Annotated in this window: 90 protein-coding genes, 2 tRNA genes, 1 pseudogene and 1 riboswitch; of the genes and pseudogenes, 35 read left to right on the forward strand and 58 right to left on the reverse strand. The window is 64.9% G+C overall.

The features are described from left to right. Positions 1-429: 429 nt before the first annotated feature. From HLH36_RS15515 to HLH36_RS15535, 5 genes are all read left to right on the forward strand, one after another. Entirely contained in the window at positions 430-846 is a 417-nt protein-coding gene (locus HLH36_RS15515; protein WP_182987248.1) for a hypothetical protein, read from the forward strand. A gap of 30 nt (positions 847-876) precedes the next feature. Then, complete coding sequence (locus HLH36_RS15520) at positions 877-3,894, forward strand: glycosyltransferase (protein ID WP_182987249.1); 3,018 nt, start codon at positions 877-879, stop codon at positions 3,892-3,894. Positions 3,895-3,920: 26 nt separating this feature from the next. Next, positions 3,921-6,869, forward strand: coding sequence for a glycosyltransferase (locus HLH36_RS15525; RefSeq protein ID WP_182987250.1), 2,949 nt, complete (start codon positions 3,921-3,923; stop codon positions 6,867-6,869). Between the two features lie 107 nt (positions 6,870-6,976). Then, the gene (locus HLH36_RS15530; RefSeq protein WP_182987251.1) at positions 6,977-8,080 is read left to right on the forward strand and encodes a glycosyltransferase family 61 protein; all 1,104 of its coding nucleotides are present in this window, start codon (positions 6,977-6,979) and stop codon (positions 8,078-8,080) included. A 332-nt stretch (positions 8,081-8,412) separates the two neighbouring features. Then, complete coding sequence (locus tag HLH36_RS15535) at positions 8,413-9,813, forward strand: hypothetical protein (RefSeq protein ID WP_182987252.1); 1,401 nt, start codon at positions 8,413-8,415, stop codon at positions 9,811-9,813. Between the two features lie 100 nt (positions 9,814-9,913). On the opposite strand, the gene HLH36_RS15540 is transcribed toward HLH36_RS15535, so the two are convergent. From HLH36_RS15540 to hpnA, 10 genes are all read right to left on the reverse strand, one after another. Continuing rightward, entirely contained in the window at positions 9,914-11,332 is a 1,419-nt protein-coding gene (locus HLH36_RS15540) for a glycosyltransferase family 2 protein (protein WP_182987253.1), read from the reverse strand. A gap of 233 nt (positions 11,333-11,565) precedes the next feature. Continuing rightward, the gene (locus tag HLH36_RS15545) at positions 11,566-13,947 is read right to left on the reverse strand and encodes a phosphoketolase family protein (protein WP_182987254.1); all 2,382 of its coding nucleotides are present in this window, start codon (positions 13,945-13,947) and stop codon (positions 11,566-11,568) included. 34 nt (positions 13,948-13,981) lie between these two features. After that, positions 13,982-15,217: an acetate/propionate family kinase gene (locus tag HLH36_RS15550; protein ID WP_182987255.1), complete on the reverse strand. Its 1,236-nt coding sequence runs from the start codon at positions 15,215-15,217 to the stop codon at positions 13,982-13,984. 226 nt (positions 15,218-15,443) lie between these two features. Further along, the gene (locus HLH36_RS15555) at positions 15,444-16,082 is read right to left on the reverse strand and encodes a phosphorylase family protein (RefSeq protein WP_182987321.1); all 639 of its coding nucleotides are present in this window, start codon (positions 16,080-16,082) and stop codon (positions 15,444-15,446) included. A 50-nt stretch (positions 16,083-16,132) separates the two neighbouring features. Next, entirely contained in the window at positions 16,133-18,124 is a 1,992-nt protein-coding gene (gene shc / locus HLH36_RS15560) for a squalene--hopene cyclase (RefSeq protein ID WP_182987256.1), read from the reverse strand. A gap of 69 nt (positions 18,125-18,193) precedes the next feature. Continuing rightward, on the reverse strand, positions 18,194-19,492 hold the full coding sequence (gene hpnE, locus HLH36_RS15565) for a hydroxysqualene dehydroxylase HpnE (RefSeq protein WP_182987257.1): 1,299 nt from the start codon (positions 19,490-19,492) through the stop codon (positions 18,194-18,196). 4 nt (positions 19,493-19,496) lie between these two features. Then, positions 19,497-20,378, reverse strand: coding sequence for a presqualene diphosphate synthase HpnD (gene hpnD / locus HLH36_RS15570; RefSeq protein WP_182987258.1), 882 nt, complete (start codon positions 20,376-20,378; stop codon positions 19,497-19,499). A gap of 82 nt (positions 20,379-20,460) precedes the next feature. Beyond that, positions 20,461-21,366 (reverse strand): squalene synthase HpnC, encoded by a 906-nt coding sequence (hpnC, locus tag HLH36_RS15575; RefSeq protein ID WP_182987259.1) that lies wholly within the window; start codon positions 21,364-21,366, stop codon positions 20,461-20,463. After that, positions 21,363-22,532 (reverse strand): glycosyltransferase, encoded by a 1,170-nt coding sequence (locus tag HLH36_RS15580; RefSeq protein ID WP_182987260.1) that lies wholly within the window; start codon positions 22,530-22,532, stop codon positions 21,363-21,365. Before HLH36_RS15580 ends, hpnC begins: the two co-directional genes overlap by 4 nt. A gap of 16 nt (positions 22,533-22,548) precedes the next feature. Then, a complete protein-coding gene (gene hpnA / locus HLH36_RS15585; RefSeq protein ID WP_182987261.1) occupies positions 22,549-23,544 on the reverse strand; it encodes a hopanoid-associated sugar epimerase in 996 nt (331 codons plus the stop codon). A 196-nt stretch (positions 23,545-23,740) separates the two neighbouring features. Between hpnA and HLH36_RS15590 the strand changes: the two genes are divergently transcribed. From HLH36_RS15590 to HLH36_RS15600, 3 genes are all read left to right on the forward strand, one after another. Further along, complete coding sequence (locus tag HLH36_RS15590; RefSeq protein ID WP_182987262.1) at positions 23,741-24,787, forward strand: lysylphosphatidylglycerol synthase domain-containing protein; 1,047 nt, start codon at positions 23,741-23,743, stop codon at positions 24,785-24,787. 13 nt (positions 24,788-24,800) lie between these two features. Then, positions 24,801-25,718 carry a prephenate dehydrogenase/arogenate dehydrogenase family protein gene (locus HLH36_RS15595; RefSeq protein WP_182987263.1) on the forward strand — a complete coding sequence of 306 codons (918 nt, stop codon included), beginning with the start codon at positions 24,801-24,803 and terminating at the stop codon, positions 25,716-25,718. Positions 25,719-25,862: 144 nt separating this feature from the next. Continuing rightward, entirely contained in the window at positions 25,863-26,516 is a 654-nt protein-coding gene (locus HLH36_RS15600; protein ID WP_182987264.1) for an HPP family protein, read from the forward strand. 20 nt (positions 26,517-26,536) lie between these two features. Here HLH36_RS15600 and HLH36_RS15605 read toward each other — a convergent pair whose 3' ends face one another. Next, positions 26,537-26,905 carry a DUF488 domain-containing protein gene (locus HLH36_RS15605; RefSeq protein WP_246376935.1) on the reverse strand — a complete coding sequence of 123 codons (369 nt, stop codon included), beginning with the start codon at positions 26,903-26,905 and terminating at the stop codon, positions 26,537-26,539. A 68-nt stretch (positions 26,906-26,973) separates the two neighbouring features. Continuing rightward, positions 26,974-28,182 carry an NO-inducible flavohemoprotein gene (hmpA, locus tag HLH36_RS15610; RefSeq protein ID WP_182987265.1) on the reverse strand — a complete coding sequence of 403 codons (1,209 nt, stop codon included), beginning with the start codon at positions 28,180-28,182 and terminating at the stop codon, positions 26,974-26,976. 81 nt (positions 28,183-28,263) lie between these two features. Between hmpA and HLH36_RS15615 the strand changes: the two genes are divergently transcribed. Next, a complete protein-coding gene (locus HLH36_RS15615) occupies positions 28,264-28,707 on the forward strand; it encodes an Rrf2 family transcriptional regulator (protein WP_182987266.1) in 444 nt (147 codons plus the stop codon). Positions 28,708-28,775: 68 nt separating this feature from the next. Here the strand turns inward: HLH36_RS15615 and HLH36_RS15620 are convergent, their stop codons facing one another. Beyond that, a complete protein-coding gene (locus HLH36_RS15620) occupies positions 28,776-29,327 on the reverse strand; it encodes a flavodoxin family protein (RefSeq protein ID WP_182987267.1) in 552 nt (183 codons plus the stop codon). Positions 29,328-29,448: 121 nt separating this feature from the next. Here HLH36_RS15620 and HLH36_RS15625 point away from each other — a divergent pair, with 121 nt between their 5' ends. After that, positions 29,449-29,859 (forward strand): winged helix-turn-helix transcriptional regulator, encoded by a 411-nt coding sequence (locus tag HLH36_RS15625; RefSeq protein ID WP_182987268.1) that lies wholly within the window; start codon positions 29,449-29,451, stop codon positions 29,857-29,859. 10 nt (positions 29,860-29,869) lie between these two features. Here HLH36_RS15625 and HLH36_RS15630 read toward each other — a convergent pair whose 3' ends face one another. Beyond that, entirely contained in the window at positions 29,870-30,775 is a 906-nt protein-coding gene (locus tag HLH36_RS15630; RefSeq protein WP_220792882.1) for a LysR family transcriptional regulator, read from the reverse strand. A gap of 124 nt (positions 30,776-30,899) precedes the next feature. Here HLH36_RS15630 and HLH36_RS15635 point away from each other — a divergent pair, with 124 nt between their 5' ends. Both HLH36_RS15635 and HLH36_RS15640 read left to right on the forward strand, forming a co-directional pair. Continuing rightward, on the forward strand, positions 30,900-32,576 hold the full coding sequence (locus tag HLH36_RS15635) for an alpha-keto acid decarboxylase family protein (RefSeq protein WP_182987269.1): 1,677 nt from the start codon (positions 30,900-30,902) through the stop codon (positions 32,574-32,576). A gap of 944 nt (positions 32,577-33,520) precedes the next feature. Then, positions 33,521-35,749, forward strand: coding sequence for an NACHT domain-containing protein (locus HLH36_RS15640; protein ID WP_182987270.1), 2,229 nt, complete (start codon positions 33,521-33,523; stop codon positions 35,747-35,749). A 187-nt stretch (positions 35,750-35,936) separates the two neighbouring features. On the opposite strand, the gene HLH36_RS15645 is transcribed toward HLH36_RS15640, so the two are convergent. From HLH36_RS15645 to HLH36_RS15655, 3 genes are all read right to left on the reverse strand, one after another. Further along, positions 35,937-37,586, reverse strand: a complete 1,650-nt coding sequence (locus HLH36_RS15645) for an NAD-dependent malic enzyme (protein ID WP_182987271.1) — start codon at positions 37,584-37,586, stop codon at positions 35,937-35,939. A 230-nt stretch (positions 37,587-37,816) separates the two neighbouring features. Continuing rightward, complete coding sequence (locus tag HLH36_RS15650) at positions 37,817-38,482, reverse strand: histidine phosphatase family protein (protein WP_182987272.1); 666 nt, start codon at positions 38,480-38,482, stop codon at positions 37,817-37,819. A 14-nt stretch (positions 38,483-38,496) separates the two neighbouring features. Beyond that, on the reverse strand, positions 38,497-40,608 hold the full coding sequence (locus HLH36_RS15655) for a hypothetical protein (protein ID WP_182987273.1): 2,112 nt from the start codon (positions 40,606-40,608) through the stop codon (positions 38,497-38,499). A 191-nt stretch (positions 40,609-40,799) separates the two neighbouring features. Between HLH36_RS15655 and rfbA the strand changes: the two genes are divergently transcribed. Next, a complete protein-coding gene (rfbA, locus tag HLH36_RS15660; protein WP_182987324.1) occupies positions 40,800-41,699 on the forward strand; it encodes a glucose-1-phosphate thymidylyltransferase RfbA in 900 nt (299 codons plus the stop codon). Between the two features lie 131 nt (positions 41,700-41,830). Here the strand turns inward: rfbA and HLH36_RS15665 are convergent, their stop codons facing one another. The 3 genes from HLH36_RS15665 to HLH36_RS15675 all read right to left on the reverse strand — a co-directional run bounded on the left by HLH36_RS15665 (position 41,831) and on the right by HLH36_RS15675 (position 47,431). Then, positions 41,831-45,154: an efflux RND transporter permease subunit gene (locus tag HLH36_RS15665; protein ID WP_182987274.1), complete on the reverse strand. Its 3,324-nt coding sequence runs from the start codon at positions 45,152-45,154 to the stop codon at positions 41,831-41,833. 30 nt (positions 45,155-45,184) lie between these two features. Further along, complete coding sequence (locus HLH36_RS15670; protein WP_246376937.1) at positions 45,185-46,534, reverse strand: purine-cytosine permease family protein; 1,350 nt, start codon at positions 46,532-46,534, stop codon at positions 45,185-45,187. A 78-nt stretch (positions 46,535-46,612) separates the two neighbouring features. Beyond that, entirely contained in the window at positions 46,613-47,431 is an 819-nt protein-coding gene (locus tag HLH36_RS15675; protein ID WP_182987275.1) for an SDR family NAD(P)-dependent oxidoreductase, read from the reverse strand. Between the two features lie 101 nt (positions 47,432-47,532). Between HLH36_RS15675 and gmk the strand changes: the two genes are divergently transcribed. The 3 genes from gmk to HLH36_RS15690 all read left to right on the forward strand — a co-directional run bounded on the left by gmk (position 47,533) and on the right by HLH36_RS15690 (position 50,266). Continuing rightward, positions 47,533-48,195, forward strand: a complete 663-nt coding sequence (gene gmk / locus HLH36_RS15680; protein WP_182987276.1) for a guanylate kinase — start codon at positions 47,533-47,535, stop codon at positions 48,193-48,195. An 87-nt stretch (positions 48,196-48,282) separates the two neighbouring features. Next, on the forward strand, positions 48,283-49,806 hold the full coding sequence (locus HLH36_RS15685; protein WP_408871908.1) for a replicative DNA helicase: 1,524 nt from the start codon (positions 48,283-48,285) through the stop codon (positions 49,804-49,806). A 34-nt stretch (positions 49,807-49,840) separates the two neighbouring features. Then, positions 49,841-50,266 (forward strand): LysE family translocator, encoded by a 426-nt coding sequence (locus tag HLH36_RS15690; protein ID WP_182987278.1) that lies wholly within the window; start codon positions 49,841-49,843, stop codon positions 50,264-50,266. A gap of 41 nt (positions 50,267-50,307) precedes the next feature. Here the strand turns inward: HLH36_RS15690 and HLH36_RS15695 are convergent, their stop codons facing one another. From HLH36_RS15695 to HLH36_RS15710, 4 genes are all read right to left on the reverse strand, one after another. Continuing rightward, the gene (locus HLH36_RS15695) at positions 50,308-50,670 is read right to left on the reverse strand and encodes a response regulator (protein ID WP_182987279.1); all 363 of its coding nucleotides are present in this window, start codon (positions 50,668-50,670) and stop codon (positions 50,308-50,310) included. Between the two features lie 30 nt (positions 50,671-50,700). Then, positions 50,701-50,886, reverse strand: a complete 186-nt coding sequence (locus HLH36_RS15700; RefSeq protein ID WP_182987280.1) for a hypothetical protein — start codon at positions 50,884-50,886, stop codon at positions 50,701-50,703. Positions 50,887-51,484: 598 nt separating this feature from the next. Further along, positions 51,485-51,832 (reverse strand): DUF3147 family protein, encoded by a 348-nt coding sequence (locus HLH36_RS15705; protein ID WP_182987281.1) that lies wholly within the window; start codon positions 51,830-51,832, stop codon positions 51,485-51,487. Between the two features lie 113 nt (positions 51,833-51,945). Next, positions 51,946-52,022 (reverse strand) — tRNA-Arg (locus tag HLH36_RS15710). Positions 52,023-52,233: 211 nt separating this feature from the next. On the opposite strand from HLH36_RS15710, the gene HLH36_RS15715 reads away from it, so the two are divergent. Then, positions 52,234-53,121 (forward strand): S1/P1 nuclease, encoded by an 888-nt coding sequence (locus HLH36_RS15715; RefSeq protein WP_182987282.1) that lies wholly within the window; start codon positions 52,234-52,236, stop codon positions 53,119-53,121. Between the two features lie 13 nt (positions 53,122-53,134). Here the strand turns inward: HLH36_RS15715 and HLH36_RS15720 are convergent, their stop codons facing one another. Together HLH36_RS15720 and HLH36_RS15725 are read right to left on the reverse strand one after the other, a co-directional pair. Next, positions 53,135-53,629 (reverse strand): PaaI family thioesterase, encoded by a 495-nt coding sequence (locus HLH36_RS15720; RefSeq protein WP_182987283.1) that lies wholly within the window; start codon positions 53,627-53,629, stop codon positions 53,135-53,137. Between the two features lie 105 nt (positions 53,630-53,734). Continuing rightward, positions 53,735-54,243 (reverse strand): annotated as a pseudogene (locus HLH36_RS15725) (serine hydrolase); the annotation flags it as partial. Between the two features lie 162 nt (positions 54,244-54,405). Between HLH36_RS15725 and HLH36_RS15730 the strand changes: the two are divergent. From HLH36_RS15730 to HLH36_RS15760, 7 genes are all read left to right on the forward strand, one after another. Beyond that, entirely contained in the window at positions 54,406-54,612 is a 207-nt protein-coding gene (locus HLH36_RS15730) for an entericidin A/B family lipoprotein (protein WP_246376939.1), read from the forward strand. Positions 54,613-54,706: 94 nt separating this feature from the next. Then, positions 54,707-54,873, forward strand: a riboswitch (FMN riboswitch). 83 nt (positions 54,874-54,956) lie between these two features. Then, positions 54,957-56,069 carry a bifunctional diaminohydroxyphosphoribosylaminopyrimidine deaminase/5-amino-6-(5-phosphoribosylamino)uracil reductase RibD gene (ribD, locus tag HLH36_RS15735; RefSeq protein WP_182987284.1) on the forward strand — a complete coding sequence of 371 codons (1,113 nt, stop codon included), beginning with the start codon at positions 54,957-54,959 and terminating at the stop codon, positions 56,067-56,069. After that, positions 56,051-56,671: a riboflavin synthase gene (locus HLH36_RS15740; protein WP_182987285.1), complete on the forward strand. Its 621-nt coding sequence runs from the start codon at positions 56,051-56,053 to the stop codon at positions 56,669-56,671. Before ribD ends, HLH36_RS15740 begins: the two co-directional genes overlap by 19 nt. Continuing rightward, the gene (gene ribB, locus HLH36_RS15745; RefSeq protein ID WP_408871909.1) at positions 56,668-57,918 is read left to right on the forward strand and encodes a 3,4-dihydroxy-2-butanone-4-phosphate synthase; all 1,251 of its coding nucleotides are present in this window, start codon (positions 56,668-56,670) and stop codon (positions 57,916-57,918) included. Before HLH36_RS15740 ends, ribB begins: the two co-directional genes overlap by 4 nt. A 10-nt stretch (positions 57,919-57,928) precedes the next feature. After that, complete coding sequence (gene ribH / locus HLH36_RS15750; RefSeq protein WP_182966215.1) at positions 57,929-58,411, forward strand: 6,7-dimethyl-8-ribityllumazine synthase; 483 nt, start codon at positions 57,929-57,931, stop codon at positions 58,409-58,411. A gap of 68 nt (positions 58,412-58,479) precedes the next feature. Then, a complete protein-coding gene (locus tag HLH36_RS15755) occupies positions 58,480-59,484 on the forward strand; it encodes a lysylphosphatidylglycerol synthase domain-containing protein (protein ID WP_182987287.1) in 1,005 nt (334 codons plus the stop codon). A 229-nt stretch (positions 59,485-59,713) separates the two neighbouring features. Then, entirely contained in the window at positions 59,714-62,308 is a 2,595-nt protein-coding gene (locus HLH36_RS15760) for an MMPL family transporter (protein WP_182987288.1), read from the forward strand. A 13-nt stretch (positions 62,309-62,321) separates the two neighbouring features. On the opposite strand, the gene HLH36_RS15765 is transcribed toward HLH36_RS15760, so the two are convergent. The 4 genes from HLH36_RS15765 to HLH36_RS15780 form a co-directional block, all read right to left on the reverse strand. After that, entirely contained in the window at positions 62,322-62,642 is a 321-nt protein-coding gene (locus tag HLH36_RS15765; protein ID WP_338030475.1) for a nucleotidyltransferase family protein, read from the reverse strand. Beyond that, a complete protein-coding gene (locus HLH36_RS15770; RefSeq protein WP_182987289.1) occupies positions 62,639-63,040 on the reverse strand; it encodes a nucleotidyltransferase substrate binding protein in 402 nt (133 codons plus the stop codon). Before HLH36_RS15770 ends, HLH36_RS15765 begins: the two co-directional genes overlap by 4 nt. After that, complete coding sequence (locus HLH36_RS15775; RefSeq protein ID WP_182987290.1) at positions 63,040-64,296, reverse strand: NAD(P)/FAD-dependent oxidoreductase; 1,257 nt, start codon at positions 64,294-64,296, stop codon at positions 63,040-63,042. The genes HLH36_RS15770 and HLH36_RS15775 overlap by 1 nt, the downstream gene beginning before the upstream one ends. A gap of 101 nt (positions 64,297-64,397) precedes the next feature. Next, a complete protein-coding gene (locus tag HLH36_RS15780; RefSeq protein ID WP_182966232.1) occupies positions 64,398-64,640 on the reverse strand; it encodes a DUF3297 family protein in 243 nt (80 codons plus the stop codon). Positions 64,641-64,838: 198 nt separating this feature from the next. Between HLH36_RS15780 and HLH36_RS15785 the strand changes: the two genes are divergently transcribed. The 5 genes from HLH36_RS15785 (at position 64,839) to HLH36_RS15805 (ending at position 70,090) form a co-directional block, all read left to right on the forward strand. After that, positions 64,839-66,089 (forward strand): multidrug effflux MFS transporter, encoded by a 1,251-nt coding sequence (locus tag HLH36_RS15785; protein ID WP_182987291.1) that lies wholly within the window; start codon positions 64,839-64,841, stop codon positions 66,087-66,089. 274 nt (positions 66,090-66,363) lie between these two features. Beyond that, on the forward strand, positions 66,364-67,149 hold the full coding sequence (locus tag HLH36_RS15790; protein WP_182966236.1) for an MlaE family lipid ABC transporter permease subunit: 786 nt from the start codon (positions 66,364-66,366) through the stop codon (positions 67,147-67,149). Beyond that, positions 67,146-67,937, forward strand: a complete 792-nt coding sequence (locus HLH36_RS15795) for an ABC transporter ATP-binding protein (RefSeq protein WP_182987292.1) — start codon at positions 67,146-67,148, stop codon at positions 67,935-67,937. Before HLH36_RS15790 ends, HLH36_RS15795 begins: the two co-directional genes overlap by 4 nt. A gap of 153 nt (positions 67,938-68,090) precedes the next feature. Further along, positions 68,091-69,494, forward strand: coding sequence for a DNA repair protein RadA (gene radA / locus HLH36_RS15800; protein ID WP_182987293.1), 1,404 nt, complete (start codon positions 68,091-68,093; stop codon positions 69,492-69,494). Beyond that, complete coding sequence (locus HLH36_RS15805; protein ID WP_246376942.1) at positions 69,491-70,090, forward strand: IMPACT family protein; 600 nt, start codon at positions 69,491-69,493, stop codon at positions 70,088-70,090. Before radA ends, HLH36_RS15805 begins: the two co-directional genes overlap by 4 nt. 49 nt (positions 70,091-70,139) lie before the next feature. Here the strand turns inward: HLH36_RS15805 and HLH36_RS15810 are convergent, their stop codons facing one another. Continuing rightward, entirely contained in the window at positions 70,140-71,042 is a 903-nt protein-coding gene (locus HLH36_RS15810; protein WP_182987294.1) for a DMT family transporter, read from the reverse strand. A 193-nt stretch (positions 71,043-71,235) separates the two neighbouring features. Here HLH36_RS15810 and HLH36_RS15815 point away from each other — a divergent pair, with 193 nt between their 5' ends. Beyond that, the gene (locus HLH36_RS15815) at positions 71,236-72,147 is read left to right on the forward strand and encodes a helix-turn-helix domain-containing protein (protein WP_182987295.1); all 912 of its coding nucleotides are present in this window, start codon (positions 71,236-71,238) and stop codon (positions 72,145-72,147) included. A 31-nt stretch (positions 72,148-72,178) separates the two neighbouring features. On the opposite strand, the gene HLH36_RS15820 is transcribed toward HLH36_RS15815, so the two are convergent. The 3 genes from HLH36_RS15820 to HLH36_RS15830 all read right to left on the reverse strand — a co-directional run bounded on the left by HLH36_RS15820 (position 72,179) and on the right by HLH36_RS15830 (position 75,554). Then, on the reverse strand, positions 72,179-74,131 hold the full coding sequence (locus tag HLH36_RS15820) for a putative bifunctional diguanylate cyclase/phosphodiesterase (protein ID WP_246376944.1): 1,953 nt from the start codon (positions 74,129-74,131) through the stop codon (positions 72,179-72,181). 208 nt (positions 74,132-74,339) lie between these two features. Beyond that, complete coding sequence (gene purU / locus HLH36_RS15825) at positions 74,340-75,221, reverse strand: formyltetrahydrofolate deformylase (RefSeq protein WP_182987297.1); 882 nt, start codon at positions 75,219-75,221, stop codon at positions 74,340-74,342. Positions 75,222-75,290: 69 nt separating this feature from the next. Then, positions 75,291-75,554 (reverse strand): hypothetical protein, encoded by a 264-nt coding sequence (locus tag HLH36_RS15830; protein WP_182987298.1) that lies wholly within the window; start codon positions 75,552-75,554, stop codon positions 75,291-75,293. Between the two features lie 152 nt (positions 75,555-75,706). Here HLH36_RS15830 and HLH36_RS15835 point away from each other — a divergent pair, with 152 nt between their 5' ends. Both HLH36_RS15835 and HLH36_RS20105 read left to right on the forward strand, forming a co-directional pair. Then, positions 75,707-76,195 (forward strand): DUF2721 domain-containing protein, encoded by a 489-nt coding sequence (locus tag HLH36_RS15835; RefSeq protein WP_182987299.1) that lies wholly within the window; start codon positions 75,707-75,709, stop codon positions 76,193-76,195. A gap of 319 nt (positions 76,196-76,514) precedes the next feature. Then, positions 76,515-76,646: a hypothetical protein gene (locus HLH36_RS20105; RefSeq protein WP_275943815.1), complete on the forward strand. Its 132-nt coding sequence runs from the start codon at positions 76,515-76,517 to the stop codon at positions 76,644-76,646. A 242-nt stretch (positions 76,647-76,888) separates the two neighbouring features. Here HLH36_RS20105 and HLH36_RS15840 read toward each other — a convergent pair whose 3' ends face one another. The 17 genes from HLH36_RS15840 to HLH36_RS15920 form a co-directional block, all read right to left on the reverse strand. Further along, positions 76,889-77,845: an ABC transporter substrate-binding protein gene (locus tag HLH36_RS15840; RefSeq protein WP_182987300.1), complete on the reverse strand. Its 957-nt coding sequence runs from the start codon at positions 77,843-77,845 to the stop codon at positions 76,889-76,891. 150 nt (positions 77,846-77,995) lie between these two features. Next, complete coding sequence (locus tag HLH36_RS15845; RefSeq protein ID WP_182987301.1) at positions 77,996-79,654, reverse strand: ArnT family glycosyltransferase; 1,659 nt, start codon at positions 79,652-79,654, stop codon at positions 77,996-77,998. A 173-nt stretch (positions 79,655-79,827) separates the two neighbouring features. Next, positions 79,828-80,535 carry a glycosyltransferase family 2 protein gene (locus tag HLH36_RS15850; RefSeq protein WP_338030476.1) on the reverse strand — a complete coding sequence of 236 codons (708 nt, stop codon included), beginning with the start codon at positions 80,533-80,535 and terminating at the stop codon, positions 79,828-79,830. 62 nt (positions 80,536-80,597) lie between these two features. Then, positions 80,598-81,092, reverse strand: a complete 495-nt coding sequence (locus HLH36_RS15855) for a F0F1 ATP synthase subunit B family protein (protein ID WP_182987302.1) — start codon at positions 81,090-81,092, stop codon at positions 80,598-80,600. A 31-nt stretch (positions 81,093-81,123) separates the two neighbouring features. Continuing rightward, positions 81,124-81,735, reverse strand: coding sequence for a F0F1 ATP synthase subunit B family protein (locus tag HLH36_RS15860; protein ID WP_182987303.1), 612 nt, complete (start codon positions 81,733-81,735; stop codon positions 81,124-81,126). Positions 81,736-81,749: 14 nt separating this feature from the next. Continuing rightward, on the reverse strand, positions 81,750-81,974 hold the full coding sequence (locus HLH36_RS15865) for an ATP synthase subunit C family protein (RefSeq protein ID WP_012224283.1): 225 nt from the start codon (positions 81,972-81,974) through the stop codon (positions 81,750-81,752). A 56-nt stretch (positions 81,975-82,030) separates the two neighbouring features. Beyond that, on the reverse strand, positions 82,031-82,780 hold the full coding sequence (locus HLH36_RS15870; protein WP_182987304.1) for a F0F1 ATP synthase subunit A: 750 nt from the start codon (positions 82,778-82,780) through the stop codon (positions 82,031-82,033). 13 nt (positions 82,781-82,793) lie between these two features. Continuing rightward, positions 82,794-83,135 (reverse strand): AtpZ/AtpI family protein, encoded by a 342-nt coding sequence (locus HLH36_RS15875; protein WP_182987305.1) that lies wholly within the window; start codon positions 83,133-83,135, stop codon positions 82,794-82,796. A 215-nt stretch (positions 83,136-83,350) separates the two neighbouring features. After that, a complete protein-coding gene (locus HLH36_RS15880) occupies positions 83,351-84,067 on the reverse strand; it encodes a hypothetical protein (RefSeq protein ID WP_182987306.1) in 717 nt (238 codons plus the stop codon). 112 nt (positions 84,068-84,179) lie between these two features. After that, positions 84,180-85,757 (reverse strand): bifunctional phosphoribosylaminoimidazolecarboxamide formyltransferase/IMP cyclohydrolase, encoded by a 1,578-nt coding sequence (gene purH, locus HLH36_RS15885; protein ID WP_182987307.1) that lies wholly within the window; start codon positions 85,755-85,757, stop codon positions 84,180-84,182. Positions 85,758-85,979: 222 nt separating this feature from the next. Next, the gene (locus HLH36_RS15890; RefSeq protein ID WP_182987308.1) at positions 85,980-86,777 is read right to left on the reverse strand and encodes an aminotransferase class IV; all 798 of its coding nucleotides are present in this window, start codon (positions 86,775-86,777) and stop codon (positions 85,980-85,982) included. Beyond that, positions 86,774-88,141, reverse strand: coding sequence for an anthranilate synthase component I family protein (locus HLH36_RS15895; protein WP_182987309.1), 1,368 nt, complete (start codon positions 88,139-88,141; stop codon positions 86,774-86,776). Before HLH36_RS15895 ends, HLH36_RS15890 begins: the two co-directional genes overlap by 4 nt. Positions 88,142-88,146: 5 nt before the next feature. Next, positions 88,147-90,006: a phosphoenolpyruvate--protein phosphotransferase gene (gene ptsP, locus HLH36_RS15900; RefSeq protein ID WP_182987310.1), complete on the reverse strand. Its 1,860-nt coding sequence runs from the start codon at positions 90,004-90,006 to the stop codon at positions 88,147-88,149. Then, positions 89,993-90,313, reverse strand: coding sequence for an HPr family phosphocarrier protein (locus HLH36_RS15905; protein ID WP_182966272.1), 321 nt, complete (start codon positions 90,311-90,313; stop codon positions 89,993-89,995). The genes ptsP and HLH36_RS15905 overlap by 14 nt, the downstream gene beginning before the upstream one ends. 6 nt (positions 90,314-90,319) lie before the next feature. Continuing rightward, positions 90,320-90,772 carry a PTS sugar transporter subunit IIA gene (locus tag HLH36_RS15910; RefSeq protein ID WP_182987311.1) on the reverse strand — a complete coding sequence of 151 codons (453 nt, stop codon included), beginning with the start codon at positions 90,770-90,772 and terminating at the stop codon, positions 90,320-90,322. Continuing rightward, positions 90,769-91,824, reverse strand: coding sequence for an RNase adapter RapZ (rapZ, locus tag HLH36_RS15915; RefSeq protein ID WP_182987312.1), 1,056 nt, complete (start codon positions 91,822-91,824; stop codon positions 90,769-90,771). Before rapZ ends, HLH36_RS15910 begins: the two co-directional genes overlap by 4 nt. 129 nt (positions 91,825-91,953) lie before the next feature. After that, positions 91,954-92,406 (reverse strand): HPr kinase/phosphorylase, encoded by a 453-nt coding sequence (locus HLH36_RS15920; protein WP_182987313.1) that lies wholly within the window; start codon positions 92,404-92,406, stop codon positions 91,954-91,956. Positions 92,407-92,589: 183 nt separating this feature from the next. On the opposite strand from HLH36_RS15920, the gene HLH36_RS15925 reads away from it, so the two are divergent. Continuing rightward, positions 92,590-92,823: a RidA family protein gene (locus HLH36_RS15925; protein ID WP_246376946.1), complete on the forward strand. Its 234-nt coding sequence runs from the start codon at positions 92,590-92,592 to the stop codon at positions 92,821-92,823. Between the two features lie 6 nt (positions 92,824-92,829). Here the strand turns inward: HLH36_RS15925 and HLH36_RS15930 are convergent, their stop codons facing one another. The 4 genes from HLH36_RS15930 to HLH36_RS15945 form a co-directional block, all read right to left on the reverse strand. Further along, positions 92,830-93,342 carry a UPF0262 family protein gene (locus HLH36_RS15930; RefSeq protein ID WP_338030477.1) on the reverse strand — a complete coding sequence of 171 codons (513 nt, stop codon included), beginning with the start codon at positions 93,340-93,342 and terminating at the stop codon, positions 92,830-92,832. Positions 93,343-93,496: 154 nt separating this feature from the next. Continuing rightward, entirely contained in the window at positions 93,497-94,246 is a 750-nt protein-coding gene (locus HLH36_RS15935; protein WP_182987315.1) for a fumarylacetoacetate hydrolase family protein, read from the reverse strand. Positions 94,247-94,298: 52 nt separating this feature from the next. Next, positions 94,299-94,730 (reverse strand): YjjA family protein, encoded by a 432-nt coding sequence (locus HLH36_RS15940; protein ID WP_246376947.1) that lies wholly within the window; start codon positions 94,728-94,730, stop codon positions 94,299-94,301. Between the two features lie 101 nt (positions 94,731-94,831). Beyond that, positions 94,832-95,140 (reverse strand): YggT family protein, encoded by a 309-nt coding sequence (locus HLH36_RS15945; protein WP_182977866.1) that lies wholly within the window; start codon positions 95,138-95,140, stop codon positions 94,832-94,834. A 127-nt stretch (positions 95,141-95,267) separates the two neighbouring features. Between HLH36_RS15945 and HLH36_RS15950 the strand changes: the two genes are divergently transcribed. Beyond that, positions 95,268-95,343: transfer RNA gene (locus HLH36_RS15950), tRNA-Ala, on the forward strand. A gap of 122 nt (positions 95,344-95,465) precedes the next feature. Here the strand turns inward: HLH36_RS15950 and HLH36_RS15955 are convergent. Then, the gene (locus HLH36_RS15955; protein ID WP_182987317.1) at positions 95,466-95,783 is read right to left on the reverse strand and encodes a hypothetical protein; all 318 of its coding nucleotides are present in this window, start codon (positions 95,781-95,783) and stop codon (positions 95,466-95,468) included. On the opposite strand from HLH36_RS15955, the gene HLH36_RS15960 reads away from it, so the two are divergent. Then, entirely contained in the window at positions 95,777-96,046 is a 270-nt protein-coding gene (locus HLH36_RS15960) for a hypothetical protein (protein ID WP_182987318.1), read from the forward strand. The two genes, HLH36_RS15955 and HLH36_RS15960, sit on opposite strands and share 7 nt — an antisense overlap. Here the strand turns inward: HLH36_RS15960 and HLH36_RS15965 are convergent. Continuing rightward, positions 96,021-98,465, reverse strand: coding sequence for a transglycosylase SLT domain-containing protein (locus HLH36_RS15965; protein ID WP_182987319.1), 2,445 nt, complete (start codon positions 98,463-98,465; stop codon positions 96,021-96,023). The genes HLH36_RS15960 and HLH36_RS15965 overlap by 26 nt on opposite strands. Next, a partial coding sequence (locus tag HLH36_RS15970) for a hypothetical protein (protein ID WP_220792884.1) occupies positions 98,455-99,721 on the reverse strand: 1,267 nt, incomplete at its 5' end. The genes HLH36_RS15970 and HLH36_RS15965, both read right to left, overlap by 11 nt.

Below are 99,721 nucleotides of genomic sequence, written 5' to 3' on the forward strand. Positions count from 1 at the left end.
ATGCGGTCAATCTCTACACCGCCATGGGCGCGGGCTGGCAGGGCGTGGCCGTCACCGCCACCGCACTGCCCGTCTCGCTGGAAAAGCAGAACGTCCTCGCCCGCGCCTTCAAGGAGTAATCGGATCGCCTTTCTTTCCGGTCCCGAAAACGGAAGAAAGGCCAACCGAACAGCCCGAACCATCCGGCACAGCTTCAATCGTTCCTTTGCACAAAAGAACGGAAAAAGGCATGCACCCCATTTTTCATATGCCTGTGGATAAATAAAAACTCCTCATTTACCAAATATTCACTCTTCGCCCGCACGAAATTTCCGACAGAAACCCTATTTCTGCATAAAATGTCGAAAATTTTTACCTTATATTTACTTTGAACATATATCCAGATGAAAGTGACATCCATTTAAAGTCACTTTCATCTGGAGGAATATCGTGATCCTTTATTCTTCGATTCAAAAGCTATTAAAAAGCGAAGACGGAAAAGTTATTATTCCGGAAAATGTTTTCAAATTCCTGATCACCTCCTACCTGAAGACCGTTCCGTTCGACGAAACGGCCTATCTGCGCGCGAATCCCGATGTGGATGCAGCGATCCATCGCGGCGAACTGAAAAGCGGCCATGACCATTTCATCCGGGTCGGTTTTTTCGAAGGCCGCGATACGGACGGCAAGGAATTCGACGAGAAATGGTACCTGAAGAATAATCCCGATGTCGCCGCGTCCGTCCTTCGCGGCGAGTGGACGAACGGCAAGATGCATTGGCTGAGCGTCGGCCGCGCGGAATTGCGGGCACCCTCCCGGGCGCTGGAACCTGTCTACGACACCTGGCGCAGCTTCTGTGCCGCGTAACGTCCATACGACCGAACGTACCAGCGCATAATGGAGCAGACGATCAACCGCTTTGTGCGGGACATGTCCGACCGGCACGGCCGCGTTCTCTCGTCCCGTCATGACGGGCTGGCAGATCTTTCGGAAACTCCCGAAGTCCTCCTGCCACGGCTGGAATATCTGCAACGCTCCCATCCGAGCGCACGCGACATCACGCTGGGGATCGGATTCTGCCGGCTGGCGCTGGACGAGCCACGCGCGTCGGAGGCCTTCGAGTTTCTCTCCTCGGTCACCCTCTCGCCGCTGGCCCGGTTTTTCCTGCTGATCACCCGCATGCGCTTCGGCGCCCCTGACCGGGCCTTTGTCGAATTGCGGGCACTCCTGCGTGAAACCGCCGTCATTTTTCCCGATATCGCCTTCCCGCTCTTCAGCGCAATCGCCGAGGCCAATCGCTGTTCGGGCTGGTGCGCCATGCTGCCCGACGGGCGCCTTGTCGCCGGCCTGCCGGAACATGCCGCACACGACCTCGTCCTGCGCCATGACGGAGAGGAACAATCCGCCGAGTTGGCCCTCCTGGCACGCCCGCCCGGATACCAGGTCTGGGAAATCGGCAATTTCGTCCTGCCGCCCCACCTGCCGCGCATCGACATCCTGCACGAGGGTCGCGGCCTGCTGGGCAGCGGCATCGACAGCCGAACGGTCTGGACCTTCGAAGGATTCGTCGAAGGCGCCGCGGAAGGTCTGAGCGGCTGGTGCCGCTACCCCAACAATCTGGAAGCATCCGACCACATCCTGGTGCGGACCGTCGAAGACAACCGCACGCTGTTCGACGGAGAAATCGGCCCGCCCGATGACGGGCCGCAGGACAGCCTGCTCCAGGCCGAAAAACCGCGCACCGACTTCCTCCTTCCATGGCAGGACATGGAAGGTCCCACGACGCCGGCGGTCACGGTCACCGATCGCTTCGGCCGCGCGCTATACGGCAGCCCGATCGATCCGCTCGCGGGCGGGCGCTATGCCCGCACACAGGCGGAATGGGTCGCCACGCGGTTCGCCAGCGCGTATCCCGCTTCCGCACGGCCCACCTTCAATCAGCCCTTCCCGACCCTGTACGCGCCGCGCTTCGCGGTGCCCGAGGCCGACGCGCCGGCCATCCCCACCCGCAAGGTCGCGGTCATCATTCCCGTCTATCGCGGCTATGAGGTCACCAGGACCTGCATCACGCTGGTGCTGCAGCATCGTGGCGCGAACGAACGTGTCGTTATCATCAATGATTGCTCGCCGGACGAGCGGATCACCGCCTTCCTCGATACGCTCGCGACGCTGGATGGCGTGACGGTCCTGACCAATGCCCGCAATGGCGGCTTCACCTTCTCCTCCAATCGCGGCCTGCGCGCCGTGGAGCGGGACGAGGACGCCATTCTGCTGAACAGCGACACGCTGCCGCCCCCGCACTGGATCGACGCCTTGCGGCGCACCGTCTATCGCGCAGCCGATATCGGCACGGCCACGCCGCTCTCGAACGCGGCGACGATTTTCAGCTATCCAAGCGCGGATGGCCAGAATCCCGTGCCCTCCTACGAAGAGGTGATCGAGACGGCGGAACAGCTCGCGGCATGCGGCTGCGATGCGTTGATCGACGTGCCGACCGCCCATGGCTATTGCATGTATATCCGGGCTGAATGCCTGCATCAGACCGGCCTGCTGCGCGAGGACGTCTTCGCCCAGGGCTATGGCGAGGAAAATGATTTCAGCCGCCGCGCCGCCGCCCTGGGCTGGCGGCACGTGGCCTGCCTGGAAACCTTCGTCGGCCACGCGGAAGGACAATCCTTCAGTGCCGTCAAAAGCGATCTGGTCCGCCGCAACCTGGCGATTCTCAACGGGCTGCACCCCGGATACGACCGCATGGTGCAGGAATGGCTGGCGCGCGACCCGCTGGGCGCGTTCCGCCGGGACCTCGATCTGGCCCGCCTGCGCCACGCCATCGCCGGACGTCCCGTGGTGGCGCTGCTGACCCACGACCGGCAGGGCGGCGTCCAGCGTTTCGTGACGGAGCGCGCACGCGACAACCTGGCGGCCGGCCATGTGCCGCTGGTCGTCTCACCCCACCGTGCGGGCAACGGTGCGAAGGATGCAGGCTGGCGGGTCATCCCCTTCCTGCCGGAGGATTATCCCAACATCACCCTGCCCCGACAGGGCGCGGAGCTGCATACGCTGCTGCGCGCCCTTGGGTGCGACAGGATCGAAATCCACAGCTATATCGGGGCCGGAATCCGCGACGTGCACTGGGTCTCGCGCAGCGGCATCGATTATGCCGTGTATCTGCATGATTATTCCTGGTTCTGCCCGCGCATCACACTGGTGTCGCACAACAATCTTTATTGCGGCGAGCCGGCGCGCGATGTCTGCCAGCGCTGCATCGCCGATCTGGGGCCCCTGAACAGCGACGACGCCCCCCTGGACCTGCTGCGCGACCTGAGCGACGATCTGTTCCGGCGCGCCGGCGCCATCATCGCCTCCTGCCAGGACGTCGCGGACCGCTATCGCCGCCACATCGACGCCCCAATCACCCTGGGCCAATGGGAACCGCCCGTCCCGACCCGCCCCGCGACCTTCCTGCCGAAGGCGCCGGACGAGATACGGCGCATTCTCCTGATCGGCGCCATCGGGATCGAGAAGGGCTATAATATCCTGCTCGCGCTGGCCCGGCATGTCGCGGACCACGCCCTGCCGATGCGCTTCGTCATCATCGGCTACACCTGTGACGATGCAAGGCTACTGGCCACCGGCGTCGTCGAGATCACCGGCCGCTATGGCGAGCATGAACTGGCCGCCCTCATCCGGCGCCACCCGTGCGACTGGGGCTTCCTGCCCGCGATCTGGCCGGAAACCTGGTCCTATATCCTGACCGAATTCTGGCGGCAGAATGTGCCGGTCATCACCTTCGATATCGGCGCGCCGGCCGCACGCATCAGGGCAACGGGCACCGGCCTGACCGTGCCGTTGCACCTGCCCATCGCCTCCCTGGCCACCGTGCTGCTGACACCCTGGCTGCTCCGCATCCATTGACCCAGGCCGACGACAAGGACGCGATCATGACGCCCATGGACCAGCCGACGGAACAACCAGCCGCGAAGCCCGCATGGTGGCGGTTCGACGCCGCGTGGTATCGTCGTCGCTATGCCTTCATCCCCGCCATCGCCGACCTGCGGGACGAGGCGGACATCCTGGCCTTCTACAAGGAATGCGGCGAACCCCTGGGCCATTCCCCCAACCCGTTCTTCGACGAGGAATGGTATCGCCAGGCCTATGCAGACATAGACGAGGCTATTCGCGCACACCAGGTCCCGTCAGGCTTCGCCCATTATTGCGCGGAAGGCTTCAGGGACCACAATCCGAACGGTTTTTTCGACGAGCTCTTCTATCGGAAAACCCAGCTCGGCCTGTCGCTGGAGGAGGTTGCCCATCACGGCCTGCGCAACGGCTACGATCACTTCCTGTCCTACGGCGCCAGGGAAGGCCGGGATGCCTCTCTGTTCTTTTCCAGCGCGCTCTTCCTCAAGGAAAACCCGGATTTCCTCCATGACACGCGGCTCGGCCCATTCATCGCCTTCATGGAAAACCTGCACGCGCCAGAGAACGCCGCCCGCCGGACATCCTGGTTCTTCGATCCCGTCTGGTATCTGCGGGCGTATCCCGCCGTCTCGGACCAGATACAGGAGTGGGGACACCCCCTGCGCCATTACCTGATCACCACGGCGCCAACCGCTTTCGATCCCCTGCCGTTCTTCTCCGAACGGTTTTATGCAACCAGCCATCCGGACGTGGCCCAAGCCGTTGCGACGGGCGCTTTCCGCAACGGCTACGCGCATTTTCTGCAATACGGCCAGCAGGAAGCACGCCGCCCCCATCCGCAGGTCGATCTCGCCGCCTATGCAAAGGACCCCGGCGTAATCGAGGCGATCGGCCTGGGGTGCTACCCTACCCCCTTCGCCGCCTATGCCGCCCTCTCCGGCACGCTGCCGGACGGCAAGAAACCTGCGGAAAGCGCCGAACTGCATTGCCGCCGCGCCTTTCGCCTGCTGGCCGATGTACGCACCAGCACCCTGATGGCCCGTCCTCTCGATTTTTCCTGCGACCTTCCCGATTTCAGCGTCGTCATGGTCGTCCACGACCAGTTCGCCTTCACCATGACGGCGCTGTCCTCGCTGCGGGCCACCTATCCGGGGCCGATGCAGGTGATCCTGATCGATGGCGCCTCGCGAGACGAGACCAGCCGGATCGAACGATATGTCCACGGGCTCGACATCGTTCGGCTGGCCGACAATATCGGCTTCCTCGCCGGCTCCAACGCCGGACTCGCACGGGTCGCCGCACCCTATGTGCTGTTCCTGAACAACGATGTCGAGGTCTTCCCAGGCGCGAACGCGGCCGCACTACACCGCCTGCGGCAGGAGGCCCGCACCGGCGCCGTCGGGGCGAAGCTGATCCGCACCACCGGCCAGCTTCAGGAAGCGGGCAGCATCATCTGGAATGACGGCACCACATCGGGCTATCTGCGCGACGCCTCCCCGCTCTGCCCCGAAGCCAATTACGCGCGGGCGGTCGATTTCTGCTCCGGCGCATTCCTGATGGTCCGTACCGAACTGGCCAAGGCACTCCACGGCTTCGATCCGCATTTCAGCCCGGCCTATTATGAGGACACCGACCTCTGCGTCCGGATCCGCCAGCAAGGCTTCGACGTGCTCTACGACCCCGACGTGGCCGTACTGCATTACGAGTCCGGCAGCGGTAATCCGGCGGACATCGACACCATCCTGGGCCGGAATATCGGCAGGTTCTTCCACAGACACCGCGACGAGATCGCGGGGTATTACACGCGGGACAGCGCGAACCTGCTAAGGGCCCGCACCAGTACCAGAACGCAAAAACACGTCCTGTTCATCGAAGATTACCTGCCCCAACCGGCCATCGGCGCGGGCTTTCCCCGCTCGAACGACATCGTGCGCCTGATGGTCGAAGATCTGGGCCTGCATGTGACCGTCTATCCGGTCTTCCCGCCGCGCGAGGCCCCGGCGGGCCGTTATCGCGACCTGCCCGACCGCGCGGAAATCATCTGGGACCGCGGAATCGCCGACCTGGACGCCTTCCTGCACGCCCGATCGGGCTATTACGATGTCCTGTGGATCGGCCGGACCCATAATGCCGCCCGCCTGCGCCCGATCATCGCCGCCTGCCGCGCCGCGCTCACGGACTGCCGCATCATTCTCGACACCGAAGCCATCGCCTCGCTACGCGAACGGGGCCGGATGCAGTTGGAGAACCGGCCGGACCTGCCCACGCTGGCGACCATGCTGCGCCATGAATTCCGCGCCACAGATTTCATCGACCGGTTCGTGGCCGTCAGCCAGGCCGAAGCCGACCTGCTCGCCCCGGAGGTGCATTGCGCGGTCGCGGTACTGGGTCATGTCAAAACGCCCGCCCCGCAGCCCCGCTCCTTCGCCGCCCGTGCACACTTCCTATTCGTCGGCGCGATCCAGAACCCGCAATCCCCCAATCTGGACGCGCTGACATGGCTGAACGACCAACTTCTACCCGAATATGGCCACCTTCTTCCCCCCGAGGCCCGAATCCGCGTCGCGGGCCATCTCGCGGAGGGCATCGACCTCGCTTCGATCCTGACGCACCCACGCTTCGACCTGCTCGGCTTCATCGAAGACCTGGGCCCACTCTATGAATCGCACCGCGTCTTCATCGCCCCGACCCGCTTCGCGGCGGGCATTCCCTACAAGATTCACGAAGCCGCCGCCCATGGCCTTCCCATCGTCGCCACCGACCTCCTCTGCCAGCAGATCCGCTGGACCGCCGGATCGGATCTCGCCTGCGCGCCGAGCAATTCCCCAAGCACGTTCGCGGCTGCCATGAATAAGAGCTACACGGACGAAGCATTATGGAACACGCTGCGACGAAATGCAGTTCACCGAATCTTCATGGAAAACAGGAAGAGTACATCTCTCGACATTCTGGAATCGCTCCTCGACTGAAGACAGAATCCATCCATCCTTACCTCACCGGGCCCTCCCGACACCATGCCGTAGCTTCCACACATTAGCAGATGCAAAAGCCATTTCTTAAAGACAAGAGACCTGCAATGACCGAGACAAACGGGTGGTTCGACATACATTTCCACCCCACGGACAGGCTGGAAGATTTCGGATACCTGCCGGAGCCCCATAAAATTGCCTACGGAAACCCTCTTCTGAGCGCGCCCCCCCCTGCCATTTTAAATGAGGATAGCATCGGGGACAGGACGATCATCGACAGTCACCACAGACGGGATTTTGTTCCCGGTATAGAGTATTATTGCCTTCCCGGCAAAAATCTCACCCTGGGTAGCGCAGGCTTCATAAGAAATGAATCCAACGATATTTTCTCAAATTCAAATATTTATTCCACATTCGTCTCCGGCGCCATTATTGATTCTCTTCCGCAAAGCTGGCGAGGATCCATTTTCAATAAAAGTTCCGAGCCGGTCTTCCATGACGAACCCATCGTAATCCTGATCAATTATCCTTTCGTCTACGGACATGTTCTTCTGGAAATGTTTCCGAAAATCTATGCTTATACCAAACTTCAGGAAATAGGCATACGCTTCAAAGTCGCCATTCCCAAATCCATTCCCATATGGATGCATGACTTTGTTGATCTTTTCATAAATAAAGGCGATATAATATATTACGATCACGAAAACATCGTCATTAAAGCAAGATCCTTTATCATGATCTCGACTCTCAATCGAGGATATATCTTCCATCCGGAAATGAATTGCTTAGTCGGCGAATCGATTCGTAAAATAAAAATTATTTCTCAAAACGAAGAAAATAAGAAAATCTATTTATCCAGAAGACTGGCACGTGCCAGCGAACGCGCTGTCGAAAACGAAGCTGAATTGGAATATTTTTATTCCGGCATCGGATACCAGATCATATACCCCGAGCAACTCACCCCCAAAGAGCAAATCTACATTTTTTCTCGTGCAACAAGAATAGTAGGTGTCTTCGGTTCCGGTCTTCACAATACCATCTTCTCACCCAGAGGTGCAAAAGTGCTTTGTATCGGATGGCTGAACGCAATCCAATCCTACATTTCCAACTTGAGAGGGCATACAATAGCCTACTACCTGAATGGTGCTGAACACGGAACCAAGATCGACATCCGAAATATCGAAAGAATAACAAGTCAGTATCTGTCCTAAAGGCATATTCTTCCATCATGCCCCGACCCGGCAAAGGGCTTGCTAAGCCTTCGCATCGCAATGTTCCGGGCAGACTTTCTGCCGAGTGAATCGCTTAACTGCGAAATTTTGCGACAAGCAGCATCAGTCCTACGGTCCGATATGCATTCGTTAAGATCCTTGCCCGATCATCCAGCTTCCAAGGCTGCTTGAAAGGTCGAGCCGAGCGAGGATGCCTCGCCACTTTACGCCCGGTGTGTCTTTCTGATCCTCGGGCGAGGGGCGCGCGAAGGATATGCCGGCAGGATGACTTCGCAAGACGCCTCCCGCTCTATCAGGGATGGTTGCAGGTAATGAAACACACGCGTTTCAGAGACATGATCCTCATCGTCGGGCTATCGTCCTGCACCCTCGCCGCGGCATCGGGCACCTTGGGAACACACCCCGGTGGTCCGGGGTCCCGACCAGACGGCCGACATGACGTTCTCATCCATCAGGACGGCTCAATACGGCAGCAGGGCCCAATACCTGCCTCCAGCCCTGATAGCCAGACCCTGATGATCTCGAACGATAACGGAGGCCTGGACGTCAATCGTTCCAACAACTGGCAGGACGAGTCACCCGTCATGTTCCTGCATCATCACATGACCCATCCGATGGATGCAACGAATGGCAGCGGAAGCAATGCGCTCAAGGCCGAGTGTGACCAGAGCGCGATGCAAACCAGACAACCTTACTATTGTGTCAATTCGATCATGATCGCGCGCGGCTATGCAGGTTGGGACAATAATTCGGCAGGCAATTTCTTCGCTATACGGCCATCCGATGCGCTGGCAGATGGCAACGGCCGTCGAAACCTCATAAATGGCGCCGATATCGGTGTTCGCGACGAGACCGGTTCAGAGGATGGCGGCGGCATGCTGGGCATGGAAGTCGATCTCTATGCAGATGGAAAGGACGTTCATCAAAATCGCATGGTCCAGATGATCACGATCGGCGGTGTAAAATCGGAAGCAGGCATGACGGTGAACGAGGGTCTCGAGATCGCCGCAGGTCAGAATTCTTTCAATTTTCCAGTTAATATATCGGGAAAATTCAACAAGGCGGCCTTCGCATCATGGGCGGCCACCCCAGCCTGCCGAGATCCGAACGATCTCGGCACCTGTGCTCCTGGCCTTTGGCTTGGCGACAACCAGCGAATCGTCCTGGATCAGGGACAGGATACATATTTCGGTTTGAACAAGAAAACCGTTCGACTGGACTGGATTGTCAATAATCTGATGGCCCTGTCGTTCGATCGGAATGCCAATGCCGAAATTCGACAAAACCTGAAGGTCGATGGCTCATCCGCGCTCGACACCGGGCGCATCACCACCGATGGAGACGGCAACCTGATTGTAGACTCCCTGCGTTCCGGCGCGGTCATTGCGACGCACGAAAGTCATTTTTTCTACGATACCTATACCGATCCAGAAGTTGGTATTCGTCGTGACGCCAAGTTCGGAAGCCAGGGCATCTCGTCGATCGGAGATATCCACACCAACGGAGATATGGCGGCACGCGGGGATATCAGCGCCACCGGCTACATCAATATCGGCACGCACAGAAAAAGGGAGCTTCTTGTCCGATCGGTGCCGGACGGAACCATCGCATTCTGCTCCGATTGCCGACTCAACCAGCTGAAAGGCGTATTCGCCGTCTACCATCTGGATATCCGGACGTGGACGGATGCCATGAACAATCATCTTAGGTAAAACATTTTCGGATTTTTTAGAGTACTGCCCGTATAGAATGACAGTAGGAATAACGGGCGGCCCCACGAACTGAAAGCGATGATCGAACGGTGTGCGAGCCCTATAGAAAGAACCGCACCTGCGAAATACTGAGATACCGACCGCATCCCGGAAGGGATATCGTCATTTTTCTCACGTTTTTATCTATTCCTTTTATCGCAACACATTCCCTGCTGGCTGTCGTTCCACTGCCAATAGACCGGACAGTTGTTTCGCCATTCCCATCTTCAAGAATGATATCGAACGGAAACAGCCTGTCCTTAACACCCTCCTGATCGAAGCGATTGACGACTACTATTTCCTTCAGGGCGATGCCCTGACCGAAATCGGCACTCCACCATGGAGTGTCCTGATTGGCAGTGTGGTTGTAATTGTCTGGTCTCATCGAACCATTGATCAGCAGAGAAGAATCATCCTTCGTATTTTTTCTGATTGCCCAAACAGGATCGACGGAACTCTGCGATGTCTCGATATGTCCTTCATATTCCGGCAATGCAGGCATCTCTCCATATATCTCTCTTCTCTGGAAATGATCTCCTCGAACCCGATTCGATATATCAGGGTATTCGTCTATTATTTTTCCAAAATCCCTAGCTAGCTCCATCGTGTATTTAAGCACCATCTGGATGCACTTATCCTTGTAGTCCACGATTCCGGTATATTTCAGTTCACTTCCCAGATAAAAACCGGAGTCTTTTTCGAATAAATTCGGATTCGGCTTGACGAAAAAAAAATCATTATTTTTTAATATAGCTTCAGTATTATTGACCAAAACATTGAATGGATGGATGTAATGGCTTCCCGTCCCCTTTTCTGTTTCCGCTCTGCCTGCGGCGGTAATTTTCAGCCGTCCTATCACCCACTTATAGATATCCTGCCATCCCGACCGCCTGGGATAATGAGAGATAAAGACATTGTCCGACCTCAAGGAGTTCATCGGTACGCCATCCAGATATCCGCAATGGTTTCCCGCATGAATGGAAACCACCCCTTCGAGATTCCCTCTGACGATAACCTTGAAGACATCGAGAGGATTTTTTGTCCGCCACAAAAGCCTGCGTGGAACGTTTCTTTCATTACCGTCGTCAAAAATACTGTCGGTATAATTGAACATATCCAGTGAAACGCTATCGAAATTCTCCGGAATCCCCTCCAGATAGCGTTTCAGGTCATTGTCGACGCGCCTGACATCCACAAATTCATCCGCATCGAAAAACAGAACCCAGTCAGCGCAAAACTTATTTTTTGCTAGATTATATAATACGGTATTTCTATTTCCTTCATCAAATATCACACACCTCCTCTCTATAATGGAAATGGGCAAGCCTTCTTCGATCAGTGAATAGACAATTTCCGCCGTATTATCATTACTTCCATCGTCCATCACAATAACATGGTCGACCAAGGCCAGATGATGCCGAATGACGGATTCGATAATATCATTTTCGTTCAAGGTTCTTGTTACGCCGACCAGTTTCATGTCACCCATCCATCACGCATTCCGTCATCGCCGTGGAATCGGGGCGGATTCCACCTGTCCGGCGGACCGGAACAGATCGGACATTCAAACCAGATTCATCTTTACAAATGGTTTGCGACCGAGGGGACGGGCCGGAATAACCAGCCCGTATCAGATGGATATGGTGGAAAACAGCTCAGCAGTTTGCGCTAAGGCGGCGACGCGGCAACAAGACGCCACGCCGCCTACTGGCCTTACGACCAGCGCCAGGCCTCGATTTCCGGCAGGTCACGACCATGTTCCGCGATATAGCGGGTATGATCGACCAGCTTGTCGCGGATCGCCTGCTTGGCATAGGCGGCCCGTGTGGCCAGCCCCGGCACGCGGTCGATCACGTTCGACACCAGATGGAACCGGTCGAGATGGTTACGCACCACCATGTCGAACGGCGTCGTGGTCGATCCTTCCTCGCGGAAACCGTGGACATGGAAATTCCGCGCATTCGCCCGGCGATAGATCAGCTTGTGAATCAGTTGCGGATAACCATGGAAGGCAAAGATCACCGGCCGATCGAGGGTAAACAGCGCATCGAAACTGGCATCGTCCAGCCCATGCGGATGCTGGCTGGGGGAATCCAGCGTCATCAGGTCCACGACGTTGATCACGCGCACCTTCAGGTCCGGCGCATGCTCCCGCAGCAGCTTCACCGCCGCCAGTGTTTCCAGCGTCGGCACATCGCCGGCGCAGGCCATCACCACATCGGGCGTGCCACCCTTGTCGTTGCTGGCCCATTCCCAGATACCGATTCCCGCCTCGCAATGGCGGATCGCGTCATCCAGCCCCAGCCATTGCGGCTCGGGCTGCTTGCCGGCCACGATCACGTTGATGCGGTCCCAGCTTTGCAGGCAATGGGCCGTCGTCCACAGCAGGGTGTTGGCATCGGGCGGCAGATAGACGCGGACGAATTCGGCCTTCTTGTTGATCACATGGTCGATGAAGCCGGGGTCCTGATGGCTGAAGCCGTTATGGTCCTGGCGCCAGACATGCGAGGTCAGCAGGTAGTTCAGCGACGCGATCGACCGGCGCCACGGCACTTCGGCCGCCGTCTTCAGCCATTTGGCGTGCTGGTTCACCATCGAATCGATGATGTGGATGAAGGCCTCGTAGCAGGACAGGAAGCCGTGCCGCCCGGTCAGCAGATAGCCTTCCAGCCATCCCTGGCAGGTGTGCTCGCTCAGGATCTCCATCACATGGCCATCGCGCGCCAGATGGTCGTCGTAATCGAACGTCTCGGCATTCCACGCCCGGTTTGTCACATCCAGCACCGCATTCAGACGATTGGAATTGTTCTCGTCGGGCGACAGGACCCGGAAATTGCGCGACTCCAGGTTCAGCTTCATCACGTCGCGCAGCCAATCGCCCATCACGCGCGTGCTCTCGCCGATCTCGTGCCCCGGGCTGGTAACCGCAACCGCATAATCGGCAATGTCGGGCAGCCGCAGCGGGCGCTTCAACTGGCCGCCATTGGCATGCGGGTTGTCGCTCATCCGGAACGTGCCGGCGGGCGCCAGGGCCGCGATCTCGGGGAACAGCCGCCCGGATTCGTCGAACAATTCTTCCGGCTTGTAGCTGCGCAGCCAGCTCTCCAGCGCCTGCAGATGGCCCGGATGCGTCAGGTCCGAAAACGGCACCTGATGCGACCGCCAGTAGCCCTCGGTCCGCAGCCCGTCGATCTCCTTCGGGCCGGTCCAGCCCTTGGGGCTGCGCAGCACGATCATCGGCCAGGCCGGGCGCTCGGTCTTTCCATCCTCGCGCGCCGCCTTTTGGATGGCGGCGATGCGGTCGAACGCCAGATCCATGGCCGCCGCCATCTTCTGGTGCATCGGGTCCGGATCATGCCCCTCGACGAAGATCGGTTCATAGCCATAGCCACGCAGCAGCGCCGCCAGTTCACGGGGCGCGATGCGGGCCAGGATCGTCGGGTTGGCGATCTTGTAGCCGTTCAGATGCAGGATCGGCAGCACCGCGCCATCGGTCGCGGGATCGACGAATTTGTTGCTGTGCCACGAGGTCGCCAGCGGCCCGGTCTCGGCCTCGCCATCGCCGATCACGCAGGCCACGACCAGGTCCGGATTATCGAACGCCGCGCCATAGGCGTGCGACAGCGAATAGCCCAGCTCGCCGCCCTCATGGATCGAACCCGGCGTGGTGGCGGCCGCATGGCTGGGAATGCCGCCGGGGAACGAGAACTGCTTCATCAGCCGCCCCAGCCCCTCCAGATCCTGCGATACTTCAGGGAAATATTCGCTGTAGGTGCCTTCCAGATAGGTGCTGGCGACGATGCCCGGCGCCCCATGCCCGGGCCCGGCGATGAAGAGCACGGACGTATTGCGCGCCCGGATGATGCGGTTGAGATGCAGCCAGAGGAAATTCAGCCCCGGCGTGGTGCCCCAATGGCCCAGCAGGCGCGGCTTGGTATGCTCCAGTTGCAACGGCTCGCGCAGCAGCGGATTGGCCATCAGATAGATCTGCCCGACGGACAGGTAATTGGCCGCGTGCCACCAGCGATTGAACAGGGCGAGTTCGGTTTCCGAAAGAGGCGCGACCGACGGGGCCTCCGAGAGGGGCTCGTTCATTTTCGTTCCTTCCCTTTGACGTTTCCGGCCGGCGTCATGCCCGTGCCGGGACTATGCCTCCATCAGGCCGGGCCGGCATCAGGCTGGCCGCGACGTGACGGCGGATCATGCTTTCCTCGTCCGTCGGAATCACCCGGACTTCCACCGCGCTGTCCGGGGTGCTGATCACGGCCGCATGGGCATCGTTGGCGGCCGGGTCCAGCCGCACGCCCAGCCAGGACAGGCGGGCGCAGGCCGCCTGACGGATGGCGGCATCATGCTCGCCGATCCCGGCGGTAAAGACCAGCCCGTCCAGGCCGCCCAGCACCGGGATCATGCCGCCGATCTGCTGCACCAGGCGATAGGTGAACATCTCCAGCGCCTCACGGGCGGCCGCATCGCCAGCCGCGCGGTCCTGCAGGTCCCGCACGTCGCTGGACACACCCGACAGGCCCAGCAGGCCGGCCTGATGATACAGCACCTTCTCGATCCCCGCCGCGTCCAGCCCCTCGGCACGCATCATGTACAGCAGCACGCCCGGATCGATCTGGCCGCAGCGCGTGCCCATCACCAGCCCATCGAGGACCGAGAAGCCCATCGTGGTCTCGATGCTGCGCCCCGCCGCCATCGCACACAGGCTGGCACCGTTGCCCAGATGCGCCACGATCGTCCGCCCCGCCGCCAGCCGGGGCGACAGGCCAGGCAGAGTTGATGCGATATATTCGTAGGACAGGCCATGGAACCCATACCGCCGCACACCCTTGGCGTCATAACTGGCGGGCAGCGGCAGGCGCGTCGCGGTGGCGGGCAACGTGTGGTGGAAGGCAGTATCGAAACAGGCGATCTGCGGCAGGCCGGGCCGCAGCGCCAGCAGGGCGCGGATCGGCCCCAGGCTGGCCGGCTGGTGCAGCGGCGCCAGCGGCGTCAGCGCGTCCAGCCGCGCCAGGGTCTCGGGCGTAATGCGGATCGGGGCTGCGTATTCGGCCCCGCCATGGACCACCCGATGCCCTACCCCCAGCAGCGGCACATCCCCCAGATGGGACGTCACCCAGTCCAGCAGGCTGGCCACCGGGCCATGATGCGGGTCCTCACCCTCCGGGGCCGGCTCCGGCCAGGTCTGATCGACCAGCACCGCGCCGTCAGCCCCCGTGGCGCGGAAATGCGGATGGGTATGCAGCCCTTCCAGTTGGCCATGCGCAATGCGGCGTGCCTCGGTCCCCGGCTCCTGATGGAACAGGGTGAACTTTACGCTGGAAGAGCCGGCATTGAGCGCAAGAATTGCCGTCGCCATGGAAGCATGGTTCCCTGTGTTGTCCGCTATGCCACGTACCCTAACGCCCGGTTGGGACATGGATCATTGACCCGTATCAAGATTCCCGAGGCAAGCGTTCCCGTTCTTTTTTGAAAAAAAAGAACAAAAAAACTTTTGATTTTCAAAGGGGAAATCCAACGGGCTTCGTACGATGCCAAACGAACAAAAGTCTTTTTGCTTCTTTTTCTTCAGAAAAAGAAGACCCTTAAGACCCGTCCCGCACGATATCCCCCAACACCCGCACAGCCCGCTTGCGCGCCTGCGCCGCATCGCGCCCCAACGCGATCAGGGCGGGAATCTGGGCAGGCCGACGCAGGACACTGAGGAGAATCCCTCCCAGCCCGATCCCACCATCAGGCCGCAGCGCCAGCACTGCCGCCGGCGGCAGGGTGCGGCCCGCCGGATCGCACACCACGCGCAGCACAGCGAACGGCAGACCGGCCCGTTCCGCACCTTCGGCGACGAAGCCGCTTTCCATGTCCAACCCGGCGCAACCGGTCGTCCGGAACAGCGCCCCCTTGCGCCCGGCGGTCGCCACGATGTCGTCGCTGTGCAGCAGGTCGGTACCCACCCGGTCGGGCCGCCCATCGCCCAGCCAAGCCCGCAGGGAGGACGCCGCCGCCAGAATCCGCCCATCGGGCAGCCGCACATGCCGGGGCACCAGCACCGCGCCGGGCCGGAGATCGGGATCGAGCCCGGCCGCCAGCCCGAACGACAGGATCGCATCCACCCCGTGCCGCACCAACTCATCGACAGCGGCCCGCGCCCCCTCGGCGGTGGCACCGCTGATACTGGCCCGCGCGGCAGGCAAGGCAGCGCGGACCAACGCGGCCTCGGCCTCCATCCCGACCACGACGCCCAAGCGCGTCGGCAGCACGTCAGGTCCGGACACGATCAGAAGCCGAACGCGACGCGGCGGGTGTTGCTGGATTCCAGGTTGCGATAGCGCGCCAGCGCCATCAGCGGGAAGAACTGCCGATAGCCGTGGTAGCGCAGGTAGAAGACCTTGGGAAACCCGACGGCATTATACGGGTCTTCGTCCCATTCCCCGTCTTCCTTCTGCGTGCGGGCCAGATAGGCCATGCCCCGCGCCACGGCCGGGTCGTCACGCAGGCCAGCGGCCATCAGGCCCAGCGTCGCCCACGCCGTCTGCGAGGGCAGGCTTTCGGTATAGATGCCCGGCGTGGCGCCCTCATAGGTCGCGCAATCCTCGCCCCAGCCGCCATCCTCGCGCTGGACCGAACGCAGCCAGTCCACCGCGCCCACAATGGCGGGGTCGTCATGCGACACGCCGGCGACGTTCAGCGCACACAGCACCGACCATGTGCCGTAGATGTAATTGGTCCCCCAGCGGCCGAACCAGCAGCCCTCGGCCTCCTGATCGGTGCGCAGATAGGCGATCCCCCGCTCGATCACCGGCCGATCCTCGGGACGGCCAAGCTGGGCGAGGAACGAAACACAGCGCGCGGTCACATCGGCGGTCGGCGGGTCCAGCAGCGCGCCGTGATCGGCGAAGGGAATATGGTTGAGGAATTCCATATTATTGTCGATGTCGAACGCACCCCAACCGCCATTGGTGCTTTGCATGCCAATGATCCACTGGCGCGCCCGCTCGATCGCCTCATGATGGGCCGGGTCGCCTTCGCGATGCAGCAGCATCCCGACCACGGCCGTGTCGTCCACGTCGGGGTAGTAATCGTTGTTATACTGGAAGGCCCAGCCGCCGGGGGCCACATCGGGACAGTTGATCGCCCAGTCGCCCTTTACGTTCAGGATCTGCCGGTCCAGCAGCCAGCGCGCGGCGGCGGCCAGCTTCTTCTTCGTCTCTTCGGGGCGAACGCCTTCGGGGCCGGACGCGGCCTCGATCATCGCATGACCGGCCAGGCCGGTATCCCAGATCGGCGAGACGCAGGGCTGGCAATAGGCCTCGTCGCCATGCTCCACCAGCAGGCGCCGCACCGATTCCCACGCCGTCGCGGCGCGCGGATCGCTGTCGGGCATGCCCAGCGCGCGATACATCATCACGGAATTGGCCATGGCGGGATAGATCGCGCCCAGCCCGTCCACCCCGTTCAGGCGCAGCTCGATGAAATCGACCGCCGCCTTGATCGCGCGGCGGCGCGTCGCCTCGGGGATCAGCCGTTCGCCGGGGCGGATCACCTTGTCCACATATTTGAACACCCGGCCCAGCGGCGACCGGTAGGGGCCGCGGATCCAGTCCCGCACCTGCGCGGGCGGGGTGACGAACAGTTCGGGCACATGCACGTCACGCGGATTGATCGCGCGCGGCCGCAGCGCCGCCAGCACCAGCAGCGGCGCAATCACCGTCCGCGACCAGTAGGACATGTTCCAGACCGAGAAGAAAGCCTTGCGCGGCAGCAGCATCAGCTCGACCGGCATCGCGGGCGTGGCATGCCACGGCACCTCGCCGAACAGCGCAAGCTGGAAACGGGTGAAGACGTTGCTGCGCTCCGCCCCGCCATGGTCCAGGATCGCGGCGCGCGCACGCGCCATGTGCGGGGCGTTGATATCGTCGCCGATCGCCTTCAGCGCGAAATACGCCTTCACCGAGGCCGAGAGGTCGAACCTGCCGCCATGATAGAGCGGCCAGCCGCCATGATCGCCCTGGATGCGCCGCAGATACACGCCGATCCGCGCTTCCAGCGCCGGCTCGATGCGGTCCAGATAATGTTCCAGCAGCACATATTCCGCCGGAATGGTGGCATCGGCTTCCAGCTCGAACACCCAGTGCCCGTCATCGTTCTGCCGGCGGCCCAGCGCCGCATGCCCGGCATCGACCGCCTGGTCGATCTCGATCATCGGTACAGCCAGGCCCGCACCATCGGCGGAAGGACGTTCAAGGGTATCGGTCGCGTTCACCATCATTCCATTGTCTCCCGCCCCCAAGGCGGGACCTGTGCAAAATGCCAGCCATTCACAATTCCGGCGGCTGGCTCATCGCCGGATAGGGTCGCGGGCGGCGCGGGCCGCAGTCACGCCGGACCTGATCGCACCTTCGATTGTCGCGGGCAATCCCGTCGCCGTCCAGTCCCCCGCCAGAAACAGGTTGTCCAGCCCGGTGCGCGCGGGCGGCCGCAGCCGTTCCTGCGCCGGGGTTGCGGCAAAGGTGGCCCGCCGCTCCCGCACCATGCGCATGGGGGGCATGCCCACCGGAAGGGGCAGCGCCAGGGCCGGATCGACCGCGGCGCGAACCTCAGACCAGATCACGGCCGCCAGTTCGTCATTGTCCCGGTCGGCATAGCGGTTGGCGGCGCTGACCGTCACCGACAGGATATCGTCCTTGACGAACACCCATTCGCTGACCCCGCCGACAACGCCGATAAAGCGCGCCCGGCCCAGTGCCCCGAGCGGCTTCGGCGCCGGATTGAGACGGAAATGAATATTGACGATGCTCTCAAACGCATCGGGCACGCGCAGGCCAGGCAGCACGCCAGCCAACAGGTCGGCCGCCACCGGCGCGGTCACCGCCATGATGACGATATCGTCCTCATCCACCGTCACCTCGCCATCCGGCAGGCGCAGGCCCGTGACACGGCCATCGGCCGCCACGATGCCCGACACGCGGCAGCCGGTGCGCACTTCCGCCTTCATCAGCGCCAGATGGTCCAGCGCCGGATCGACGAAGCTTTCCGACAGGCCGATGGCAGGGAAGCGCGGCAGGCAGGCCCGCCCCCCCTTGGCCAGGCTTTCGCGGATCACCGCCCCCAGCAGGGCGGCGCTGCCGGTCTCGCACATCGTGTTCAGGGCCGAGATCGCAAACGGCTCCAGCAGCCGGGTCGACAACATGCCCGGCAGCAGGCACTCCGCCACCGTCTGCTCCGGCCCTGCCTGCATCAGCCGGGTCAGCGACCGGATTTCCCCCAGGCGCATGCCCGGCACCCGCCGATGCTTCGACAGCAGCCAGAACGGGATCAGCCCCCGCGACAGATCCAGCGTCCAGCGCGATCGGTCGCCCAGATCGACGAAGGGAAAGATCGGCCGGTCGGGGCCCACCAGCGTCTTTTCCGCCCCGACCAGGCCCAGATAGCGGAACACCGCATCATTGGCCGACAGCAGCAGATGATTGCCATTGTCGATCCGGCAGCCCAGATGCCGATCGTAATAGGACCGCGCCCGCCCGCCGCAGGCCGGCCCGGCCTCGTAGACCGTCAGCCGTCCCCCGCTGCCCGCCAGCTCAATCGCCGCCGACAGGCCGGCCAGCCCGCCGCCGACGATATGGACATGCCCCGCCATCGCGTTATCCGACCAGCGCGCGGGCGGCGATCAGCAGCTTGCGCGGCCGCGACAGCGACACGCGCCGTTCCGGATGGCGCCAGCCCTGCCGCTCCTGCGCCGTCAGGATGGCGCCATAGGTCGCCCCCATCAGCCGCGCCGGCCGCATCGCCTGCCGGTTGCACCGTGCCATCGCCCGATGGGCAGCGCGGAAATGGTCGCGCGCACGCCCCGCCAATACCCGGCACACGCCTTCCAGCCCCTGGGCACGCGGCGCCCGCGCGGGGTCGAGCGGCACGTTGAAACGGGCCAGCAATTCGCGCGGCAGATACAGCCGGCCGAGCCGCGAATCCTCGGCCACGTCGCGCAGGATATTGGTGATCTGCAAGGCGCGCCCCAGATGATAGGCCACCTGATCGGCCTCCTCCGACGCATCGCCGAACACCCGCACCGACAGCCGCCCCACGGCCGAGGCCACCCGGTCGCAATAGAGATCGAAAATCGCCTCGTCCGGCGCGACGACGGGGCCGCGCGCGTCCATCATCATCCCGTCGATCACCGCCTCGAAATCCGCCTGCCGCAGCGAGAAGCGCGCGATCACCACCGCCAGCACCCGGTCCAGCGCATCATGGGTCCGGCCTTCGTACAGGCCGGCAATCCGCTGCCGCCAGGCTTCCAGCCCCGCTTCCTTGTCCTCGGTCGCACCTTCATCGTCCGCCACGTCGTCCACCAGCCGGCAGAAAGCATAGACGGCATACATGCCATAGCGCCGATCGGGCGGCAGGATACGCATGCCCTTGCCGAACGAGGTGCCCGACGCGCTGACCACAGCCTCGACCTGCGCCAGATCGGCCGGATCGCATCCTAGGGGAGGAGCCTGAACCGTGCGTGCCCGCGTCAATTCCATTCCCGCCTTCCCGTTTCCGTCATCCGTTCATTCCGCAGCAGCGGTTTAGGGCGGATTGCCGCCCAAGACAAAACACCGCCCATCAGGGGAGCACGCGCAGCGCGCCCGCCAGCGCGCCCACGGCATCGCCGCGCGTCAGCTTCACCCGCCCGGCCAGCGGGTCCTGCCGCCGCAGCCGCACGGCCAGCCGACGCGCCAGACCGACGATCACGGCACATTCCAGCCGCATGCGCCGGTCGCGTACCAGCCCCGGCAGGCGCCCTGCCTCGTCATTCAACGCATCCACGCGGTCCAGCAGCGCATTCATCACCCGCCGCAGCCCCGGCGAGGCATAAGCCGCCCGCAGATCGTCCACCGCCGCGCCCTCGCGCGCCAGCCAGGGCAGCGGCAGATAGCAGCGGTCGAGCGTGCGCAGATCGTCCGCGCAATCCTGCAAATGGTTCAGCACCTGCAAGGACGTGCACAGCGCATCGGACGGGCCGAAGGTGGCCGCGCTCTCGCCATGCAGCCCCAGCAGGAAACGCCCGACCGGATTGGCGGAATAGCGGCAGTAATCGGCCAGTTCCTCCCACGATTCATAGCGGTTCTTCACCGCGTCGCGGCGAAAGGCCACGATCAGGTCGGTCGCGGTTTCGACCGGCACCCCGGTCACGGCCAGCGTGCGGCCGACACGCACCGCCGTCTGGGCATCGCGGCGCAGCGGCGCCTCACGCCGGCCCAGCACCACGTCTTCCATCGCATCCAGCCGCGCGATCTTGGCTTCGGGCGTCAGCCGGTCACAGTCGACGATATCGTCGATCACCCGCGCGAAATCGTAATAGGCATGGACATGCGGGCGCAGCCGCCGGCTGATCAGCAGCGAACCGACGGGAAAATTCTCGTCCGCCGCCCCCTTGCCGGACGACACATCCTCGGTCCCCCATACGTCCTGATCGGTGCGCAGGGCGTCCTGCCGGCTCTGGGTCGCGTTCACATGCTGTCCTGTCATTTTGGCGGGGCGTTCCCGGTGGGTTCACGATAGGCGCGGCTTTTCCACACCACGCCGCGCCCCCGATGATGGTCGACGGCCGACCCGATGGTAGCGGCGGTATAGAATACGGCCACCAGCGGCAACAGCACGGCCCAGGCTGGCGAGAGGCGGAAGCGCCGCAGCGTCGGCACGAAGGACGCCATCGAGGCGATCCAGGTCAGGGCGCCCAGCAGGCGCGGCAGCCCATGCCCGAACAGCGCCAGCAGCATCGGCGCGATCCAGACCAGCACCATGCCCAGCACGGTGCCCCCCAGCATCAGCGGCGAATAGCGCAACTGCACATAGGCGGTACGGGCCACCATGCGCCAGACATCGGCCGGGTGCGGATAGGGCCGGATCGAACGCGCCAGCCGGCTGTGCCCCAGATAGAGCCGCCCCCCGCTGCGCTTGACGTGCATGGCCAGGGTACAATCGTCGATCAGCGCGCCACGCAGCGATTCAATGCCGCCGATGCGCGCCAGCGCGGCACGATGGATCAGGATCGACCCGCCCGCCGCCCCGGCAACCCGGCTGCGCGGATCGTTGACCCGCGCGAACGGATAGAGCAGCGCGAAGAAGAAAACGAAGGCCGGCACCAGCAGCCGCTCGGCCACGCTGGCGCAGTTCAGTTCCACCATCTCCGACACCATGTCCAGCCCGTCGGTCCGGGCCTTGGCCACCAGGGTCGCGACATGGGCCGGATCATGGGTGATGTCGGCATCGGTCAGGAACACGTAGCCATCATCCTCCGGCATCTGGCGCCGGGCCTCGGCCACGCCCTGGGCGACGGCCCACAGCTTGCCGCTCCAGCCCGGCGGGCGTTCGCGGCCGGTCACGACGGTCAGCCGGCGCAGCGGGTCGGGCACCGCGCCCGCCAGGTCGCCGGTGCCGTCGGTGCTGCCGTCGTCCACCAGGATCAGGCGCAACGGACCGGGATAGGACTGCCCCAGCAGGGACCTCACGCAGGCCTGGACCGACCCGGCCTCGTCCCGGGCCGGAACGACGACACAGACCGGCGGCCAGTCGGCCATTCCAGCGGGGGAAACAGGATCCAGAATCGGCCCCCCCTGCCAGAAACGGCCATGGAAACAGATCAGGACCAGCCAGACCAGGGCGCAGAGCAGCGCCGTCAGCAGCAGGAGCATCGTCTTGGCGTCCGTCTTATTTCAGCATGCCGCTCTGGCGGAACCACGCCACCGCATCCGTCACCGCGCCCTGCGCCGGACGCGGGGCATAGCCCAGCTCCCGCTCGGCCTTGGCGGAGGAAAAGAACATCTTCTTCCGCGACATGGCCAGCATCTCGCGCGTCACGCGCGGCGCGATGCCGAACCCGCGCGACAGCCATTCCGACGCCACCGCCACCGGCCAGATCACTTCCTGCGGCAGGCTGATGCGCGGCGGCTTCACGCCCGCGATCTGCGCCGTCATGGCGAACAGCTCGTTCAGCGCCAGGTTCTCGCTGCCCAGAATATATTTTTCGCCGATCCGCCCACGCTCCAGCGCCAGGGCATGGCCCTCCGCCACGTCATCGACATGGACGATGTTCACGCCCGTATCGACATAGGCCGGCATTTTTCCGGCCGCACAGTCCAGGATCATCTGGCCGGTGGGGGTGGGCTTGATGTCGCGCGGCCCCACGGGCGTCGAAGGATTCACGATCACCGCCGGCAGGCCACGCTCGCGCACCAGGCGCAGCACCTCCTGCTCCGCCCGGTATTTCGAGCGCTTGTAGATGCCGATCACCGCATGTTCATGGACCGGCGTATCCTCGTCCGACACCGTGCCGTCGCCGATCAGTCCCAGCGCCGCGACCGAGGAGCAATAGACGATCCGCTCCACCCCCGCCTCCTGCGCCGCCAGCATCAGCCGCCGCGTGCCCTCCACGTTCGCCGTCATCATCGGCGCCGGGTCGGGTACCCACAGCCGATAGTCGGCGGCGACGTGGAACACATAGCGGCAGCCGCGCACCGCATCGGCAAAGGTCGCGGGGGCGGACAGGTCGCCCTCGATCATTTCGGCCGGCAGGTCGCGGATATTGGTCAGGTCGGCGCCCTTGCGGGCCATCAGCCGCAGGCTGTGCCCCCGTTGCAGCAGCGTACGGGCAACGGCCGAACCGACGAATCCGGTCGCGCCGGTAACAAGCGTGGGGGCAGTCATGATCCGATCAAATGCTCCGGCAGGTTCCATCCACACGGCCCAGGAGGCCACCAGGACGGCGGAAGGCGGGGCACCATTTATCCCGACACCACATGGTGGCGCCAGACCCTCCTCTGGTGTAAGTCAGGCCCAACCCATGCGTCGGCACGGTCCCCGCGGGCCGGCCACGGCGCGGCAGACGAAGTGCGGTCAATCCTTGAAAAAGCTCACGATCCTGCTGGCCTTCCTGGGACTGGCCCTGATTACCGGATGTACCGCATGGCTCGGTGCGGGCTCCGTGCTGAAGGCCGTCCTGTCCATCGGCCTCGTCGGATTCGGCGCCACGATCCTCGCGCAGCTCGCAGTGGATGCAATCCTGGGTGTCGCCTGGCACGCAGCCTGCCGCGAGATCGGGCTGGCCCACCTGACGATGGCCCGCATGGTCCGCGACGCTGCGGCGACCTGCCTGCCCTTCTCGCAGCTCGGCGGCATCCTGATCGGCATCCGCGCGACCGGCGCCCAGGCGTCGCCCCGTACCGGCGGCCGGTCGATCGACTGGCCCGAGGCCGCCAGCGCCAACATCGTCGACCTCACGACCGAAGTTCTGGGCCAGATCGTCTTCGTGCTGATCGCGGCGGCGCTTCTCGTCGTGCACCAGCAGTCCAGCCCCTTCGCCAAGCCGGTGATCGTCGGCACGCTGCTGCTGGCGGTGGGGATCGGCGGCTTCATCTGGACGCAGCAGCATGGCGGCACCATCCTCAAGCGCATGGCGCGGGGGCTGAGCCGCAACATCGCCTCGCAATGGCACAGCGCGATGCTCAGCAGCGCCGACACGCTGCAGCAGAAGCTGGACGAAGTCTGGTCGCATCCCGGCCGCATCGCCCAAGCCGCGATCGCCCATCTGGTCGCCTGGATCGGCAGCGCCGCCGCCATCTGGGTAGGCTATTATTTCCTGGGCGCGCATCTCAGCCTGACCGGCGCCATCGCCATCGAGGGCGTGGCCTGCGGCATCATGTCCGCCTCGTTCCTGGTCCCGGCCGGCCTGGGCGTGCAGGAAGCCGCCTATATCGCCCTGGGCTCGGCCTTCGGCATCGACCCGTCGGTCTCGCTGGGCCTGTCGCTGCTGCGCCGGGGCCGCGACCTGGCGATCGGCATCCCCGTCCTGCTGCTGTGGCAGGCGTCCGAGGTGCGCCGCCTGCGCGGCAACCGGCAGGACACCGCCCCCGAGGAGAGCGGCTATCCCGCCTCCGAACGTTCGCGCTGAACCGATCCGCCCCATGACCGACCGACCGACCACATCCCCCAAGCCCGCGTCCCCCCTGTTCGGTACGCTGGCCGTTATCGGCCCCGGCCTGATCGGCTCGTCGATCCTGCGCCGCGCCCGGCTGGATCGCACGATCGCGGCCGAACTGGTGGCCTGCGACATCGATCCCGCCGTCCGCCGGCGGGTCGCGGAGCTGGGCATCGCCGATCGGGTGGAAGCCGATCCCATCCTGGCCGCCGCCGGCGCCGACTGCGTCATCCTGTGCGTGCCGGTCGGCGCCGTGGCCTCGGTCGGCACGCAGATCCTGCCGGCCATGAAGCCCGGCGCAATCCTCAGCGAGGTCGGCTCGACCAAACAGTCGATCATCACCGCCATCGCCCCGGCGCTGCGACCCGACATCCCCTTCGTACCGACCCACCCGATGGCAGGCACCGAATATTCAGGCCCCGACGCCGGCTTCGCCACGCTGTTCGACGACCGCTGGTGCCTGCTGACCCCGCTGGAAGAGACCGACCCGGCGGCCACCGCGCTCATCGAGACGATGTGGCACCACCTGGGTGCGCGCACGCGCATCATGGACCCGGCCCATCACGACCGCGTCTGCGCCATCGTCAGCCACCTGCCGCATCTGCTCGCCTTCACCATCTGCGGCACCGCTGACGACCTGGCGGACGAAACCCGCTCCGAAGTGCTGGATTTCGCGGCCTCGGGCTTCCGCGACTTCACCCGCATCGCGGCGTCGGACCCGGTGATGTGGCGCGACATCTTCCTCAACAACCGCGAAGCCCTGCTGGAAATGCTGGCCCGCTTCATGGAGGACGCCCAGGCGATGGCCCGCGCCATCCGCTGGGGCGACGAGGATTTCATCGTCGACCGCATCGAACGCGGCCGCCACATCCGCCGCAGCCTGATCGAAAACCGCCAGGCCTGACAGCGCGACCAGATGCGCGGGTGCCATACCCGTGCTTGCGGTCGCACCCAATAAGGTTCATAAAAAATATACCTTATTACCGGTCCCGAAACGACCTGAAAAGGCCCCACGATCGGGGCTTACGACAGCCCATCGCACGAACAGATGACGAAAACGCCCTCCTTCCGCGCCGCAGGCGGCAGTCTGATCGGAATCACCCTCTCCTGCCTGGCGGGCGCCGCCATCGCGCCGGCGGCCGCATCTTCAATCGTCGCGCCAATCGGGGCATCGGCGGTGCTGGCCTTTGCCGTACCGTCCAGCCCCCTGGCAACGCCGCGGGCCATCATTCTGGGCAATACGCTGTCGGCAGCGATCGGCGCCGGGGTCTCATGCCTGCCGGGCATTCCCCTCCCGCTGGCCAGCGGACTCGCAGTCATGCTGGCCATCGCCGCGATGTTCGCCGCGCGCGCCCTCCACCCGCCGGGGGGTGCCGCGGCGCTGACGGCCGTGTTGGCCCATCCGGCAGCCCATGGCATGGGCGGCGCGCTGCTGTTTCCCTTTTTCCCCGTCGCGCTGAATTCCGTCATCCTGACGGTGGCCGCGATCGTCTTCCACCGTGCGACAGGCCATGTCTATCCGCATGTGCCGGTACCCGCCCCTGCGGTTCCGGCGCCGCATTTCACCCATTCCGACATCCGGACGGCACTGGAGCGCATGCCCGACCCGCTCGACGTGGTCCCGGGCGACATCGAGCAGCTTCTGGCCCTGGCCGAACAGGCCGCCGCCGACCGCCGCCGCGGCATACGGCCTGCCACCTAGCGGATCGGACCGGCGGCACGTCAGACCCCGCGCAGAAAATCCCGCAACACCAGCGCATGGTTGTGCGCCAGATCATGCGCCGCATACAGCAGCGTGACCTTTTCCTTGTCCGCCAGTGCGGCCAGTTGTGCGATTTCCGGATTCCCGGCATCCAGTTCCTGACGATACCGGACCTGGAACGCCGCCCAGCGCGCCGGATCATGCCCGAACCAGTGCCGCAGATCCGGGCTGGGCGCCACATCCTTCAGCCACAGATCCATCTTCAGGTCCTCTTTGCGCACGCCACGCGGCCACAGACGATCCACCAGCACGCGCACGCCGTCACCGGGTTCGGGCGCGTCATAAACGCGCTTGAGCCCGATTTCGGACATATGGCTCCTCTCCACCATGACCGCTCCTTTCGCTTCTCGTCGGATGTCCGCGGGACACCGCCTCCGGACATCCGCATGGCTGCCGATCAGACGACGAGTTCGGGATCGGCCGCCGAACCGAAGAACTCGTAGCGGATCTGCGCGGCCGGCAATTCCGCCTCCCGCAGGGTGCCCACCATGTCCCGCATGAACGCGTCGGGGCCACAGACATAATAGGTTGCGCCCCGGTCGAGCGTCTCACGCAGCCAGCCCGTGCTGATCCGTCCGGCATGCCGCGTCACACCCGCTCCGCCATCGTGCGCGGACAGATCCGCATGGGCGAAGAAGAAATCCGCCGCCAGCATGCCACGCGCGGCCAGGTGGCACACTTCGGGAACGAACGCCGCCGTCTCCGGCGTGTCCGAACCATGCACATAACGCACCGGCCGCCCGGCATTCCCTGCCAGTTCCGCCAGCATCGAGATGGCGGGCGTCAGCCCCACGCCGGCCGTCAGCAGCACCACCGCGCCCTTCGCCGTCTCGTCCAGCACGAAATCGCCCGCCGGATTGGCGACCAGAAGCTCCGCACCTTCCTGCACATGGTCCTGCAGCCACGGCGACACCACGCCCCCATCCGCACGCCGGACACTGATCCGGTAGTGATCCGCGCCGGGCGCCGAGGAAATGCTGTAGTTGCGGCGCTGCGTTCCATGACCGGGCACGTCCAGCTTGAAGCTGAGATACTGCCCCGCCTTGTGCCGCACGATCACGCCGCCATCCGCCGGCACCAGTTCGAACGAAACGATCGCGGGTGTTTCCTGTTTCCGCGCACGGACACGGAACGCGCGCCAGCCCGTCCAGCCACCCGGCGCCGCTTCATGCGCGTCATAGATCTGCTTCTCGCGGCCGATCAGGATGTCGGCCAGGAACCAGTACGCCTTGCCCCACGCATCCAGGATGTCCGGCGTCGCGGCATCGCCCAGCACATGCGCGATAGCCCCCAGCAGGGCTTCGGCCACGTACGGATAATGCTCCGGCAGGATATTCAGGCCGACATGCTTCTCCGCGATGCGCTCGACCATCCCGCCCAGCGCGCCCAGCCTGTCGATATGTTCGGCATAGGCCAGCACCGCCAGCGCCAGCGCCTTGGGCTGCTCGCCATCGCGCTGATGGGACATGTTGAACAGGTCGCGGATTTGCGGGTGCGCCAGCAGGCGCTTGTACATTTCCGTCGTGATGTCCACGCCATGCGCCTTCAGCGCCGGAACGGTGGCACGAATGATCGCACGGGTCGTCTCGTCAAGAGGAGCGGACATGGCTCGATCCTTTAAGGTGTATTTTACATATACCTTTTCGGGCACATTGGAAAACCTGTCAAGAACGCGCATCTTCCGACCATGAAATTGACGCTGCAAACCGACTATGCACTTCGCGCATTGATTTATCTCGGCAGCCGGACCGAACGCCTGTCTTCGATCCGCGAGATCGCGGAAGCCTACGCCATTTCGGAAGCGCATATGGTCAAGGTGATCCACCGGCTGGGCATGGGCGGCTTCATCGACACCATCCGCGGCCGCAATGGCGGCATCCGGCTCGGCCGCCCCGCCGCCGACATCAATATCGGCGCCGTCGTGCGCTATATGGAAGACGACATGGCCCTTCTGGCCTGCATGGGCGAAAACGCGGACACCGATCCACGCGCCCAATGCCTGCTGATGCCCGCCTGCCGCCTGCGCGGCGTTCTGGGCGAGGCGTTACGGGCCATGACCGACGTCCTGGACCGCTACACGCTCGCCGAGATGATCACCCCCTTCGAAATCAGCCGGCTCGGCAGCCCCTGACCCCAAACAAGCGGTTTCCAAAGGCACCGCCCTTGGCGGGGGTGCGGGGCAGAGCCCCGCGAAACAGCCTACTTCAACCGCGCCGCAATCTCCGCGACCCGCCTGCCGTAACGCTCGGCGGTGACCAGATCGCCCCGATGCACCTCATCCGCCCCGGCATCGGCGGGCGAGCGCGCCAGCAATCCGACCGACCCACCCAGATTGTTCGGATCGTCCGACGTCGCGGCCTTGGTGTTGGACGGCGGAACGCCCAGGCTGACCCAGATCCCGCCATGCTGCGACGCCAGCGTCTGCAAGGTGATCAGCGCCACCTGCTTGTCGCCGTTCGGGCTGGCCGAATTGGTAAAGCCGCCGAACACCTTGTCCTGCCACCCGCGCGTGAACCAGACCTTTGAGGTCGCATCGGCAAATTTCTTGAACTGCCAGCTCACGTTGCCCATGTAGGTCGGCGCGCCGAAAATGATGGCATCCGCCGCGTTCAACGTGGCCCAGTCCGCCTCGGTGATATCGCCGTTCGCATCGATCGCGATGATCTGTGCATCGGCGCCGCGCGCCACATGCTCGGCAACCGTCTTCGTGTGGCCATAGCCCGAATGATAGATAACGACAGTCTTGCTCATGTCTCGTTCCCTCGCGGTGACGCGGATTGGAGTCGCCTTCACCTGGTTTCATATTGAAACCAGGTTTCGATTCCTGATACGAACCCGCGCGACAGCCAGCAAGAAGGCACTTTTTCGAAACATGGTTACGCCGAGGAAACCGCCCCTCACGCCGGATGCCTCCGGCTTCAACGTCTACGCCCGCGAATGCCCCGCCCGCATGGTGCTGGACCGCATCGGCGACAAATGGGCGCTGCTGGTGCTCGACCGCCTGCGCCACGACGCGGCACGCTTCAACGCCATCCGGCGCGACATCGGCGGCATTTCCCAGAAAGTCCTCTCTCAGGTGCTCAAAAACCTCGAACGCGACGGGCTGGTACTGCGCACGGTTCACGCCACCGTCCCTGTCGCCGTCACCTACAGCCTCACCCCGCTGGGTGAAACCCTGACGCAGGCTGCTGCCAGCCTGATCCACTGGGCCGAGAGCCATATGGCGCAGATCCAGCACGCCCAGCGCCTGTACGACGATCGCCTGGCCGCCACGTCTCTCTGACCGGCCGCCCTTACGTCGGCACCGTCGCCCGCACCTGCTCGCGCACCGTCTCCACGAAGCGCCGCAGCAGCGGCGTCGGCGGCTCGGGCCGCGTCGCCACCGCCAGTGTCGCGCGCGGCGCGGTCCCGGCAATCGGGCGAAACACCGCCCCACCGGCATGGATCTGGTCCAGGCTGGCCGGCACGATCGACACCCCCAGCCCCGCCGCCACCAGCGGCACCGCCGCCATGATCTGCGGTGCCTCCTGTCCCAGTTGCGGGGTAAAGCCCGCATTCTGGCACGCCGCCAGGATGGCGTCGAAAAAGCCCGGCCCCAGCGCACGCGGAAACAGGATCAGCGGATCGCGCGCCACATCCTGCAACGCCACGGTCGCCTGACCGGCGGCCGGATGCCCGACCGGCACCGCCAGCAGCGTCGGCTCCTCGAACAATGTCTCGATCGTGAACGCCCCGCCCGGTGCCGGCGGGCGGATAATCGCCACATCGATCGTCCGCTCCGTCAGCGCCGCACACAGCGCGGGGGTATTGCTCTCCTCCATCGTGATCACCGCATGCGGCAGCGCCAGCCGCAACTGACGGATCGCCGCCGGAATCAACGGCAGCAGCGACACCGCCCCCGCCAGCCCCACCCGCAGGCTGCCCCGCTCGCCACGCCCCAGCCCGGTCGCCACATCCACGAATTCCTGCCGCATCTGCAACAGGATACGTGCCCGCTTCACCAGTTCGGCCCCCGCCTCCGTCGGCACCGCCCCCTGCCGCGAGCGCACGAACAGTTTCAGCCCCAACGCCTGCTCCAGCGCACGGATCTGCTGGCTCAGCGGCGGCTGTTCCATGTGCAGCGCCCGTGCCGCATGCGTGAAGCTGCCATGCTCGGCAATCGCAGCAACGTAGCGCAGATGGCGGAATTCAATATTCATATCTGAAACATATGGATAACGTTGTTCGCATATATTGGACAGAAGAATTTTCGGCTTCCAGTCTGCCCCCCACGCAGCCGGGACGAACGGGTCGCCCCGGGAACCCACCGGGGGAGTCACCATCATGACCACCACAGTCGGCCAATATCTTTCCGCCCGCCTCGGCCAGATCGGCCTGAAGCACCATTTCGCCGTCGCCGGCGATTTCAACCTCATCCTGCTCGACGAACTGCTGGCGGAAGGCTCCACCAGGCAGATCTATAGCTGCAACGAACTGAATTGCGGCTACAGCGCCGAGGGCTACGGCCGCGCCAACGGTGCCGCCGCCATGGTCGTCACCTTCAGCGTCGGCGCCCTCTCCGCCATGAACGCCATCGGCAGCGCCTACGCCGAGAACGTGCCGGTGATCCTGATTTCCGGCGCCCCCAACACCAACGATCATGGCTCGGGCCACCTGCTGCACCACACGCTGGGCAACACCAATTACGGCTACCAGGCCGAGATGATGCGCCACATCACCTGTGCCGCCGAGGTGATCTTCTCCGCCGAGAACGCCCCGCACCAGATCGACAACGCCATCCGCACCGCCCTGCGCGAACGCAAGCCCGCCTATATCGAAATCCCCTGCAACCTCGCCAACGCCGCCTGCCCCGCCCCCGGCCCCGTCAGCAGCCTGCTGTCCGAACCCGCCGCCGACCAGGCCAGCCTGGACGCCGCGCTGGAAGAAACCGGCCGCTTCCTCTACGCCCGCGACAAGGTAGTCCTGCTGGTCGGCAGCCGCATGCGCGCCTCCGGCATCATCGACCTCCTGCCCGCCCTCGCCGACCGCATGGGCTGCGCGGTCACGGTGATGGCCGCCGCCAAGGGCTTCTTCCCCGAAGACCACCCCGCCTATCGCGGCGTCTACTGGGGCGAAGTCAGCTCCCCCGGCGCGCAGGACCTCGTCGAGGGCGCCGACGGCATCCTCTGCCTCGGCCCGATCTTCAACGACTACGCCACCGTCGGCTGGCGCGCCACGCTACGTCCCGAAGACACGCTGCTGGCCGACCTGCACGGCATCACCGTCAACGGCCGCGTCTTCGAAGGCTTCTCCATCCGCCAATATGTCGAGGCCCTCACCGCCCGCGCCCCCCGCCGCGCCGGCTCCGCCGAAACCCCACGCCAGCCCCAGCCCACCATCCCCACGGCAGCCCGCGACGCCCGCCTGAGCAACGACGAAATGGCCCGCCAGATCAACGCCCTGGTCGACAGCAACACCACGCTCACGGCCGAAACCGGCGATAGCTGGTTCAACGCCGTCCGCATGACCCTGCCCGGCGGCGCCAAGGTCGAAAGCGAGATGCAGTGGGGCAGCATCGGCTGGTCGGTCCCCGCCGCCCTCGGCGGCGCGCTGGCCGCCCCCGACCGCCGCCACGTCCTGATGGTCGGCGACGGCTCCTTCCAGCTCACCGCGCAGGAAGTCGCGCAGATGGTGCGCTACGAACTGCCGATCATCATCTTCCTCGTGAACAATCACGGCTACGTCATCGAAATCAAGATCCACGACGGCCCCTACAACTACATCAAGAACTGGGACTACGCCGGCCTCATCGCCGCCTTCAACGCCCAGGACGGACACGGCCTGGGCCTCCGCGCCACCACCGCCGGCGAACTAGCGGGCGCCATCGAACAGGCCAAAGCCAATACAAACGGCCCCACCCTGATCGAATGCGACCTGGACCGCACCGACTGCACCGAAACCCTGGTCAAATGGGGCACCAAAGTCGCCGCCGCCAACGGCCGCCCGCCGAAAGTGAACTGAAAGAGACTCTTCTTTTTCTGAAGAAAAAGAAGCAAAAAGACTTTGATCCGTTGGCCTCTGGCGGATTGTTCGGTCAGGCTCTCAGAGTCTTCGAAGATGCCGGTTGAGAAAATGCCGGCGACCTGTCATGGAATTTTCATCAAACTAAGAGTCGAGTCTTGGCTGAAGTTAAGTCCTTGGCTGTAGCGCGCGCACCGGCGCCGATCCTGACCCCGTTGCGCGCGCTACAGCCAAGGGCTTAACGTTCCCTGAGGCTCTACTTTCAATTGGATGAAAATTCCCGAGCAGGTCAATATCAGGAGATAATTGTTGAATCGACCATTACGTCGGGTCGGACTATTCCTCGATTGGAATAGCCAGATTCTCGCTACACCGCCAGCTATCGAGAATAACCCAATAGATCGCTGTCACTTCGCTCTCAAGACAGTTGGGAAAAAGGTAACGAAATTATTGTGCGCATTGGACGAAGTTAGCGTATTCCGTGTTAGAATACGCCTATACCATGGATGGACAATGGGTACGACTCAAACAGAGAACCGCCGCGCATTTTGCGCAATTCCAGAATATTTGACTCCAGACGACATCTTTCCGTCTGCTCGAGTGTTAGCATTATCCGATATAGAGTTTGGCGATCGGCTAATCGATGCACTTCAAGAACGAGAGATCTCCCCTTGGCATATACATCTTCCCAACACCTTACGACGACAGAGGGGAGATTCCCCACCAGTAGAGAAGATGGTTGATACCGCACTCGCCTCGGATTTATTGACATGGGCACGTTATGAGCCAAAATCGATTGCTCTCGTATTTTCGGGCGACGACGATATCGTACCACCCGTTTTTGTAGCGGAATCTTGGATGAAGCCTTTGGGAGGCTTGGTCCTGTTGATACGTCCTCCCGCGCGGGCAAGCAGTCGTTACCTATCTCTTGAGGGGCTATTAGCATGAGTAAGGCGGATACACACGAGCGATCAACGCTAATTGCCAACGATCTCGCGGCTTTTGCCGATATTGGCACGGAGGCTCCCTCGATAGAACCACATCCTACTGGCTCTGTTGTTAGATTTGTTCGCCACGGAGATCTGACAGAAATTCAGATTTCTAATAATAACGAAGCTCTGATCGAAACATGGGCAGACGAGACGGTTAAGCATGCAAATATACGCGCTCTCCTTGCATCCGGCAGATACGGAAATTTGCGCGATTGGGCAAGTAAACAATCTGCTTTCTTGGATCAAGAAGATGCTGATTCGCGCAGTTTAATCGCAGTATTAGGTTTTCTCAATGACGACTTCACATCTGCAAATGAAAATGACATTGATGAATTACTTTGTAAAAAGCATAAAATCGATTCAACGAGATTACTCCTAATTGATGGTCCGGCCGGAATTGGAAAGACACAGTTCATTCTTTCTTTATCAAAAAGCAGATCAAAAAATTATATAAACAATAGACGCCCCCTAATTCTCCACATCCAAAGCCGGGGTCGAACTCTTTCTTATTTATATGATATGATGGCTTTTAGTTTACAAAGAATGAGAGTTTATGTTACTTTTGATCAGGCTCCCATTTTAGCAAAACATGGATTGATTACTCTTGCAATCGATGGATTTGACGAACTGGCAGATCCTGACGGATATGGCAATGCGTGGGCGCAAGTTAGTGATCTGATCGAAGCCCTAAGGGGTTCCGGGAGCATCATCCTCGCAGGGCGCGAAACATTCATCGGTCGCGATCGTGTGCTTAAGGATATATCAAGCCTTCGAGACGATAAAGATGAAATAAATGTTCTAACTCTTCAGCCTCCGTCTAAATCGGTAGCGATCCGGTGGCTTTCTGAACAAGGCTGGAGCGACACCCAGATTTCGTCCATTGAAGACTATTTGGAACCGAATTCGCTCGCGTTGCGACCATTTTTTCTACGGACGCTTGCGAATCCAGAGATTGCAGAGAGTCTCTCTAATAGCGCCGCTATTAGCGTACTGTCCATCCTCATGGAAGCAATGATTGAACGGGAAGTCGGTAAGTTTGGCGATGCCATTGAACGAGTTCTGACCGCCTCCGAGCGCCGACATTACATAATCTCTCTCCTAGGAGAGGCCGCCCGCGATATGGCGGAGTCTAACAACTCTTCGATCAGTGACGCAACGCTATCGTGGCTTGTTGACGTCGCCCTACCTAAAGATATCGACGAATCATTAGTCCGCATATTGAAGGCTCGCAGTCATGCCTTGGCTTTTTTTACGAACGATGATCGTCGTGGATATCGGAAATTCTATCATGATAAATTTTATGAATATTTTTTAAGCATTTCTGCCATTGATATGATCACCTCAGGTCAGACCGGACGAATGTTAAGTAGAAATATTTTAGCTTCGAGTTTTTTAGAGACGTTTGGTGATGTCATAAGCAGTGGAGTCCAAGAGGAAAGAATATCAAAATTTTGCAATCAAGTAGTCGACATGTTTTCAAACTATCCTCCTGTTGATCGCACGAAAAAGAACCTTGGTGCTCTTATTTTAGCGTCTCTTGCAGTCGCAGAGTTTCACGATAATTTTGGAATTTCAAGTATAGATCTCGATGAATGCAGAATAGCAGGAACTGCTTCTGGAGGAGTTATAAGAGATTCATTTATAAGTCAGCTTGATTGCCGAGGAGCAAATTTAGCCGCCGTCAGTTTTGACAATTCCAATATACTATCGTTAATCGCAGACCGTGACACAGTACTACCCGAACTTTTTCCCAATCCTCAGATAATTCGCGACGTTAGCAAAGGCACCGAGACTCTATTTACGCCAGAAGCGCGTGAAGCATGGGTTCGTAGTCATCTTGAAAGCCCCCCCATTGAAGAGGTTGCCCTACTTCCCCATGCACTCCGGCAGCATCCTGCGGTCAAACTTCTTCAAAGAGCATGTCGTATGCGCCAATATTGGCTCAGAAGGGGCGACGATATATACGCGGCCAGAATTCTAGATGATCCCTGGTGGCCTACTATTGAAGAAATTTTATCTGAGAGCGAACTTATCAAGATAGAAGTTCGACAGGCATCAGGAACAGATGCCCGCTTTCTTCATATACGACAAGCGGAAGAAATACTATCAGAAAACAAGAACGACCCTACAGTCGTGTATTTCTACCAAAATCTATGCGCTAGATTATTATCACTCGTATAAATTCAATGAAAGTAGGATAAAATTTTGGACAGTCAGCCTTTCGAAGGAGCGATTCGAAAGGCTGACTGTCCATTTCCCCCAACACCAGCCGTCGGAGACAAAAAAACTTCGCTATTACTTCCGATAGAGATGAGCGGTGGTGAAAGAATCCACCATCACCCCCTGTCAAAAACGAACAACTTTTCTTTCAGCCTCCCGCCACCTGCTCAATCGCCCCATATTCCGGGCTGTAACACATCCCCTCGATCCACGCCCGGATATCCTCCGGGCGCGGCACGGTCGCCATGCCGTTCTCGAACAGATACTCCGCCAGCCGGCAGGCCGACGTCACCTCGACTTCCAGAATCTGCGACTGCGGCGGGTAAAGCATCCCCCGCGCCTGCGCCGAAGGCGACACCTGGTCGGCCAGCGCGTGTGCGGCCTCGATGATCAGCGCGCCGGTAACCAGGCGTGGCCGCGTGGCGTAAACCGCCAGCCCCAGGCCGGGAAAGATATAGAAATTATTGGCCTGCCCGGGCCGGAACACCATGTCCCCCCGCATCACCTGCGGAAACTGGATACCGGCGGCATACAACGCCCGCCCGCCCGACCACCCATAGGCCTGCTCGGCCGTGCATTCCGGGCGCGGGATCGACAGCGGGAAGATGATCGGCCGCACATTGATCTCCGCCATCAATTCCACCACCGGCTGGGTAAACGCCCCCCCGGCGGTCGAAACCCCGATCAGCACACTCGGCTTCACCCGACGGATCGTCTCCAGCAGGTCGCGCGTGGGTGCTGCCGCATGGGCATAGCGGCGCTGCTCCTCGGTCAGGTCGGTGCGCGAAGGCTCCACCAGCCCCTTCATATCCATCATGACAATGCGCGAGCGCGCTTCCGCCGTCGTCAGCCCCTCGGCCTCCATCGCGGTCACCAGCAGGTCCGACGTGCCCAGCGCCGAGGACCCCGCACCGAGGAACAGGAAAGTCTGGTCCGCCAGCTGCTCGCCCTTGATCCGCAGCGCCGTCACCAGCCCCGCAAGCGTCACCGACGCCGTGCCCTGAATGTCGTCATTGTAGCACAGCACCTTTTCGCGATACCGCTCCAGATAGCGGATCGCGTCCGTGCCCTTCCAATCCTCGAAATGGATGCAGCAGGCCGGAAACACCTCCTGCACCGCCGTCACGAATTCCTCGACGAACGCATCCAGTTCCGCTTCCGGCGGCGGCTCGCGCCGCAGGCCCAGATAGAGCGGATCGGCGCGCAGCGCCGCATTGGTGGTGCCGATATCAAGCTGCACCGGCAGCGTGGTATGCGGCGGCACCGCGCCGCAGGCGGTATAAAGCTGCAACTTGCCGATCGGTATGCCCATCCCGTTGGCCCCGATATCGCCCAGCCCCAGAATGCGCCCGCCCGTGGTGACGCACAGGAAGCGCACGTCCGGCACCGGCCAGTTCCGCAGCACCTCGGCAATGCGCCCCTTCATGTCCAGGCTGATATACATGCCCCGAGGGCGGCGATAGAGATGGCTGAACGACCTGCAGACCTCGCCCAGCGTCGGCGCATAGACAATCGGCACGAAGCGCGCCGGGTCCGACATCAGCACCTTGTAAAACAGCGTCTCGTTCCGATCGACCAGCGCGGAGAGGTAGATATAGCGCTCCAGATCAGTCGGCTTGGCGTCCAGATGCTGCAGCACCCGTTCGGCCTGCCGCTCCAGCGTTTCAACCTGCGGCGGCAGCAGGCCCTCCAGGCCCAGCGCCCGGCGTTCGGCGGTCGTGAAGGCGGTCCCACGGTTCAGGAACGGATCGTTCAGCAGAGCCGTGCCTCGCAGGGCCTGGCGGTCGGATGAATTCATGTTCGAGGTCCTCCATGCACTGATCGGCGACCAAAGCCGCCACGCCGGGCAGGGTTAGAGACAGCCCGTCAAAACCTGTCCGCACATGTGGGCTGGCGAGCGCGACCGTCCGCAGGGCCACGCCCAGCATGTGTTTTCGCACCGAAGCGGAGTGGCCTTATGCGCCGTCCGCCGCGAAGCGCAGAAAACGCGCGTCGGATCGCCGCCAGCGCGCATGTGCAGACAGGTTCTCACACTCCCGGCAATTCGTTGACGGCCACGATGCGCCACGCTTCCGGGAAGCGCTCGATGATCGTCAGGGAAAGATTCTGGATCGAGAAATGCAGCGCGGTATCCGCATGCACGCGCAGCGCATGCGCCAGCGCCGCGCGGATCGCCCCGCCATGGCTGACCACGACCATGTTCCGGCCCGCGTACGCCTCGGCCATGCGGTCCATCGTCTCGCCCACGCGGGCGCAGACCTCCAGCATGCTCTCGCCGCCGGGCGGCCGTTCCGAGGCCGCGACCGACCAGAACAGATGCGGCGCCAGCTTCAACTGGTCCAGCAATTCATGATGGCGCAGCCCATGCCATTCACCCAGCGACTGCTCGGTAAATCCGGGCTCCACCGTCCAGTCCACCGCGCCATATCCCGCGTCCAGAATGGTCCGCGCGGTATGCTGCGTGCGCCCTAGCGGCGAGGTAAACCATTGCGCATTGCGCGGCAGGCGCGCGGCCAGCGCCTCATACATGCCCCGCTGCGCCACCAGGCTGTCCGGGCACAGCGGCACATCCAGCGTGCCATACACCCGCATGCGGGCATTTTCCTCGACCACCGCATGGCGGACCAGCCAGAAGCGGGTGACACCATCCGTCAGCTTGGGGGTGTCGAGGAAATGACCGTGATTCTGGTTCATGCAAGCCGGTCCAATCAGGGCAAGGTGACGGGTGCTCCGCTATCCATAGCCGGAAGCGGCGCGTAGGTCTGTACCGGGTCTGCCGCCGCCAGCGTCTCCCAATAGCGCAGGATCAGCCCGATCTTGGCCAGAACCCGCCGCGCATCGCCGATTTCCCGATCCATGCGCAGATCGGGCACCAGCCCGTCATGCGACGGCTCGCCCGAAACCAGCCGTGCCCCGGCCGACAGCCGCAGCGCTCCCGCCACCCTACCGGGCAGCATGGGATGCGGCAGCGGCACCGGCTGGCCGACATGGCACAGCAGCCCGGCCAGGGCACGATCCGCCCCCTCGGGCACCACCCGCGACAGGTCGGCATTCAGCCAGCGATAGAGCGCCCGCGCGGGCTCCAACGCCAGCGGCACGAAATCCTCGCCGGACGAGGCCAGCGGATCGCGCACGAAAAAGCTCAAAATGGTGCCCCGGTCATCCCACGCATCGGCCAAAGGCGGCCGCGCCGGATGCGGCACCGGCAGGCGCCGCAGGTCCGGGTCGCTATCGATCGCCGCCTCCAGCGCGGTCAGGAACCGCGCCAGCCGGGCCCGCACCACCGGGCGCGGAATCTCCCGCAGCGCCGTCATCTCAGCCAGCGCGGCATACCAGCGCAGCATCAGCCCCACATTCTCGCCCACCGGCAGCACCTGCGCCGCCGGTGCCTCCGGCCACGCGGCGCGATGGCAATACTCCGCCAGACCGGCCGGCAGCCCCCCGCCGCGCAGCCGCGCCGCCACATTTTCCGGCAGCAGCAGCGCCCCGCAGAAAGGCGGCCCGGTGAAGAATTTGGAGCCGGTGATCATCACCATCCAGCCCCGGTCCAGATAGGCCCGCACCCGCACCGGGTCCAGCCGCGCCTGGCAGGCATCCACCACGATATCGGGCACCGTCGCGCCATCGGCGCGGGCGGCATCGGCCAGCCGGTCCAGCATCTCCAGCCCCGGCGCCAGCAGCCCGGTCTTGGACAGGTCCAGCCGGTGCAGCAGCACATGCCGCCCCGCCCGCCAGCTCCGCCGCGCCAGTTCGAGACAATCCCGGTCGATCTCGGCAGGCATGCGCGCCGCCCCATCCGGCCGGCGCAGCGGCACGGACAGCAGCAGCGTTTCCGCCGGAAACCCCGCGATCAGCCCGCCCTTTTCCACCTGCGCGCCCAGCGCGGTGTCATTCGCGAAATGGCAACCTTTTGCCGCTAACGGTACGCCGCTCCCGGTTTCCTCGGGGGCCAGAAGGATGTTGCCGACCGAATGTCCACCAGAACCCAGCATCGCCAGGGCCAGGGCATACAATTCGCAATCGGTCCCCGACGGCGCCAGGACAACGCCCTCGACCCCGGTCATCCCATAATGCTCCGCGATCCGGCGGCGAACCTCCGCGACCATGCCCGCCCGGACCTGCGCCCCGTCCTCTGTCAGATCGCCCTGCACCAGCCGCGCACGCGCTGCCTCGGCCCCCGCAAACCCGCGCTCGGACACCGAGGACGCGGTGGAGGACGCATAGGTGACAGCCCACGGCCGCGGCCGGTGGGACGAGCCATAATGATTCAGCCCGGTCGCCGGGTCGATCGCCAGCCGTGCATCGCCGCCCTCGGCCATCAGCTTTTCCGCCGGCCCCAGCAGCGGCCACAATGCCTCCAGCCGGGCCGCCAGCCGGTCGAATGCCCCCTCCCCGGCACATTCCGGGGCAACCGGCGGCTGCAACGGCGCCAGCTCAACCCAGACCTGCCGCAACCGGCCGATGCCCGGCGGATTGGCAGCCGCCATGTCGGCATGCCAGTCCGGTCCGGGCGCCCCCTCGGGCCCATCCAGTTCCGCGAACAGCGCGGCCGTGCGGGCCGCGCACAGCCCCGCCAGCACCGCATCATCGGGCACGGCCTCGATCAGCCGGGCCAGTTCCAGCGCGTGACGCAGCACGACCGGCGCACAGGCCGGCACCATCAGGCACGGCGCCCCCAGCACCACCATCCCGTCGGCCCGCACCACGAACGGCCCGGCCAGCGCCGTATCCAGCCCGATGCGCCGCGCACCCGCGATCACGCGCAGGTCGGGACGTTCGAGGACGCAGGCCAGGTCATGGGTCAATCGTTCGGCGAGCACGCAAAAATCCCTGTTGCCATCATCACTATGCGCGCAGGTCCCCGGCGCGGCAATCGCGCGCCCGGCCACCAGGAAAGGAGCGAATCATGCGGAACCCCGGATCGGAACCGACCCCGATGACCAACCTGTCGCATCTGCACCCCTATCGCGCGAACATCCCGGCGGCAAACGACCGCACGACCGAAACCGGGATGAAGGGCATCCTGCTGGCCGGCGGATCGGGCACGCGGCTGCACCCCATGACGCTGGCGACCAGCAAGCAGTTGCTGCCGGTCTATGACAAACCGATGATCTACTACCCGCTGTCGACGCTGATGCTGGCCGGCATCCGCGACATCATGATCATCTCCACGCCCGACGACCTGCCGCAGTTCCAGCGCCTGCTGGGCGACGGGGCGCAATATGGCGTGCGCTTCAGCTACCGCGTCCAGCCCAACCCCGACGGCATCGCCCAGGCCTTCCTGATCGCCGAGGACTGGCTGGCCGGCGCCCCCTGCGCCCTGGCGCTGGGCGACAACCTGATCTTCGCCGACCATCTCGGCACGCTGCTGCAAGGGGCGGCCAGGCGCGACAGCGGGGCGACGGTGTTCGCCTACCAGGTGCGCGACCCCGAACGCTACGGCGTGGTGACCTTCGATGCCGAAGGCCGCGCCAGCACCCTGGTCGAGAAGCCCGCCCATCCGGTCTCGCACTGGGCGGTCACGGGCCTGTATTTCTACGATGCCCGCGTCAGCACCTTCGCCCGGCAGATCCGCCCGTCGCCCAGGGGCGAGCTGGAAATCACCGACCTGAACCGGATCTATCTCGAGGAAGGCTCACTCCAGGTCGAAAAACTGGGAAGGGGCTGCGCGTGGCTCGATGCCGGCGTCCCCGACGCCCTGCTCCAGGCCGGCATGTTCGTGCAGACCATCCAGTCCCGGCAGGGCATGCTGGTCGGATCGCCCGCCGAAGTCGCCTTCCGCATGGGCTTCATCGACGCCGAGCAGTTGCGCGAGATCGCCCAGAGCGTGTTCAAGACCGAACTCGGCCGGCAATTGCAGGATATGGCCGGGCCAGCCGAACCGTCCGCGCCCCTGCCGATCCCGGCATAGTCTTCGTTCTTTTTTGAAAAAAAGAACCAAAAAAACTTTGATTCGTTCAGGCATTTTATGCTGGGCCACACGACGGCCCAAAACGAATAAAAGTCTTTTTGGTTCTTTTTCTTCAGAAAAAGAAGAACCTCCTACCCAACCGGCCGATCCCGCATATCGGCCGGCCGGATATGCCCCCGCCAGCGGCGCGAAGCCTGCCGCGTCACCCAGGCCCGAATACGCTCCAGCAGCAGATACACGACCGGCGTGGTGTAGAGCGTCAGGAGCTGGCTCATCAGCAGCCCGCCGACCACCGCGATGCCCAGCGGGCGGCGCAGTTCGATCCCGTAGCCACCGCTGAGGATCAGCGGCACCGCCCCGAAGGCGGCGGCCAGCGTCGTCATCAGGATCGGGCGGAAACGCTTGGCGCAGGCCTCGCGGATCGCCTCCTCGGGCGACATGCTGCCGTCTCGCTCGGCATGCAGCGCGAAATCCACCATCAGGATCGCGTTCTTCTTCACGATGCCCACCAGCAGGATCACCCCGATCATCGCGATCAGCGAGAATTCCTCACCCGTCACCCACAGCGCCAGCACCGCCCCCACCGCCGCCGACGGCAGGGTGGAAAGGATGGTCAGCGGATGCACATAGCTCTCGTACAGAATGCCCAGCGTGACATACATCGTCGCCAGCGCGGCCAGGAACACCAGCAACTCGTTGATCAGCGCGGTCTGGAACTGCGCCGCCTGGCCGGTAAAGCCGCCCTGGATCGACGCCGGCACATGCAGCCTGACCATCGCGGCGCGGATTTCCGCCGTAGCCTCGTCCAGCGACCGCCCCTTGGCCAGGTTGAAGGAAATGGCACCGGAGACGAAGCCGTCACGATGCCCGACCGAGATCGAGGTCGGGCGTTCCCCGATCGCGGCCACCACCGGCAGCGGCACCATCGTCTCGATGCTGGACGACACGGCCGACCCGCTCGACGCCCCGGCCCCGCCCGCCAGGCGGTTGGCGATGGCGTTGCGGAAGGATTGCTGGCTCAGCGACGTGGCCTTCGACGTGCTGCCCGTATCGGGCGTGGGCACGCGCACCGTGTTGGACGCCGTGCCGCCCCCGGCGGTCCCGCCCGAGGTCGAAACCCGGAACGCCTGCATGATGTCCGGCGACTGGCGATAGGGCGGCGCCACCTCCATCACCACATGATAGGTGGCCAGCGGGGTGGAAATGTTCGAGGCACTGCGCTGGCCATAGGCGTCGAACAGCGCCTGGCTGACCAGTTGCGGCGTCACCAGGTAGCGCGCGGCCGTATCGCGCGCGATGTCGACATGGGTCGCGACCGCATGGTCGGTCAGGTTGGTGGTGATGTCGGTCATCACCTTGCTGCCCTTCAGGGCATCGACGATGCGCGGCGTCCATTCATAGATCTGCTCGGCATTGTCGCTACGCAGCACATAACGATAGGCACCCTGCTGCTGGCGGCCGCCGCCGCCATTCACGTCCCCGGCCGAGAACAGCGACAGCCGCACCCCCGCCAGCCCCTTCAGGCGCTCGCGCACGCGGGCAATCATCTCGTCCGGCCCGTCGCTGCGTTCGTGCTTGCCAATCAACTGCGCGAAGGCCTGGCCCTCGACCCGCGTATCGCCCGAGAAGGCCGCCACCGATTCCGTATCCTTGTCGGCCATCATCGCGGCGCTGACGGCCCGGATCTTCTCGTCCATCTTCTGGAACGACCCGGATTCGTCACCCCGGAAATAGCCGACGATCAGCGCGACATCCTCCTTGGGGATGATGTTCTTGGGCATCACGACGATAATGGCGACCGTCGCCACCAGGCTCAGCGGCAGGGTAGCCAGGATCAGCCACCGATGCCGCAGCGCGCGGTCCAGCGAGCGGACATAGGCGTTCAAAATCGCCACGAACACCGCCTCGATCCCGTCCGACAGGCGGCGCAGGCCCCGCCGGAGCGCCGACGCACCGGCGGGCAGCGGTGCCCCATGGGCCACATCCAGCAGCAGCCCGCACATCATCGGCGTCAGCGTGACCGACAGGAACAGCGAGACCGTGACGGCGGTAGCCAGCGTCATCGCGAATTCGAAGAAGATCTTGCCTGGCGTGCCCGGCATCAGCAGCAGCGGCAGGAACACCGCGACCAGGGCGATGGTGATCGACAGCACGGTAAAGGCGATTTCGCCCGAGCCCAGCAGCGCGGCCTCGCGGCGCGGCATCCCGTCTTCCATGTGGCGGGCGATGTTCTCCACCACCACGATCGCATCATCGACCACGAAGCCGGTGGCGATCGTCAGCGCCATCAGCGACAGCGTATCCAGCGAGAAGCCCAGCAGATACATCACCGCCAGCGTACCCGCCAGCGAGATCGGGACCGTCACCGCCGGGATCAGGGTCGAGCGCGGCGCGCGCAGGAACACCAGCACCACCCCCACCACCAGCAGCACCGAGATCAGCAGCGTGACCTGCGTATCGGTCAGCGAGGCCCGGATGGTGATCGACCGGTCCATGCCCGGTATCAGCGTGATGCCCGACGGCAGGGCGGCCTGCATGCTGGGGATACGGGCCTGAATCTCGTCCATCACATGGATGACATTGGCGCCGGGCTGCGGCCGGATAACGGCCATGACCGCGCGATGCCCGCTGAAATAACCGCTCTGCCGCTCGTTCTCCACCCCATCGACGACCGAGGCGACGTCGGCCAGCCGCACCGGCCGCCCGCCGCGGTACCCCACCACCAGGTCCCGATATTCCGCCGCATGCCGGGCCTGGTCGTTGGTCGCGATCGTGTAGCGCTGCGGCCCGACATCGATATAGCCCTTGGGCGTGTTGGCATTGGCCGAGGCCAGGGCCGAACGGATATCCTCGAAGCCGATTCCGTATTTGAACAGCGGGTAGGGATTCATCTCCACCCGCACGGCCGGGGCCGAGCTGCCCGCGATCTCGATCCAGCCCACGCCCTTGATCTGCGACAGCATCGGCTGGAGATGCGTCTTCATGACATCGTACAGATCGGCCGTCGGCCGGCTGTCCGACGTCAGCGCCATGATCATGATCGGATTGTCGGCCGGATTGGCCTTCCAGTATTGCGGCACCAGCTGCAGCGTGGTCGGCATGTCCTGCATGGCGGCGCGCAATGCCGCCTGCACGTCGTTGGCCGCGCCGTCGATGTTCCGGCTGTCGTCGAAGGTCAGCAGGATGAAGGCGGTGCTGTCGGTCGAATCAGATTCGATCGAACTGATGCCGGCAATCTGGCCCAGCCGCCGTTCCAGCGGCGTGGTCACCGACGTCGCCATCTGCTGCGGCGAGGCCCCCGGCTGGGTCGCCACCACATAGATGACCGGAACCGAAATGTTCGGCAGATCCCCGACCGGCAGCGCGCGGTAGGCGAACAGGCCCGCAAGCACCAGTGCCAGCGCGATCAGCGTCGTCGTCACCGGGCGCAGAATGAAAGGACGGCAGGGATTCATACGGCGATGCGCATAGCGGATGACGACGGCCTATGCATCAGCTTTCCACCCCCGAGGCCGTGCCCCGCTCCGGCCGTACCACAACGCCGCGACGAAGAAGCCCACATAATAGCCGATATCGGCTCCGCCCAACCATCGGGCGACCGGACCGGTATAAAGCTGGCTGGTCGAGAAGAGCAGGATGGTCGCCACCGAAACGATCATGAAGATGCTCGCCCCGCGCGTCCAGCCCGGAGGAACCGGATGCACCGTGCGGTCGCCGAAATACCAGTCCGCCAGCACGATTCCGATCCATGGCGCGATCCAGTACATCGTCACCACCAGATAATCGGTATAGAGCGCCGCATACCGCCCGGCCCCAGCCACCGCCAGCCCATAGCCCAGCAGGGCGGTGACGATCGCGGCCAGGACCCGGGGGATATGCACCCCGGCCGAAATCAGGCTGTAGCTGGCGGTATTGTCGTTGAAGGCATTGCCCGTGATCGACGACAGGGCAATGACGGCCAACACCATCGGTCCCAGCGGGCCTGCCGCGTGCTGCAGGCTGGCAATCACCGCCGTCGGCGACGGCTCGGCGATGCTGGCGGCCGTCAGCAGGCCAAGGATCTGGAACGGCACGGCAGACCCCAGCAGCCCGGCCAGCGCCAGCCACACCACCCGCCCCGGCGGGGTCTCCGCCGGCAGGTAGCGCGTATAGTCCGATGAATAGGACGCCCAGGACAGGTTGAAACTGGCCAGGATCGCCACCGCCAGCAGCATGGTCGCAATGCCGGGCGGATGCGCCGCATGCGGCAGCGCCACCCCATGCCAGGCCGATTGCAGCCCAATGACCGTAAAGGCCGCCAGCAATGCCGCCCCCAGATATTTCTGCAACGCCTGCACCATGTCGTGGCCATAGATGCTGGCCACCATCTGCAGCGTGGCCAGCACGCCCAGCGCCAGCCAGAAAGGCGGCGCGGCCCCGGCCACGATCGACAGGAACGCGATCAGCGCCGTGGCGGCGGGCACGTTGTTCACCGCATCCCAGCCGACGCAGTAGATCCAGTTGAGAAAGGCCGGTGGGCGCACGCCCAGCCGCCCCAGCGCGCGGCGCGAGGCCTCCATCTGCGTCAGTCCCGTGGGCGGGCCGATCGCGGCGGCCAGCGCCACCGGCAGCGCGCCGACCACATTGCCGATCACGATCGCCAGCAGGCCGAAGCGGAAATCCAGCCCCAGCGAGACCAGCAACGCCCCCGTCACCCAGCCGCCGGGGCCGAGATTGGGCGAAAAATGGCTCCAGAACACCCGGTCGATGGGCATGGTCTTGCGTTCGGACGCGACCGGGCGGGAAACGGCGGCGGCGCCAAGCTCCTCCATGGAAGGGGGACGCAGAAAGGACATCGGCAACAGCCCGGACCCCCGATCATGATGACGCCGCACCAATCGTGGCGTGAACCCACAGCGGTGGCAAGCCGTCCGTCAGGACGACATGCCGCCCGTCTCGGGCATCGACCCGGCCTGGCCGGCAGGCTGGCGATTATAATAGGCCTCGGCCCATCGCGGCGGCAGCAGATCCATCAGCCGCGACCCGGCCACCAGCCACCAGGGAAAGACGATCCGCCGCCGGCCGGCCGCGACCCCGCGCAGGATCGCGGCGGCGGCTTCATCCACCTCGGTCAGGCCCGGCATCGGAAAATCGTTGGCCGCCACCATGGGCGTACGGACAAACCCGCAGCAGACGCTGGACAGCCGGATGCCGTCACCCGCCACATTGCCCCCCGTCGCGACCATGAACCGGTCCACCGCCGCCTTCGACGCGCAATAGGACGGCGTGCCGGGAAACGAGACCAGCCCGGCGACCGAGGCAATGGCGCAGATCCGCCCGCGCACTCCCTGCCCGTCCGGCGCCTGCCCGCCCATCACCTCCAGCGCCGGCAGCACGGTGTTGATCACCCCGCCCAGATTGACGTCCAGCATACGCCGGACCTGCCCCTCGGACTCGCGCGGCGCGCCGGTGGAACGCGGCGACGTGGAAGCCGTGATGCCGGCGCAGGCGAACACCAGATCCAGCGGCCCGGCATCGCCGATCCATGCCGCCATACCCTCCGCGTCACGCACGTCCTGGCGCCGGGCCAGCACACGCGCGCCCCGTGCGGCACAGTCCCGCCCCACCGCCTCCAGCCGCCCCGCATCGCGCCCGCCCAGATGCAATACGGCGCCGGGGGCCGCCAGATGAAGGGCGATCGCCCGCCCGATGCCCGACGAGGCCCCGGTGATCAGAATCATGTCCCGTTTCATGTTCGCCAGAATAGAGACTGCCTGATAAAAGACCGCAAATCCGTGCCGGGCCGGCGCGGAATCGTATCGGAACGGACGAGGATCAGGGGGATATGCCGACGATGACGCCCAGCAGGGAACGACACGGCCCGTCCGCCCGGCCGCATGTGGCGCGGCGTGGGGTCTGCCTGGTGATCTCGGCGCCCTCGGGTGCCGGAAAATCGACCATCGCCAACGCCCTGCGCGCGGCCGAGCCCCAGTTGCTGCATTCCGTGTCGGTCACCACCCGCCAACCCCGTCCGGGCGAAAGCGACGGCGTGCATTATCATTTCCGCACCATGGAACAGTTCGAGCGGATGGCCGCGACCGGCGAGCTGCTGGAATGGGCAACCGTGTTCGGCCGGGGCTACGGCACCCCGCGCGGCCCGGTCGAGGCCGCCCTGGCCGAAGGGCGCGACATGGTCTTCGATATCGACTGGCAGGGCCACCGGCAGATCCGCGCGGCGCTGCCCCATGACGTGATCAGCCTGTTCGTGCTGCCGCCCTCGCTGGCGGAACTGGAACGGCGCCTGCACGGCCGCGCCTCGGACCATCCGGAAGAAATCGCAAAGCGCATGACGGCGGCACGTGACGAAATCGCCCATTGGCAGGAATTCGACCACGTCATCGTGAATTCCGACCTGGACCAGGCGATTGCCGAGGCCCGGTCGATCCTGGTCGCGGCCCGGCTCCAGACAGCCCGCCAGAAGGGCCTCCCCGGATTCGTCGCCGGTTTCGAAGGCTGAGGCACCGGATCGTCCACCAACCATGCCGCCATGCGTTGGCCCCTGTGTCGTCGTCCGGCTGTCTGCTAGGAGGAACGGGTGAACCAGATCGATACCACCCAGACCGAGTCCCGCGCCGGGGACGGCTCCCTGCTGGGCCTGACCCAGCGCCAGCCCCCCGCCAACATGCAGGCGGAACAGGCCCTGCTGGGCGCGCTGCTGACCAACAACCGCGCCTATGAGCGCGTGTCGGACTTCCTGACCGGCGCCCATTTCGCCGACGCGGTGAACGGCCGGATCTTCGACGCCATCGCACGGCGGATCGAAGCCGGGCAACTGGCCGACCCGGTCACCCTGCGCAGCGAGTTCGAGCATTCCGGCGTGCTGGAACCGGTCGGCGGCATGGCCTATCTGGCCCGCCTGCTGACGGCGATGGTCGGCATCATCAATGCCGGCGATTACGGCCGGGTGATCCACGATGCCTGGGTCCGCCGCCAATTGATCGAGATCGGCGAGGAGGTCGTGAACAACGCCTTCGGCGCCCGTCCGGAACTGGACGGCGTGGACCAGATCGCGGCGGGCGAAGAGGCGCTGTTCCGCCTAGCCACCGACAAGGGACAGGATGGCGGCTTCACCAGTTTCGACCGTGCCCTGGCCGACGCGCTGGACGTGGCCGAAAAGGCCTTCCACCGCACCGGCGACGTGGTCGGCCTGACGACCGGCCTGCGCGACCTGGACAAGAAGACCGGCGGCCTGCACCCGTCCGACCTGCTGATCCTGGCCGGGCGACCGGCCATGGGCAAGACGGCGCTGGCGACCAAGATCGCCTTCAGCGCCGCCCGCGCCCTGATGCGCGAGGCCGAGGACGCGCCGCCGGGCACCCAGACCAAGGGGTCGGTGGCCATCTTCTCGCTGGAAATGTCGGCCGAGCAGTTGGCCACCCGTATCCTGTCGGAGCAGGCCAGCGTGTCGGGCGAACGCATCCGCCGGGGCGAGATCGGACAGAGGGAATTCGACCGCTTCGTCCAGGTCACGCGCGAACTGGCGCAATTGCCGCTGCATATCGACGACACGCCCGCCATCTCGCTGTCGGCCATGCGCACGCGCTGCCGCCGGCTGGCCCGCACCAAGGGGCTGAGCCTGGTGGTGGTCGATTACCTCCAACTGATGCGTCCTTCGGTGGGTACGCGGCCGGAAAGCCGCGTGCTGGAAATTTCCATGATCACCCAGGGGCTGAAGGCGATCGCCAAGGAACTCAGCGTACCGGTGATCGCGCTGTCCCAGCTCTCGCGCCAGGTCGAAAGCCGCGAGGACAAGCGGCCGATGCTGTCGGATCTGCGTGAATCGGGCTCGATCGAGCAGGACGCCGACGCGGTGATGTTCGTCTATCGCGACCAGTATTATCTGCAACAGCGCCAGCCCAAGGAAACGGCCTACGATTCGACCGAAAAATACCAGACGGCGCTGGAAGACTGGCAACGCAAGATGGACCTGGCGCACAACCGGGCCGAACTGATCCTGGAAAAACAGCGTCACGGCCCCACCGGCACCGTGCATCTGTTCTTCGAGGGCGAATTCACCCGCTTCGGCGATCTCGACCTGGTTCACGAAGGCGGATACCCACCTTCGTAACTCTCCGGCTCATCCCGCAATCGGCAAGATTTCCATGCAGACCATCACCATGTCCCTGGCCGCCTTTACGGTATCGGCGGCCGTTTTCACGATGTCACCCGGCCTGGACACGGCAACCGTCCTGCGCACCTCGACCATATCGGGGGCAAAAAGCGGGCTGGGCGCATCGCTGGGGATCACGGGCGGCCTGCTGGTCTGGGGCGTCAGCGCGGCATTCGGGCTGACGGCGCTGCTCGCGGCTTCGACGCTCGCCTTCAATATCGTGAAATGGGCCGGCGCCGCCTACCTGTTCTATCTCGGTATCGGCATGCTTCTGCGTCCGCGCACGGTTTTTTCGGGGGACGCCACCGAGGCGACCCGCAGACTGTCGCCCGCCGCCGTCGTCCGGCGGCTCGATCGCCTGACCGGCTGCATCTTCATGGGCTTCGGCCTCAAGCTGGCCCTGACCGACAGGCACTGAAAGAACGGACCGCCAGGTCTTCCTGCCGCCACGATTTCCCGTCAGCCACCGCGACGCATCATTTTATCCAGGGCAGCGACAACGCTGGACATCGTGTAGGGTTTCGCAAGGACCGAAACACCCGGAAACGCTTCGATCACCGATGACGCCGATCCGTAGCCGGTGGCGAACAGGAACGGAATCCCGCCTTCGGACAAGGCCCGCGCGACGGGCAGGGAACTCTCCCCATCGATATTGACATCGAGAATGGCCAGATCGACCGCGTAATTGTTCAGGATATCGAAGGCATCCTGAAGCGTCGACGCAATGTGGACACGGGCCCCATGCTCCGCCCCCAGCACGTCTTCCAGCTCCATCGCGATGATGAATTCATCTTCCAGGACAAGGATGCTCTGGTCTTTCAAGGTCGCGGGCCCCAATTCTTCATTCGCTTTTCAGCAGAAAAAAGAACGTCGGCGAGCAGACGTTCCACAATGGCGGGTCGCCGTTCCCTTGAGGTCATGGCTCACGGCACGGTCGATCAGCAGGCTGCCGAACCCCGACCGTTCGGGCGGCCGGACCGGCGGGCCCAGGATCGTGGGCTCGGAGAATGCCAGCAGATCGCCACCACTCTCCGTCATGAGGTGCTTCGCGGTTGCGCTCCGAAGGGTGGCCGGCAGGTCAAGCCCGCCGCGTGTCCATCCGTTCGCCATCCCGATAGACCAGGGCCCCTGTTGCCCGCCATCCGGCATCCTCCCTCATACCCATCGCAACTCCACCGCCCCCGCGATGTTTCTCCCGATGCTGACGCCACGCCCAACGTGACCTGACCATGCATCTTGCCATCGTCAGCCATGCCGGCAGACCCGTCCACGGAGGAGTCGCCATCCACATGACGAAAGAGGGCAGCACGAGGGTCATTGTGCCGAGCAGCGGAATGCGCGCAATCCGACAGCGCAAATGCGACCATGGCAACGACCGCGGCTCGTTTCATTATGGCACACATTTTCTTTTCAGGACGCCCTATTCCGTCACTATTTCCTAACACAAGCTCGGCGACAGATCATGCCGATTCTTCCAATATCCAGGATATCTATAGAGAATATCATGAATATACACGATGCCGGATAAGGTTATCCTGGCATGATTATATTCTTTTTTAAAGAATAAAAATTTCGGGCGGTTCGCGATTTTTTTCCTTTTTCAGTAAAGACAAGAAATCAGCGCAGCATTTCGTTCTTACAGGCCTATACTCATTCGCCCCGCGCACCACACGCTCAGTCCGTAGAGCAATATTGTAACACCGCATCCCACTGCCAGCGCACCGTAGAAAGGGATGCCATGCCGCATCATCCACGGAATCAGCAGAAACATCGGCAACGACGGAATGACATACCAGAAGGTGGCACCGACATGGGCCTCCATCCGCACCGGGTCCCGGGTCTCCTGCCAGAGCCAGAGCATACCCAATATCGAAATCAGCGGGAGTGACGCGATCAGGGCGCCGAAGCCAGGATACCGTCGCGCTACGGTCGAAACCACGGCAACGATGATGCCGGACAATGCCGCCTTGAGCACGAAGAACATCGGATCTCGCCCTTCTCCCGCCTCACGCACCCTTCCCGAGCATAAGACCGGCGGAGCCCGCAAGCATCCACCTCTTGAATACCGGGAATTAGGCATCTGATTTTTTAGGAGAATGGCGCACCCGAAAGGACTCGAACCTCTAACCCCCAGATTCGTAGTCTGGTGCTCTATCCAATTGAGCTACGGGTGCGTCGTGGGGCGCTGTTTAACCGAGAGATCGGGACACGACAACCCCCTTTGAGCGATTTTTTTCATCTCCATGACAAGAGCCGGATGCGGTTCCAGAGGGCGAGCGGGCATGGCAGAGTACCACCACCTTCCGGCGGTGGACACCGGACGGGTGCAAGCGGCGAGGAGGAAGCATGGCCGACCGGGTGTGGAGAAACAGCAGGTGCGCGGGCATGGGCGTAATCGGGGCGGCTTCGCTGCTGCTGGGATTTCTGGCCGTGCCGCAGAAAGCCGACGCATGGGGCGTCGAAGGCCATCAGGTGATCGCGGCCCTGGCCTGGGATTACCTGACGCCCGCCAGCCGACACACCGTCGATACGATCCTGGCCAGCGACCATGACACCCTCACCGGCCCCGACCTGATGGGGCGGGCGGTCTGGGCGGATGTCTGGCGTCGCACACATCCCGAAACCGGGGAGTGGCATTTCGTCGATATCGAGATCGATCATCCCGACCTGGCATCGGCCTGCCACGGTTTTCCCGCCTCCTCGGTGCCCGCCAGCGCCGGGCCGGCAAAGGACTGCGTCATCGACCGTCTGGATGCCTTCGAACAGGAACTCGCCGATCCGGCGACCAGCCCGGACGAACGCGCTCTGGCGCTGAAATATGTCGTTCATTTCGTGGCGGACATGCATCAGCCGCTGCATGCGGCCGACAATCACGACAAAGGCGGCAATTGCGTGCGTCTGGCGCTGGGCGGCCCGCGTACCGTCAACCTGCACAGCTACTGGGACACCGTGGCGGTGTCCGAAGTCGATCCGAATGCGCAGCACCTGGCCGAGCAGTTGTTCCACGAAATCACTACCGGCCAGAAACAGGAATGGGAACAGGGCGATCCGAAGGCATGGGTCCTGGAGAGCTTCGAACTGGCCCGCGCTGACGCATACAGCCTCGGCTCACCCTCAGGATGCCAGCAAGACGCCGCCCCTATGGCCCTGCCGCCGGGATATGACGCCATGGCGCGCGGCGTCGTCACGGAACAGTTGAAGAAAGCGGGAGTCCGCCTGGCCCTGCTGCTCAATCGTGCGTTCGATCCCACAACGGTCACCGCCGCCCACTAAAGGCGGCGTCCCATTACAGAAGGGCGCGCAGGATCGCGCCCATGGAATTCGCGCTGTCGCGGGCGGGCGGCGTGCGATGATAGACGGCACTGGCACGCGCGGCCGGGATGCCATCCACTGTCACCAGCCCCTGCGCGAAGACCAGGCTGCGGGTGATGCGCAGCGTATCCGCCTGCAATTCTGCCCAGGCCCCACGGGCGACCGGCGCCATGAAATCCATCGTCAGCGATACGGTGGGCAGGAAATCGTCGCGCAGATCCTCCCGAAAGACGACCGCCAGCGCCAGGAAGATATCGCACACGGTCGCCAGCCGACCGCCATGACAGAAACCTGCCCGATTGCAGCACGCAGCGGTCACACGAAAACCGCCAATCAGCGCACCCGCTTCCTGAGCGACCAGAAAACCACCACTTGCGACATTGAAACCACTGGCCAGGGAGTCTGGCAGGGGAACGAAGCCGGGAGGTGGCGGCAGGGTATCACCGGTCGGATCAGGAGGAATCGTCATGCGCGTCCTGCCAGAATGAGCGGGGTGATGGTGAAAGAAGCCATCGGAATTCTCCATCGAGAGGGATGCCGGTAGAACCGGGATATGGTGTCGGGCGATCTGCTGTCAGTGCGCCAGCAGGGCGCAGGCGACCTCGGTCGCAACATCGTGACACAGGCGCACGATGCTGTGACCACCCGACGGATGCACCCGGTTGGTGAGGATCAGCACGAAACTGCCGCTGTCGGGATCCATCCATAGCGGGGTACCTGTGAAGCGGGTATGACCGAACGAACCTACGGGAAACACATCGTCCCGAGGCGAGGAATAGTGCGTGCGGATATCCCAGCCCAGTTCCCGCAAATCATCCTTGCCGGGCGGTTGCTGCGGCGTGGTCATCAGTAACAGGGTTTCAGAGGGAAGGCGGTGAGGCAGACAGCACGGCGGTCCAGCAGGGCCGTGGGATCATGGACGATGCCGCGCAGCATCGCGCCATGTTCGACGAACTGGGTAGGGGCAATGGTGGGGTACCAGTCGGGGGACGGGAGGAAGCGTGAGTGTGCCATCCCAAGCGGAGAGAGGATGCGGGTCTGCTCATACTGGACGAGGCTCTGATGTGACAGGTGCTCCACCAGCAGAATGGTCGGGGCGCGTGTCCATGACACGGCGCCCGGGGTCTGGCCCGCCCACGGCCAGCATCGTCCGCCAGGGAGTTGCGGCCGGGCCGGAGAGAGATCGGGAACTCTCGGCCGTCACCTGGGTTTCCTGAGTAATATCAATCCATGAAGGAGGCTTCCATGGACCAGCCACATTTCTCCGCTTCCGGCATGACCCGTACCGCCCTGCTGGTCGTCGCCATGCTGGGCCTGTCGGCCGGACTGTCGGCCTGCAATACGATGCGCGGTGCCGGGCAGGATGTCAGTTCGGTCGGCCATGACGTGTCGCGGGGGGCCAATGCATCGCAGAAAGCGATAACCCGCTCGACCGGCGCGTCGGAACGATAACCGTCGGGTGCAGGCGCCCAAGGGCATGCCTCTTGCATTCCTGCGGGCCCTTGCCCAATACTGTCGATGTGCCGGTTCCCGTAACCGGCTGAACTGACGTTCTCGGGGCGGGGTGAAAATCCCCACCGGCGGTAATTGCGCCCGGCCATCGTGCCGCGCATGAGCCCGCGAGCGCCCGTCTGGCCCTGTGGCCGGGCGGGGACAGCAGATCCGGTGTGATTCCGGAGCCGACGGTCATAGTCCGGATGAGAGAGAACGATGTCCGCAAGGCGCGCCATTCGTGGCGTGTCGTCGGGCTGGTGTGCCCCGGGTCCGTCCGCTGGATGGGACCATTGGTTTTGGCTATGTCTGCGGTCAATGCGGAGTCTGATGGAGCGGGGCATGCCCCGTCCGGCCGGGCCGTGCCTGCCGCCCTGCCCAGCCCTGTTGCATCGCCGCTGATCGCGCGCGCATTTCGTGCCGCGCTCGACGAGGCCGCGCGCTTCGTGGGTGCTACCGCCCCCAATCCCCCCGTCGGCTGCGCCATCCTCGACCGGCATGGCGACATCCTGACCGTCGCCGCCCACCATCGCGCGGGCATGGCGCATGCCGAAGCCCTGGCCCTGCGCCAATGTGCCGAACAGGGGCTGATGGCGCGTGCCGCCATCGCGGTGGTGACGCTGGAACCCTGCAACCATACCGGCCGCACCGGCCCGTGTTCGGAAGCCATTCTGGCTTCGCCGATCCGCACCGTGTGGGTGGGCGTGGCCGACCCCAATCCGCGTGTCGCCGGCGGTGGCATCGACCGCCTGAGTGCGGGGGGATGTACCGTGCATGTGCTGGAACCGGATGCGGAACCGGCCGCCGCATGCCGGGCGCTGATCGCGCCGTTCGCCCACTGGTCACGCACCGGGCAGGCGTGGCTGACGGTCAAGCAGGCGGTGGATGCCTCCGGCTCCATGATCCCGCCTGCCGGGCAGACCACCTTTACATCGGATGCCGCGCTGACGCTGGCCCACCGGCTGCGGCGGGCGACCGACGCAATCGTGACCGGCGGTGGCACGGTGCTGGCCGACCGGCCGGGGCTGGATGTGCGCCGGGTGGCCGATCATGCGGGCCGCGCACCCCGGTTGCTGGTGGTCTGCGACCGCAACGGCCGGGTGCCGGCGGACTGGCGCGCGAGCGCGGCCGCACGGGGATTCGACGTGCGGATCTGCGATGACATCACCCGGCTGCCCGAGACGCTGGGCGCGGCAGGCGTGCTGTGGGCCCTGGTCGAGGCCGGGCCCGGCCTGCTGGCAGCACTGCGCGCGGCGGGGCTGTGGGACGACTGGCTGACCATCGGGGTCGGTCCGGATGGGACCGAGCGGCTGGATGTGGCCGTTCGCACGGGGACGGACACGCCGCTGCGCCTGTTCCCGGAACTGGCGGCGTCGCTGACGGCGCCTGAAGGGGAAGCATGTTTTCCGGCATCATAGAACATCTGGGCACCGTCACGCAGGCCCGGCGTGGCGACCGCGCGCTGCATGTCGCGATCGCGACCGGCATCGGCGACCTGTCGATGGGCGAGAGCATCGCGGTCAACGGCGTATGTCTGACCGTCACCGCATTCGACGCGGCGGGGAATGCGTCCTTCTTCATCAGTATCGAGACGCTGGAGCGGACCAGCCTGGGCCGACTGGCCGAAGGCGGACGTGTGAACCTGGAACGTGCCGTGACCCCGGCCACCCGGCTGTCGGGCCATATCGTGCAGGGGCATGTGGACGGTACCGGGCGCCTGCTGTCGGTCGAAATGGCCGGCGAGGCGCGGCGGGTGGTCTTTGCCATTCCCATGACGCTGCGCCGCTATCTGGTCGAAAAAGGATCGATCACCCTGGACGGCATCAGCCTGACGCTGAACGAGATCGGCGCGACCGGCACGGCGGGCGCCGGGCCGGACGAGTTCCCTGTGGCCCTGATGATCATCCCCCACACCTGGACCCATACCAGCCTGGGCACGCTTGCCCCCGGCGACGCGGTGAATGTCGAGGTGGACGTGATCGCAAAATATGTGGAGACCCTATGTCAGTACCGGTCATGAGCCCGACGCTGCGGACGGCGATCGAGGCGATCCGCGCGGGCGGCATGGTGATCCTGGTCGATGACGAGGATCGGGAAAACGAGGGCGACCTGGTGATGGCCGCCGATCTGGTCACGCCCGCCGCGATCAATTTCATGGTCACGCATGCGCGCGGGCTGGTCTGCCTGCCGCTGGAGGCCGGACTGGTCGAGCGGCTTGGCCTGCCGATGATGACGCGGGTGAATACCAGCCCGCGCGAGACCGCCTTCACGGTCTCGATCGAGGCGCGCGAAGGCGTGGATACCGGCATTTCCGCCGCCGACCGGGCCCGGACCATCCAGGCGGCGGTAGCGCCGGATGCCGGACCGGCCGACCTGGTCTCGCCCGGCCATATCTTTCCGCTGCGCGCGGTGCCCGGCGGGGTGCTGGCACGCAACGGCCACACCGAGGCGTCGATCGAACTGGCGCGCCTGGCGGGCCGGGCCCCTGCCGCGGTGATCTGCGAGATCATGAACGAGGACGGGTCGATGGCGCGGATGTCCGACCTGCGCCCGTATGCCGAACGCCACAAGCTGCCGATCCTGTCGATCGCGGAACTGGTGGACTGGCTGCGGGAGCGCGAGGCCGCTGCCATCGCCTCGTCGGAAGCACGGATCGAGAAGGTGGCACAGGCCGCGCTGCCCAGCATCTATGGCGGCGAAGACCTGGTGATCCATGCCTTTCGTGCCGCTGACGGGACGGAGCATGTCGCGCTGGTGAAGGGCGACCCCGGCCGGCGCGACGCCGTGCCGCTGGTGCGGCTGCATTCCGAATGCGTCACCGGCGACGCGCTGGGCTCGATGCGCTGCGATTGCGGCGCCCAGTTGCAGGGCGCGCTGGCGCGCATCGGCGCGGCCGAAAGCGGGGTGCTGCTGTATCTGCGCGGGCATGAAGGGCGGGGCATCGGCCTGGCCAACAAGATCCGCGCCTATGCCTTGCAGGATCGCGGGCTGGACACCGTGGATGCCAACCACCGGCTGGGCTTCGAGGCCGATGCGCGCGACTGGACGGCGGCCGGGGCGATCCTGCGCGCGCTGGGGGTACGCACGCTGGACCTGATGACCAACAACCCGGCCAAGGTCACGGCGATGGAGCAGCACGGCTTTGCCGTCCGCGAGCGCGTGCCGCTGGAAATCGCGCCCAACCCCTTCAACCGCGCCTATCTGGATGCCAAGCGCACCCGCATGGGGCACCAGCTTTTTGCCGCGATCGACGCAGCGGCGGAGTAAGAAACGGACCATGAGCACCAACAAGCCTTCCACCTCGCCCGACCTTACCTTCGCCCGGCCGCCGCGCCTGGCGATCGTGGTCAGCCGTTTCAACGAGACGGTGACCCACGGCCTGCGCGACGGTGCGCTGGAATGGCTGGGCGAGCACGGCATCACCGTCGCGGACGAGGATGTGCTGTATGCCCCCGGCGCCTATGAACTGCCGCTGCTGGCCCAGACCCTGGCCCGCACCGGGCGGTACGAGGGGGTGGTCTGCCTGGGCTGCGTGATCAAGGGCGATACCGCCCATTTCGAATTCATCAGCCTGGGTGCCGCGGTGGGGCTGATGCAGGCCTCGCTGGCCACCGAAGTGCCGGTGGCGTTCGGCGTGCTGACCACCTACACCGATGAGCAGGCCTTCCTGCGGTCGCGCGACGACGAACATAACAAGGGGCGTGAAGCTGCGGCGGCCTGTGTGGAAAGTCTGGCCTTGATACGCAAAATCAAGGGCTGATACGCTATCCCCGCATGCCGGTGGAGGCCGGCACAGGGTCTGGCAGGGCCGGAACGCGGGGACACGGGATGAAGCTGGTGACATTGGCCGCCGGGTTGTTCGGCATGGCGCTCACGCTCTGGCTGCTGTCCCGCTTCGGTGTGCATGCCATCCTGCATCTGGTCATGGTCGGCGGCTGGGGAATCCTGGCCGCGATCATGTTTCATGCCATTCAGGTCCTGCTCTCCGCCCGATCCTGGCAGATCATCGCCGGGCGGGATGAACCCCACCTGAAGCTGCGGGACTATGTGGCACTGCGTTGCGTGCGCGAGGGCGTGAATAATCTGCTGCCGGTGGCCCAGGTGGGGGGCGAAGTGATCTCTGCCCGGCTGCTGGCGCGGCGCGGGCCCGGCCTGCGCCGGGCGGCAGCGGCAACGATCTGCGACCTGACGATCGAACTGCTGAGCCAGGTGATTTTTACCCTGCTGGGGCTGGGGCTGCTGCTGTGCCTGGTCAAGCGGTCGTCGGTGACGGACGAACTGGTGGAGAGCGCGGGCGTCGCGCTGCTGCTGGGGGCGGTGTTCCTGGGCAGCCAGTGCCTGGGCGCGCTTTCGGTCGTCGAGCGGCTGCTGGTGCGCATTGCCGCCCATCTGGGCTGGACGGGGGTCGAGAGCATTCGCGGCCTGCATGGCGAGATCATGGGGCTGTACACGGCGCCGGGCCACGCGGTGCGGGCGGGTTTCGCCCAGCTTGTCGCCTGGTCGCTGGGGGCGGTCGAGGTGTGTCTGATCCTGCATTTCATGGGCCAGGATCGCTCGCTTGCCCACGGTTTCGTGATTGAAAGCGTGGGACAGGCAGCCAAATCGGTGGGTTTTGCCGTGCCGGGCGCCCTGGGCGTGTCCGAAGGAGGGTTCATCCTGATCGGCAGCCTGTGCGGCCTGCCGCCAGCGGTTTCCATCGGACTGTCGCTGATCAAGCGGCTGCGCGAGATCGCCTGGGGCCTGCCGGCGCTGGCCGGCTGGCAGTGGATGGAAACCCACTGGCAGGGGCCGGCCCGCAAGCTGGACCACGGCGTCGGCCTGCCGGGCCATTGATGGTCCTGGCGCGGCCCTGGGGCCACATCTTGCCTTAACCTGCTGTTTTTCTTCTGCCCTGAGGCTCTGGCGCGTTCCGAAACGACTTCACCTGCGTTGACGGGCAAGGCGACATGCCGAACATGCGCCTTGCATCTGGCCGTCATCATGGGTCAAACGATCCCCCATCGCGTGGCATCGCCTTCGTTGCAGTCGCGCCGTCCGCATCTCAAGGGCTGAATTACGAATCATGCCGTCCATTCCGATCGGTCGCCTGGTGGCGGTCTGTGCCCGCCATGCCGTGCTCACACTGGTGCTGTTCGCGCTGCTGGCCGGGGGAGCGGTTCTGTGCAGCATGAAGCGGCTGGGGGTCACGACCGATACGGGGACGATGTTTTCGTCCACCCTGCCGTGGAAACAGCGGTCGGACGAGCTGGCGCGCCTGTTTCCCCAGAACCAGGACCAGATGGTGGCGGTCATCGACGCCGACCTGCCGGAAGAGGCGCAGGTTACGGCGCGGGAACTGGCCGCACGGCTGCGCCATGACACCAAACATTTCCTGTCGGTGACGATCCCGCAGGACGACCCCTATCTGGTGCGCAACGGGCTGCTGTTCCTGGACCAGAAGAGCCTGGCTTCGGTGCTGGATACGACCGTGACCGCGCAGCCCTTCCTGGGCGGGCTGGCGGCCGACCCGTCGGGGCGCGGCCTGTTCGATGCGCTGTCGCTGATCGCGCTGGGCGTGTCGCAGGGGCAGGCCGACCTGAAGAGTTTCCAGCCGGCGCTGAATGGCTTTGCCAACACGCTGGAACAGGCCGCCGACGGCACCCCCCAGCCTTTGTCGTGGGAGCGGATGCTGGCCGGCAGCCTGGCCGACCTGGCCGGCAAATATGTCTTCGTCGTGACCCGGCCGCGCCTGGATTACGGATCGTTCCAGCCGGGGGGTGAGGCCAGCGACGCGATGCGCCAGGCGATCGCCGGGCTGGAATTCGTGCGCTCGGGCCATGCGCGGGTCCATATCACCGGCGATGTGCAGATCAATGACGAGGAATTCGCCACCGTTGCCCAGGGCATGGTGGCGGGACTTGTGGGGTCGCTGGTACTGGTCACGCTGTGGCTGTTCCTGGCGGTGCGCAGTTGGCGGATCATCGTGCCCATCGTCGTGACGCTGGTCGTGGGGCTGATCCTGACGACCGGTTTCGCCGCCCTGGCGGTCGGGACGCTGAACCTGATCTCGGTGGCCTTCGCAGTGCTGTTCGTGGGTATCGCGGTTGATTTCGCGATCCAGTTCTCGGTGCGATTCCGCGCCCAGCGCCTGCCCTCGGGCCAGATTCCACCGATCCGGACGGCGCTGGAACATACTGGCGAGGAAACCGGCCACCAGATCCTGGTGGCCGCCATGGCGACGATGGCCGGCTTCCTGGCCTTTACGCCCACCGCCTTTGTCGGGGTGGCGCAACTGGGGCTGATCGCCGGTTTCGGCATGCTGATCGCCTTTATCTGCACCGTCACGCTGCTGCCGGCGCTGCTGCTGCTGTTCCATCCGCCGCTCGACCAGCAGGTGGCGGGCTTTGCCTTCGCGCGGCCGGCGGACCGCGCGGTGCGCGTCTATCGCACCCAGATCCTCAGCGTTTTCACCTTTCTGGCGGTGCTGGGGGCGGCCCTGATCCCGGTACTGACCTTCGATGCCGACCCGTTGCATACCAAGGACCCGCATTCCGAAGGAATGCTGACCCTGAAGCTGCTGATGAAGGACCCGCAATCCTCGCCCTATGGCGCGGAGGTTCTGGTGCCCGACCTGAACCAGGCCCAGGCGCTGGCCGACCGCCTGTCGCGCCTGCCGATGGTGGATGATGCGATGTGGCTGGGCACGCTGGTCCCTGCCGACCAGACGCCCAAGCTGGCGATGGTGCAGGATGCGGCGTCGATCCTGCTGCCGACGTTGGTGGTGCCCAACCCGCGCCCGGCGCCGGATGCCGCTGCCCTGCGCGCCTCGGCCGCCAAGGCGGCGCATGATCTGGGCGCCGTGCTGGACCGGCTGGACCCGCACGACCCGCTGCGCCGTATCCAGTCGGCGCTGGATCGGCTGTCGCACGCGCCGGACGAGCGACTGATGGCGGCCAACACCGCGCTGGTCCGCTTCCTGCCCGCGCAGCTCGACCAGTTGCGCCAGATGCTGGGGGCCCATGCCGTGACCCTGGATGACGTGCCGCCGTCCATCCGGCAGGACTATCTGCTGCCCGACGGCCGCGCCATCGTCTCGGTGCATCCCAAGGCGGGCATGGACAGCAATGCCGACCTGCGCCGCTACGTCACCCAAATCACCAGCGTCGCGCCCGATGCCGGCGGCCCGGCGGTGGACGTGGTGGAGAGCGCCGCCACCATGGTCCGGGCCTTCGTCTTCGCCGCGCTGTCGGCTATCGGCATGATCGCGGTGATCCTGCTGGTGGCGCTGCGCCGCGTGCTGGACATGGCCCTGGTGCTGGCGCCGCTGCTGCTGTCGGCACTGATGACGGTGATCCTGATCATCATGGTGCCGGAACAGCTCAATTTCGCGAACATCATCGCCCTGCCGTTGCTGCTGGGCGTGGGTGTGTCGTTCAACATCTATTTCGTCATGAACTGGCGGGCGGGGGTGCGCGCGCCGCTGTCCAGCCCCACGGCGCGGGCGGTGCTGTTCTCGGCCCTGACCACCAGCACCGCCTTCGGCTCGCTGGCGGCGTCGCACCATCCGGGCACCGCCAGCATGGGCAGGCTGCTGCTGCTGTCGCTGGCCTGCACCCTGCTGGCCACGCTGATCTTCGTGCCGGCGCTGCTGCCGAAGCGGGCAATCGACGAGCGGTAGACGGGACGCCGCCCTACGGCCTGGGATTCTTCTCCTTCAGGACCACACATTCCCTTTCGACGATTCCCCGGAAGCCTTCGTCGGTCGATGCCCAGTCCAGCACATCGACCTTCCAAGGCAGGATCGAGTCGGTAAACGCTTCCTCCAGCCTGGCGCGCGTTGCCATGGGCAACGGTTCGTCGCCCATGACCGCCAGATCGAGATCGGAATAGGGCTTGGCCTTTCCGGTCACGCGCGACCCGAAAGCCCGCACCTCCCGTTCGGGCACGATCTCGTCCAATATCCGCATGACCACGGCCCGCTCGGCCGCCGACATGACGGGTTCCACCGTCACGGCGCGCGGTCCTTCAGCATGGCCAGAAGGAATCCCACCTCCTCGCTGAAAGTCGGAATGATCGCCACGACCTGCTTTGCAGACGCCTCGTTGTAAGTGTGGCTGGTCAGGTTCCGCATCTTGCGGAACACGCTCCATTCCGCCCAGGAGCTCTTGAGGAGGCCTGCCTCGTTGGCGGAACGGATCAGGTCCGGAAAACCCATCCGGTCATATTCCTCGGGCGAGGCTGCGTTTTCTTCCAGGAACCGCTTCAGCGCCTTGTGGCTCAATTCATAGGTGAATTCGAAACGCTGAATCAGGCCGTCCCGCAACTGCTCGTCATCTGGATGCGCGACATGCCGCACCCAGCCTTCGTTCAGGCGGGCGAGCGCGCGTTCCAGGGGGAACAGATACAGCATCAGGCGTCCTTGACCGGCTTGTGCGGCAGTTGCACGTCACGGCCGGTCAGCATCATGTTCCAGTAAAGCTGCGGGAACAGTTTGGTCTTGAGGAACCAGGCGAAGCGGCTGGGCTTGCGCTGGTCGTAATGGAAGCTGGGGGCCGGCACGCCGCCATAGAGGAATTCCGCCAGCACCACCCGCCCGTAGGACACGGTCAGCGGGCAGGCGCCATAGCCGTCATACGCCCCCGCCAGCGGGCGGCCGTCGAGCGAGGCCAGCAGGTTCTCGACCACCACCGGCGCCTGGGCGCGGGCGGCGGCGGCCGTCTTGGCGTTGCTGGTGCCGATGACGTCGCCCAGGCCGAACACGGTGTCGAAACGGACATGACGCAGGGTGGTGGCATCGACATCCAGCCAGCCGGCTTCGTTGACCAACGGGCTGGACTTGATGAAATCCGGCGCGCTCTGCGGCGGGGTGACATGCAGCATGTCGAAGCTGCGCGTGACCATGCTGCTGCTGCCGTCGGGTGCGGTGACGGCGAAGGTTGCCACGCGCTTCGGCCCGTCGACCGCCACCAGATTATGCTTGAGATGCAGGTCGATGCCGTAATAATCGATGGCATCCTGCAGCGACGGCACGAAATATTTCACGCCGAACAGCGCATCGCCCGCCACATCGAATTCCACCTTCATGCGGCTCAGCACGCCCTCGCGCCGCCAGTGGTCGGAGGCCAGATAGGCGATCTTCTGCGGTGCGCCGGCGCATTTGATGGGCATGGGAGGCTGGGTGAACAGCGCCGTCCCGCCCTTGAGCGACTGGATGCAGGCCCAGGTATATTCGACCGTGTCGCGCGAATAATTGCTGCACACGCCGTTGCGGCCCAGCGTGTCCACCAGGCCGTCGATCTTGCCCCAATCCAGTTGCAGGCCGGGACAGACCACCAGGCGGCGATAACCGATACGCCGGCCGTCGGTCAGGGTGACGATATTCTCTTCCGGAGTGAAGGAGGCGACGGCCGCCCGCAGCCAGCGTACCCCCTTGGGGATCAGCCCGCCTTCCTGCCGCAGCGTGTCCTTGAGGGCCATGACGCCGGCCCCCACCAATGTCCATCCGGGCTGGTAGGCATGGGTGGTGGCGGGGTCGATGACCGCGACCGACAGGTTGGGCCGCGCACGGCGCAGGCGCGCGGCGACGGTCAGGCCCGCCGCCCCGCCGCCGACGATGACGACGGTGAAGCGGTCGCTGTCCGGAATATCCGTCTGGGTCGGGGCCATGGATGTCTCCTTACGCTGGTGTCCGTACGGAGGCCGATCCTAGTCTCTTGCCTGCGACGTGCGTAGGCGAATTTCGGAGGTCAGCCGGGCGGCTGGCAGGATCATTCCTTGTCCTTGAACCAGACTTCGACCGGGCCCTGGAGCTTGATCGTCATCGGGTTGCCGCGCCGGTCCGTCGTCCGGCCGACGGCCAGCCGCACCCAGCCCTCGCTGATGCAATATTCCTCGACATTCGTTTTCTCGACCCCCTTGAAGCGCACGCCGATCCCGCGCTCCAGCAGGGCGGCATTGTGGAACGGGCTTTCGGTATTGGCGGACAGGCGATCGGGGGGCGTATCACTCATCGGAGGGACCTCATGCGGAGTGGTTTACAGGCGCTGAGACAGCGGAGGTGACATAGCGGGTCGCGGCCGCCAATCCAACCGCCGGCGCGTGTCTGCCATGTCTCTGCGCGGCGTCACGTGTGCCGAATGCAATGGACATGCGGCGCGGAAACCGTGACATACGGTCCCCTTGCCATTCGGGTTCACGGCGCATTCCCCATGTCGTTTTCCAGTTCCTCCTCCACCCTTGCCTATCGCCATCGCATTCCCGTCGGTTCGCTGCCCGCGTGGCTGGTGATCCTGCTGGGGTTGGTGACGGCGATCGGACCGCTGGCGACCGACATGTACCTGCCGGCCTTTCCGGCGGTGGACAGCGAACTGGGCGGTGGGCCCGGATCGGCGCAGATCACGCTGGCGGCGTGGTTCGCGGGGTTGGCGATCGGGCAGTTCTCGCAGGGGCCGCTGTCGGACCGGCTGGGGCGGCGCGTGCCGCTGCTGGGCGGACTGACGCTGTTCAGCATCGCCTCGGCCGGCTGCGCGCTGTCGGCGGATTATCACATGTTCTGCATCTGGCGCTTTCTGGCGGCGCTGGGCGGATCGGCCGGCGTCGTGGTGCCGCGCGCGATCGTGCGCGATATCGCGACCGGCGCCCAGGGGGCGCGGATCATGGCCCAACTGACCCTGGTGTTCGGCCTGATGCCGATCCTGGCGCCCAGCCTGGGCAGCCTGGTACTGTCGGTCGGCCACTGGCGCTGGATCTTCTGGTTCGCGACCCTCTATGGCGTGCTGGGCGTGGTGGCCATTGCCTGGACCCTGCCGGACACATTGCCCCGCGAGCGGCGCATCGCGCTGTCGGTCACGACCGTGCTGTGGCGCTATGTGGGCATCGCGCGGGAGCCGATGTTCCTCTCGGCGGCGCTGCTGCTGGGGTTCTCGGCCTTTGTGATGTTTGCCTACCTGGCCAGCGCGCCGATCCTGTTCGAACAGATCCTGTCCTTCACCCCGCAGCAATTCGGCCTGTTCTTCGGCATGAATGCCGCGCTGTTCATCGCCGGCGCCCAGATCAACGGCCGGCTGGTCCACCGGATCGCGCCGCATATGCTGATGCAGCGCGGTGTGGTGGCGATCACGCTGTCGGGGGGGCTGTTCCTGATCCTGTCCATTGCCGGCCTTACCGGACCGCGCCACCCGTTTCTGGTCTGCGCCATGATCGGGCTGATCACCGGCTCGCTGGGCTTCGTCAACCCGAATGCCACGGTGCTGGCCTTTACCCGGCATGGCCACCATGCCGGCAGCGCCTCGGCGCTGCTGGGCACCCTGCAATTCACCATCGGATCGCTGAGCGGGGTGCTGTTGGGCTATCTGCCGCTGGGCAGCACCGTGCCGGTGGCCGTCACGATGGCGGGAGGCATTGCCGGCATGCTGGCCTGCATGCTGTGGCACCAGCGGCACGCCGCCGCCGCGGAGTGACCGGCGCATTTGAAGCGGAGAGCGATATATTGCATTGCACAATTTCCTTGACTCGGGCCGTCCTCACGATCATGAGATAGAGTCGAAGCAGTACTGGTACGCGCTTCATGGACGTTTCCTCCCTAAACTACGGCGGCGCGCTTCGGTGCGCCGTTTTTTTTGGCGGTGCTTGCTCTGCCCTTCCTTTGACGCGCCGGCCCTGCCGCGCTACGGCAGAAGACATGATGGATCGATCCGCCCATGTTGTCCGGCCGGCCGGCCGGTTGCGCCACGCGTGAACGCCGTGCTCGATTTCATCGCGGCGCTGGGGCGTGCCGCCTTGAACCTGGTCCGGACCGCCGGCGCCCTGACCCTGTTCGGCCTGACGGCCCTGTCGCATCTGGTCCGACCGCCCTTCTACTGGCGGATCTTCTTTGGCGCGCTGATCGAGATCGGCTTCTTCTCGCTGCCGGTGGTGGCGCTGACGGCGCTGTTTTCGGGCGGGGTGATCGCGCTGCAATCCTATACCGGCTTCGCCCAGTATCATGCCCAGGGCGCGATCGCCGGCATCGTCGTGCTGGCCGTTACCCGTGAACTGGGACCGGTGATGGCCGGGCTGATGGTGGCCGGACGGGTGGGGGCGGCGATGGCCGCCGAAATCGGCACCATGCGCGTGACCGACCAGATCGATGCCCTGACGACCCTGTCGACCAACCCGATGAAATATCTGGTCACGCCCCGGCTGCTGGCCGGCACGATCGCCCTGCCCTGCCTGGTGCTGGTGGCGGACATGCTGGGTGTGATGGGCGGTTTCATCGTCTCGGTCGTCAAGCTCGATTTCTCGGCGCCGGCCTATATTGCCGCGACATTCGCGGCGGTGAAGACGATCGATGTCACCGTGGGGCTGGCCAAGGCGGCGGTGTTCGGCTTCCTGATCACGCTGATGGGCTGCTATCATGGCTATACCAGCCGTGGCGGCGCGCAGGGCGTTGGGTCGGCCACCACCGCCGCCGTCGTGGCGGCGTCGATCCTGCTGCTGGCATCCGATTACCTCCTGACCGACGTGTTCTTCTCGCAATGACCCAATCCACGCCCAAGATCCGCATTCGCGGCCTGTGCAAGGCATTCGGGCCCAAGATCGTTCTCGACGGGATCGACCTCGACGTCATGCCCGGGACCTCGATGGTGATCATCGGCGGGTCGGGCAGCGGCAAGTCGGTCCTGCTGCGCTGCATCCTGGGCCTGATCCCGGCCGATGCCGGCACGATCGAGATCGACGGCGTGGACGTGCTGACGCTGCCGCCCCGGCGGCGCGAGGAAGTGATCGAGACGATCGGCATGCTGTTCCAGAACGGGGCGCTGTTCGACAGTCTCAGCGTCTGGGAGAATGTCGCCTTCGGCCTGCTGGCGGCCGGCCGGCGGCATGGCAGGCGCCCCAGCCGCGCCGAGGCCCGCGCCACCGCCGGCCGGGTGCTGGAACAGGTGGGGCTGGACCCGTCGGTCGGCGCACTGTCGCCGGCCGAACTCTCGGGCGGTATGCAGAAGCGCGTGGGCCTGGCCCGGGCCATTGCCGGCCAGCCCGATATCCTGTTCTTCGACGAGCCGACCACCGGGCTGGACCCAATCATGGGTGCTGTGATCGACGGGCTGATCGTCGATTGCGTGCGCAAGCTGGGATCGACCGCGATCGCGATCACGCACGACATGGCATCCGCCCAGCGCATCGGCGACCAGGCGGCCATGCTCTACAAGGGCAAGCTGATCTGGCAGGGGCCGGCGGCGTCGCTGCTGAACAGCGGCAACCCCATGGTGGACCAGTTTACCCATGGGCGGCGTGAAGGGCCGATCAGCATGGAGCTGCGGCGGTGAAGCGTTCTTCTTTTTCTGAAGAAAAAGAAGCAAAAAGACTTTTATCCGTTCAGGGACATCGTATGTCCCCAGCACGAGGCTGCTGAACGAATCAGAGTTTTTTTGGTTCTTTTTTGCAAAAAAGAACAGACTTTCCTTCCTTCCGGAGTCACCGTGGCCCGCCGTCCTTCCGCCCATTATGTCTGCCAGTCCTGCGGCGCCGTCTTTCCCAAATGGGCCGGGCGGTGCGAAAGCTGCGGCGCGTGGAACAGCATTGTCGAGGAAGCGGTGGAGCCTGCCGCCACCGGGGGTGCCGCGCCGCGTCGCGCCCGTGGGACCAAGGTGGCGTTCGTCAGCCTGGCCGGCACTGCCGAGCCGCCGCCGCGCATCGGCACGCGCATGGCCGAGCTGGACCGCGTGCTGGGCGGGGGGCTGGTGCCGGCCTCGGTCGTGCTGGTGGGCGGTGATCCGGGGATCGGCAAATCGACCCTGCTGTTGCAGGCGGCCTGTGCGCTGGCGGCCGCCGGCCGGCGGGTAAAATATATTTCGGGCGAAGAAGCGGTAGACCAGATCCGCCTGCGCGCGCGCCGGCTGGGGCTGGATGCGCCGGGGCTGGAGATTGCCGCCGCGATCAACGTGACCGACATTGCCGGCACGCTGGAAAGCGAACCCGACGTGGCGCTGGTCGTCATCGATTCGATCCAGACCATGTGGCTGGAATCGGTCGAGAGCGCGCCCGGCACGGTCAGCCAGGTGCGCGCCACCGCGTTCGAGCTGATCCGGCTGGCCAAGCAGCGGGGATTCAGCCTGATCCTGGTCGGGCATGTGACCAAGGAAGGCGCCCTGGCCGGCCCGCGCGTGCTGGAGCACATGGTCGACGCGGTGATGTATTTCGAGGGCGATCGGGGCCACCAGTTCCGCATTCTGCGCGCGGCGAAGAACCGGTTCGGCGCGACGGACGAGATCGGCGTCTTCGCCATGACCGACCAGGGGCTGGTCGAGGTGCCGAACCCTTCCGCGCTGTTCCTGGCCGAACGGCGGGGGAATATCGCGGGGTCGGCGGTGTTTGCCGGGATCGAGGGCACGCGGCCGGTGCTGCTGGAGGTGCAGGCCCTGCTGTCGCCCAAATCGGGCGATTCCGCGCCGCGCCGCGCGGTGGTGGGTTGGGATACGTCGCGCCTGAACATGCTGCTGGCGGTGCTGGAAGCGCGGTGCGGGATGAAGCTGCACGGCATGGACGTGCATCTGAACATCGCGGGCGGCCTGCGCGTGCTGGAACCGGCGGCCGATCTGGCCGTGGCGGCGGCGCTGGTTTCGGCCGCCACCGGCAAGCCGACCCATGCCGGCGCCGTCTATTTCGGCGAGATCGGGCTGTCGGGCGAAATCCGGCAGGTGGCGCAGGTCGATGCGCGGCTGAAGGAAGCACAGAAGCTGGGATTCGATGCCGCCTTCCTGCCCCGACGCATCGCGCGCGGCAATACGCGGCTGGTCGCACCCGAAGGGCTGCACCTGAATGAAATCGGCCATCTGGGCGATCTGGTGGCCCTGTTTGGCGGCACGGACGGCGAGGAAGCATGAGCGCCGACGGCCTGGTGATGCTGGCCGAACCTGCCCGCCTGGAACGGGACGTACGCAAGAGCCTGTTCCTGGCGCAGGCCGCGCCGGTCACGACACCGGCCGAAGCCCTGGCCTTTGTCCGCGCCGTGTCGGACCTGGATGCCACCCATAATTGCTGGGCCTATCGTATCGGGCAGGATTATCGCAGCGACGATGATGGCGAGCCCGGCGGCACGGCCGGCCGGCCGATCCTGCAGGTGATCGACGGGCAGGGTTTCGACAACACCATCGTGGTGGTCACGCGCTGGTTCGGCGGCATCAAGCTGGGTGCGGGCGGGCTGGTCCGCGCCTATGGCGGCACGGCGGCGGAATGCCTGCGCCTGGCGCCGCGCGTGCCGATCGTGCGGCGCACACGCCTGGTCTTTCATTGCGGCTTCAGCGATCTGGCACTTTTGCAGGCGCGCCTGCCATCGCTGGATGCGGTGGTGGAGGAAGAGGCGTTCGACGCGGAGGGCGCCAGGCTGGTGATTGCGGTGCCCGAAGGGGAAAGGGACAATGCAATCGCCCGGATTGCCGATCTGACGCGGGGGCAGTCGGTTCCGCGGGCGGTGGAGTGAAGGCCGTTTTGGGCCATTGCGTGTCCCCGGCACAAAACTGCCGAACGAATCAGAGTTTTTTGGTTCTTTTTTGCAAAAAAGAACGAAAGTTCTCCGGGTCCATCCGGGCAAAGGTCACGAGATTGCCCAGCAGGACCAGCCCAACCCCCAGCGTCATGCCCGATGTCCACTGCGTGCCTTCGAACAGGATCGAGATCAGCAGGGCCACGACGGGAGACAGGATGGTGGTGTAGGCCGCGCGATCGGCGCCGATGCGGTGGACCAGATGCAGATAGGCCAGGAAGGCGACGACCGATCCGGGCAGGGCGAGATAGAGCAGGGCCGCGATCCAGGCCGGCTCGGTCGAGCCGGCCAGCGATTCCCCGCGGATGACCTGGGAAAGCCCCAGAACCACGCACCCCCAGAGCATGCCGCGAAAGACCGCATTGGGCAGGTCCACCCCCGCCATCGCCACACGGCGCGACAGGATATTGCCGCAGGAGAACAGGAAGGTCCCTGTCAGCGCCAGGGCCGCGCCGGTTTGCGAAATGCCGCCCACGCCGCCCAGCCCGGTCAGGCATGCGACGCCGCCGATGGCGATACAGCCGCCAGCAAGGCTGCGGGCGCTGGGACGCAGGCGGAAGAACAGCCACTGGTTCAAGGTGTTGAACAGGGTTGCCACACTGAAGATCACCGAAACGGTGCCACTGGCCAGATATGTCTCGGACGCGTAGATCGCCAGGAAATTGCATGAAAACATGCACGCCCCCATCGGGGCCAGCCACAGATGCGTCCGCCATGCGACCGGGCGCAGCCGGCCGGACAGGAAGAGCCACGCGCCCATCGCCGCCGAAGCGATGAGGAACCGCCAGAAGATCGCCGTCCCCGGGACGGTAACGCCGACCTGCACATGGATGGCGAACCAGGTCGTACCCCAGATCACCACGACACATAAAAACAGCAAGCCCAGCATGCGGTTCCCTCTCCCCGAAAAAGGGCATTCTATCGGGCCGCCACCCTCGCCGCGTGGGGGCGACTGTCAGAATCCTGCGCTTTCCTGCATCCCGGCATGGCGCGCGGGCGCCGATCGCGGTCTATTGTCGGGAAGGCGGCTCCGACCGTCCGCTCCGCTCACCTTCCGCCACAACCCTGCCTGCCCATCCATCATGACCGCCCTGGCCGACCTGACGATTGTCCGCACCCTGCATGCGACCGGCGCGATCCTGCGTTCGGCGGCCCATGTCGGCCAGGGACTGGCCGTCGCGGTCTGGGATCGCGACGAGGTCGCCCAGACCCGGTACGACACGCCCAACCACCATACGCTGAGCCTGTATCTGGAACATGGCGAAGGGTTTCGGAAACGTCTGGGCAATAGCTGGAAATGCAGCAACGGCGCGGGCGACCTGTGCCTGATGCCCGCGCGCTCGACCAGCGACTGGGATGTATCCGGGCCGATCCGGATGTTCCATCTCTATATCGCCCCGCAGGCCTTCGATCGCGCGACGGTCGAACTGTTCGGCATGGACCCCGCCCGCGTCACGCTGCGTGACGACGCCTATTTCCGCGATGCCAGGATCGAGGCGCGGGTGCGCGCGACGATCCTGTCACGCCATTGGACCCAGCCTGCGGACAGGGTGGCGGTCACACAGGCCGGGACGGACCTGATGACCTATCTGCTGGCGCACATGACCGACCGCAGGCCGGACATGCCGCGCCGGGGCGGGCTGTCGCAGGCGGCGTCCCGCCGGGTCCGGGCCCTGATCGATGCGCGGATGGACCAGCCGCTCTGCCTGGACGATCTGGCGGACGCGGCAGGACTCAGCAGCTTTCACTTCGCGCGGGGCTTCCGCCAGACGCATGGCGAAACGCCGCATCATTTCCTGACCCGCCTGCGTATCGAACGCGCCCAACATCTGTTGCGCCAAGGCGCACCGCTGGCGCGGATCGCCGAATTATGCGGATTCAGCAGCCACAGCCACCTGACGGCCCGTTTCCGCGCCGTGACCGGGCTGACGCCCAGCGATTACCTGCGCCATTGCGGCCTGCGGCCGGAACCCGCCGAGGACGCCCCAAGGTGATCGTGCCGGAGCGCGTTGGAAAGACGCGCAGTCAGTGCGACCGATTGGGCTGATTGATCTTTTCGAGAAACGGTCCGATCTCGTCCGCCGGACAGGGCCGGCTGATCAGGTAACCCTGGATTTCGGAACAATTGACCCCCTTGAGGTAATCGAACTGTTCCTGCGTCTCGACGCCCTCGGCCGTGGCGACGACATTCAGGCTTCCGCACAGGCTGGTAATCGCCCGGACGATCGCCGCGCCGTCGCTGTCGCCCTTATGCAGGTCGCTGATGAAACTGCGGTCGATCTTGATCCGCGTGAAGGGCAGGCTGTGCAGGAAGCTGAGCGACGAATAGCCGGTTCCGAAATCGTCCAGCGCGATCTGTATCCCCTGCTCGCGCAGGCGATTCAGAACGCAGGCGGCCCGTGGTACGTCGTCGATCATCGCGGTTTCGGTGATTTCGAGCTCAAGGCGCGATGGCGGATAGCCCGCGCGTTGCAGTGCCGTTTCCACATTGTCGACCAGGCCGTCATGACGGAACTGAGCCGCCGATACGTTGACCGAGACCATGATATTGTCCGGCCAGTTCATCGCCTGACGGCATGCCGTCTCCAGCGTCCAGGCGCCGATTTCGTGCATCAGGCCCATCCGCTCGGCCACCGGGATGAACTCGTTGGGAGGGATGAGGCCCTGTTGCGGATGCCGCCAGCGGATCAGGGCTTCGACCCCGACGATGCGCCCGCTGCGGACATTGAGGAACGGCTGGTAGAATAATACGAATTCTTCTTTCGCCAGCGCGTGGTGCAGGTCGCGTTCCAGGTCCATGCGCCGCTGGCGCAGCGTGTCGAGTTCCGGATCGTAGAAACAGATCCCGTCATCGCTGCCGCCCTTGGCGCAATGGAGCGCGACATCGGCCTTTGCCATCAGCGTGTCGCGGTCGTCACCATCGGTCGGGAAACGCACGACCCCGATCGCGACCCCCACCGTCACCTCATGCTTGAGGACCGACATGGGACGGGAGAGGACACTGCGCAGCATCCGGGCGAACCGGCGGATCGCCTGATCTCCCTGTTCCGAACGAAAGATCAGCGCGAATTTGTTGCCCCTTATATGGGCGGCGATATCACCGACCCCCACCGTGCGCCGGACCCGCAACGCAGTGATCCGCAGCAATTCGTCGCCCGCCGCGTGGCCCATCGAATCATTGACGCGCTTGAAGCCGAACAGGTCGAAATAGAGCATCGCAAACGGTTCGGATGCCCGTTCGCACAGCGCGCCCAGTTGCAGGCGCAGCCCCTGGAGATTGGCCAGGCCCGTCAGGTCGTCATGCTGTTCCAGGAAGCGCGCGCGATTTTCCAGCCGCCGGAGATCGGTGACGTCCCGGCACAGCAACAGGAACCGCCCGTCCAGCAGCCCGATCCAGGACAGGGCCAATGTGCGGCCCAGCCGCAGGATTTCGGTCGACCAGCCTTCGGGCACGATGGGCCGTGCCGCCTCTGCCATGGTCCATTCCGCACGGCAGAGCACGGCCAGGATCGTTCGGACGGGCCCGCCCGGCTCCAGCATATCCTCCGCCAGACCGACCAGCGCACCGAAGCGTGCATTGTAATATGACAGGCATTGATTGGCATCGAACAGCGCGACGCCATCCGGCAGCGCGTCCAGTGTCGCCGGCAGGTACGACTCCGCCTGGGCCACAGCGCCCGGATCGTCCCGCGAGATCGCGACCGTCACCGGCACATCGGACTCTGCCGCCGTGCCGGACAGGGCGTGGCGGCGGACGCGGACACACAGATGCAGGCCATCCTGGCGGATGAACAGCCCCGCATGACCACCAGGCGCATGCGCGTCGGAGGACGGAGCGCGAGGGGTGACGAGGAACAGGTCGGCAAAGGGGCTGCCGATGACATCGTCGGCCGCGTGGCCGGTCAGCCGCTCGGCGTCCCGCGTCCAGCCCGTGACGCGCTCCGCCGGGTCCAGAAGGCAGACGAAATGCTCAGACATGGGTGCATATCCCCAGAGCGGGGACCGCGACATCATGGCCTGTCACCCGATTCAGATCTCTGTCGAGAAACAATTAAAAAAACCCAAATCGTACGTGCATGCCCCAATGCCTTCCGCACCGTGTCGCGGCAATCGAACCCGAAAACCACAACAAAAAAGTATTAAGAAATATATATCGTTTGCCTATCAATCTACGGTGGAAAAGCGATCAGTCTCCGAACACAACCGTCTTGGTGCCATTCAGGATCACCCGGTCGTCCAGGTGGCAGCGCACGGCGCGCGAGAGGACCCGCCGTTCGATATCCCGCCCCTTGCGCACCAGGTCATCGGGCGTGTCGCTGTGACTGACACGTTCGACATCCTGTTCGATGATCGGCCCTTCATCGAGGTCGGCCGTCACATAATGTGCCGTGGCGCCGATCAGTTTTACCCCGCGCGCATGGGCCTGATGATAGGGCCGCGCGCCCTTGAAGCCCGGCAGGAAGGAATGGTGGATATTGATGCACTGCCCTGACAGCCGGGCGGACAGCGAATCCGACAGCACCTGCATGTAGCGGGCCAGTACCACCAGTTCCGAATTGGTCCGCTGCACCAGGCTCCACAATTCTTCTTCCTGTTCTGCCTTGTTGTCGCGCGTGACCGGCAGATAGTGGAAGGGGATGTCGCCCATGTCGATATGGGCATAGGTCTCGCGCGGGTGATTCGCGACGATTGCCGTTGGAAGCATGGGCAGTTCGCCGATCCGCCAGCGATAGAGCAGGTCCACGAGGCAATGGTCGAATTTCGAGACCATCAGCAGGACCCGGCGGCGCACCGCGCGGTCATGCAATGTCCAGTTCATGCGGAAACGCGATGCCACGGCATCCAGCCGCGCCCGCAGCCATTCGGTGCGTTCGGCATCGGCCCGGCCGGTGAAGACGACACGCATGAAGAACACGCCGGTTTCAGTATCATCGAACTGCTGGGCTTCGATGATATTGCCGTCGGCTTCATACAGGGTGGTGGCGATGGCCGCCACGATGCCCGGCCGGTTGGGGCAGGACAAGGTCAATGTCCAGGTCGCCGCCTCCTGCCCCCCATGATCCGTCATGCCGGACAATCCACGAACAGCCGCTCCGAAAAACACACGCGCGATACCATAGGCGTCGCCTGCCGGAACTCAAGCCCCCCGGCTGCGGTCCGCCGGGGGCCGCACCGCTTTCCACGCGGCATCGAGCGCATCGGCCATCGTATCGAACGCTACGCTCCATCGCTCTGCCGGGCAGTCGGTGCTGCCCGCCTCGCCGATCGCAGCGCGCCAGCGCGGGGCTCCCGCTGCGCCCGGCAGGCGTTCGATGCGCACCATCCGATCCTCGGGGATGCGCGACAGCAGGCGAGCCAGGCGTCGTTCCGGCGTCATGGGTGTTGCGTAATTATGAGACATCGGCCTTTCTCCCGGCAGCGAGGCTGGCGCGTCCGGCAGCTCCGGGCAAGCGGTTTCGGTTGCATCCGGCGCCCCGACCGGTTTCAACACGCATTGTCCCCCGCCATCCGCCCCCGACCACAGGCGCAGAAGCAGAGCAATAAGGAGTCTCCGTGTCCCCCTTCCCCGGAATCCTGCCCGACGAACCGATCGACAGCGTCGCCCACCTGATCCAGACCGCGCTGACGCCGATCTTCATGCTGTCCGGAATCGGAACGCTGCTGAACCTGTTCAATACCCGGCTGGCCCGGGTGTCGGACCATATCGAAAAGGCCAACGAAACGCTGGAGACGACGAAGGCGCCGACGGGGCGCCGCCATCTGCGCCAGCATATCCGGCATCTGCACCGGCGCACCCTGCTGCTGGATGCATCGATCCTGCTGGGGGCCGTCGGCGGCGCGTCGACCTGCGGCGCTGCCTTCGTCCTGTTTCTGGGCAGCCTGCGGGATTCCTCGGTGGCGTCGTGGCTGGTGGTGATGTTCGGCATGGCGCTGGTCTGCACCGTCGGGGCGCTGGCCTCGTTCCTGTGCGACAGCCTGCTTGCCTGGCACGGCCTGCGCATGACCACATCGTGGGCACGATCTGTCCATCCGAAAGGCTGAAGCCCCGGCCTGACAGCAGCCCGATTTCCTCATTAAAAATGCGACAGCCTACAAAATAGGCAAATTGCCTATTTTGTAGGCTGATTTGCCGGGCTCCCTGACTACCCGTCCGTGCCCGCACAAAAAATAACCAAAATTGACCCGTTTCGTTTTTCTATCCCAGCGAAATAAACAGTACCCTGTTTACGAAGTGAACAGAATATTTATTGTTCGGTTACTATGCGTTTTTTAGCCATCTGATCTCATCTTCTTTTGTATTGCGAGCGGCCGAATTTCGGTGTTGGTTCCGCCCCAACACCACCCCATAGGATTTCGGATAATGTTTATTCAGGAAATTGGTAACCTCGTCGCCAGCTCGATGAACGTCGCGTCGTTCCTGCCGCTGGTCGCGTTTCTGCCGATCGTTGCCATGCTGATGGTGGCCACCGCTGTCGCCGACCGCGTCGCCTGATGCGGCGGCCATGGCGGCCGGTCCCTTTGTGACCCGCACCGTGGCCTGCATGCCTGCCTGATAGCGGGCATATGATCCGGCCTGTGCCGGATCCGGATGGTTGTCCATCCATCCGGCGTCATCCTCGACGCCGCACGCCCAGCCCTGGATGAGCGGCCCCCCGGCTGGCTCTGTCCTTGGGGCGGGCCGTCCCTGACGAGAAACCGCCATACGCCCCCCGGATTTGCTCGGGCCGCCCGTTGTTATGGCGTGCTGTCGGTCGGATCCATGGCATAGGTGGACAGGTCCAGCGTGCGATGCACCACGCCCTGGGCGCGCAGGAAATCCATGAACGTCCGATAGCGCCGCCCGTCGAGCAGGGCCGGCTGCTTGCAGACGCGCGGCAGTGTCGCCGTCCAGGCGGCGCGGTTGAGCGGGGTGTCCAGCTCCGGGTGATCATGCACCGCCTGCGCCTGGATCTCGTCCGGGTGGTTCAGCAGGGCGTTGGTGCCTTCCTCCAGCGCCTGCATGAACCGGACGATCTTCCCGTCACGGGCATGATCGCGCGGGGCCAGGAAAATCAGCTCGTCATTCAGCGGAACGCCATGTTCCTCGGGGTAGAAGGCGACCGGATCGAACCCCTTCTGTCGCAGGTCGATCAGTTCATAGGTCCGGGTGGCACCGATCACCGCGTCGACCGAATGCGACATCAGGGCCTGTTCAAGCTGGAAATTGACGTTGACCTGTCGCACGTCGGACAGCGACAGGCCGACCGACCCCAGCATCGCCGCCAGCACCGCGTCATCGACCCCGGCCATCGAGATCCCGATCGTCTTGCCCTTCAGGTCTTTCAATGATGTCAGGCCGGGGGCCGCGATCAGCGTATCCAGCGGCGTGTCGATGAGCGTGCCGACCCGGACCAGAGGAATGCCCTGGTCGGCCAGCATGCCGAGCTGGGTTTCGTACGAGACCGCGAGATCGGCCTGGCCTGCCGCCACCAGCCGCGCCGGTGATCCGGGGTCGGACGGTGCGATCAGACGCACCTGCAGCCCGTGTCGGCGGAAGGCGCCGCTGTAATCGGCGGCCAGCAGGGCCGCGTGATCGGCATTGAGGAACCAGTCGAGGATCACCGTCACCGTTTCCGGCGCGTCGGCCCGAGCCGCCGGCAGGCTGAGGAACAGAAGCGGCACCATCATCAGCAGGCGGGACAGGGAGGGCATGTACGTTGGTTCTCTCTTTCTTCTTTTGCCTTCCGAAAAAGAAGCAAAAAGACTTTTATCCGTTCAGGGACATCCTTTGCCGCAAGCACAAGGCTCCTGAACGAATCAAAGTTTTTCGGTTCTTTTTTTTCAAAAAAGAACACTCTTCCTTCACGGCGGCGTCGGGCCGAACAGGCCGATATCAAGATGCTTTCCGGTCGAATAATTCAACCCGGACACCCGGCCGAATTCGATCACATCCAGCCCATCCGCATGCAGGCGCTCGCGGAATACCGGTTCATCCTTCCGGTCCACCAGCGCCAGGCCGCAGGCCCGGTTGTCGCGCAGCACGTCCGCCGCGTCCCTGGGGCCGACCAGGACGGTGTTCTGCCCCACGAGGAAAACCAGGCTGGGCTCGGAGAATGAGGGCGAGACGACCAGCGTATCGGGGCATGGCCGGTAATCGTCGACCAGGGCCGCCAGGCGGGGGCTGAGCCAGATTGTCTTCAGGGCCGGAATCACGGTCAGGAACAGGCCGACATGGATGATGATCGCCGCCGCCACCGCCGACATGGCGGCCTGCAAGACCCGACCACGGAACAGGAGCCAGGAGGCGACCGCCAGCAGCGGCAATGCGCCCACGGGCACCAGCAGCGAGGCCGGCACGACATCATGTTCCAGTCGCCAGAGCAGCACCGGCCCGGCGACGGACAGGGCGATGCCAACCGCCAGCCACAGCGCGCCGTACAGTGCCAGCCCCGCGCGCGCAAGGCGCGACGCGGGCCAGTGCCAGCGGTCTTGCGTCGTCAGGATGGCCGCCGCCACAAGCAGGGCGATCGCCGGGTAGGTGGGCAGGACGTAGTGAGGCAGCTTGGTCGCGATCGCCTCGAACACCAGCCAGTGCGGCACGATCCAGCAGAGCAGGAACCGCACTGGCGGCGCATGGCGCCGGGCCCAGATGAAAGGCAGCGCCATCGCCGCGAAGATGGACCCCGGCCAGAAGGCCAGGGCGAAGACCGCCAGGTGATAACCCGGCGGCAGGCCATGTGCCTGCTGCCCGCTGGCAACCTTGCCGAGGAAGTTGGTGCCGACGGCGCGCGAGAAGAAATCACCATGGCTGACCACGCCGATCGCGATGCACCAGGGCAGGACGATCGCCAGCATCACCAGCCATCCCCACGCGGGTCGCAGCCGGTGCCACCAGTCGATGCGCCGCTCCACCAGTGCCAGGGCCAGCGGCGTACCGAAACCGGGGATCAGGACCACGGGCCCCTTCAGCATCAGGCCCGCCCCCAACGCCGCCCAATAGAGCAGGGCCGCCGAAACGGGCGTGTTCCGTTCGCGTTCGCGATCCAGATAGGCACGCAGCAGCCCGGCTTCGGCCAGCAGCACCGTCAGCAGCAGGGTGCTGTCGATGGTGGCCATGCGGCCTTCGGCCGTCATCAGAACCGACACCGCCAGCAGGGAAGCCGCCAGCAGCCCGCTTGCCGGGCCGAACAAGGTGGCGCCGATCCACGCCGTCAGCACCACCGAGGCGGTGGCCGCCAACAGGGAGGGAATGCGATAGGCCCAGACCGCGCGCTGTTCCAGCGTACCGGTGGCGGCCACCGAAGCGGCCTCCAGCCAGTAGATTCCAGCAGGTTGCAGGTAGCGCGGCTTGTCCTGGAAACGGACATCGATGAAATCGCCGCTGCGCAGCATCTGCGCGCTGGCTTCCATATAACGGGGCTCGTCACGGTCCAGGGGCGGCAGGCTTGCCCGTCCGGGAAGCAGAAGCAGGAAGGCGCCCAGAGCGAGCAGAAGATAATGACGCACGGTCAGCCGTGTCATCCGGCACGTCTCCTCGGGAAGAGATCGGGACAGGGAAGTGCCCGGTCGAGGGTGCCGGACCGCGCCGGTCACGGCACCGATTGGAGCCTGCTTCAAAAGCCCGCTGATGATGAGCGGAAGCAAGGCGCGAACCATGGGCAGGCCACCGCCGGCGGACCTGCTGCAACAGGTTCTTACCGTTCGGTGACCTGGCGCGGCAACCGCGTGCGGTTGATCAGCCACATCACGCCGAGCAGATCCCGGATTCCGACCACCGCGCGATTCAGATTGGTATATTTCGATGATCCGTGCAGCCGGTTACGGTGGCGAACCGGCTGGCAAAGCAGCGGTGTGCCGTAATGACCGAACAGGGCCGGCAGAAAACGATGCACGCCCTCGAATTGCGGCAGGCGCAGGAAATCCGCGCGCCGGAACAGTTTCAGCGGCGCGCCGGTATCGGGGCACCCGTCCCGCAGCAGACGCCGACGCAATCCATTGGCAAAGCGTGTCGCCAGGCGCCGCGACAGCCTGTCTTGCCGGCGCAGGCGGACGCCCACCACCAGAGGTGCCGGCCCCGGAGCCTTCAGCGCCAAGTCCAGCATGCGGACGATTTCCATGGGGTCGTCCTGCCCGTCGCCATCGAGGGTGGCGACCCACTGGCCGCGCGCGGCCTCGACCCCGGTGCGCACCGCTGCGGATTTGCCGAGCCGGCGATCGTGGCTGAGAATACGCAATTCCGGCAGCACCCCTTCCGCCCGGGTCGCGAGCAGGGCCTCGACCGTACCGTCGGTGCTGCCATCATCGACGAATATGATTTCGCAGGGAGGAAGTGCGCGCGCGGCCTCGGCCAGTTCGGCACAGACCGGGCGGATATTTTCCACCTCGTTCAGAACCGCCGCCACAATGGACAGGAGCGGTTCGGAACGGTCAGGATTGGAGGGCGCGGCCAGTAAACCGGTCCTGCTCAGGCGGCGCGATGCGACAGGGCGGCCGGCAGGTCGGCGATCGAACGGTCGACGATCTGCTGCCCGGTCTCGGCCGGCAGCGCCAGGGCCAGCGCGTCGCGCGTGGCCTGGACCGCCACGTCGATCGCAACCTGGCGGACCTCGCGCACCGCGCTGCGCTCGGAGGCGGCGATGCGGTCGCGTGCCATCTGCTCGCGCCGGGCGGCCACGGCTTCGGCCTCGCGGCGCGCATCCTCGGCAATCCGGCTGGCTTCGGCCAGCGAATGCTCGACCAGGGCGCGGGCCTCGGCCAGCGCGGTCTCACGCTCGCGCGTGGCGTCCTCGAGCATCTGCTCGGCCTCGCGACGCAGGCGCGCGGCCTCGTCGAGGTCGGCGCGGATGCGCTCGGCCCGCACATCGAGGGCGGTGGCCAGCGGTGCCCAGATCTTCCTGCCGAACAGGACGAAGAAAAGGAAGAAGGCGACGGCCGTCCAGAAACGGGGTTCGTGCAGCATGGTCTTGAACCTGTTCCTTACTGTGTCGCGATCAGAGGCCGCGCGCCGTGGCGGCGTGATCGACCGTCCGGGCCACCACATCGGCGGGCACCGACGTACCAGTCACCTGGCGCACCAGCACCTGCGCTGTCTCGTCCGCGATCTGGCGCAGCGACCCCAGGGCCGCCGTCCGGGCGGCCGCAACGCGGGTTTCCGCCTCGTGAATCTCGGTAGCCAGGCGGGCGTTCATGTCCTGGGTCTGCCGCAGGGCGGCGAGGCGCGCGTCCTCGATCACCTTGTCGACATTCGCCTGGGCCTCGGCCATCGCGCTGCGGCGGGCCTGGTGCAGCTCGTCCACCGCGCTGTCGGCTTCGGCCTTGGCACGGTGGGCGATATCCAGATCGTTGTCGATCGTCTGGCGGCGGCTGGTCAGCACCGCTTCGACCTTCGGCAGCGCCGACCGGCTGAGCAGCAGGTACAGCACCAGGAAGATCACGGCGCCCCAGACCACCTGGCCGATGACGAGGGGGTTGGAGAAATCCAGCTGAGGCATGCCCACGGCCCGCGCGCCCGGCGCGGCCATTACCATCACGGGCAAGGCCAGCGCGAGCGGCGTCAGGAGAGACGCCACCCGGCGGATGCTTGAGGCCGCGGAACGTGCCACGTTGGTCTCCGGTCTCAGACGAACAGGATCAGGAAGGCGATCAGCAGGGCATACAGGGCCACGGCTTCCGTCAGGGCGAAGCCGAGCATGCCCAGGCCGAACACGTGCGGGCGCGCGGCGGGATTGCGGGCGATGCTGCTGACCAGCGTGGAGAAGATGTTACCCAGGCCGATGCCGACGCCGGCGAGGGCGATAACGGCGATACCGGCACCAATTTCCCGGGCTGCAGCGATGTCCATAGCGAGGCTTTCCTTGTTTGGTTCAGGCGTTCAAAAGGGCTGGGGCGGCGTCGCGGTCAGTGCGCGACCGCCTCCCGCAGATAGATGCAGGTGAGGATCGCGAAGACATAGGCTTGCAGCGCACCCACCAGCAATTCGAGCGCCATCAGCGCGACATTGATGACCACGGGACCGACGGCGAGCGCATCGCCGATCAGTCCGAGCCCGGCCAGCATGATCGTGAAGGCGGCGAACATTTCCAGCATCACGTGACCGGCCACCATGTTGGCGAACAGACGGATCGACAGACTCACGGGACGGGACAGGAACGAGAGGATTTCGATCGGCACCAGCAGCGGCGCCAGCGCGACCGGGGCGCCGGCGGGCATGAAATGCGCGAAGAATTTCGCGCCCTGCGCCTTTAGCGAAACGATCACCGACAGCACGAACACCATCAGCGCCAGCGCGATGGTGACGGCGACATGGCTGGTGAAGGCAAAGGAGAAGGGCAGCAGGCCCAGATAATTGCCGGCCAGTATGAAGAAGAACAGCGTGAAGACGAACGGGAAGAACGCGCGCCCTTCCGGACCGATCGTGTCCACGGCCATGTTGTGAATGAAATCATAGCAGATTTCGGCGGCGGCCTGCAGGCGCCCGGGCACCACGGCCTTGGGACGCATGCCGACATACAGGAACGCCAGCACCGCGACCGACGCCACGATCATCATGAGGGGCGACTGACTGAAACGCAGCGCCTCGCCCAGGCCACCCAGAACAGGATGGAGCTCGAACTGACCCAATGCGTCGATGGTGGATCCGGCCGCCAACTTCGTCTTCCCTCTACCGCTCCGGCCCCGCGTGCGGGCCCGGCTTGTCCTCCAGGGCATCCTGTGGCCTGACCAGACGCCAGACATTCAGTACGCCCGCGGCCCCGCCCAGCAACGAAAACAGGATCAGGAATACCGGGCGACAGCCCAGCCATCGATCAAGCCCCCACCCCATCGCGACCCCGACCGCCAGGCCCGCCACCATTTCGGTGCCGGCCCGCAGGACAGTGCCCACGGTGGTTATATCGCTGCCTTGCAACGGTGCCTCGGCCGCCCGGTCGGGATTGTTCCGATCCATGGCCTGCTTCAGGCGCCTGTCGAAGGCCTGACGGGAGCTGTCCGTTTCCTTACCCAATTTTTACACCTCCAGGCGGGTGCAGGCGCTAGCTAACGACGCGGCAGAAACCTGTCAAGCAAACGCTTTTGTTTCAGGACACGGAAAAGAGGCGCCCCTGGTCTGTCACGCGCGGAATGGGTGACAGTTCCCGGCATGCACGCCCCCGAGGGTATGGACGGCACCCTATAAATTCAAAAAACGAATATCAGAAACGCTATTTTTGCATAAATCACTTACGGATGAACGCTGCCGCCCGGGATTTCATCATAGGCCGCGCTGCCGGGGAACGGGCCGGCCACCGGTGCCGCCGCCGAGGCGACATGGATGGTCTGTTCCATCGACGGGCCGATCTCGCGGGCGTCAATGGCGGTTCCCAACGCGCTGGTGCTGCCATTGCCGACCGCATGAAGGGTCTGGCCGGGCTTCAGCCAGGCGGTCAGCCGTGCCGCTTCGGCGGGGGCGAGATGAACCGTGCTGTAATCCTGCATGACCGCGCCCACCAGTCGGCCATGGAGGCTGTAGAGCGGCGCGCGCACCGTGCCGTTCACCACGATATCGGGCCCGGACGTGGTGACCGGCAGCCGGGCCGAGATCGTCTCGGCGTCCTCGACCGCGCGGCCACGCTGGTCCTCAATCTCGTAGGCGCGGACGATCGGCAGGTCGCGGCCGCGCAGGCCGCGCGCCGAGATCTTCTCACCCGGCTTGACCAGGCTGGCCACCGCCAGCCCGAGTTCGTGCGAACACAGGATTTCGGTGCCGTCGGTCAGGATCAGCCCGTCGATATCGCCACCCGGCGTCGACAGATAATGCGCCACCGTGCCGGTGATGACCGGCAGAGGGGAAAAATCATAGGCCGAGACCGGCTGGCTGGCGGCCATCGCCGGTCCGGCGATCAGGGCTGACAGGCCGGCCACCGCCGGAAGAAGGTGGGAATGCCGCAAACTCGCCATGCCTGCTCTCGTCTCTGCCTGATCGTCTTTGTCATATCGTCCCGGTACGGTTTGGCCGGGCTGGATACTGAAATCCATCCCGGCCGACGCGGCAATCCCCTGAGGGAGAGGATCAGTGCCGGAAGTGACGCATACCTGTGAACACCATGGCGATGCCGGCACGGTCGGCGGCGGCGATCACCTCGTCATCGCGGATCGAACCGCCGGGCTGAATCACCGCGGTGGCCCCTGCCGCGATCGCGGCCTCCAGCCCGTCGGCGAACGGGAAGAAGGCGTCGGACGCCACCACGCTGCCGGCCGTCAGCGACTGGTCCAGCCCTGCGGCGCGTGACGCTTCCGCCCCCTTGATCGCGGCGATGCGCGCGGAATCCACGCGGCTCATCTGTCCCGCGCCGATCCCGACCGTGGCCTGGCCCTTGGCGTAGATGATGGCGTTCGACTTCACATGCTTGCACACGCGGAAGGCGAAGGTGAGGTCCGCCATCTCGGCCTCGGTGGGGGCGCGCTGCGTCACCACCTTCAGCTCGCCGGGGACGATGCGGCCATTATCGCGCGTCTGGGCCAGGAAACCGCCGGCGACCGAGCGGATGATCACCCCGCCCTCGGCCGGGTCGGGCATCGCGCCGGTCAGCAGCAGGCGCAGGTTCTTCTTGCGGGCCAGGATCTCCCGCGCCTCGTCCGTTGCGTCGGGCGCCACGATCACCTCGGTAAAGATCGCGGCGATGCGTGCGGCGGCCTCGGCATCCAGCGTCCGGTTCAGGGCGACGATGCCGCCGAAGGCCGAGACCGGGTCGCAGCGCAGCGCCAGGTCCCATGCCGCCGACAGGCTGTCGGCGGTCGCGATGCCGCAGGGATTGGCATGTTTGACGATCACCACCGCCGGCGCGTCGAATTCCGCCACCGCCTCGAATGCGGCATCGGTGTCGTTCAGGTTGTTGTAGGACAATGCCTTGCCCTGGATCTGCCGCGCTGTGGCCACGCCGGGGCGCTTGCTGCCATCGGCGTAGAAGGCCGCCTGCTGGTGCGGGTTCTCGCCATAGCGCAGGCTTTCGCGGCGCTGGCCCGCCACCGTCAGGCGCTCGGGCAGCGCATCGCCGCGCTGGGCCGCGAACCAGGCGGCGATCGCGGCGTCATAGGCAGCGGTGCGGGCATAGGCAGCACCCGCCAGCGCGCGCCGGGCCTCCAGCGTGGTGCCGCCTTCCGACAGCGCCGCGATGATGGCGCCATATTGCGCGGGGTCGGTCAGCACCACGACGTGATCATGGTTCTTGGAGGCGGCGCGGATCAGTGCCGGACCGCCGATATCGATATTCTCGATGCAATCCTCGACGCCGGCGCCGGAGGCCACCGTAGCCTCGAACGGGTAGAGATTCACCGCGACCAGGTCGATCGGCGCAATCCCGTGCTGTTCCATCTGCGCGACGTGCGCCGGCAGGTCGCGACGGCCCAGGATGCCGCCATGGATCTGCGGCACCAGCGTCTTGACCCGGCCGTCAAGGATTTCCGGAAAGCCGGTATGGTCCGACACCTCGGTCACGGGCACCCCGGCCTCGCGCAACGTGCGGGCCGACCCGCCGGTCGAGAGGATCTCGGCCCCATGCGCCACCAGGGCGCGGGCGAGGTCGAGCAATCCCGTCTTGTCGGAAACGGAAATCAGGGCACGGCGGACCGGCACTGGCGTCTGGGTCATCGCGGGGGCGGCCTTTCAGGATGGGGCAGGCAGGAAAGCCGCGTCCTTAATCCAAGCGGGTCCTGGGGGGCAACAGATGTGTGGGCTGGGTCGTCGAGTCCACGCGGAAGCTCTTCTGTTCTTTTATGAAAAAAAGAACCAAAAAACTTTGGATTTCTTAAGGGAAATCCTGCGGATATCGTTGGATGCCAAACGAACGAAAGTCTTTCTGCTTCTTTTTCTTCAGAAAAAGAAGAGGCCCTGCCGCACCGCCGCGACCCTGTCCAGCGCCATGACCAGAGGCGCGCCGTCCAGACTGACCACCGGCCGCACCGACAGGCTGCTGACCAGAATCATGCCGCCGGACAGGTCGGCCGGCATCAGCGATGCTTCCTCGACCAGACCTGCCGCCAGCAGCACGGCCCGGGCGATGCCGGGCAGCGCACCGTCCTCGACCGGTGGGGTCAGCAGACGCCCGTCACGCAGGGCCAGCACGGTGCTGACGGTGCTTTCGGCCACCCGGCCGGCGCCGTTCAGCAGCAGTGCGTCATCGGCTCCGCGCTGCTCGGCTTCCAGCCGGGCCAGGATATTGGGCAGGTAATTCAGGCTCTTGATCCGCGACAGGGGGGAATCCGCGTCGCGCCGGATGCGGGTGCTGATGATCAGGTGCGCCGGCCCTGGCGCGGGGGTGGCCGGAAAGGGCACGATCAGGAGCGTTGGTTGTGGGCGCGGGGGCGGCAGCAGGCCGCGCGGGCCGCAGCCGCGCGTCAGTGTCAGGCGCAGCGCGCCCTCGTCCAGCGCATTCCGGCGCACCACCTGGCCCAGCGCATCCTCGATCGCATCCAGATCGGGTGCCGGAAACATGAGCATCTCGGCGCCACGCCGCAGCCGGTCGAGATGGCGGGGCAGATGGGCGATATGGCCGCCGGACACACGCATGGTCTCGAACAGCCCGTCGCCCAGCGTCAGGCCGCGATCGGAGGGGTCGATCCGTGCCTGGTGCCGCGGGACCAGCCGGCCGTCCAGCCACAGGACATTCATGGCGCAGGCTCGGCCGGACGATCGCCGAACAGGGCCAGCAGGGGGGCGATCTTCAGGCACATTTCCGCATATTCCCGCTGGGGGTCCGACAGGATCGTGATCCCGCCGCCCGCCGCCGCCACGATCGTATCGGGGGTCGCGGCCAAGGCACGGATGATGACTGAACTGTCCATGGCACCGTCGGTTCCGATGCGGAAGACGATCCCGCAATAGGGCCCACGATCCGAAGCCTCCAATTCATCGATGAGCCGCATGGCCTGATGTTTCGGGGCGCCGGTCACCGATCCGGGCGGCAGGGAGGCACGCAGCAGGTCGATGGCATCCTGTCCTGGCGCCAGCGTGGCCGCGACCTCGGAGACCAGATGGTGGAGATGGGCGAAGGTTTCGACCGACAGCAGTTCCGGGACGCCGACGCTGCCGATCCGCGCCACGCGGCCCAGATCGTTGCGCATCAGGTCCACGATCATCAGGTTCTCCGCCCGTTCCTTGTCGTCGGCGACCAGTTCCGCCCGCTGGATGTCATCCAGTTCCGGCGTGGTGCCGCGTGGACGGGTGCCCTTGATCGGCCGTGTGCGGGCCACCCGGTCGCGCCCCAGATGCACGAACCGCTCGGGCGAGGCCGACAGCAGGCTGAACCTGCCTCCACACGCCAGCCAGGCCCCGAACGGAGCCGGCGAGGCCCGGCGCAGCGCCCGGTAGATGTCGATAGCGGCCAGATCCGGCGGCCGTCTGGCGACATGCCGGCCGGTGATGTTGACCTGGAAGATCTCGCCCGCCGCGATCCGCTCCACTGCCGCTGCCACGGCACCGGCATATTGTCCCGGCGTGCGGTCGGGAACGAACATGGCGCGCGGCAGGGCTGCCGGTGGCGGGGCCGGTGGCAGCGCGGCCCATTCGGCATGGAATGCGGCGAACAGCCCCTCTGCATCCGCACGGATCGTCGCCAGATGCACCTGGTGCCGCACGCGATCGAACAGCACCGCGTGGTCATAAAGGGCCGCCGCCAGATCCGGCCGGGTGGGATCGGCTGCATGGCGGGTCGCGATCCCTTCCGCCCATTGCCCCACGCCGTAGCCGGCGAAACCGATCACCCCGCCGACGAACGGCCATGGCCCGGCATCCGCGACCGGCGCCAGTGCCAGCAGGCCGCGCAGCGCCGCGAGAGGATCGGTCCCATCCCCGGTGCGCCAGTCCAGCACATGGACGGGATGGCGGCACAGGATGACCCAGCGCGCGCGGGGTCCGGGCTCGCCACCGCTGTCCAGGCAGGCCAGCCAGGGCTCGTCCCGCCATGCCCACAGCACATCGTCCGGGTCCCGCCAGGGCAGGCCCATGGTCCGGACGGCGCCGGATGGCCGGTCCATCGCCTTCAGGTCCCGGCGGCGAAATCGTCGATCAGGCCCGTCACCTCGGTCACGTCCGAGGCTTCCATCACCCGGTGGGCCAGGCGGCGGCAATCCTCGAAGGACAGGGCACGCACCACCTTCTTGACCCGGGGCACGGCCGAGGCCGTCATCGAGAATGAACGCAGGCCCAGCCCGATCAGCAGCGGCACCACCCGTGGGTCGCCCGCGATCTCGCCGCAGAGCGAAATCGGGCGGTACTGACGCAGCGCCGCCTCGGTCGCGGCCTGGATCAGGCGCAGCACGGCCGGATGAAGCGGGTGATAAAGCGGTGCGACCTCGGCCGAGCCCCGATCGACCGCGAGCGTGTACATCGTCAGGTCGTTGGTGCCGATGGCCAGGAATTCGGCTTCCTGCGCCAGCGCGTCGCCCATGATGGCCGCTGCCGGGGTTTCCACCATGATGCCCAGCGGCGGCAGGGTGTCGCCCAGTTGGACGCCCTTGCGGCGCAGGCGACGGGCCACGCGATGATAGATCTCCCGCGCCTCGCGCAGTTCGGGCACGACCGTCACCATCGGCAGCATCACCCGCACCGGTCCGGCGACGGAGGCCTTGAGGATCGCGGCGAACTGGGTTTCCAGCACGGCGGGATAGCGCAGCAGCAGGCGCAGGCCGCGCATCCCCAGCGCGGGATTGATGGTATCGCCCTCCTGGTTCAATCCCGCGCGCTCCAGGGCCTCGCTATGCTTTTCGCCCCCCCAGTCCACGACGCGGATCGTGGTCGTGTCGCCCGCCATCGTGCCGATGATCTCGGCATAGATCGCCGCCTGCCGGTCTTCGTCCGGCATGGTTGCGGCATTCATGAACAGGAATTCGGTGCGCAGGAGGCCGATGCCCGAAGCCCCGGACTGCGCGATCAGCGGCAGTTCGGCCGGCAGTTCCAGATTGGCCTGCAATTGCAGCTTCTCGCCACTGGACAGGCGGGCGGGCAGACGGCGCAGGCGGCCCAGCGCCTGGCGTTCGCGCGCATGGTCCGCCACCCCGCGCCGCGCGGCCTCCAGCGTCTCCGCGCTGGGATCGATCACCACGTGGCCGGTCGTGCCGTCCACCACCATGGTCGCGCCGTCGCGCGCATGGGCGGTCAGCCCATGGGCGGCCAGCACGGTGGGAATCCCGAGAGCGCGCAGCATGATGGCGGTGTGGTCGGTCGATCCGCCCTCCTCGGTCGCGACCGCGACGATGCGCGAGGGATCGATCAGCGCCGCGTCGGCGGGGCGCAACTGTTCGGCCACCAGCACCGTACCCGCGGGCATCGCGCTGAAGGACCGGAAGGGCGTACGGCCCAGATTGCGCACCAGGCGCTGGCCGATTTCGCGAAACTCTCCGGCACGGCGCTGGGCGGCGGCCGCATCTTCGCCGCCGATTTCGGCCCCGTCGCGCAGCAGGGCCTGGGCCAGGCTTTCGGTCTCCTCGCGGACGGCCAGTTCGGCCGTGCGTCCGTCGCGGACGATGCGCTCGTGAATCCCGCGTTGCAGGCGCGACGGGCCGAGCATCCGGCGATAGACTTCAAGCAGCGACCCGATCTCGATCTGGCCGTCCTCGGGCAGGATCGCCAGCCGGTCGCGCAGCCGTTCGATCTGGCGCACCGAGCGTTCGATCGCCTCGCCCAACCGTTCCAGCTCATGCTCCGGATTGTCGCTGCGGGCGGCGGCATCGATATCCGGCGCGGGGCTTTCCAGCACCAGCATCACCGGACCGATGGCCATGCCCCGGACCGTGGCATCACCACTCAGGCGGATTTCGGGCGGCGTGGCCGCGGGGGCCGCGCCGCGCGGTCGCCGCCGGCGACGGGGAGAAGTCTGGTCGGGCCCGTCAGTCGTCTTCATGGAAGCCAGCCTCGATCAGAGCCATAAGGGCCTCGATCGCCGCATGGGCATCCCATCCGGTGGCCATCAGCGTCACGGATTCCCCGCGACCGGCGCCCAGCATCATCAGCCCCATGATCGAGCGCGCCGACACCGTCTGGTCGCCACGCCGGACCTCGACATTCGCATCGAACTGTTCGGCCACCGTCACCAGACGGGCGGCCGCGCGGGCATGCAGGCCCCGGCGATTGACCATCGCGGCGGTTACGGACAGGACATTCGGGTCCTGGGGATCAAGCCCGCCAGAAGACGTGTCGGTGCCGGACATGTGTCCTCAGCCGACCGCCGCCCGCTGCTCGCCCAGCAGGCAGCTCCGGGCGCCGCCCAGACATTGCGGCGGCAGGTGCGAGGCGGTGGAGATATATTTGCGCCCGGCGCCTTCGGCCAGATCGGCACATTCCTCGAGCGTATGGGCGTTGCGGATCTGCGCCAGCTTGACCAGCATCGGCACGTTGACGCCGGCCAGGACCTCGACCCGCGCATTCTCCATCATGGAAATGGCCAGATTGGAGGGCGTGCTGCCGAACATGTCGGTCAGCAGCAGGACGCCGTCGCCCGTGTCGACGCCGGCAATCATCTTTTCCAGGTCCACGCGTCGCAGCACCGGGTCATCCCCGGCCTCGACATTCAGCGTTGCGAGCTGCTCCTGCGGTCCGACCACATGCTCCATCGCGCGCCTGAGTGTCTCGCCCAACGCGCCATGGGTAACGAGGACCATACCGATCATGAAGAATATCGCCCTTCCACGACGTCCGTCACAGGCTCCTTCGGCCGGCTGGCCCATCGCCAACGATATCGGCCTTGCCGCGCCAGTTCGCGATGCATGACGATAACCGACCATGCACCCTGCTCGTCCGTCCCTGATGAAGGGAGATCGGACGGCGCCGCACCAATGTCAATACGAGGCGCCTTCGCTGGCCTCTCGCATGTTCCCGCGCATTCCGCAAGACGTTCGGCCAGGGCCTCGACGATCGTGACCGAACGATGCCGGCCCCCGGAACAGCCGATGGCGATGGTGGCGTATTTCTTGCCCTCGCGCACGAAGCGGGGCAGCACCAGCCCCAGCATGGCGTCGATCTGCTCCAGAAAATGCGGATAATCCGGGTCGGCGGCGACATAATCCGCCACCTCGGCATCCAGGCCGGTCTTAGCCGCCAGCTCGGTGACGTAATAGGGATTCCGCAGGAACCGGGCGTCGAACACCATGTCGGCCTCACGCGGCAGGCCGGCGGGAAAGGCGAAGGACATCAATGCCACCGTCAGGCCGCCGCCGCGCCGGTCGCTGCGGGGAGCGAACCGCGTCTCGACCACCTGCCGCAATTCCGGCGGCGGCAGGTCCGACGTGTCGATCACCATGTCGGCCGCCGCGCGCAGGCGGGCGGTGAGTTCGATTTCGGCCTCGATCCCTTCCTTGACTGCGCCGCGCATCGCCAGCGGATGGCGGCGCCGGGTGGCGGTGTAGCGGCGCAGCAGCACGCTTTCCTCGGCGGTGGCGTAGATCAGTTCGGCCTGCAGGCCGGGATTGACGCGCAGGCGCCCCAGCGCGGCCATGACGGCCGCCGCGTCGAAACCCCGGGTGCGCGAGTCCACGCCGATCGCCACCGGCTGTTCGGCGCGGGTCACGATTTCGTCCAGCATGCCCAGCGGCGGATTGTCGATCACCTCGTATCCCAGATCCTCCAGGATACGCAGGATCGACGATTTTCCTGCCCCGGACAGGCCTGTGACCAGCAGGATGCGGCGCGGCGCGGGTGCTCCGTCGAGTGAAGAATCCGTCACGGGAAATCCTGGCTGAACAAGGGCCGGACACCTTCGGGCACGGGAGCGGCCTGGATATCAGGCGGGCTCACGACACCGTCCCCCAAGCATGGGACACTGAAAGAACCGACATGGGAAGAGGCACGGGGATTACAATTGCTCCAAGGTTAAGATTTCGCAATGCCCCGCCAGACCGGCAAGAGCCAGGTTGATCCGCGCCACAGCCGAGGGCAATGCCGGGTCCAGCCGGATTTCCGGCAGGCCGGTCAAAGGATCGTGCGCCGTCGCGGGCAGCCGGTCGGGCCTGTCCTCCGGCCTGACCAGCCGCACGGCCAGGACCGCGCGAACTTCCGCCACGAACGGCAGGCGGGCAATCCCCATGCCCCGGACCTCGATCAATCCGGCCAGCGCCGGAGGGGCCGATGCCCGGTCGCCCTCCAGGACCACGCGATCATCCGCCACCAGATCGTAGCCGGAATCCACCAGCCGCAGCAGCAGATCCGACTTGCCGATGCCCGATGGCCCCAGCAGAAGCACGCCCTGCCGGTCGCGCGCCGCGCAACTGCCATGGACCTGAACCTTTGACGAGCGTAATTGTTCCATGTCCGTTAAAATGACCCCTCAGGGTTGAAATTCACCGTGAACAGAATATGACGTTTTCGTTATCGATGTCCGAAGTGGGAGATCACGCACGGCATGACGGACCACGAGATCCACGTTCGGCATTTGACCGGGATCGATCCGGGAGCAACAGGAAAACCGCCCGGTCTGACGGAGCAATGCCGCGTGGCCCTGGACCGTGGCGCCCGTGCCCTGGCGCGCGACGGATACCGGCTGGAAGATGTGACGCGCATCATCTTCCTGATGCGTGACACGGACGGTTTCCCGTCCTGCTTTCCGCTGCTGCGTGACGCGTTCGGCACCGGCCGGCCCGGCACCACCCTGCGGCTGGTCACGGAATTCGACAGCCCCGGAACCCTGATTGAAATCGAACTCGTGGTCGACCCGGCGCAGATCTGAGCGCTGTCAGCGCCGCTGCTGGAGAATACTGGCCAGCGTGAACAGGCGGCGGGCGGTTTCGTTATCCATGTCGATCTTGTCGCGCAGGCGTTCGACCATCAGGGCGGCGCCATCATTATGCAGGCCCCGCCGCCCCATATCGATCGCCCGGATGCGCATCGTGTTCCCTTCACGCACCGCTTCGTCGAAACTGTCGACCAGCAGGACGTAATCCTTGATCAGGCGGCGGAAGGGGGTGAGCGAGATCCGATAGATGCGCAGCGGTCTGTCGTGCGCATCGCGCACATCGAAGACGAGGCCGTTGGTCTGCACCGACAGATGCAGGATGAACGGCCCGATCAGCCCTTCGGGCAGGAAACGGGCCGTCTGCTGCAGGTCGGCAATCGCCTGGTTGACGTCGTTCTGCCGTGCCCGGCTGTTCGTCAGCGCGTTCTCGACATCTTCAAGCACGACGCGCGCCAGCACTGTGGAACCGGTCGGCCCGCCGCCATGCGGTGGGTTGTCGGGTAATGGATGCACCGCCTCCCCTTTCCCTTTGCTGTCCCGGCACGCTCCCGCGGGGCGGGAGCCATGGCCGGTGACGCATATTACACATCGTGCGTGGCGCCGACACGAGGGGATCGCAGGGAACGTCCCTATCCCCGCGCCCGGTTGCGCGTGTTTCAGATTCCAGTCAGCAGGTCAGTGAAAGCGAACCCAGATGGGCGAACGCGGCCCGCACCCGCGTGCCGGGCTCGACAAAGACGGTCCCAGACGTTGAGCCTGTGGTGACGATGGTGCCGGCCGCCAGCCCACCGGCATAGCGGGCGGCATGCGATGCCAGCCACACCAGCATGCGGATCGGATCGCCGGCGGAATTGCCGCCGGCACGATCGACCGCCACGCGACCGTCGATCGCGAGCGTCACCCGCTCTTCCGTCGGTACCAAAGCGTGCCAGTCCGTCAGAGCCGGGCCCACGAACAGGGCACCGTGGCTCTGCTGGTCGGCCAGATGATCGAACGCGGGCTGGCTGCCCGGCGTGACGAAACGGGTATCGAGGATTTCGATGGCAGGGTGTACGGATTCGATCGCGTCACGCACATCCTGCGCCGTATATGGCGCCTCGCGCGGCGGCAGGGCGCGGCCGAAACGATAGGCGATCTCTGCCTCCACCCCGATCAGGCGGCACAGGCCGCGCGGCAGGACCGTCGCCGTATCGAACAGGGTCGTATCCAGGATCGGCGCGGTGGCCGGTTCGGAGTCCGGCGAAGGGGCCCCGACCTTCCAGCCGGCAACCCTGCCCCCCAGGGCCCGGAGCGTCGCATGCTGAATGCGATAGGCCTCGTCTTCCGAGGAAACATGATAGCCGCCGGGAAGAGAATCCAGCGGAGACGCCCCGGCCCGGACCCGAAGGAAGGCTTCAGCCAGTTGTTCGACAGACACTGTTACGCCCGCCCCACCGCGTGTCCGAAGCGGGCCTTTCCGTCGCGATCGGTCACAGCAACGACTGAGACCGGCTGAGCACCATGTTGCAGACTTTCTGCGTCACCTGCTGCTTGACGCCCTGCCCCGCCGAAGCGAGCGAGAAGCTCTTGCCATTGCCCATATCCAGCAGCCCGCGCTGGCCGGCCTGATACGCGCTGTCGCCCTGGCCGCTGATCCCGGCCTTCTGCCCGAGGGCGCTCATGACCGGCGAGGCGGTGCTGGCCCCCAGGAAATTGTTCTGGACGCAATAACCCAGCAGCCCGACCAGATTGCTGGAACCGGCGGAGGACACCGATGGCAGGCCCATCGTCCCCATCATGCCCTGCCCCATGTCGGACATGCCGGGCATCGACGGCATCTGGGCGCGCGCCGACTGCGAGCCGGAAAGCGATACGGCCGCCATGGCGGCCGCGAACGACAAGGCAACGAAGTGACGGTTCATGCACCACATCCTTTTCTGGCTCTTTGCCGAATATAACCTGTCGATATGGCCAGAATATGAATGATGATGTCGTGACAAGCGAATAAAATCTGACACGCAAGTCAGAATCCCGAGTTGAACGCCATCGTGTAGTAAAGCTGCCTGATCAGCGGTGTCAGCACGTACTGGATCAGCAGCAGCAGCACCAGCGGGCTGAAATCCATATTGCCGGTGGCGGGCAGGATGCGGCGGATCGGCCGCAACGCCGGCTCGGTCAGCCGATCCAGGAACCGGCCGATCGACCAGACCATCTGGCTGCGGGTGTCCAGGACACCGAATGCGTACAGAAAGCTGAACACGCAGGAAATGATGACCACCCATGTATAGAGCCTGATGACATTGAGCAGCAGGCCGAAGATAAGCGTGAGCAACGTGATGATCCCTGCATTGGACGGGCGGCGAGTCTATCGAAGCCTACCGGAGCATACAACACCGGCCGGGACCAAACGCGCTTGACAAACATCCTGCACCCGCTATTTATCCACCCCGTCAGGCAGTGGGGCTGTAGCTCAGTTGGGAGAGCGCCTCGTTCGCAATGAGGAGGTCAGGGGTTCGATTCCCCTCAGCTCCACCACTGTCATGATATTTTCCCTTAAAAATCAACAATCTAAGAGAAGGCGGGAAATTCCTACCCCTCTTGCTATCCCTCTTAGAAACCGCGCTACCCTGATACAGAGGGGAGCGGCGGGGCACAGATCACGCGGACCCAGCTTGTCCGGCCCCTCGCGCGCGGAGCATTGAGCGCCCGGTAACAGCCAATGCGACTTCATTGACGATGATGGCGCTGATCCGATCGAGCGGAAGCCCTTGTCCAAGCATGGTCGCCAAGCCGTCGCAGGCTCTTCCTCTCAGCAGGTCCATGAACTCCACCTCGTTGTGGCCGCCGACAGCGGCGATCTCCGCAATGTGCTTGCCGACGCTATAATTGGGGCTTCCCGGTTGGCCCGACATGGCCGCACACAATTCTTCCATGGTGCTGGCATCACGAACCGCATTATCCTGATCATATGACATGGTTCGGTGGTATCCTTTTCATTGCTTGGTGCATCTGGTGGGTGCGTGGTTCGATCTGGCCCGCGTTGATGGTCCCTTTATTTGCGATCGCTGTGGAAGGATTATCGCACGCTGATCAAGGGCACTTCGACCCGGCTTCGACCATCATTGCGATGGCTGTTCTTTCGATCTCTGCCTTCATCCCGCACCTTGTCGCCCGGCGGCGCGCCCGGCAGATCGAGCGCACGTTGCACGGCGTCAGTTTCCTCTCCGTCCGGGATTGAGCAGCATATTGTCCAAGGCGTCGTAGGTCGCGGCCTGGGTGTTCGCCAGCCGGCCGGCCACACGCCGCGACGCCCCGGCTGCCAGAGCATTTCCCAGCATCGTCCCAACGGCTCCCCCCTCCATGCCGCCGGTCAGCGCGCCGCCGAGGCCCACACCAGCCGCGCCCGCCAGCTTCCCGGCGATGCCCTGCGCCATATCTGCGACGCGGCCGCTGGTCGTCAGGTTGATGTTGGTATCCGACCCGCGCGCTTTCCCCAGATCGATGCGTGATGCCAGGCGCATGTCGTCGCGCAGAGTCTCCAGCGCCTTCAACTGCTCGTCCGTCACGCTGTCAGCCTCGCGGTAGCCAGGCTTCCCTTTCTCGCGCCGGATCGCCTTCAGCAGCGTGTCCAGTTGCCCGAGGCGCACATTGCCCTGCGTGTCTGTCAGGTTACGCGATTGCAGGAACCGCATGGCGTCGATCGGCCGGGACAGTTCCTCGTAACGCTGGGCATATGCCTTGAAGCCCGGCGCGCCTTCCTCGATCGCATCCGTGATCGTTGGCTTGAGGTCCATAAGCTGCGAGGCCGCCGCGTGCCCGCTCTGCGCCGTTCCGCGCGCGGCCGGCGAGATGATGTCGCCCATATATTTCCGGACGTTCCACAGGTGTTCGGGCAGCGCATTCCCGTTTTCGTCGGCAACGGCACCGATCTGCTTCAGGACGCCGATCAGCGGCTGTTGCACGGTATCTCGCCCGCGATTGTCATCGATCAGGCGCGCGAGGTGCTGGCGGATCGGCGTCACATCGACCGGCTGCTGGTTCCCGAACGCTGCGTTGCGGTGCTCGGCCTCGATCGCGCTGCGGGCCGCCTCGGCCGCCTGCAACTGATCTTCCGTGCCGATCACATCGCGCGCGAAGGCGTTCCGCGCCTCGCTGTTCTGCTGCTCCAAGGCCGTAAAGGGAGCGGGGTTCGCAGCGCGGCGGACGCGCTCCAGTTGCGCCAGTCCGGCATTGCCCGTGGCCTGCGATGCCGTAAGCTGCACGCCGGGAATCTTGGACTGGACCAGCGCGACCGGACCGCCCTTCCAGTAATCGGCCCAGATCCGGGCAGCCAGCTTGTCAGCATCCTTCGGCGACGTGAACAGCCCCAGCTTCACGGCCTCGGGCGCAGGGTCCGACGGGAGTGGTGCGGATACGGACCCCGGCTCGGCGGCTGAGATGGATGCTCCAGACGCGTCGCCGGGGATCGCTGCTCCTGCAGCAGGAGGAACCTCCGCCGCCTCGGGCGCCAGGTGGTTCAGGACGCGCGTGCCCACCGACGATGCGCGACCAGCGACAGCGCGCGCACCTCGGGCCGCCATGGGCAAGCCAGCCCCCAGCGCGCCGCCGAGTGCAGCACCGGTCAGCGGATCGCCGCCCGTCAGCGCATTTGCGGTTGCACCCTGCGCTGCGCCGCTCGTGACTCTGGTCAACAGGCCACCCCCGCCTGTGAGCGCGTTCGTCCCGGCCTGGATGACGCGACCGGCCATTCCGCCCGCCGCGCCGGCGAGCGCGCTGCCTCCTGCACCGATCGCGCCAGCGCCCAGTTCCGTCGCAGCGCCGGCCAGCAGCGCATTCGTCAGGAATCGGCCAGCTTCGTTCGCTGTCGCACTGGAACCATCACGCTCGGCAGCCGACAGGTCCTCTCGATCCAGGCCCGCGCGCCGCGCCTGAAGATCAAGCGCCGTCCCCTTCAGCAGTCCATGAACGCCGGGGATGTGGTCAACGGCCTCGACCCCGACACGCATCAGTTGGTTGCGCGCCGCATGGTCCATGTCCTGCGCGAACTGCGCCATGTTTCCGTACCATGAGCCCTGATGGGCGCGCGCTTCGGGGGGAATGCTAGAGGCTGTCTCATGCCCGAACATGCCGTCGAATGCGTTCTCCTTCGGTCCCGGATGCGCGCCGCCGCCATGATCCGTGCCGAACATGCTGCCGAAGGCATCCTGAGTCGGCGGCGCTCCGCGCTCTGGACCGGATGATCCGGACCCCGCGTCGGTTCCGGGCCCAGCAAAGGGATCGTCGCCCGGCGCCTTGAGAGCGGCATATCGATCGGCCACCTTGTGCGGATAAGCCATGGTCTCGTCGTTTCCCCATTTCGACCGGTCCGTGCCGCCGTTGTAGGCGCGCAGGGCATCGGGAAGGTTTCCGTAGCGGTCCATGTTCTCCCGGAGCACCCGCGCGCCGCCGTAGATCGACTGAACGGGATCGCGCGGATCGATGCCGATGGCATGGGCTGTGGCCGGCATGATCTGCATATGCCCTAGCGCGCCGGCCCGGCTTCGCGCGGCCGGATCGCCAGACGGATCTTCCACCTGGTGGACAGCGCGCAGGATATCGGGATCTACGCCCCAATACTGGCCCGCCCGCTCGTAATGCCTGTCGAGATCATGGGCCACTCGGCACCAGCCCGGCGGCGGCCATGCGGTTGTAGGTCTGTTTGAATTCGTCGAGTTGCCCCGTATTTTTCATGCCCTGGAACACCTTCTGCCTCTCCGCCGGGGTCATGCGGAGGATCTGGAACGCACGGGGGTCGAAGTTTTGACTGAACTGCTGGTCCCACGCCTGATATTGCGCAGCCGGCAGCCCCGACGCGCGCCATGCATTCGCTTTGGCGTGGATGGCATCCTCTTTGCCCATCAACTGATGAATCATCAGTTGGTTGGTTTCCTTCTGGAGTCCGCTGTTCGGATTGGCATGCTCGGCAGCAGCCTGACGGGCATCCGAACTGCCAAGGGCCTGGGACTGAGCGTTCGCCAATTGCTGAGCCCACTTGTTGAAGGACTGGGCGCTTTCGATCCCCGACGAATCAACATCAAAGGGTGTGATATTGTTTATGAGTGCCCAGGCTTTCCGCCATTTTTCTGCACCAGGGCCACTGGTGAACCCATCAAGGTCCGTATCCATATTTCCCAGCATCGCGAGGCGGTCATTTCGGCCCGCATCTGCCGACAGCAGAGCATTCGCGCCTTTGGCGCCAGCCTCGGCAGTCGCGCGCTGTGCTTCAAGCTGGCCAGCGGGCGGACCTGCGGAGAAACCCGCCGGCTGCGCGTTGGTTCCGGCACCGGAGAAATCGTTCTGGTTGCCCGGATAGCGGCCGCTTCCCATCACATCCAGCGGGACTGTGGGCTTATTGGTGGTATCCACATACCCGCCTTGCCCGTTCGCCTGGGCAACCTGCGCCCGCGTGCCGATCTTCGGATTGCCACCTGCATCGTTATACGGCTGTGGCGCGGTGGCTTCTCCCGGCGACAGCGTCTTCGTGATCGGCGCGCCCTGATTGACGCCACCCTGGCCGCTGGCCGGAGAGCCGACATTCTGCCACTGGAGATGGCCGCCAACGTCCACAAGCTGCATCGAGCCGAACGCATCTGCGGACTGCCCGGCGCCCGGCATCAGGCTATCCATCAAGCCACGGACAGAGGTGCGGATACCCTTGCTGTCCGCCGGAAGCGACGAATAGACCTTTTGCGCCGTGCTGAGGTCGATCGTCCCCGTAGCAACCCCAACGCCGAGTTGCCGCGCAACGTCGGCCTTTGTCACGTCCGGATTGTTCATGAGCGGGGCAGCCAGCCCGGCAATGTGACCAGCTCGAGCGGCCTGCAACTGGGTCTGAGCCCGATCGTTTCCGATCTGCTGGGCCTGTTGGCTGCGG

The organism is Gluconacetobacter aggeris (assembly GCF_014174395.1).
Lineage (GTDB): Bacteria > Pseudomonadota > Alphaproteobacteria > Acetobacterales > Acetobacteraceae > Gluconacetobacter > Gluconacetobacter aggeris.

What these genes read in the sequence shown, in the direction of transcription:
- hpnD (WP_182987258.1), bottom strand. Translation starts at nt 20,378, where the DNA reads ATGGAATTGACGCGGGCACGCACGGTTCAGGCTCCTCCCCTAGGATGC.
- shc (WP_182987256.1), bottom strand. Translation starts at nt 18,124, where the DNA reads ATGATGGTGAACGCGACCGATACCCTTGAACGTCCTTCCGCCGATGGT.
- HLH36_RS15635 (WP_182987269.1), top strand. Translation starts at nt 30,900, where the DNA reads ATGACCACCACAGTCGGCCAATATCTTTCCGCCCGCCTCGGCCAGATC.
- purH (WP_182987307.1), bottom strand. Translation starts at nt 85,757, where the DNA reads ATGACCCAGACGCCAGTGCCGGTCCGCCGTGCCCTGATTTCCGTTTCC.
- HLH36_RS15795 (WP_182987292.1), top strand. Translation starts at nt 67,146, where the DNA reads ATGACCCAATCCACGCCCAAGATCCGCATTCGCGGCCTGTGCAAGGCA.
- HLH36_RS15805 (WP_246376942.1), top strand. Translation starts at nt 69,491, where the DNA reads ATGAGCGCCGACGGCCTGGTGATGCTGGCCGAACCTGCCCGCCTGGAA.
- HLH36_RS15555 (WP_182987321.1), bottom strand. Translation starts at nt 16,082, where the DNA reads ATGGAGGCCGAGGCCGCGTTGGTCCGCGCTGCCTTGCCTGCCGCGCGG.
- HLH36_RS15540 (WP_182987253.1), bottom strand. Translation starts at nt 11,332, where the DNA reads ATGAAACTGGTCGGCGTAACAAGAACCTTGAACGAAAATGATATTATC.
- HLH36_RS15675 (WP_182987275.1), bottom strand. Translation starts at nt 47,431, where the DNA reads ATGAAACGGGACATGATTCTGATCACCGGGGCCTCGTCGGGCATCGGG.
- HLH36_RS15530 (WP_182987251.1), top strand. Translation starts at nt 6,977, where the DNA reads ATGACCGAGACAAACGGGTGGTTCGACATACATTTCCACCCCACGGAC.
- HLH36_RS15740 (WP_182987285.1), top strand. Translation starts at nt 56,051, where the DNA reads ATGTTTTCCGGCATCATAGAACATCTGGGCACCGTCACGCAGGCCCGG.
- ribH (WP_182966215.1), top strand. Translation starts at nt 57,929, where the DNA reads ATGAGCACCAACAAGCCTTCCACCTCGCCCGACCTTACCTTCGCCCGG.
- HLH36_RS15865 (WP_012224283.1), bottom strand. Translation starts at nt 81,974, where the DNA reads ATGGACATCGCTGCAGCCCGGGAAATTGGTGCCGGTATCGCCGTTATC.
- HLH36_RS15525 (WP_182987250.1), top strand. Translation starts at nt 3,921, where the DNA reads ATGACGCCCATGGACCAGCCGACGGAACAACCAGCCGCGAAGCCCGCA.
- HLH36_RS15550 (WP_182987255.1), bottom strand. Translation starts at nt 15,217, where the DNA reads ATGGCGACGGCAATTCTTGCGCTCAATGCCGGCTCTTCCAGCGTAAAG.
- HLH36_RS15905 (WP_182966272.1), bottom strand. Translation starts at nt 90,313, where the DNA reads ATGTCCGGCACCGACACGTCTTCTGGCGGGCTTGATCCCCAGGACCCG.
- ptsP (WP_182987310.1), bottom strand. Translation starts at nt 90,006, where the DNA reads ATGAAGACGACTGACGGGCCCGACCAGACTTCTCCCCGTCGCCGGCGG.
- gmk (WP_182987276.1), top strand. Translation starts at nt 47,533, where the DNA reads ATGACGCCCAGCAGGGAACGACACGGCCCGTCCGCCCGGCCGCATGTG.
- HLH36_RS15605 (WP_246376935.1), bottom strand. Translation starts at nt 26,905, where the DNA reads ATGGTGGAGAGGAGCCATATGTCCGAAATCGGGCTCAAGCGCGTTTAT.
- HLH36_RS15780 (WP_182966232.1), bottom strand. Translation starts at nt 64,640, where the DNA reads ATGAGTGATACGCCCCCCGATCGCCTGTCCGCCAATACCGAAAGCCCG.
- HLH36_RS15840 (WP_182987300.1), bottom strand. Translation starts at nt 77,845, where the DNA reads ATGCCCTCCCTGTCCCGCCTGCTGATGATGGTGCCGCTTCTGTTCCTC.
- HLH36_RS15775 (WP_182987290.1), bottom strand. Translation starts at nt 64,296, where the DNA reads ATGGCCCCGACCCAGACGGATATTCCGGACAGCGACCGCTTCACCGTC.
- rfbA (WP_182987324.1), top strand. Translation starts at nt 40,800, where the DNA reads ATGAAGGGCATCCTGCTGGCCGGCGGATCGGGCACGCGGCTGCACCCC.
- purU (WP_182987297.1), bottom strand. Translation starts at nt 75,221, where the DNA reads ATGACGGATCATGGGGGGCAGGAGGCGGCGACCTGGACATTGACCTTG.
- HLH36_RS15650 (WP_182987272.1), bottom strand. Translation starts at nt 38,482, where the DNA reads ATGAACCAGAATCACGGTCATTTCCTCGACACCCCCAAGCTGACGGAT.
- HLH36_RS15645 (WP_182987271.1), bottom strand. Translation starts at nt 37,586, where the DNA reads ATGAATTCATCCGACCGCCAGGCCCTGCGAGGCACGGCTCTGCTGAAC.
- HLH36_RS15815 (WP_182987295.1), top strand. Translation starts at nt 71,236, where the DNA reads ATGACCGCCCTGGCCGACCTGACGATTGTCCGCACCCTGCATGCGACC.
- hmpA (WP_182987265.1), bottom strand. Translation starts at nt 28,182, where the DNA reads ATGTCCGCTCCTCTTGACGAGACGACCCGTGCGATCATTCGTGCCACC.
- HLH36_RS15890 (WP_182987308.1), bottom strand. Translation starts at nt 86,777, where the DNA reads ATGAATGTCCTGTGGCTGGACGGCCGGCTGGTCCCGCGGCACCAGGCA.
- HLH36_RS15595 (WP_182987263.1), top strand. Translation starts at nt 24,801, where the DNA reads ATGACCGACCGACCGACCACATCCCCCAAGCCCGCGTCCCCCCTGTTC.
- HLH36_RS15820 (WP_246376944.1), bottom strand. Translation starts at nt 74,131, where the DNA reads ATGTCTGAGCATTTCGTCTGCCTTCTGGACCCGGCGGAGCGCGTCACG.
- HLH36_RS15920 (WP_182987313.1), bottom strand. Translation starts at nt 92,406, where the DNA reads ATGGAACAATTACGCTCGTCAAAGGTTCAGGTCCATGGCAGTTGCGCG.
- ribD (WP_182987284.1), top strand. Translation starts at nt 54,957, where the DNA reads ATGTCTGCGGTCAATGCGGAGTCTGATGGAGCGGGGCATGCCCCGTCC.
- HLH36_RS15665 (WP_182987274.1), bottom strand. Translation starts at nt 45,154, where the DNA reads ATGAATCCCTGCCGTCCTTTCATTCTGCGCCCGGTGACGACGACGCTG.
- HLH36_RS15630 (WP_220792882.1), bottom strand. Translation starts at nt 30,775, where the DNA reads ATGAATATTGAATTCCGCCATCTGCGCTACGTTGCTGCGATTGCCGAG.
- HLH36_RS15785 (WP_182987291.1), top strand. Translation starts at nt 64,839, where the DNA reads ATGTCGTTTTCCAGTTCCTCCTCCACCCTTGCCTATCGCCATCGCATT.
- HLH36_RS15810 (WP_182987294.1), bottom strand. Translation starts at nt 71,042, where the DNA reads ATGCTGGGCTTGCTGTTTTTATGTGTCGTGGTGATCTGGGGTACGACC.
- HLH36_RS15960 (WP_182987318.1), top strand. Translation starts at nt 95,777, where the DNA reads ATGACATGGTTCGGTGGTATCCTTTTCATTGCTTGGTGCATCTGGTGG.
- HLH36_RS15910 (WP_182987311.1), bottom strand. Translation starts at nt 90,772, where the DNA reads ATGATCGGTATGGTCCTCGTTACCCATGGCGCGTTGGGCGAGACACTC.
- HLH36_RS15670 (WP_246376937.1), bottom strand. Translation starts at nt 46,534, where the DNA reads ATGTCCTTTCTGCGTCCCCCTTCCATGGAGGAGCTTGGCGCCGCCGCC.
- HLH36_RS15955 (WP_182987317.1), bottom strand. Translation starts at nt 95,783, where the DNA reads ATGTCATATGATCAGGATAATGCGGTTCGTGATGCCAGCACCATGGAA.
- HLH36_RS15755 (WP_182987287.1), top strand. Translation starts at nt 58,480, where the DNA reads ATGAAGCTGGTGACATTGGCCGCCGGGTTGTTCGGCATGGCGCTCACG.
- hpnC (WP_182987259.1), bottom strand. Translation starts at nt 21,366, where the DNA reads ATGACAGGACAGCATGTGAACGCGACCCAGAGCCGGCAGGACGCCCTG.
- HLH36_RS15940 (WP_246376947.1), bottom strand. Translation starts at nt 94,730, where the DNA reads ATGAACCGTCACTTCGTTGCCTTGTCGTTCGCGGCCGCCATGGCGGCC.
- HLH36_RS15545 (WP_182987254.1), bottom strand. Translation starts at nt 13,947, where the DNA reads ATGAACGAGCCCCTCTCGGAGGCCCCGTCGGTCGCGCCTCTTTCGGAA.
- HLH36_RS15700 (WP_182987280.1), bottom strand. Translation starts at nt 50,886, where the DNA reads ATGACGGAGAGTGGTGGCGATCTGCTGGCATTCTCCGAGCCCACGATC.
- HLH36_RS15855 (WP_182987302.1), bottom strand. Translation starts at nt 81,092, where the DNA reads ATGCTGCACGAACCCCGTTTCTGGACGGCCGTCGCCTTCTTCCTTTTC.
- HLH36_RS15770 (WP_182987289.1), bottom strand. Translation starts at nt 63,040, where the DNA reads ATGCTGTATCTGTTCCCCCTGGAACGCGCGCTCGCCCGCCTGAACGAA.
- HLH36_RS15715 (WP_182987282.1), top strand. Translation starts at nt 52,234, where the DNA reads ATGGGCGTAATCGGGGCGGCTTCGCTGCTGCTGGGATTTCTGGCCGTG.
- HLH36_RS15730 (WP_246376939.1), top strand. Translation starts at nt 54,406, where the DNA reads ATGGACCAGCCACATTTCTCCGCTTCCGGCATGACCCGTACCGCCCTG.
- HLH36_RS15535 (WP_182987252.1), top strand. Translation starts at nt 8,413, where the DNA reads ATGAAACACACGCGTTTCAGAGACATGATCCTCATCGTCGGGCTATCG.
- HLH36_RS15880 (WP_182987306.1), bottom strand. Translation starts at nt 84,067, where the DNA reads ATGGCGAGTTTGCGGCATTCCCACCTTCTTCCGGCGGTGGCCGGCCTG.
- HLH36_RS15705 (WP_182987281.1), bottom strand. Translation starts at nt 51,832, where the DNA reads ATGTTCTTCGTGCTCAAGGCGGCATTGTCCGGCATCATCGTTGCCGTG.
- HLH36_RS15895 (WP_182987309.1), bottom strand. Translation starts at nt 88,141, where the DNA reads ATGGACCGGCCATCCGGCGCCGTCCGGACCATGGGCCTGCCCTGGCGG.
- HLH36_RS20105 (WP_275943815.1), top strand. Translation starts at nt 76,515, where the DNA reads ATGTTTATTCAGGAAATTGGTAACCTCGTCGCCAGCTCGATGAACGTC.
- hpnA (WP_182987261.1), bottom strand. Translation starts at nt 23,544, where the DNA reads ATGACTGCCCCCACGCTTGTTACCGGCGCGACCGGATTCGTCGGTTCG.
- HLH36_RS15760 (WP_182987288.1), top strand. Translation starts at nt 59,714, where the DNA reads ATGCCGTCCATTCCGATCGGTCGCCTGGTGGCGGTCTGTGCCCGCCAT.
- HLH36_RS15830 (WP_182987298.1), bottom strand. Translation starts at nt 75,554, where the DNA reads ATGTCTCATAATTACGCAACACCCATGACGCCGGAACGACGCCTGGCT.
- HLH36_RS15640 (WP_182987270.1), top strand. Translation starts at nt 33,521, where the DNA reads ATGAGTAAGGCGGATACACACGAGCGATCAACGCTAATTGCCAACGAT.
- HLH36_RS15580 (WP_182987260.1), bottom strand. Translation starts at nt 22,532, where the DNA reads ATGCTCCTGCTGCTGACGGCGCTGCTCTGCGCCCTGGTCTGGCTGGTC.
- HLH36_RS15615 (WP_182987266.1), top strand. Translation starts at nt 28,264, where the DNA reads ATGAAATTGACGCTGCAAACCGACTATGCACTTCGCGCATTGATTTAT.
- HLH36_RS15620 (WP_182987267.1), bottom strand. Translation starts at nt 29,327, where the DNA reads ATGAGCAAGACTGTCGTTATCTATCATTCGGGCTATGGCCACACGAAG.
- HLH36_RS15600 (WP_182987264.1), top strand. Translation starts at nt 25,863, where the DNA reads ATGACGAAAACGCCCTCCTTCCGCGCCGCAGGCGGCAGTCTGATCGGA.
- hpnE (WP_182987257.1), bottom strand. Translation starts at nt 19,492, where the DNA reads ATGGCGGGGCATGTCCATATCGTCGGCGGCGGGCTGGCCGGCCTGTCG.
- HLH36_RS15520 (WP_182987249.1), top strand. Translation starts at nt 877, where the DNA reads ATGGAGCAGACGATCAACCGCTTTGTGCGGGACATGTCCGACCGGCAC.
- HLH36_RS15625 (WP_182987268.1), top strand. Translation starts at nt 29,449, where the DNA reads ATGGTTACGCCGAGGAAACCGCCCCTCACGCCGGATGCCTCCGGCTTC.
- HLH36_RS15690 (WP_182987278.1), top strand. Translation starts at nt 49,841, where the DNA reads ATGCAGACCATCACCATGTCCCTGGCCGCCTTTACGGTATCGGCGGCC.
- ribB (WP_408871909.1), top strand. Translation starts at nt 56,668, where the DNA reads ATGAGCCCGACGCTGCGGACGGCGATCGAGGCGATCCGCGCGGGCGGC.
- HLH36_RS15720 (WP_182987283.1), bottom strand. Translation starts at nt 53,629, where the DNA reads ATGACGATTCCTCCTGATCCGACCGGTGATACCCTGCCGCCACCTCCC.
- HLH36_RS15845 (WP_182987301.1), bottom strand. Translation starts at nt 79,654, where the DNA reads ATGACACGGCTGACCGTGCGTCATTATCTTCTGCTCGCTCTGGGCGCC.